Origin of the sequence: Methylomonas methanica, assembly GCF_001644035.1 — a bacterium.
Lineage (GTDB): Bacteria > Pseudomonadota > Gammaproteobacteria > Methylococcales > Methylomonadaceae > Methylomonas > Methylomonas methanica_A.
Genome location: NZ_LUUG01000045.1, coordinates 1 through 92,611 on the forward strand (window position 1 = coordinate 1; position 92,611 = coordinate 92,611).

The window sequence follows — 92,611 nt, forward strand, 5'->3', positions numbered from 1 at the left end:
TTAAGTCACGGATTCAGGATATAGACAAAAAATACTAAAAATATAATAACTAATAACACCGATTGCCATCCACAAATACCGATTCTTTTTTGTTTGCTTTGCAGATTTAAAAAACCAGACTGCAATAAATATTGCTCCAATTGCCAACATGATTAATAACTCGTTAATTTTATTTTATAAAACACTGAGAATGCACTATAGCTACTATTTATTTAAATCAGAAACCACAGATATCAGCAGCCATCATTAGTTTATTATGAAGCCATTAAAGTTAATACATAAACAATATAGTCATTAAATAGCATAACGATTTATTTTATAAAAATAAATTCGTTAAGATCATATACCCAGCCAACAATAGATTGTTATTGTTGGCTGGACGTTTTATATGTGATTTTTTGTAATTAATTAACGTTTTTTGGAATTGTCTTGATTGATTAGTTCGGTTAGTTCGGACATGCGAGTTACTTGTTGCAACAAAATACCTCCAACAGCAAGTGCAAACCACACACCGATAACGAAAGCATAATGCATATAAGCACCAAACAGTTCTTCTCTAAACCAAAATGTATGCCCCCATTCGTTAAAGCCAACAGCAACAAAAATCATAAAGGGGCCCGCAACAGCCAAAGTCAACGGTAGCGAAACGTTTTTGGCAAATAATGGTAATTGGGTACGCGCATATAGCCATGATGAAACTCCCATGATGGTATAAAACGGAAAGCACAGATAAAATTCAACGACATGATTGGCGGTAAAAATGTTGTCGCGAATAGCAGCTTGATGCCAGGCATTATCTTGTTCGGCAAAATAACTACCTGCCCAATAAACTGAAAAGGTATAAATGCTGATCCACATCGTCAGATTCAAATAACGTCGTAATTCCTCGCGTGGAGATAGTTGATCAAGATGTAGATCACGGTTTTTCCAAAAATAATAGCCAAGTGCACCGATCAAACTGAGTTGAAAAATGACTTCTATATAAAACAAATTCATCCAGTATTCCTCAAAAAGAGGATCGGTTGAATCTAAACCCGTAGCAGCACCAAAAGTATATTGATAAGCCGTGATCGATACGTACATAAGCAAAATTGCCAAGAAAGACACAGCGTATCGTTTAAAATCCTTCAGATACCACTGTCTATCATAGGTTTCAGTGCTGGATGATGAAATAATTTTATCAGGTGCAGTAACCATAATAATTTCCTGTTTATATGTAGATATAAATAAATGTTGTTTTATTTGTATTCAGGTATCAAAGACGCCGAAATACTTGATAGATAGCGATTTCCCTGATCATCGAATAAAAACAACAACCCTCCAAAGCGACTATCGGCATCACCAATAACACTGGAGAGATGTTCGATTTCCCAGACAGCATCAGATGCCATGATTTTTACAACTTTGGCTTCACCGGGGTGAATCAAATCGTTTGGTTCAATTTGCATACCGTTTGTCGCCAAATATTCTGGCGGCGTATGACTGGCATCAATGTTCATATTTGAATTAATAAAACGCACAGATCCAGTGGTAAACTCACCAATCTGCAAAGTTTTTTGACTATCGTTTTTGATTTCCACCATCATCATCATTGATCTCTGGGGAATATTGTAAGTAGCGCGTTTAATTTTTGCGTTAACCAGATCGGCTTGTTCAGGTAACGGGGGGATAAGATCCAATGAAGCTTGTAACGGTATGGTTTCCGGATACTGACTGTTTGTCACAAAATAACCGCTCAAGACAATGACAGGAACCGCGACAAGTATCGCCTTAGCCAGATTTTTATCTTTAGGAGTTACCAATTTATCTTCTTCGCCCTTATTCACCATGGCATAGCGTGGAATAAACAACGGACGTCGAACCCACCAAACCAACCAGGCTATTCCCAGAATCATCCACAGCATATGCCAACGAACACCGTTGGCAGTGCCGTAGGTTTCTAAATTGATCATTTCTCCCTTGACAGTTTCGACATTGTTTGTGAACGCATTGGCATTACCGGTAATCTCAACCCATTGCCCAGGTCCCGCAACATTACCTGTATCTATGATATTAAACGAAGGATGAATGTGATAACGCCCAGGAATTCTGGCCTTAAGCTTCATTTTGAACTCATAATCACGACCAACTTTTAGGGGTAATGAGTTCAAATGGGCTTCGCCGTTGATCCACCGTTCTTTACGGAGAAATACTGGACCAGGAGCGATGACACCCAAATAAGCGGCTTCTGGCTTTGGAAGACTATTAGGCCAATCTTCTGCAACATGAACTTTACCGGTTATGGTGAGTTCATCATTAACAGCAACCGTACTAGCTGACCAGTTAACGTCATACCATTGAACCGTTCGCATGCGGACAAAAGGCTCTAAAGAACGTTCACCGTGAGCCCAAGCAGTTGACGTTGAAAGAAAAAGCCCACTAAGACAGATGGATGAAAAAACAAATAACTTCAATAGTTTCATGTTTTTTCTCCTATACACGTTTCAGGTAACGGACAGTGGCAAAGGCTTTACCGATATACCAACCTGCGGCATAAACCAGGATGCAGAGTAGCGCTGCAAAAAAGGCGGATAAAGGAGCGGCCATCTGGCCATATGTTCGTAATGTGCCTCGTTCTATGATGCGTAGATATTCCGGCATACCCGCCCGTAAGTATTCAAAACCAAATTGATCGGCGATGGTTTGCAATCCACCTTGCCATTCAATTGGAACATGGAACATAGCAAAAATAGGCCAGTTAGTTGGATAGAATAAAAGCGCAAAAGAAGCGCCCCCTGCAATCGCAGTCACTAGAAAACTAGGTGACAACATCAAAATAGCATCCAAAACTAAGGCGCTAGGAATCATGGTGGCTGGTAGCACAAAATTTAGTGGGTAATTGGTCCAAATTTGATAGGCGGTCACGCGAGTGATCCACATGCCCAGCATTAAACCCACTACTGATAAAGTTGCACCCATAGGCAAACGAAAATGGGTCCATAATACCGATTGCACTGCTGCGGGCCAGGCAATCATCAGAACGGGCGTCACAAGCGGCCAATATTGCCGGTCTTTCCAATCGAGCCAAAAATCCCAGTCGCCCACCGTTAGCATGAAATGCAGATGATAAGAGCCAATATATAAAAATCCGGCTAACACCAAGATTAGATAATCATAAATCCTGGAGACCGTGGCGGTTTCTTTATCAAAACCGGTGGATACGCTAATTGTTGACATAATTCACTCCTCGTCGCAATTTGCAACATTATTTGTACCGTTCGGTACATTTTGGCGCAAAAGAAACGCCTAAATATAACAAGCACTTACTAATCCAAATCACTCAATGCATTAGATATAATATGACTAACCGAATTCATGGGAAGAGTTTCGCTTCCCGTCGCCAGTAAACCGTAAAATAGACCAGTTAGAAAATCAGCGAGTGATTCAGGATCTTTATCGGTTGAAATTTCCCCTGAATTTTGCCCCTTGATAATCGCCGACTTAAAACCTTTTTTAATTCCTCCAAGACCCTGCTCAAAGTACTTAGCAATTTTTGGATCTTTCTGCCAGAAAAAAAAATGAACAAAACAGTTATAGAGATTGGACGTCATCGTAGCTTGAGTTACTGCGTCTTTAGCTAAAAAAATCTGTGTCACGAAAAGTCCTCACGCATTGCGCCATTCTGTACCGTTTGGTTTTTTTGGTGCGCATAAATATATAAATATTCAGTTAATAAATGCCGTTTTTAAGGTATTACTTCATTAAGACTCACATATTGATTATCTCCTTGTCGCTTATTTATATCGACTAGTACAGTATTGTTACAAAAACATCTATTTTTTAGTTTATTAAAAATCAATCCAGCAGGATAAGTGCATTTGAAATAACCTTTTCTAAAGTTTTACGATCAGGGTTGGCGCTACCCATAACTTGCAAACCATAAAAAATACCAGTAAAAAAATATGCGAGCGAGTCGGAATCTTTATCAGCAGCAATTTCCATATCTTTTTGACCTCGAATGATGACCTGACGGAAAGCATCTTCGACTTGTTTGATACCGCCTTCAACTTCTTCAGATATTTTTGCGTCAGTTTGCCAAAACTCCAACGCAGTTTTTCCAAACATGCAACAACGCTTGTCTTCAATGGCCCTATCCATAACTCTAACCAAAATCCGCTCAATCGCGTTTTTGGCAGGTAAACTTGCCGTGATATCGGCTATTTCGCGCACCATAGCTCGCTTACTTCTATAAAGTTTCAGCGCATCTAAAAATAGCTCATGTTTGCTACCAAAGGTTGCATAAAAACTTCCTTTTCCTATGCCCATGTTGTTCAAAAGGTCACTCAGAGAAGCTCCTTTATACCCTTTATCCCAAAAAACATACATCGCTCTAGTAAGAGCTTCTTGAGTATCGAATTCTTGATATCTTGCCATAAAACTTAAATTTTAATATACCATTTGGTACAGAATCTACACTATATTATCAGCCATGTCAATCAATCTGAGCATTTTTTATCGGCGTTCATAAGTCAATTGAAGTCGACGGCAGGCAGCTGCGAACGTCTTTGTTGGTCAGCGCCGTTTCATTGCACCATTGGATTTCGCCGCCTTCAGCCTTAGCTTGGGCGGCAATCACAGGATAGTGTTCTTCAGCCAAGCTTTGACGGCTTCCGGACGTTGTTCGTAGGCTTTCTTGATCGGCTTTTACGGCGTGAAACCCTAGTGTTTAGGGCATTTACATTACCAAAGCCTATTGACATTTCTTGGCGGATTGCAGCCTGGGCATTGAAAACCGGATGAGGCCATCGGGCCTGAAGTAACGCTTCGGCGCACTGGCTTTCAGTGCCGTACTGCTTCATGAAATCCATCAAGCTGAAGCCTTTTGAAATTGGATCGGTTTTTTTTCATGGCACGGATCTCCAGGCAGATCAAGGCTTCAGTTCGACTAACCGAATGATCAAAAGTTGCTGAGGGTCGTGGGTAATCAGGAAAAGTTATGTATTTTCCAAAGCGGGTTATTGATTTATCAATTCCATCAATGTGCTCATACGAATAACGCATTGGGGAAGAATTCCTCCCACCGCAAGCGCGAACCGAACTCCAATGACGAAAGCGTAGTGCATATAGGCACCGAACAACTCCTCGCGAAACCAAAATGTATGCCCCACTCATTGAAGCCAACGGCAACAAAAATGATAAATGACCCGAGAACGGCAAGTGTTAAAGGCAGAGAAATTCCTTTTGCAAATAATGATAATCAAGTTCGCGCATAAAACCACGATGCAGAACCCATGATAATGTAGAACAGAAAACATAAATAAAATTCAACTACATGATTAGCAGTAAAAATACTGTCCCAAATTGCCGCCTGATGCCATGCATTATCTTGTTCAGCAAAAAGCTTCCTGCCCAATAAACAGCAAATGTATATATGCTAATCCACATGGTCAAAACAAGATACGCCAAAACTGGCTGGTTGAATGAGTTCTTATCGCAGACTGCCAGAAATAGCGAATTTATTGCATTTTAAAATTACACTAATTTTGTTGAATAGGATAATCCTATTCAATCATAGAAAATAGGTATTTTACTAGTCATAAAAATTGGTGTTTTATATGCGCTACCATTTAGATAGCCATACAATAAACTTATGAGTTCAGCAAAATTAATTGTAATTTACCCTGTGCCGACCGATATGAAAACTTTTGAACGTCGCTACGCAGATGAGTATATCCCAATGGCTGTCGAAAAACTGGCAGGTAAAACCTCTTTCGTGGCTTCCTTTTTCCACTCCAAGGTCAACCACATTCGCAGTGGCCTCTGCGGGATACCCAAATGATTTAGTTTTTTGTAACTTCAGAGCACATTGATGGAATTGATAAATTAAGTGCGCGCATTGAAAAGAAATAATTATTTAAAATAAAAGTCAGTATTTCGCCGGGTATTACATTCTTTTGTTTGTATCCGGTGAGATGCTACCATTTTATATTCTGTAAACAGGGTGGACGGTTAGCTCCATCAGTAACTATATGACCAGCAATATCTACCAGCCATATAAACTCCCCCAAGGGTTGATGGATGAAGGTAATTGCTACTGGTTGGTCTGGTGGAGCCAACCGCCCATCCCGCTTCTTGAAATGTATTTCATTCGATTGGGAGCACAGATATCAACAGAGTGAGAGTGATTTATGCATCTTGTCTATTTACGTAAACTAAATAAAGATAATATATTGGTCAATAAAGTCAAGATTGGAAACAATTTACAGATCTTCATCATCAAAATATCAGTACATTTGATGCGCGTGTACTGGGTTTGGGGGCGTTTCTCCCAAGCATTTTCTTACCTCCAAGAGAAGAATGCTAGAACTAACTCTTTCGCCATGTGGCGAATAGGTGATGAGGGTTTTTTTTACAAATGCATTTGGCTATTTACTTCTCAATAGACAATACATGTTGATCATTAATATATCTATAAAACATAATATTATTAAAATCAATAAATTGCATAACGATATATTTAAATTGCAAATTTGAAAACAAGACAGAATATTTATTTTATTTGGCGTTAGCAGGATGTTTATATCTTGAATGAACGTCGGCTTTATCAACGTTATCGAGTTAATTTTAGTTATGCTTTTGGAGCTAAGTAGTAAGAGGTAATATGAGGAATCATACCAGTAATATGGAACAAGTCGGACAGTATCTGCAGCAGTGGATGATCATAATAGTTTCAGAGCGTTATGCGTAACATGATAGATAACGACATTCTTCATCTAAGCAGACCAGGTTGCAGTGACGAGCATGATCCGACAGCAATAACTGTGGATGTTGCACAGCAGTCCATTATAGATTGTGTCAAACCATTAGCTAGTACGGAGCAAGAACGATTACCGTTGCGACAATCCATTGATCGCGTCTTGGCTGAAGATATTATTGCTGAAATGAATGTCCCCCCTTATGACAATTCGGCGATGGATGGGTTTGCCTTGCATGCCGATGGTATACCGCAGAACGGGACGGTCACATTAAAGGTAGTTGGAAATAGTTTTGCCGGTCATCCATTTTTTGAGGGTTGTACAAGCGGCGAGTGTGTTCGCATAATGACGGGTGCAATGATTCCGGCGGGTTGCAACACTGTAATCCCGCAGGAGCATGTCGAACTGCTCGGCGCAGAAAGCATTAGAATCGATGGTCGTGCGAGACTAGGAGAAAATGTCCGATTCGTTGGCGAGGATATTCGTTTAGGGCAAACTGTGTTGACTTGTGGTCGACGATTAACGGCGGCAGATTTAGGGCTGTTATCTTCCTTAGGCATCAATAATGTTGCAGTAATGCGGCGCTTGCGGGTAGCCTTTTTCTCCACCGGTGATGAATTGCAGACAGTTGGGGAAGCCTTACAGCCAGGACAGATTTATGATAGCAATCGATATACGCTGTTTGGAATGTTGAGCCGCCAGCATTGCGATATAACTGATCTGGGCGTGGTTGGCGACGATCCCATGCAAGTACGCAATACATTGCAATTAGCTGCGAAGAGTCATGATGTCATTATCAGCAGCGGCGGAGTGTCAGTCGGCGAAGCCGATTATATATATCAAGTGTTGAACGAATTAGGCGACATTATCTTTTGGAAGGTGGCGATGAAGCCAGGACGACCATTAACCTTTGGCCGCCTGCAACAAGCATTGTTTTTTGGTTTGCCAGGCAACCCTGTAGCGGTAATGGTAAGTTTTAGCCAGTTTGTGCAGCCGGCCCTGCAGCGTTTTGGTGGCGAAATCGCGCGTCCGCCTTTAATTTTACGAGCGGTGACCAGTTCACTTTTAAGGAAGCGAGCGGGGAGAACAGAGTACCAGCGTGGCATTTTGAGTCAGGCGTCTGATGGCGAGTTGACAGTATGCAAGACAGGTGAGCAAGGCTCCGGAATTTTACGTTCTATGTCGCAAGCCAACTGTTTCATAGTCTTGACCGCCGATCAAACCCGAGTGGAAGCTGGTTCAACGGTAATCGTGCAACCTTTTGCTAGTTGGCTATAAAGTTTGAATGGAATGACTGAGCTAGTACGAACCGATTAATTCAATATAGAGGCGCCCCCCTGATTTGGGCATAAACCGTCATATTTAGTTGGTCGAGTAGCCCAAAGGAATCGCACCTTCAGGCTATCACATATCACGCAACGGTACGTGAATATCTCGATTCATACCGCTCTTATCGTTCAGTCATTCCGGCGAAGGTAATATGCCAATGTGCGAACAGGCCTGAGTTTTGCAGTGCTATCTTTTCATTCCGACCGTGAAAACTATCACCTCATAAAAAAATGAAGTGCCGCTTTCCTGTCTTGACGAGCGTTCAACAAAAAATCTATGATGTAGCCTTCTTTGTCGAATGCCCGATGGAGATATTTTCATTCGCTTTCACCTTAATATACTCGCGGGATTCTGAATCGGCTCAAGCCACAAAAGTCCGCGCAAATGTGCTACCCAGATGCTTATTGCAATTGCTAAAGAGAGGCCTGTTTTGCTCGCTGAACACGGTATCATAAGTCGCCTTATTGTCCGGGAGTCGATCGCCTTGGTGATGTGACTTCTTTCATGAAGCAAAAAAGCAAATATTGGAGCGCAAATACTTTGCGGGTTGAAGCGGTCAGATACTCATAAATAAACCAAACTGAAAATGCAGATGTTTTCAAGTCTTATGGTTTATTTTAGTGTGTCTATATAGGTATCGCCAATTATATCAATATTTTCGAACTTATGCTTTTCGAGGACACTTTTTTTTAAGATGTCTATCTCTCGTTAAATGTTAAACAAATCAATAAATTGGTCTGATAACATTTAACGAGTTGACACACCGAAAATCTAAATTAACAATGGGAAGCTATTCCTTTAAACCGAAAACGCTGTAGAAAAAAAACATTAACGAAGGAAAAAAGGCAATTATAAACCCCAAAATTACTGCGAATATATATCTGTATTTATACACGAATAATAATATTGGACGAATTGCTTCTGTTAAGTGACTATACTGTTTTTTAATGATATTTTCCAATTTCTGCCCCTCTTTTTATAAAACTATATCGAATTATGACCGTTAGCTACCATTATTTACAAGCTTTTTAGGTCACTTAATACGGTTAAAATTCATGACATATTTTACCTATTCGGTTTATGCTTGGTTTACTTGATTAAAAATCAAAATTCAGACCAAATACCTTTGGCTCCAACTAGTATAAACGTTATGAATTGACCCAATAAAAAAGCAGTCCAATCTCTAACAAGAGTTTTTTTATATCATTCATTATGTACCACCTCAGATGCAGACATCCTGTTTCACTGTAAATTACTTTAATTAGAGCACAAGCCTATTCATTCAATAAGATTATTTATACTGCTTACCATAGGTTTATCATATAGCTATTAGAGTGACACATATTTATTTTGCTTTAGGAAGATAAACTAATAATCGCAACCCTTTTATTGATGCGCCTAAATTCATTTTAAATTAAATCAGACGTGTTTGTAAAAGACTAATTTCCCATGAAAAAATAGGGTTTATTTATGGATTAAAACTGCAAGTAAGTTCTTAATTTCAGTGTTTTTCTGATTCTGCAGATAATAAATCGCATATATCTGGCGGTTAATTTCAGAATTGCTAAAATAACGGCAGGCACGTGATCGACGTTTGCAGGGCAGGCTTATACTCTGAGTAGACTGCTTATCAGAGTTTGGTTTATGGATATCACTTTTTTACCCAGCGTTTTTCTTCATCATGTCCGCCACCCCACAACATGGGGAAAGCATGTAAGAGACCAGGGAAAAGCGCTTCCATACTTTCTTGCGCGCCTTTGGAACTTCCGGGTAAATTAATAATTACTGTTTTGCCGCGGATACCGGCTAGTTCGCGTGATAACATTGCATAAGGTGTGCGTTCTTTACCATAGCGGCGTATAGTCTCAACTAAACCGGGCGCCTCTTTTTCGATGACGTTAGCCGTTGCTTCCGGAGTTATATCTTTAGGACCAAAACCCGTTCCACCGGTTGTTATAATCAGATCAATATTTTCATCTGCCAGTTGCCGCAAGCGATTTGATATTTGGTCTGAATCATCAGGTATAATTTCATAGACCGGAACCGAGAGCTCTTTATCTTCCAAAAATAATTTGATGATTTTTCCAGATGTATCTTCGCGATTTCCAGCATATGTTGAATCAGAAATAACAAGAACAGCCGATTTTAATGGTTCAGCAAAATATTCTTTAAAACTGCTTTTCCCGCCCTTTTTCTTAACCAGCCTTATACAAGAAAAAGAGATATTGTCATCTAAAGGTTTAAGCATATCATAGACATTTAATAGCGCGCCTGTAACTGCAGCCATAGCTTCCATTTCAACACCGGTTTTCCAGATTGCTTTTACTTCCGCTGAAATTTTTATTGTGTCTTTTTCGATATCAAAATTTATATCAACCCAATCTAAAGGTAGGGTATGACAAAAGATGATCCAGGATGCAGCATTTTTTGCAGCGGTTATACCTGCTGCCCGTGCAACCTGTAAAACATCTCCTTTAGGGACAGTTTTTTCAGCCACCCGTTTTATTGTTTCCAAATTAGCTGTCAAAATTCCTTCGGCTTTTGCATATCTTAATGTATTAAATTTTGGACTAACATCAATCATTTTGTAACCCTTGACTCTTAAATTATTTATTTTTTGCATTTTGTTGAACATACAAACGATCAGAAAATTATATTTTCAACTGACCTTACAATTTCTGAAAAAATGTTCTAAAAAGCTAATCCTGAACCCAGCGCACAGATTCATCTTCCATAATTTCTTTTTTCCAGATGGGAACTTTGTGTTTAATATCTTCAACAATCTGTTCCATCGCTTTAATACTTTCTTTACGATGCCCAGATGAGCAAAAAACAAAAAGTGATAACTCTCCAGTTTTTACCAGTCCAGTACTATGAAATATGTGCACGCAATTTAATGGCCATTTTTCAAAGGCTTCTTCACGAATTTTTGCAAAAACTTTGTTGGCCATATCCCTATAAGCTGAGTATTCAATTCCAGCTACATGTTTGCCTACTTTTTCATCCGCACGTACTTGACCGAGAAAAATAGAATGGGCACCTATGCCATGATTAGAGTTATGTGTTGCTATTTGCTCACCGATAAAAACCGGATCAATCGCACCCTGGACAAAATAATTTTTATCTTTCATTGTTCTCATTGTTCTATTTTTTCTTTTTTCAGCCAGGCTGCCAAACCGCCTTTAAGATTAAATACATTTTTAAGGTTATGATGATTCTGCAGCATTCTAACCGCCTTGGCGCTGCTGATTCCATGATCACAATAAAAAACAACCTTGTTGCCGTTTCTCGATATTTTATCAATGTTAGCCTGCAAATCATTTAGTGAAATGTGAACAGAATTCGGCAATTCCATTTGAAATTCACGTGCCGAACGAGTATCAACCAATTGTATTTTTTCTTTTTTTTGTAACTTTTTGTACAAATCAACAGCGCTGATTTCATTTATTTTTTGCTGATTTGAACTGCAAAAGTATTCATAATCAAATGATCCGAAATCCGAGGCATTTTGCAAAGCTAGCTGTACAGCCTGTTCGTTTCGTTGAATGGAAAACTGCATCGTTTGATTATTCAATGCATCAAATATTAAAATTTTTCCAGATAAAATTTCGCCTACTCCGCAGATCATTTTTATAACTTCGTTTGCTTGTAAGTTACCGATAATTCCCGGCAGAACTCCAAGCACGCCATTTTGCGAACAATCCGGTGCTTTTTCGGGTGCCGGCGGCTTGGGGAACAGGCAGCGATAAGTTGGCCATTTATTGCCTTGACCATCTGTAAAATTTAATACACTCACTTGTCCCTGAAAGCGGTCTACTGATCCTGAAACAAAAGGTTTGTCCAGATAAACACAAATATCATTAATTAAATAACGGGTTGGAAAGTTGTCTGTCGCATCAATAACGACATCATATTGGGAAACCAAATCGACGGCATTTTTCGAAGACAATCTTTGAGCATATGCCTTTAAAACAATATTAGGATTGAGATCTTTTAAACGATTTACCGCAGCTTCAGCTTTGAATTCTCCAACTTGTGAAAAGCCATACAATACCTGGCGATGCAAATTAGAAACCGCAACTTTATCGGGGTCCACAATACCAATCCTGCCGATACCAGCTCCGGACAGATACATTAAAATAGGGCAGCCCAATCCGCCTGCACCGATGACCAGCACGTTTGCTTTTTTTAAAGCCTGTTGTCCTGTTTTGCCAATTTTGGGTAAAATCAAATGGCGATGATAATACTGAATTTCCTCTTTATTTAGGTTCATGGCTGCCTTTAAAAAATCAGCCCCCAGCAAAGGGTGGCATAATTGCAACTATATCGTTATCAAAAAGACGGTGATTGTCTTCAACCATTTGCTGATTTACAGCCATTCTATAGGTATAGTCTATTAAGTCTGGATAATTTGTGATTAATTTTCTCTTTAAATCAGTCATATTATCCGTATCTTGAATCGTCAGCATGTTCTTCCCCACCACATCACTCAGAACACCAAAAAAAATTACATTAATTTGCATAGTTTTTCCTTACGTTTTAATGGAAACTATTTTTGTTTGTCTGTTTAAAAAAATTATAGCTATACTCTAATATCAATCCGGCTATCAACGCGATCGTCAGATTTCGTGTGGTAAAAGAAATGAAACCAACAGCAATCGCAACTGCCAACAGTAATAGTGTTCTCAAGTTATCAATAGAGCCAGACTATTCCAAAAGTCAAAATCTGTTTTTAAGTTTTTTCATCATCCACCTATCTGTGCCATTGAAAGATGTTTTTTTGAAAAATGAACTATTTGCTGTGTTCGCTGTTCCGATTCAAATCCGTCTTTTGCCCTTTTGGCCACGGCCTCTCCAATTGCCGTTTTTATTTCCTGATCACTTTTCCCTGAACGTAGCATGTCTTTTAAATTTATGGCGCCATGATCATAGAGACAGGTTTTGAATGTACCGTCGGGAGTGAGCCTTAAACGACTGCATGTTGAACAGAATGTTCTGGAATGGCCGGCGATGATGCCGACTTTTCCTCTAAATCTGGGGATTCCAAAAATTCGGGCAGTTGAACTCATTTTAAGATGTTCGATCATTTCTGGGAAAAAATTCTGCAACGTGCTGATAATTTCTTCTGCAGAATATATTTCGTTTGAAAAACACCCCCCATTAAATGACATTTGTTCAATAAAACGGACTTCGACTTTATTGCTTTTGGCTAACATCGCAAAATCAACAATTTCATTGTCATTGACGCCTTTGAGAACCACCATGTTCAATTTTACGTTCAGATCTGTTAGCAGAATTTTATCAATGTTATTCCACACCCGTTCAAAATCATCACGTCGGGTAATTTTATAAAAAACGTCTCGCTTCAATGAATCAAGACTGATGTTAATACTGCCTGATTTTATTTTTTGAAACAATGGGATGGTATCTTCTAAAAAATAGGCATTCGTTGTTAAATTGATTGTTTCCAGTTTTTCATATTGGTTTATTCTGGTTAAAAAATCAGGCAGACCTTTACGAACAAAAGGCTCGCCACCGGTAATACGCACCTTGGTTACACCTAAATCCAGAAAGAGTCCAAGAAGATGTTCCATTTCCTGAAAGCACAAAATATCATCACGCGCTTTAAGATCAATACCCTCCTCTGGCATACAATAAGTACAACGAAAATTGCAACGGTCGGTAACGGCAAGCCGCAAATAATTTAAATGGCGCCCCTGGGGATCAATCAATTGGGAACCTGTTGAATTTTCTGGATTTGTTGTATGTAAGTAAGTCACACTCATGTTACTCCTTTCCTAGTACAGGAGGCTTTGCTATTTCCGGCAAAACCTTATCAGCCATGAACCCTATATAGTCATACTTAATAGTCATACTTAGGTAGGCTCGAAGTTAATTTAAATAGTGCGTAAAACTATACAAAAATATTTTCACTGATCGTCTATCTTAAAAATATAGAAAATCAATGTCATATGCTGTTTGTTTTTATTTAGAGTCAGGCTTTTTGGGCTTTACATACTTTTTTATGTCCGAATTTCATAAGCTGCCAACAAGGATAAATTATCGAGCTCATGCTAATGTTTACGATTAATGACAAGCAATTATTGTTGGTAAATTTATGATCTTACAACTTATCGGCTCGACGCTCTTCAAGATAGGAAAAAACGATTTAGAATAGTCGGTGAATAGAGGCTATCATTCAAATCGAAATGATAGCTCTCATCTTCTTTATCAAAGCTTTGTTTAAAGCTACTTTTAAGTCTGATTACCCTGTACGTGCTACAAAAATTTTATATTGCATAACTTGTCCCTTCTGTTCCGTCCTCCACTTTATAAACTTTGCAAGCCAGTCCTCTGAGTTGGAAGTTACCTTGTTCTTTATCACAGTATTCGTCAGAGTCATGAAGGATGACCGCATCCGCCGATTTCCAGAGACTCGATAACGCCGCTCCTGGTTCTTCACTTCCTGTTGTTTCCGGGTACCACCAGCCATGAGGAACCCTGACCACGTTAGGATGCGTGTCGTTGCTGAGCCACGACCTGAGTTTTATTCTTTTTCCGCTAGTTGATTCCACCCATGCCCAATCTCCATCCGACAGGTCCAAATCGTACGCCGTATCAGGATGAATTTGCATACGAGGGTCCGGCTCACGACCACGCAGCTCTTTAATAGACCGGCCAAGGCCAAAACTGTGAAACCAATAGTTTTCTCGCATCCCGGTAAAAAAAGTCAATGGATGCGACTTAGCCAACTCAGGTTTCCTTACATGGCTATCCGGTGGCTCAATCCAGCTTGGTAACGGATCATAACCAAGCTCTTCGAAAATGCTTGAATAGAGCTCGACTTTCCCGCTAGGAGTGCCAAAGCCTGTCTGTTCGTACTTCTTGAAACCGAGTTCAGGGGCAGACGCTCGATCTTGGGTTGATAATTTTTGCCATGTTAAACCTGCTGGTGCCAACCGTTCATCGTAGGCCTCTTCCATGCTTTTCCATGGCCAATCTTTTTCCTGTCCTAGACGGACGCCAAGCTCACGCCATAACATCCAGTCGTGCATACACTCTTCTGGCGCCTCCACCGCTTGCTCTCCTCCTTGATAGATTGGAATCCAATCCCAGTAATTAAACAAGTTCGGCCTTTCCAGCCAATGGGTGGCCGGCAAAATATAATCGGCGATTTGGGCCGTGGGTGACTTAATAAGATCCATGACAACTAACAGATCCAGATTCATCAACCCTTCGTAAATGTGAGTAGTGTTGGGGTAACTGTTTAAGGTGTTGTTACATTGCGATATAAGTGCCCTCAAGCGGTAAGGCTTGCCAGTTTTCATTGCCTCCCACATGCTTGCAGGATGCGCCATTGCGCCGCCGGATACCTGGTTTGAATATTTCTTGCCCCAGACCTTTTCCATTGCTGGACCAGTCTTTTCGAGTGTTTCCCAGCTCAAGAGCTTAAAGCGATCTACACCGAGTTGTTTCTTGCGTTGTTCAGGAGATAGCCTCTCATTGAGTTCGAATTCATCATCCGATGAAATTTCCGGATGGTACCCCATCAACAATTCGCCTCCGGGTACATCGAGATTACCGGTGATGGATCTCAATATGGTTAAGGCTCGCAAAGTCTGAGTGCTATTGGCATGATGATCAGGCACTGCTCCCCAGGGGATCACAGCCGGACCAGTAGTAGCATACATACGGGCAGACTCACGAATCTTATCCGCTGGTGCTCCAGTTATTTCTGACGCCCACTCCGGAGTGTAATCCTTCACTCTTTCAGTGAGTTGTTCAAAACCAACCGTCCATTTTTTTACAAATTCTTTGTCATAGAGGTCTTCATAGATGATCACATTGATCCAGGCCAGTAAATAGGCGCTATCCGTAGCAGGTTTAACTTGCAGAAAAATGTCCGCTTGATCACTGTAGCTATTACGGCGTGGATCTGTAACGATTAGTTTTGCTCCTCTATCCAGGGCATCCTTAATCCACAGATACTCAGCCGTCCATCTTTGCGGTCCCGGAGCGTGGCCTAAAAGTACGATGCATTTGGTATTATGAAAGTCTGGAAACTGCCAAAAACCGTAAGTCGCTTTACTGGGCACTGTGGAATTGGCTAAACACACGTATCCCGTCCAAGTCCAGTTCGGACTCCCCAGTAAGTTCATAAATCTTCGTGAGGCCGCACCAGCATTAGAGCTCCAACCATAAGTGCTGCCGATTGTTTCCGGCCCATCTTCGGCTATCAACTTCTTCATCTTATCGGCAATTTCATCTAAAGCTTGTTTCGTGCTAATTTGTTCCCATTGACCCGAGCCGCGCTCACCGACTCTTTTCAGCGCATGCGTTAATCGGTCTGGGTGGGTAATGTATTTATTTGCGTTAGCTCCCTTGATGCAGATCGAATTCGGAGTAAGGGGGTGATCTGGGTTTTTTTTGATCGATTTCACCTTACCGTCTTCAACGGTGACAAGAAGTCCGCAATTGATATCGCAGGTACTGCAGATGACCCATTTCGTTTCTTTGCTCATTTTTAGCCTCTTAAACTTGTTTTTACTGATTATCAATCGCCTCTACTAGGCATGGTTAACGCTTCTAATAGAGAGTCGAGATGTAGCAGTTGGCTAAAATTTACTGTAACTCCACAAGATTGTTAAATACCAATTTCCTATCGATCAATAGATGCAACCTATACATAAAGAAATGATACAAAAACCAAACTACCATTTAACAAAATGACCCGTTACTTTTCAGGGTATAACCAATCTTTCCACGCTCTTTATTTGGTGAGGTTTTCATTGATAGTTAGAGTTAACACCTGCTCGCGCAGTTTTAAGTAAATTCACCTGACTTTATCCACTACAACTCAATGCCGACGACAGTTTTCCTGGTTTTTTAATTCTTTATATCTTCACAGTTCAGTGATTTCTAAGTTTGGATCACACCGATATTGTCGAAAACATCACTCTCTAATCTGAGCATTGAAGCATTTCTGTCTCAACTTTTTCACTTTCAGATTAATGTCTAGAAGAGAACTCGTCGCATTGTTCAGGCTTGTATTAGCAAAATTCTATTTTCCATGAAATAATAGATTTTTCCTATTCAATGGACACTAACATGGAAATACAACAAATACGTTACTTTCTGGCAGTCTGTGATAAGAGTTCATTTACCCGTGCAGCGCAATCGACCTATGTGGCACAACCTTCCCTGACACAAGCAATAAAGAAACTGGAAGAAGAGCTAGGCGGCGATTTGTTTATTCGAGATCGTAGCGGTTGCCAACTTACACCTCTGGGACGTTTCGTCGAGCCAACCATGCGGCAAATATTTCGCGAAACGCAAAGTATCAAAGCCGATGCCATTCGATTCAATCGTTTGAACACAGTACCGTTGCGTATCGGCGTAATGAATACCATTTCTGCGCAATATTTGAGTCCTTTTTTTACTGACTTTCAGCAAGAGCGGCCACATGTAGAGTTGGAATTGATAGTGGATTGCGAAAGCAATTTGTTGAAGTTACTCGATGACGATACTCTTGATTTGGTCATCAGCGCACCAAGCACGCTACCGATTGGACACTATCATTCGTTAAAGCTTTATGAAGAACGCTATGTGGTGGTCTTCAACGACAAACACCGTTTCAATCAATTTGAGCGAATCGATTTGGTAGCGATTCAGCAAGAACCCTACCTTGATCGTCTCAACTGCGAGTTACGCGAAGAGTTACGAAACGTCTGTCAAGATAAACAAATCAATCTTTATGCCGCATACAGGAGTAATAGTGAGGAATGGATATTGAGTATGGTACGGGCCGGAATCGGTATAGCATTGATGCCTGAATTCACCATACCCAAAAAAGCGGACAACCTTAATTTTCGTTATCTGTCCGATCCTGAAATACTTCGCACAGTACAAGTTTTTTTTCAACCATCATCGACAGCAAACCCTGAAGTTAATCAGCTACTGGAAAAAATACGCGTGAATTTTTGACCTTCGTATTCGATATTTGGCAATAAAACCGAACTCATAAATACCAGTAGTAGAGCTTATTTACCTTGGCGACACTGCCTACTTCTCTTTAAATGACGGTGATTGTACTCAGGGCGGGGCGAAATTCCCCACCAACGGTATCCAGGCCAATCCGGGGAATCCGGGGAATCCGCGAGCGCCGTAGTTTCCGAAATTGGAAATCCAGGTCAGCAGATCTGGTGAGATGCCGACGCCGACGGTGATAGTCTGAATAAAAGAGTACAGCGTAAGGTGGCCCATTCACATACCGTGTTTGGAAGATTTATTCTTGCTCGTTAATTTTTTTTCAGCCCTGATCCTGGTGTTTCCATAACTTTTTTCGGAGCATTACCATGAATCAGACTTTACGATGATGCGCACCAACATCTAGAAAACGCGTTGGCTGCGTTACAACGAAGCCAGGGCGTGTTAGTTACGCAACCCACTCGACGATACGAAAGTCGTCCCCGCTTTACGTAACTCGTTAATGATGCGTAATCGACCGTAAACAGGAAAATCCAGCACAAAAGACAACACTTCTAGTTCGGTGACGTCGTCAACCCGATTTTTCAGATTTGACTGGCAATGGCTTTTATCATTATCAAATAGATTGTCGACATCTCCCGATTCTACTGCCGTTTCACAGCGATAAAACGTATCTAGCGACAGCCCCCATGACTTTGTAGGCTTTTAGATACGTTACTCCATTACTCGGCCAGATTCAGCAAACCGACTATAGGTTTAATGATTCGTGCATCTTTTTTATTCATTATTCGGGTCACATCCTTGCGGATTATAAATGCGTACTGAAGAAGCGGGATATTTTTCTAATAGCTCGACAGAACGAATTGGTCTAAGTTGAAATTCGCCATTACAATTTGGGCAACGCCCTCCCAGTTTGGTATCTGCACATTCTCGACAAAAAGTGCATTCAAAGCTACAGATCATAGCTTCCGATGAATCAGCAGCAAGATCTCTATCGCAACATTCGCAATTGGGTCGGAGTTCTAGCATAACATACTCCTAAAATAGTAATTTCCACATAATTATACCCATTCTAAAAATCGATAACTTCCACTTCCGCCATTAAAAATAACGGCGCTCCGCCACTCGATATTTCAATAGCATGAGCCGCAGTTTCTTGGCCTCCAGGTGAGCCTAAACATACTATTAAATCAGCAGTTGAATTGAAATAAATCTCTGCTACACGATGATACCTTGCTGGCGCGTTATTAACATTAGAGGTTATTAGTGAAGTAACAACTTTCGTTTTTCCGACTAATTTTTCAATTGCCATTGGTATATGCTCTTCAGCATAACGACGCTCGAAATCTTCTAAATTACTAGGAACTGGATATATCACAATTAATTTTGACTGTTTCATAAATTTTCCAAAAGAGTTAAAAGTCAATTTATATTAGAATCCAATCTCGCCATTTGTAAAATAATTTTTTCCTATAAAAAAATAGGTTTTATCAATACAAGTCAAAAAGTTAGCGAATAATTATAAACTTAAGGCGCATCTAAAAAACAGCCGTTTTGAACGATATTAATTTAGAATTCCGTAAAATAATTTCAATATTCGACCATTTTTCCATCAAAACGGCCTGTTTTTTCCCAAAATAAGCCTCTTTCTGAGCCTATTTTTGAATTTCTGATGCAATAATACGCCGACGTTCATAGCCATCACCCCGGATGACATTGGCAATTAGCTGTCAGAAAGGTCAAACAGGCGGCGTTTTTGGCTACGCCCCGACAGCGAATTTTGGCGTAACCAAAGCGGATTTTAATGTCCTGCAATACATGCTCAAGCTTGGCTCTAACGCTCTCCAATTCGCTCAGGGTCTGACGCAGTCGCTGAACCTGCGCACAATCGTCGTTCGTTAGCGTATCCAGTTTGCCAAGGCACACCACGATCACACAAAACGGTGCATTTTCGATAAGCATTTCCGGACGTTTGTCCAAGCCTTGATGACCGGCATCGCTGCCTATAAACTATTCCTCGCCATGCAGTAAAGACGCGGTTTCGGCAATGTCGCTGACATGCCTTGAGGTGACTTTGAACTTATGTACCAGCCCGATCTCGTGGTCGACGCCAATTTGGAATTTGCTGACGAAAAACATTGATTGCCTTTCTTGCCGGCTTGCATCTCGGGATCGCGCGACTGGCTTTTGATCTTGGTCAAGATCAGAGCAGTAATCAGACAGGCATTGATGATGCCGGTTATTAAAAACAGCGGGCGTTCACTCAGCATTTAGTTGATGGCTTGGAATATTTCTTCGGTCAAACTGCGCTGCTCCAGTAAATGCCTAAACTGCAAAATCGGGCTTTCATACGGCACAGCGTCCAGTCGAATACCGCAAAAGCGCTGCAACGATTCAATCAATCTCGTACAACGCGTCTTCCATGCCAGGGTCGGGGTAGTTGTAAACAATCCGTGCCAAGCGAACATGTCGCATGGCATTCAAAACGGCCTACGCCCCACCCCTTGCCTGATACATATAGTTACTTAATCACCGCCATCATCACCTGTCACGGCAATAAGTGTCCTTGTTGATTGAGAAACTTTTCTCGCCGCATGACTTTGCCTTTGTTGTTGTATTCGGCATCAGTGAAACTGAGCTGCTCGTATTGTTCCATGCGCGTCATCTCCAAAGCGGGGACTGACTCTCTAAATTATATCGCTTATTAATTCAGTTTTTTAAGACCGTTTTATGTGCAAGGAATTGATTTTGTTATAGAACAATGACAATGTTACGAATTAATCAGAAGTTTTCTAATCAAACTGACTCATATCGTTAGTAACTTCACGATATAAACTTACTATATATTATGAATCTATTGCCAATATCTATATTGACTTCACTTTTTGAATGTAGTATGCTTCTGTGATTGATAAATTTGATCAAGTAGTCAATTAAGGAGAATTTATGAATGAAAAAAATAACGCATTATGTGAAAAACACCGTGATATGTGTTCTATTTCTCGATCGATTGACAAAATTGGAGATTCTTGGAGCCTTTTGATACTTCGTGACTTGAGTAATGGCCTATCAAAATATGAAGAGCTTAAGAATAGCCTCGAAATTCCCCCTGCTACGCTGAGCAAACGCCTGTCTGCGTTGGTCGGAGAAGGACTGTTGACAAAAGAAATCTACCAAGATAATCCGCCTCGCGCAAAATATGTACTTACAGATATTGGTAAGGATTTCTTGCCAGTATTGGCTATCATCATGATGTGGGGCAACAAGCATGCTTCGCCAAATGGTATTGATACGCAGCTGGTTGATAGTAAGACGCACAAAAAAGTCGTTCCCATTATCGTGGATCGAGAAACTGGTAAAGAGATCGACTTCACTAAAATCATCTATGCAGGCGGACCAGCTAATTCGCCAGGTAAAATCAAGCGTCTTAAAGAGCGCGGCATTCCACTGAATGCTGCAAAATAAAAATTAAGACAGAAGATAACCATAGTGTGACACCGAAACAAAAATTAGCCCGGCCGCATAACCTCTACTTTTGAATTTGCTTAAAAATGGGAGATTACCGCAGGGACCCGGTCTTGGTGGAAAAGTGGCAGGCCGACGAATTTCCGGCATTGAAGGCTGAAACGAAACGCACGGGTGCGGTGATTTATTTTGCCGATGAAGCCGGCGTTCGTTCTGACTTTCATGCCGGTACGACCTGGGCGCCGGTGGGTCGGACGCCGACCGTGAAGATGACCGGGCGTCGATATGGATTGAATCTGATCTCGGCGGTCAGCGCGCGAGGCGATTTTCGCTTCATGGTGCAAGAATGCAACGTCACCGCCGAGGTGTTTATCGAATTTCTGAAACGTCTACTACGCGGTGCCGAACAACCGATCATCTTGGTCGTCGACGGCCATCCGATTCACAAGGCTAAGAGCGTTAAAACATTTGTGGAGCAACAGCAAGGCCGGTTGCAGTTGGTTTTTCTGCCACCCTACGCGCCACAACTCAATCCGGACGAACAGGTCTGAGGCCATATCAAACCGCGCATCGCCAAGCAGATGCCGGAAAATAAAATCTAATTAAAGAAACTCGTTCAATCCGCCATGCATCGATTACAGAAACTCCCCCAAGTCGTGAAATCTTTCTTTAAACACCCAGAGTGTCAATATGCTGGCATGTGACAATACTTTCTTCAGGAGCAGTAACAATTTTCCGCATAATTTTTCTCAATCAACTCTTTAGCAGTTGATTGTGCAAATAATACAGGATCGCAACTATTTTTCATTTGGGCTTGAATTATAGCGCCAATCAGTAACTGCGTGAATTGTTCAGCCATTTTTGTTGAAACATCTTTAGAGAAATCATAATTAAGCTGCTCATAAAATAATTTTATGAGTGTACTGTTAAACTTTAGGGATTGATCTTTAATAAATTCAAGGTCCATTGATGTTTCAATAAAGACATTAATAAAAGCTGATCCACGATAGCCTTCCATGGAAGATAGTTCGGCAAAATAACTAAATATTGCAAGCGCTTTTTCAGTGCATATATTTTTTTTCTGCAATTCGGCACGTAATCTATACTCTAACACTTTACAATCTTTTTCTAAGTATTCTTTTATTAAGTCATTTTTTGATGGGAAATATTTATAAAAACTCATTTTGGCAACTTCTGAGCTTTTAACTATAGCATCTACACCTGTAGATTTGATTCCTTTTTTATAAAAAAGATCAGACGCTACATTTAAGATATGGTTTTTTAGTGCATTATTTTCATTCATAATAATTAAAGCTGTGCATATTAAAATTATTTAATTGTTTTATCTTGTCTTATTTCTGGCGAGTGTCGGCTTCCGGCGGGAAAGATTGCTAGCCATTCCTGACTAGCAATCGCGCCTACACCGCCACGTGATTACCTGAAACGCCCCAGATTGTCCGTGTCACATCGGCTTTGACCCAGCAAGGGGATCAAAGCTTTGGCTCTCCCATAACGACGCCACGCCATTTCGCGATACTTTGCAGTTTCCTAGTCGAAAAACCTACCGGCTCTGCAGCTTTCAGAGACCGTTCAATCTTAATTCGCTAACGCAGCGTTTGCAGTAGTTCACAACTTTAGAGATCGTTAAAAGCCCAATTGCAACATTTTTTCTAAAAGAGTGTTGCGAAGAAATGCATGATTCAATTTCAACAAGGTTCTGTTTCATAAATTGGTACGCTTTAGAAGTTAGCTAATAGAAGTATTATTTTATATGCTACGACATTCTATTATTGAATTTCATCGCTTATCTCTTAATCAACTTATAACAGCATTGAGTTTCGCAACTTCAAATATTGGTTGTAGTCTCGAGTTTTCGTTTTCTTATAAATTTATGCAGCAAAGTTGTATATAAAATTAATTCTAAATTTCAATAGGAATATTTAAAATAAAAAAATATTATATTAACTGTAAATTTTAGTATCTTTGAAAAGAGCACTGTCTAGTTTTTTAATTTCAATTAACGCCATTAATTAATAGTGCATAACCTATGCCTAAAAATCCAATTGTTGTTATCAGGAATGAAGATATAGTATATAAACGCCAATGTTTCTTTTTCCAAAAATCAGGATCAAAAGCTGCTATAGTAAAAACCGTCGGATTAGCAAAACCTCCAATTGCTACGCACCAGCAAGCAAACACCGGCAAATCAATCCCGATACCGTAAAATCCCAAATTAAATAATGCCATCAAAGCATAATCTATATGTGCTCGGATCATTGTCTTGTAATCAACTAAAAACTTCCCATCTATACCTTCAATTGGAAACCAACGAGCAAATGTCATTATCCAAGCGGATACGATCAAAGCGGCTATGCAAAAAGCCGCTCCCAACAGCAAAATATTCATGAATTACCTCTTAATCAAATCAATAAAATCGCAGACGCGTGGAAAACGTATCTGCCAGAAATTACATTCTATACCAATCGGTACAGTTTATGTAGAGAACAACCGCTGTTTTGATCAAAAATCGAGCGTATATTGAAGTTTTTGACCCACTTTGACAGTAACTGCCGCTCAAAATGGGCGTTTTTCATAGGTTCCTTAGGTAATTCAAATGACGCGGCTGTTTTTTTCATTAGAAATAGAAATAATCACCTGGAATCGGGTAATAAAAACAATTATTTTTACTACCCGATTTTAGTACCATTTTCTGCAATCAACTTCATTGAAATCAGTTTTTATTGCAGGTCAAACTTCAACTGATGCCTTTTGATTGCCTTTAGAGAAATCATAAACGCTAAAATCTGTATACCCATTGGCATCGAATGCATAGAATGTATTCCGATCATAATGCGTCAATGGTAAGTCGTGGAAAATTCGGTTGGGAAGATCAGGATTGGAAGTAAAATGTCTGCCGAAAGCAATCAAGTCAGCAATCTCGTTGTCGATTGCATTTTCTGCGGTTGCAGGTGTAAAACCACCGGCAGAAATGATAATACCTTCATAGATACCACGTAATTCTTTTGTCGCAATGGCATCTTGGTTTTCGGCTATTGTATCCGCTCCGCTAATGCGAGGTTCAATAATATGAAGATACGCCAAGGCATAATTATTCATCCGACTAGCTAGATAACGAAACAAGGCGCGCGGATCGCTGTCTCCCATACCATTAAAGGTACTACTTGGTGAAATACGCACACCAACACGATTTTGCCCCCAAACACTGATGGTTGATTCAAGTATTTCTGTAAGTAAACGTACGCGATTTTCAATAGATCCGCCATACTCATCAATCCGGTTGTTGCTTTTATTTTGTAAGAACTGTTCGATGATATGACCTTGACCTGCTTGTATCTCTATACCATCAAAACCTGCATTTTTCGCATTTTCTGCAGCGTATCTGAATTGCTCAATAACATTTGGAATTTCATTGGTTTGTAATGCTCGATGTTCTGAAGGAAGCTCAAAGCCGTTCGGAGTCGAAACCACGATATTTTTATTCTGTAAAAATTCTTGATTAACAGAGGCGGTTATAGGGAGTTTTCCTTCGGTCAAAAGTGCATTTGTAGCACGACCTGCATGAGATAATTGCACAAATATCACGCCTTTTTTTTCATGAACCACGTCAGTGATTCGTTTCCACCCTAGTACTTGTTCATCCGTATATAAACCTGGAGCTGTGTGATACGCACGTGCCTCAGCAGATACGGCCGTGGCTTCTGCGATAATCAAGCCACCTTCGGTAGCACGCTGACTATAGTGTTCTAACATCATATTGCTCGGTATAGCGTTAGGCCAATTTGCACGTAATCGGCTAATTGGTGGCATAACAATACGGTGATTAAGAGTGATATCGCCAACTTTTAGTGGGCTAAATAGTTTTTTCGAAGATTGAATGCTCATAATAATTACTCTGATTTTTTATTTTGAGATAGTCTGTCTAACTTCAAATAAAAGCACTAATAACTAAAGTTAGTTATATTTTTATTCATTTGTTTTTTAAAGTTATTCACATAGAATCCGTCTCAGAATCACATTTTTCAATAATTGTAAATAGTATTAAATCGAATACTGAATATTTTCATTTATCGGCTTGCACCATATTTTATGGTTGCCCCCATAAACCGGTAGAAAGCCTTATTTTTTTGGCAATAATTTCGTGACCGTAATTCATCGATGTGGATGAAGTTTTACCGATTGCTTGATTGATATTTCCCTCTTCCAGCAGATCGAGGCCCGCTTGGTAAGCACTCCAAATAGCACGGGCATAAAGCCGTGAGCCTAGGCTCAATCGTTTCACTCCTATTTTTTGTAACTCCGCCCATGGCACGATACCTTGCATTGTTCCGATCAGCAGATTGACGGGTTTGGGGGCCACTGCTTTCACGATCGCGCGCACGGCGTCAATATCGGAAGGATACGGTGCAAAAAGCACATCCGCTCCGACTTCGGCAAAGGCAGTCAGTCGTCGAATTGTGTCATCCAAATCTGGCCGCCCCTGAATATAATTGTCAGTACGACCAGTAAGCACAATGCGACCTTTGGCGACTTTGGCAGCAGCTTTGATGCGAGCTACTGCTTTATCGAAATCGTGAATCGGATTTTCCGGATTAGCAGTAGTGTCCTCGATGCCTACCCCAGCGAGACCCGCAGCGATTGCAGCTTTCACGGTAGCTGCAACATCTTCAGGTTCTGGCCCAAATCCATCTTCCAAATCGCCATTTACCGGTAAACCGGTGACATCCACTATGAGGCGTGCGTGCGCAAGGTGTTCTTCCCGACTGACTGCATGCCTTCCATCTATTCGTCCGAGCGTAGTTGCCAAAGCAGCAGAGGATGTTGCAAGCGCTTCAAATCCCGCATCCATCATTATCAGAGCCGATCCTCCATCCCATACGTTTGGCATAATGAAGCCTTCTGGTCGTTCGTGAAGGGCTTTGAATTGTTCATAGTGTTCTTGTTGTATGACGTTCATATTCATCTTGTTCTCCTATTTTTTAAATAACAGATCTGCATAACGTTTACCGCTGATTGATCTAATAACAGTCGTGCTTGCTCTTACCCAAATAGGGTCTGAGAAGCCTTAACGGTCATAGATTTTCACGGGTTGTTTCCCTTTGTTTTTTTTCGAATTGATGAAACTATGAATCCCACCCACCGCCTAACGCGCGAAATACGCCTACGGCAGCGCGCGCTATATCCACTTGCTTTGCGCTGAGTTGATCACGAGCTACTAGTAGCAGGCGATCCGCGTCCAATACATCGGTCAACGTAATAGAACCCGCTTTATAGGATTGCTCGGAGAGGTCGCGGGCTTTCATCAACGCTTGTACTTCGCCCTGTTGTTCATCAATATGAATTCGTGTTTGAGCAAAGACGACTAGCGAATTTTCTACGTCTTCAGCGGCGCGCAAAATAGCTTGTCGGTACACTGTCAACGCCTCGGCATTAGCCCCTTTTGCCCGCATCACTTCGGCATCAATTTTGCCAAAGTCGAAAAGACGCCATCGTAGTGTTCCTCTGGCAATAGCCTGAAATGCACCACCTGTAAATAAATTAGCACTCGAAATACTATCGAAGCCTAGTAGGCCAGACAGCGAGATTTTGGGATAATATTCTGAAATAGCTTGACCGATTCTTTCATTTGAAGCGGCAAGATGTCGTTCAGCCGCAATAACGTCTGGACGACGACGCAAAACATCAACAGGACGTTGATCGCCAGGAATAGTCGGAAGAAACACTATTTCAGTAACAGGATGCAACTCTCTCATATATGTGCCAGGCTGAACACCCATCAAAACATCTAATCTGTTCATCTGTTGCTCAAGGCCAATTCGAAGCAACGGAACAGATGCGCGAGCCTGTTTTAAAAGAGCCTCGGCCTGCGCAACTTCTCGCCCGGTAGCGCTCCCCGCAGTATGGCGATCATGTACCAAGCTTAAAAGATGCTCATCATCTTTAATTTGCTGCTCTGCGATATTGAGACGTACTTGATATCCTCTTATTTGGAAATAAGCATCCGCCGCATCTGCCACGACAAGGATTCGTGCTCCAGCTTGATCTGCCTCTGAAGCTTGGAATTCCGCTTTTGATGCCGCTTCACCGCGCTGCAAGCCACCAAAAAAATCTATTTCCCAGCTTGCTGCAGGTCCAATCGTAAAATTGGTAAAATCGCGGCTAAAGTTAGGTGAATTTCTAGCAATTGAGCCAAACAGCCCCTCTTTGCTCAGAGTCTGGCGGGTAACGGAGCCATTAAACTCAATGGTTGGCAGAAGCTTTGCGCTACTTCCATCTGAGATAGCTCGCGCCTGAATTACCCTTGCTTTCGTTACATCAAGAAAAAGATTCTGATCCAACACTCGTTGCACTACTTTAAGCAACTCTGAATCATTAAATCCCATCCACCATCGATCTAAACTAGGTGAGACAGCCATTTCCTTGTCGACAACTTCGACTTTATTGTGAAATGGCACTAATTCGATATTAGGAGCCACATAATCCGGACCTACTGCGCAACCAGAGAAAGTTGTGCTGAAAAATAAACCAGCAAGTAAAGCTACAAATATTTTGAGCATACTAGTCATGACTAATTTCCTTTTTGCTAAATTTTTGTACAAAGGCGTAAAGCGCTGGTGTGAATAAGAGTCCAAACGCTGTTACTCCGAGCATTCCAAAGAACACTGTGGTTCCAAGGGATTGGCGCATTTCAGCACCCGCACCTTTGGCTACTACAAGAGGAAATACGCCAAGGATGAAGGCAAATGAGGTCATCAAGATCGGACGCAGACGTTCTTTTGCCGAAAGCGTTGCCGCATCTTCCGGCGTCCGCCCTTCATGATCTTCATGGTGCTTGGCGAATTCCACTATCAAGATCGCGTTTTTCGCAGCCAACCCGACCAGTACGATGAAGCCTATTTGCGCAAGAATGTCGATCGGCATACTCCGCATGTCCAGCCCGATAATAGCTGCTAGCAAGCACATAGGTACGATCAGCACGACTGCCAACGGTGTACGCCAGCTTTCATACTGCGCAGCCAGAACAAGGAACACGAACAAGGCAGAAGCCGCAAAGATCGCCAGTGTAGGCACGCCATGCTGCGCTTGTTGATGTGAAAGCTCTGTCCATTCAAACGACATACCTTGCGGAAGCGTTTGTTTAGCCAGTTCTTCCATCCGCTCCATAGCCGTACCAGAAGCGATTCCTGGCGCAGCAGCGCCCATGATTTCCGCGGCTGGGAACATGTTGTAACGCGGGATGCGATAAGGCATGGATTGCTCTTTGAAATCGGTCACAGCGCTCAGCGGCACCATTTCACCGGCAGCATTTCTCACTTTGTATTTGCCAATATCTCCTGGAGTTTTACGGAATTCAGCATCCCCTTGGGCGAATACGGGATAAGTGCGACCCAAATAATTGAAATCATTCACATATTGCGAACCAAGATATAACTGAATAGTCGAGAACACATCCGTTGGCGTGAGCCCGACTTTTTCAGCCTTTAAGCGATCGATGTCGGCATAAAGCGACGGCGCACCAGCATTAAATAGCGTGAACACTCCAGCAAAGGTTTTATCTTTATTCGCGGCAGCAACGAGATCGTTGGTCGCTTTTGCGAGAGCTTGTGGCCCAAGACCTTCACGATCTTGGATCATCATTTTAAAACCACCAGCCGCCCCCAACCCCTGTACCGCAGGAGGATTGATTACGATCAGATAGGCTTTCTTATAATCCGCGAATTTTTCGCGCATTTTCACCAGCATTTCCGCAGCAGTGGTACCGGGTATATACTCACCGTAAAGTGAGGGAAGTGACGTGAAGATCGTCCCAACATTAGAGGCAATTGTATTTGTCGTCACATCGAATCCAGCTGTGGGCGATGTATGTTTTATGCCAGGAATGCTCAATGCCATATCATTGACTTCACGTACTACTTCGTCCGTGCGGGACAGGCTGGAACCGGGCGGTAACATAACGATGATCGCCTCATACCCAATGTCCTGATCCGGAATAAAGCCGGTTGGCATACGCGACATTTGGAAGCCTGTTACGCTGATTAACCCGACATAAACTATAAGAATACTCGCAGTAACACGCACAAAACGGCTGGTCATATTGCCATAACTGATCGAGAGCCATGCGAATCCACGATTAAAGTGGTCGAAGAGAGGGTTCTTAAAGCGTGCTACACCGCGTGGCTTCTCATATAACTCGCCAGTCTTATGCGGTATTAGCAGTATCGCGCAAAGCGCTGGGCTCAGCGTGAGAGATACAAAACTCGAGATTATTGTGGAAGCAGAAATTGTGATCGCAAACTGTTTAAAGAAAAGCCCCGGAATTCCGAAGACGAAGGCCAAAGGTACGAAAACTGCGCAGAGTGTAAGAGTAATAGCAATTAATGCGCCAGACACCTCGTTCATCGTGCGATGCGCGGCTTCTTTAGGTAGCATACCCGTTGCCATATTGCGTTCGACGTTTTCCACCACCACAATAGCGTCATCAACCACAATACCTACTGCTAGCACGAGGCCGAAAAGCGAGAGATTATTGATAGAGATTCCAAACATCGAGAGGATAGTGAAGGCACCGACCAGAGAAACGGGAATAGCTACCACGGGAATCAGAGTAGCCCGCCAGTTTTGAAGAAAGAGATACACCACGCCGACTACAAGAATAATGGCGATAAAGATGGTTTCGATTACTTCATGAATCGACTGGCTTACGAAGGTGGTAGGATCGTAAATGTTGATATAATCAACACCGGTCGGGAAGGATTTTTTAAGCTCGGCCATCTTATCCCAAATGGCGTGCTCTACCTCTACTACGTTAGCGTCAGGTGTCGGGATAACCCACCAAGGTGCGGAAATATGCTTATCAGCATAAGCGATTGAACCGTAATCTACAGAACCAATTTCAGCTCGGCCAATATCACGGATGCGAGTGATGCGACCTTGATTATCCGATTTGACGATAATGTCGGCAAACTGATCAGGAGAAGTTAACCGTCCGAGAGCTTCTACGTTGATCTGGAAAGCTGCATCGGTCGCCACTGGCGGGGCATTGAGATTACCAGTCGATACCTGTGCGTTTTGGGCGCGAAGGGCGCTCATAATCTCGCTGGCGCTGATGTTATAGGCTGCAGCTTTGTCTGGATCAATCCAGATACGCATCGCATACTGACGTTCTCCCAAAGCCCAAAAATCAGCTACACCGGGAATACGCGCGATCTCATCACGAACATGAAGCATGTAATTTGACAGATATTCGGCGCTACGCGACCCATCCGGTGAATAAACATGTACGCCTAGCAATAGCGATTGGATAGTCTTTTTCACCTGCACGCCTTGCAGCTGCACTTCTTGCGGCAAGCGTGTCAATACGTCCTGCACACGATTTCGCGTCAGCAACAGAGCGGTATTGGCGTCAGTGCCAACCTTAAAAATGACAGTAATCGCCAGCCTGCCATCACTAGTTGATTGGCTAGTGATATAGTCCATGCCCTCCACGCCATTGATCGCTTGCTCAAGCGGCGTCGCGACAGTGCGGGCAATGGTATCTGCAGATGCACCAGGAAATGTGGTCGTAATTTGAATTGTGGTGGGAACAATACTCGGATACTGTGCGATCGGTAATTTAACCATCGCTGCCAACCCGAAAACGATGATGAAGATATTGATGACTATCGCAAAACGCGGGCGATCTATGAAGAAATGTGTCAGTTTCATGTTGATTACTCTTTATTTTTTTGATTTACGGATTCGGTTTTCGCGTTCATTGGCTTCACTTTCGCGCCGGGAGCAGCCGAAGCCATACCTTCGATAATCACCAAGTCACTAGCGCCGATACCCGATTTGATGACGCGCATTCCATCATGTAAGTCACCTACTTCAACTCGCTTAGGCTTCACCGTTCCATCGTGATCGACGGTCAGTACGATATGGTTGGATTGATCAGGTGTAGCCGCCGCATCCGGCACCAACAAGGTTGATTCAGCTGAAGTCAGAGCTAAGCGGACACGAGCGAAGCCGCCTGGAGTGAGTAACAGATCTTTGTTGGGAATTGTGGCTCGAGCACGGATGGTGCCGCTGGAACGGTCGATGGCGTTATCTACGAAATCCAGTGTTCCTGTGCGATTCAGTTTTGCGTCACCGAGATCCACATAAACTTTGCTAGCCAACTCGCCTTTCTCGGTCATGCGCTGACGTTGGAAGGTTTGGTAATCGGCTTCGCTCATATCGAAATTTAGGTAAATCGGGTCGAGAGATACGATGGTGGTCAGTAAGGTAGTTGGCCCGGTACCTGCGCGATTACCTGCAATCAGGTTGCCGACCGATACTTGGTGCGTGCCTATTTTTCCGCTGAAGGGAGCTATGATGCTCGCGTGATCAAGATCGAACTTTGCATCGCGTACCAGCGCCTTTGCTACGTTTACTAAAGCAGAAGCGGCTTGTTGATCGGCCAAACGTTGCTCTACGTTTTGTGTAGTACCGGCATCCGTTTCTTTCAGAACTTTTGCCCGTGTTAATTCTTGATTTGCCAACTGCAGCTTTGCCTGTGCATTTTCCAGTTGAGCCGTCGCTTGACTGTATCTGATTTCGTAAGGAGTCTGGTCAATGGTAAAAAGCGGATCGCCCTTTTTTACGAGATCACCGTCTTTAAAATGTATCTTTTCTAATGTACCGCCGACCTGGGGACGCAGTTCAACATGCTCAACGGCAGCAAACTGACCAAGGAACTTTAAGTGAGTTTCAAAATTTCCTTTCAAAGGAGAACTAACGATCACGCTCGGTGGATCCATAACTTGCTCTAAAGTTGTTTCGGTTGCAAAAAGTTCGTGCGCACAATAGCCACCCATCATGACAACGCTAAAAATGACAAAACGATTAATTTTTTTTCCGCTTGAGGCCTTTTTAATTAACCGCGAATAGTTCGGTGAGTTAGGCTGAGAAACGTACGGTTCGAAGTTTGAACGTTGAGAAGCTTCGTTATTCATAAAATGCCCTTTTGAATATTGTTTGTTTAAAAGACTCTACGGAGGTAGTTATCGATGATGGCGTCATTGACTTGCTTTGCCTTCAGATCTGTAAATTTCGACACTGCAAGCCAGATAAATTCACCTGGCTCGCCTACAAATGCTGCTTTTAAAACATCGCCAGATAAGCTAACGAACATATCTAACAACCCTGAAATAAAAAATTTTTCTCTTATAATTCATAATCTTTCCTTCTCATTTCGCTTCATTTTTTGAAGCGACTGCAATTAGTGTAGATACTATTGTTTTTGCTGTCAATATTTTTTTTGTATTGACTATGTGTAATGTAGTTGCTATAGTTTTATTGCCTATTAACGATACGAAGTCATTTATTGAGAGGGGCTTATGAAAGGCAAAGACAAAAAAACATGTGAAAAGCATCGAGACATGTGCTCAATTTCAAGAGCAATTGACAAAATAGGTGACTCCTGGAGCCTATTAATTTTGCGTGACCTAGGCCAAGGCCTAACACGCTATGAAGAATTTAGAGAAAATCTGGAAATTTCTCCCGCTACACTGAGCAAACGGCTTTCGATGCTGGTCGAAGAAGGGCTGGTGGTAAAAAAAATCTACCAAGACAATCCGTTGCGTGCGCAATATGTTCTGACCTCGATGGGTCAGGATTTCATGCCCGTCTTGGCGATGATTATGGTTTGGGGCAATGAATACGCATCACCTAATGGCACTGATGAGCAATTGGTTGAAAAGACAACTCGCAAAGAGATTTCATCAAACGTTGTGAATGCAGAAAAACGATGTGCCGATCACGTTTGAAATACTTGTGCTCGCTAGTGGCCTGCCTCTCCTTGGAATTTCGTATGACAATTTCTAAATACATTAGATCTAATCTAACTACCGTGATTGCATCGGCTCAAAACCAAATTTTAATTAGCTATTGCCTCAATCAAATTTCTCACCTGCGAGTAATATGAAGCTATGAACGAGCTATATCCTTATAAGTACCCGTTTGATTGGATAGAAACATTGGAGTTCTTGAAAGCTCGGTCAATTAAAGGAGTGGAGTTGGTTACGGACGAATGTTATTTGCGCACTGTGCGAATCGGCAAGCATTTTGGATGGATCAAGGTATCTCATGTGCCAGAGACGCATTCGCTAAAGATGGAATATTCGCCGTCTTTATTGCCGGCGCAGCCAGCATTGCAGAATCGTTTACACAAGCTGTTTGATCTTGCGGCAGATCCCGATCTAATCAATGCGCATCTCATAAAACATAAGTTGCTCAAAACCAGCATAGCAAAACATCCCGGCCTGCGCGTTCTTGGTGCATTTGACGAATTTGAAATGGCGATTCGTACCATACTTAGTCAGCAGATCACTGTGAGAGCCGCCACTGCCATTTTCTATCGATTTACGAATGCTTTTGGCGAAAATATTATCACGCCATTTCCCGAACTCTCTCGACTAACCGTACAGGCAGAAACGGTCGCCAGGGCAACGGTGGACGCTATTGCTGAGCTCGGTATTGTGAGTGCACGCGCCAAATGTATTATTGTGATGGCTCAAGCCTTTGTTTCGGAAGGATTCCTTCTTGAGCCGAAATTAAAGCCAGAAACAGCAATTGAAAAGCTGGTTAAGCTACCGGGGATCGGGCCGTGGACGGCTCACAATATCGCTATGCGAGGCCTAAACTGGTCGGATGCCTTTCCGAAGGAAGATATCGCCGTGCGCAATGTTTTGGGCGGCGTGACTGCTCAAGAGGCAGAAGAGTTATCACAGTTATGGCGGCCATATCGCAGCTATGCGGTGATACATCTTTGGAAAATGTCATCTGAAAATCACACTAACAAATTGAAATGCTAAAAGGGGGACACATGTACTATCAGATACTTTCACAATGTATTCATAGCCTTACACAAATAGAGGCATGGCTTGATAAAGCTGAGCAATATGCAACGGATAAGAAATTCGATGTGAATATACTCATGCATAGCCGCCTCGCGCCTGACATGAAAGATTTCATCTATCAGGTCACTAGCGCGTGCGATTATGTTAAAGCAGGTTCGGCTCGGCTAACTGGCCAAACGCCGCCAAAGCATGAGGACACTGAACAAACGATTGAAGAAGCTCGTGATCGTATCAAGAAAACCATCACCTTTGCAGAAAGCGTAAAAGAAGTGCAATTTGAGAGAGCTGGCGAACACATGATTACGGTTTCGTGGCAACCTGGCAAGCTTATTAGAGGAGAAGATTATCTTCTTCAAATTATCATTCCGAATTTCTTTTTTCATTTGACAACCGCCTACAATATTCTTCGCCACAATGGCGTTGAAATCGGCAAAATGGACTATTTGGGCAGTATGAATTTTGTTGAGATTACTCGTTAAGAAGTCGAGTACTCCGAGATGGAACAATAAAATTTGCTTTAACTAAGCTTTTGCTATTTCTCCGAATTATTGAGTTAGATTAAGTAGAGCTTGTGTTAGGCAATCATAGCTCTCCTATATTAACGGGCTGCCATGCAGCAAGTCAGTAATCCCATAAAACAATGTGGTCTTTGTTACAGCACTAATCACCACGCACGATAACGAGAGTGCAACATGAGCAAACATATCCATCTAGTCAAAGTTGCTGTAGGGACAAATTCTTTTAACGATCTTAAAGAATGGCAAGTTCAACTTGCTTGTAAAAAAGCCGCCAAAGGAGAAAACGGCACGCTTATACACATTACCCGTCACACACCTAAGCGTGCAGGGGAGTTGCTTGATAATGGTTCTATTTATTGGGTGATCAAAGGCCATATCAGGGCGCGTAACCGCATTCTTGAATTACGGCCGATGATGTATGACGGCATAAAGCATTGTGGGATTGTTTATGACCCACAGCTGATCCGTGTAGCTCCAGATCCGCGCCGCCCATTTCAAGGATGGCGTTATCTCGAAGCAAAGGACGCTCCATCAGATATTGATAACAATGTTTACGATATATTTGAAACCATGTTGATTGAGTTTACAGGGTCAGACTTAAAATGAGCTATGTTTTTACAGCATTTCAGTCTCCAGTAGGCGAATTAAAGTTGGTAGCCAGTGATCAGGGTTTGATGGCAATTTTGTGGGCGAATGACAATCCAAATCGCGTGCCACTTGGCTCGATGAAGCGAGATGATGCGAATCCGGTATTGATACAAACTCGCTTGCAACTGGAGCAATATTTTGCCGGAAAGCGGCAGCGATTCGTGTTGCCGCTTAATTTTGTCGGTACGGATTTTCAAAAACTAGTATGGCAATCACTACTTACAATCCCATTTGGCGAAACCCGAAGTTACGGGCAAATCGCTCTACAAATTGGCAAACCAAAGGCAGCGCGAGCGGTCGGAACCGCTAACGGTCGCAATCCGATATCTATTGTTATACCGTGTCATCGAGTAATTGGCTCCAATGGTGAACTTACAGGCTTTGCCGGTGGGTTGAAAGCAAAGGCTTATCTGATCGAGATTGAAAATCCGGAAACATAGACCGTCTTCGGGCAGATAGTGAACCCAGATTGATTTGATTTGATTTAATTTGATTTACCGGATTTTCGTCCGATAAGCCATTGTCTGGGTAGTATAAAATTATTGCTCACTTTAACTAAACATTAAGAGCTATCTCAGCGTTATTCAGTACTAAGTCTTCGGCTGAAAGTTGCTGGAAAAAGGTTTCCTCCGTTGGGACCCAGATATACATATTAAATAGCTCTAAGGGATAGATTCTGGCAGAGTAAATATCCCCCGGCAAAGCCGGGGGCTTTATGGTGTGAACCGCTCAAAGCGGTAAATAGGGTCGCTAACGCGGCCCTTTAGAACTGGCCGCCAATAGGCGGCGACTCATTGCCAAAGGTTCATTTGCTCAACTCGCTGGTCTTCATGCTCTTGATGCCGGATATAGTCCCGAATCATCGTTTCATCACGACCCACTGTTAGCCTCGCGCCCAAAAATGCTGTCCGACAAAGTTACGCTTCTTTTCGCCATAAACCCGGGCCAAATGAATCGCACTCTTCCCTTTGATATAACCAATGACCTGCGACACTGCATATTTGGGCGGAATCGAAATCAACATATGCACATGATCCGACATCAAATGCCCTTCCAATATCCGGCTCTCCTTTTGGCTCGCTAGCCTTCGGAAAACTTCACCTAAATGCTTTCGCAACGCCTTATACAACGTCTTTCGTCGACACTTCGGGATAAACACCACATGATATTTGCACTCCCATTTGGAGTGGCTTAAGCTCTCGTTCTCGTCCATCAGGTTCTCCTCTGTCGTGTGCTTGGCGGCTCACGCTCTCGAGTGTCCTGGTGGACTCCTCTAAATGTCAAACTTCGGCTGTCTCCCCGGCAGAGCCGGGGGATTTCTCATGATTGGTTAATGAGTACGCCGACACTTTCGAAGTAGATCTAACAAAAATGCCAAGCCTGCTTTTCCGCTGGCTTGGCATTCATAATCATTATCTGGGAAACCGCATCTATCTGGTTGCATCTTACACAATGGCTGTTAACAATGAATGGCGTTCGCGATAAATCTTGCCTCGCTTCCGGCAGTAACCATTATTGAGCGACTTTCTTTTTGCGTGCGGCGCTTTCAAAAGCAGGCATCTTTGTAGGGTTTTTTTTCGACTGCTCCAGAAGGCGATGATTCATCACATCGAGAATGTATTTTGACAGCTTTGCGTCTTCGATGAGCCTCGACATCGTGATGGCACCAATCATCGCGGAAAGCGTAAATATTGCATCATCTTTTGCCGAAGCGTCGGAGTCTTCGCCAGCTACATCAATGGCGATGTCGATCAACTGCTTTAGTCCGCTGGCAACACCTTCGCGCGTAGACGTTTCGGCACGCGCCAGCTCACTTCCCATTTGGATCACTGGACAACCGCCCAGTTCGCCGTCGCGAAACTCAGATGTCAAATAATTCTGAAGGTAACGAACAAAATCCGATGGTCCCTTTTCAGCAGCTGATCGCGCAGCTTCGACGAAAACGTCCATACTGACCCCGGCGGCTTCAGCAACCAACGCTTCTTTTGAAGAGAAATGCCGATAGAACGCCCCATGCGTCAATCCCGCAGCGAGCATAATTTCGGCCACTCCAGTCGCATCAATGCCTTTCTTCTTAAAAGCCTGTGCAGCAACCTCAACGATGCGTTTATGCGTCTCAATCGTCTCAGCTTTCGACTTCTTCATTACATTTTCCTTTCAAACCACCTCGGTACAGGAGTTGGATCTAAAAACAACGATCTCTATGTTTTAGATGATAATATATATCTAAAATACTTCAAGCTTTGATCACTTAATGCTCGTTTTGTCGCCTTGGAGATAAGCAATGATCGCCAGCAGCTGAACAAGCAACGCAACTTCAAAAATGCTCTGATTACTAAATGCTTGCCGCAACAGCCCAGATAGGGCTGGCGCTAGTGCATATGCTCCCTGGGAGATTGCAACGATCAGAGCAACGGCCCGCGAAGCACGCGACTCGGAGAATTCAAAATTTGCAATCACTGACGGAATCGAAATTGCATTTCCGACGCCCAATCCGAATGACAACACATCTAAAATGTTGTGGCCATCGGCGAATGCCAAAAGCGTACAGCCTATTGCCTGCGTCAGTAGGCTATATGAAGCAACAGCAATAACACGCCAATTCGACTTGGCTGAAGACCGCCACCCCCACAGCCAAACGTCCAGCCACTGCAGCGACGGCGACGGCACCCAAGACAGACCAGCCAATGCCTGAGAGAAGCGCTGCTGCGAAAAGCTGCCGAGGCGCCGAAACTGCAGCCTAGCCCTGTGTTAAGCGACTTCATTCGGTCATGGGCGGGATCTGCGCATCGAACTTCTGACTCTGTACAACCCAGGCGATACACCCATCGTTGCTCAAGCATTCCGTGATGTGCGCTTCCAAGCCGCGTTGATACCAATAAGATCCTGGCCCCATCTTGACGAGCTCCTTGTTGGGACTGTAGTTCTCCATTTCATCCTTGATTACCACTCCGTAGTAGTCATACGTATAGCTATGCGCAGGACTCTTGAAGCCATATGAAAACTTCATAAAAGTTCCATGCGCACTATCTTTTTGGTCGCCATAACCGTCGACTACCAGAATCTCGCTGCCGTCCTCGCCCTTCAGCCCCGTAGATTGGAACTTCAGCTCGCTCGAAGGTATCGAGATTGATTTTCCGCCTTTCGTCGGCGGAAATACTTCTTCTGCCTTGGCTTTGGATACGGCCACAAATGCCAGCGCTATCAAAGCGATGACCATTACCATGTTGTTTTTCATGATCAAATTCTCCTTTCAGCCTTCCGGGTGAAGTTATGCGACCTTATTCAGCGCAGCAATGAACTTGGTTGCCAGTTCGTGATCTGACATCGGGTTCTGAGCGGTAATCAGTTCACGATCCACGACAACGTGAGAGGTGAAGTTCTCTTCAGTCGTGATGACCTCGCCACCAGCAGCTTCAAGTGCATCTGGCATGTTGAAAAAAAGCTTTGCTTTGAAAACATTGTTCTCTGCATATTCCTCTTCGCTACGCGAGAAAACGGTCATGCGATAGCCGGCGTATAGCCAGTCCTTTGCCAGATCACGGGCTTTTGCTTGGTCGCCTGCAAGCAACGCGGTACGGAATTCGCGTGAATTTTCCAGTGCAGCTAAGATGCCCATCGGGCCGTGACAAATTGCCGCCGTCGGCTTGTTGTGTGCATGAAAGTGTTTCAGAACTTCGCGTGCGTCGGGGTCTTGCATGACATCAACAACCGGCGCATGGCCGCCTGGAAAGAACATGCCAACAAAACGTTCCAGGCCGTCGTCGATGACCGAGCGCAGGCTACGCACTGCATTCATCGCCGGATTATTGTTGAAGAAATCGCGTGCATTGGTGCGTGCAGCTTCATCATTGGCGAAGTAGATCAACGCATCAGAATCTTGATCCAAGATCGGCTTTTCACCGGTCGGAGTGGCCAGAACGAAATCATAGCCGGCCTTTACGATTGCCCTCAAAGGGACCGCAGTCTCATTGAGGAATTGACCGATAGTGATGGTGCCGCCAGTTTTTGCTTCCAGCTGAGTTGCATTGGAACCGACGACGAGAATAGTGCCCTTGCTCATATAAACTCCTAATATATAAATTTGATGCCGTTAAATGGTGTTACTTAATCGAGGATTTGCTGATCGAGGCAACCGAGATTGCCGCTCCGATCTAACAGCTGTTGCCAGAGCGAGGGCTCAGGCTTTGCCTATTTCAATCATCCGGCGGACGGTCACTTCCGCTGTCCACACTGCGTTGGCCATGAAGCGCCAATTGATCATTGCCGCGTCGTAACCAGAACCTTCTTCGTTAGCTGCTGCGGCCACAGCGTCGCGCACCATGGCAACTTCGAAGCCGTTTTGGATGAGATTGCGCATGTGATCTTCAACACACAGATTGGCAACCGGACCGGCCATTATCACTTTCTCGATACCGCGGCGGCGCAACATCAGCACCAGATCATTGGTTGGTGCATAGGAGACATGGCGTGACGTGATGGTAGTGTTTTCATCTTCCATGTACTTCTTAAAGCGCTCCGGTACATCGGCGCCAGAGCCCTGTACCCCTTCGAAGCTGAGTGCGCTCTGACGAGCCACAACGCCAGCATTCAAAGCCAGATCTTCCATGGCCCCCAGATAGGTATGACCGTGATGGCCATGATGGTCATGTGGGAAAAAGTAATGCGGCGACATGAAGACCGGGATGCCATTGGCTTTCGACGTCTTCAATAGCGTCTCCAGCTTGTCATTCACGTTGTTCTTCTTCATCAATTCCGCGATGAGGACGTTGTACTTGCCTCCATCGGTGAGAAAATCGTTTTGGATATCAACCAGCACCAAAGCGGTACGGCCTTTTTCGAGCTCCATTTCTGGATTGTTATGTGTGAAGGTAACCATTTTAAAAATCCTAAAAGTTGAGACGTTAAAAACGTGTTTTACCTGTGCTCATTTCAATTGGCCCTCAAACGAACTTGATGGATTCCGAACGAGATGTGCACCCAATCAAACTGATCTTTCATGATCAGTGGCAGCAACGTTCTTCAATAAATCAGGCGTATTACTCTAAGAGTCGCCATTTTTAGATGATGTGTCTGCACTAAAGTAATGATAATACCTATCATCTAAAAAAATCAAGACTTTTTCAATCCGAATTCGCATATGATTTGGTTGATGAAATATCGGTCCGCAGACGGAATTGAAACCAGGTGGCCTGAATCTCGGCTAACGGCGTAAATACGCGCAGCTAAGGACACTTTTAGCTGCTCCCAATTATTAGTGTAAGATCGGCGTTATTTGATACAGTTTTAATCGGCTATTTCTTGTGGAGTACATGCTTAACAACTGACAATGAGACCAGTATTACACGCGGTGAAAATGTGCGAATGAGTGGGTATATTTAGAAACAAGAAATGAATTGCGAAGGGTGGAATACGTTCGCTCGTTCAAACGATGAAAGCTTTCATAGACGATCATCGGGGCGTCTATGAGATCGAGCCGATCTGCTAAGTATTGCCGAATACCCCGTCGGCTTATTAACTGCATGCGGCCAGCAAAGCCAATTTCGCATTACGTTCTGTCCACGTTGAGCAGGACGAGGTCTTGAGCCAACAGGTTCGCCTCGTCTGGAATGAAAGCGGCCAAAACTACAGCGCTCGTAAAGTCCGGATTCAGTTGAAGCGCCAAGCATGGGATGTGGCACGTTGTACCGTGGAACGCCTGATGCGAAGCCTAGGGCTGAAGGGCATTATGCGCGGAAAAACCGTAAAAAAACTCGGATCATAGAGGCCGATGCAGCTTGCCTCTTGGATCACGCGAATCGGCAGTTCAGCGCCGGGCGGCCGAATGCCGTGTGGGTAGCGGACTACACCTATGTCAAAACCTGGCAAGGCTCTGAGGTCGAAGACTCCAGCACTGTCTATGCTGCGGTTCACCTTACATCTCGCTAAAAGACTCTTTGGTAAGAGATTTGAAAATATCATATAGATACAATTCTTTCAGCTGAGCGCAAATTCGTCGTCAGCTGCAGAAGCCCTTCTCAAATTAGTCTTCACAATGATGACCATCCCAACCGGAGGTCATTATGGAACCCGTTGTCATTCCCCAATCGATAGACGATCCGATCCACATTCTGTTGTGGAGTGCAGACGAGATCGTACCCTTCATGGTCAGCATGCTCACCGGCATGTTGATCGATCAGTTCATCCCCGGCTTGGCGCTTGGATTCATCGCGGTCAAATTCTACCGGCGTTTCCGCGACAACCGGCCTGACGGTTATACCTTGCATGCGCTGTATTGGCTGGGCTTGTTGCCCAGTCGCGCGCAAACCATCCCCAATCCCTACATTCGCCGATTTCTGCCATGAGATGGTCGGATTTTCTGCAAACCTGGGATGGGCACGAGACCGAGAACCGGTTTAGCCGCGTCGTCATCATAGGATTGCTCGTCGTTTGCGTGATTACCTCGCTGGCCGCCTGGCGAACCGAACGCAGCATCATTCTGGTGCCACCGACCTTGACCCAGGAAGTCGAAGTGACGCGCAGCCAGGCATCCAGCGAGTTCAAGGAATCGTGGGGCTTGTTCCTGGCTGAACTCCTCGGTAATACCACGCCGGCCAATGCCGACTTTCTGAAAACCGCGGTCGAGCCGCTATTAGCGCCGGATATTTACCGCAGTGTCCTGGATGCCATGAGCGATCAAATCAAGGCCATCAAAATGGATCGGGTCGCGATCAGTTTTACCCCGCGTCATGTCGACTACGAAGCCGAGACTAACAAGGTCTTTGTCAGTGGCGAACTCAAAAGCCAGGGCCCCAGTTCCAAACCGGACGTGAAGCCCCGTACCTACGAATTCATCATCGCCATTAAAAACTATCGCCCCCGGCTGGAATACATCGACGTGTATCCGGATTCCCCCAGAACCTTGGATCGTCTGAAAGCAATGCAAGGCCAAACCCGCGAGGCTCGACCATGAATCGCTCATTTCCGCTAATTTTGTTATTCCTGACCGTTAGCACTGCCTTGTCTGCGGATGAATTACCCGTGACTGTGTTGCCACCGGCAACCACTGTGGCCGAAGATTCTTCCTCATCACAGCCAGTTGTCCCATCGCAGCCAGATTTTGGCATTGAATTACCCCCAGTCGATGCCAGCATCTTGAAAGCGGCCAAGCAACAGGCGTCGGCATCAACGACCGCCACTTCAATCGGTCCACAACACATTGCCGTTAAACCAGGCATCAACGAACTGATGCCAATTGCCGTCGGCCACTTGAATCGCCTGGTCACGCCGTTCGAACATCCGGTAGTCACGACCACCAGCCAGGCTACTACCAGCACCAAAGGCAAAATCGTTTATGTCGCCACCGCCGACGAAACGCCGGTCACCTTATACATCACGCCCGGTGACAACCAGGACATTGCGCTATCGCTCACCCTGATTCCCAAACGCATTCCGGCGCGGGAAATCCACCTCGATCTGGATAAGGACAGCTATCAGTTGCTGAATCAATGGCAGCGCGCCGACACGGCAAATCGAACCTCGGGCCAACAGGAACAAGCCTACATCAGCCAACTGAAAGCCTTGTTTCGGGATTTGGGTTTGCAAAAGACCCCAGCCGGGTATTCGCTACGCGACCCAAAACCGCAGGAACAGATTCGCTGCCTGCAAGACCGCGTCCAGATCAAAACCGGCCAAGTTCTGGAAGGCCAGGACCGGCTGATTCTGGTGGGTCTTGCCAAGAATATCGGCGGCGACATGCTCGAGTTAGACGAACGCAGTTGTGCGACGACGCAACAGGACGTACTCGCCGTCTCGGTCTGGCCCAACGTGGTGTTGAAGCCACAGGAAGCCACCGAGTTGTATGTCGTGGTCCGACAATCGCCTGAGGCTTCAGTCAGTTTACGTCCATCGTTACTGAGCGGAGGTCAACAGTAATGGCCAGCGTCGATACCTGGTGGACACGCTTGAGTCCGACCGCCAAACGTAATCTGGCCGTCGGTGGCATCGGTACCGTGGTATTGGCTGTCATCATCGCACTGGCCACCGTCACCCCGGAAGTCAGCAAGCCGCTGAGTAAACAGGCCACCATCCAACACATCCTGACCGATAGCGATCCGCGCTCGCTGGGGATCGACGGCATTTCCGCGCAATTGCGCGATCTGCTGCAGAAAAACGAGGAACAAGCCCGCCGTCTGGCGGCTATCGAGGAACAACAAAAGCGCGAACAGCAATCCGACGAAGTCCGCTTCAAACAATGGACCAGCGCTGAGCGCGACGCCTATGAAGCCAAGCTCCAAGCGGTCACCGGTGAAGTTGAGACGTTGAAGAACAAAGCGTCTACAACGGCAGTGGCTGGCAACCCTGGCGACGCCAATCAACCTGCTGTGGAGCCAACGGCACCGGGAAGACCGTCATACCGCCGCCCGAGCAATCCGCCGTTCGACAACGGGCAAGACGATCTCAACCGCGTGTTCGAGCAAGCCGCTATTCCCGCACCGACTGCTAGCAATACCGGCGTCTCAGGAGCACGAGCCAATAACCAAGCACCGGCGGCGATGCAAATTCGCGTCATCCAGGAAGGTGCTGAGCCGTCCAACGGTAAAGACAAAGACGCAGTGTCGAACAGCGCTCACGGACAGTCGCAGCAAGGCCATGCCAATAGCGACGTCTTCATCCCGGCCGGCAGCATTTTGACCGGCGTCTTGCTGAATGGCCTCGATGCCCCGACCGGTAAAAAAGCCAAGAAAGAACCGATGCCGGTGCTGTTCCGGATCAAGAAGGAAGCCATCTTGCCCAACCGTTTCCATGCCGATGTGCGGGAGTGCTTTCTGTTGGCCGCGGGCTTCGGCGACTTGAGTGCCGAGCGCGCTTACTTTCGCGGCGAGACCTTTTCCTGCGTACGCCAGGATGGCGGCGTAATCGAAGTACCCATGAATGCCTATGCCACCGGCGAAGACGGCAAAAACGGTGTGCGCGGTCGCGTGGTATCCAAACAAGGTGCACTACTCGCCCAATCCATGATGGCGGGCTTTTTACGCGGCTTTTCCGATGCCTTCGGTCGCAACCAGATTCCGATGCTGATGACCGGCGGACTGGGGGCTCTTTCCGGTACTACACCGTTTCAAAGCGCGTTTTCCTCGCAGTCGATGGAAGGCGGTGCCTTGAAAGGCGCCGGTTACGCCATGGAACGTCTGTCGCATTTTTACATGGACATGGCCGAAGAGATTTACCCGGTCATCGAAGTCGATGCGACTCGCCAGGTCAACTTCATCGTGCAAAAAGGCACGGCGCTGAAGCTGAAGTCGCCGAGCTGATTCTTTAACCCAACTCCAAAGGTCGTTATGACGCTACGCCAAATTTCTTTATTGATAGCCACGCTATTCAGTGCCTCCATGGCCTTGGCTGCCAATCCGCAAAAGCAGCCGGTCTCGGACATTGCCGCCGGCTTGCTGTCGATCAAAATCGACGGCATGCAAGACTTGCCGATCTCGGGCCTGAAGATGGTCAAAACCGGCGATCAAACCGTGTTTATTTCCAGCAATGGTCGTTTTGCCTTTTACGGCGGCAAATTGATGGACATCTGGACCCAGCAGGAAATCAAGGCACTGGCGGATATCGACAATATCGCCAACCGCATCGATCTATCGCGGATGAAACTCAAGGCTGACGATCTCGGCGCCGTGACGGTTGGTCACGGCAAAGGCCAGGTGTTGGTATTCATCGATCCGCGTTGCCCATACTGCGGCAAGGTCATGAATGACCTGCAAGTCTTGCAAGACCATTACACCTTCAAACTGGTGATGGTCCCCATCCTCGGTCCCGAATCGCAAAACATCGTCGTGCAACTGGCCTGTCAGCTGGGCGCGAGCGATGCCAAAACCAAAGACGCCGTGCGCGACCGACTGTTGAAACAGGATTACGCGGGCTTGCCGACCGAACCACCGGTTCAGTGCAACAAAGAGCCGCTGCAAAAAGCCGTGGTCACCGCCAAGTTATTCGATTTGAAGGGTGTGCCATTTCTGATTGCTCCTGACGGTCGTACCCACAGTGGCGCACCCGAGGTGTTAGCCGATTGGTTGGCCGATAAACCGAAACCGTCGCCCAGTCTGGCAACAACGCCCGATACAAACGCACAAAACACAAACGCCACGGAGAAAAAGCCATGAAACGCTTTCATCAGTTTTCTATTTATAGACTCAGTGTACTGCTGATCGCCATCACCACCGGCTGCGCCACCGACTACGGCTGTAAAGGCATGCCGGACGAACCCAGCTGTCTGTCGACGACGCAGGCCTACCAGGTGACCAATACGGCGTTGCCGGAAGCCCCTCCAGAAAATAGCCAGGAATCAGAGCCAATCTCAAAACCGGCACTCGCACCACCGTTACAACAACCCGTGCCCAAGATCGAGGATCCCACGCCGATTCGGACGCCATCCCAGGTGATGCGCATCTGGATCGCGCCTTGGGAAGATGCTGAGGGCGATTTGATGGTGTCCAACTACGTCTACACCGAACTGGAACCCCGGCGTTGGATGATCGGCAAGGCGGCTTCGACAGCCAGTTCGTCGTTGATTCCTTTACAAGTCGAGCAACGTCCGCCAGAGAAGCGGCCGTCCATCGACGCGAATGACGATGACGGTCCAGCAACCCGGCTGGATCACAAATTGCCCTGATACGTCTTTCCATTTCACCGCAGGGCACACCCCCTGCGAGAGCGAGCGGGCAACCGCTTAACACACGCCGGACTGAGCGTCCGAGATTCGACGGGCAACCGTCTTTTAACTTTTATGAGGACATCTTTGATGAAAACATCGCATCGAACTGGGGTACTGGTGACCCTGGCATCGTTATTTTTTATGTTGATGGCATCCGACGCCATGGCCGGTGCTGGCGGTACCGAGTTCAACAACGTCTGGACCTTGCTGACCGGCTGGGTGGAAGGCTTGCTCGGCCGCATCATCGCCATCGTGTTCGTCATCGTCGGCCTAGTCGCCGGTGTCGTGCGTGGCAGCATCATGGGCTTCGTGCTGGGAATTGCCAGCGGGGTCGGCCTGTTTGCGGCACCGACCATTATCACCAACATCGTGACGGCCACGATTTAGGCCTGGAATAACGATGACCGGTTCAACTATTGATACCGAGAACGCGGCGGGCAACCGCCGCCCTTGCACATTGGCGAAGGATAAGCGGACCGTCAAGGTCCAAGCCTCCAATGGTCAGCCGATCAACCCCTGTCATCCGGCTAGAGCCCGGCAGTTGAAACGCAAAAAGCGTGCGGTTCGCGTTTGTCGACATCCCTTTACGATTCGCCTGCGTGCCGAGCATCAAACTGAAGCCATGCAACACCTGTATTTCGAGGATCAGACCCCATGACAACCGCGCAACGCCCCCGTGCCGATCAGTTATTCACGGTACTGGCTTATGAATATGACCATCACCTGTTTTTGATGGCCGATAGCAGCATTGGTTTTGGCTTTCTGTGCCGACCTCTGACCGGCGCCGATGCCAGCGTCTCCGCGCGGGTCAACGTGTTGCTAAACCAGGACTGGCCGACCGAAACGCTATTGCAAGTGTCGCTCTGGACATCACCGGATATTGAAGAGTCGCTGGCAATCATGCAGACCCGGCGCTTGAAACAGCAAAAGCCAACCTATAAAACCATGACTCAAGCCAGTATCGAGTTTCTGCGACAAGGCACCACCAAACCGCCGGAATCGATCTCGGGGGCTCGCTTGCGGCGCAGTCACATTTTCGTGACCGTGAAATTGCCCATGGGGCATCCCCGGCCCAGTGAAAGTGACATCCGCCGGGCAACCGAATTGCAACTCGCTACGCAACAGTCGTTGTCGACCATTGGCTTGTATCCGGAGGTGTTGGGTGCTGATCAGTATGTCCGCATCCTCAACACGTTGCTCAACTGGCAGACCGATGCCGGCTGGAAAGACCGGGTGGTACCTGAGTGCGATCCTACCCAATTGATACGGGATCAATTGCTGGATTTCGACAATACGATTCGGACCGACGAAAAAGGCATTTGGCTGGGACAAAAACGGGTTAAGACCTTATCCGCCAAACGCACACCGGATCATTTTTACTTCGGCAGCGCCAAGAGTTATCTGGGCGACATTTTGTCCGGCACCCGCGGCATTCGTCAAAACACCTTGCTCAGTTTTACCCTGCATTATCCGGACGCTGAATCGACCCGTACCCACCAGGAAGGTGTTCGGCAATTCATCACCAACCAAGTCAATACGCCAATTGCCCGGTTTTTGCCGGTGCTGGTGCAACGCAAACACCATTTCGACGTGTTGTTTGACGCCTACCGCGACGGCGACCGGCCAATTCGGGCTTATTTCGGTGTGCTGCTGTTTTGCGACGAACAGGAAGAAGCCGCAGCGGTGTCCAATGCTCGGGTGTATTTTCGGGAGTTGGGTTTTCAGCTGTTAGAAGACAAGTATTTCTGCCTGCCGTTTTTCCTCAACTGTTTGCCGTTTGGCCCCGAGCGTTCGGCGATCGCCGATTTGAAACGCTACCGCACCCTGGCCACGCGGCATGCCATTCCGCTATTGCCGCTGTTTGGCGATTGGGCCGGCACCGGCACGCCGACCTTGAACTTTGTTTCGCGTAACGGCGAGCACATGGCGGTGTCGCTGTTCGATACCACTGGCAATTACAACCTCTGCATCGCCGCCGAATCCGGTAAAGGCAAATCGTTTCTGACCAACGAGATCATCGTCAGCTACCTGACCGAAGGCGCGCAAATCTGGGCGATTGATGTCGGCCGCTCTTACGAAAACCTCTGCGAAGTATTGGAAGGCGATTTCGTCAAGTTCACTCATGGCTCAAACATCTGCATGAACCCGTTCGAGATCGTGCAGAACTTCGAGGCGGAAGCCGACATGCTGGCCGGCTTGGTCAGCCAAATGGCGGCGCCGACCGAGAAGTTGACCGACTTTCAAACCGCCGGTCTCAAGCGGATATTGAAGCAACTCTGGACCGAAAAGGCTCAGGCCATGTCCGTCGACGACATTGCAAAATGCCTGTGTGCCGAAACCGATCAACGCTTGAAGGATGTCGGCGAGCAGTTGTTTCCGTTTACCACGAAAGGCGAATACGGTCGCTACTTCAATGGCAAGAACAACGCCAAGTTCACCCGCGACTTTACCGTACTGGAACTGGAGGAACTCAAGGGGCGCAAACATCTGCAACAAGTCGTGTTGCTGCAGCTGATCTACCAAATCCAGCAGGAAATGTATCTGGGCGAACGCAACCGGCCCAAGATCGTCATCATCGACGAAGCCTGGGATTTGCTCACCGAAGGCGATGTGGCCAAGTTCATGGAGCACGGCTACCGGCGGTTTCGGAAATACGGCGGTGCTGCAGTCACCATCACCCAATCGGTGAACGACTTGTACCGCAATGCCGCAGGGCGAGCCATCGTCGAGAACTCCGCCAATATGTACTTGCTCGGTCAAAAAGCCGAAGTCATCGAAGGCATGAAGCAAGATCGGCGCTTGCCGTTGTCGGACGGCGGCTATGAACTGCTGAAAACCGTGCATACCTTGCCCGGCGCCTATTCCGAGATTTTCTTCATCACCGAGATGGGTTCCGGCATAGGCCGACTGATCGTCGATCCGTTCAAACGCATTCTTTTCTCGACCAAACCGGAAGATGTTCAGGCACTCAAGCAGCTACGCCGGCAAGGCCTGAGTTTAGGCGATGCCATTCAACAACTCATCGACAGTCGCCAGCCTAAATCACGGGAGTTGAATCATGGACGCTAAATCACAATGGCTCAGCACCGTTTTAATCGCGGCTTGTCTGGGCGGCATGGGCGGTTGGCTGGCTGCGCAACAGCAACTTCAACAGCCAATGGCGCGCCTGAATCTGGTTACGCCGGTGTTCGTGCTCGACCGCGCCAAATTGATTCAATCGATACCGCCCAATGCCAGTCAGGAGCAGATGGCCAAGATCGTCGATGACTGGCAGGGTCAAGCCAAAAAGCTCAGTGACGCAGGCTATCTGGTGATCGATTCAACAGCGGTGGTGGCCGCACCGGAGGATGTCTATGTTCGACAAACAGGACGCTAAGCCTATGAATAAACCCCGGTTCCATTCGCCATCGTCGCCCGGTGTCACTCGTCATCGCTTAGGCCTCTTTTTGCTGAAGGCGATACCGATTTTGTTGCTGGTGTTAGCCGTGGAACGTTACCTCGGCCAACGCTTTTTGATCGGCGGCGATGACCAGGTCGATCGCTGCCTGCCGGATAAATGGATATACCTGATCGATACCCAAAATAAAGACATCTGGCGCGGCGATTTGATCGCGTTCCGGGCCGAGCGCATGGCGCCTTTTTTTAAGGACGGCCAGATCATTGTCAAAATCGCCGCCGGCGTCACGGGCGATACCATTCACGTCGATCCGCAGCACACCACTATAAACGGTGAACCAGTTATCGACGGGCTGCCTTTGACGGAGAAACTCAAGAAGCCGGCTACCCGTTTTAACCGCCATGAAACGATCCCACCCGCCGCGTATTGGGTGACCGGGCAAACCGACAAAAGCTTCGATTCGCGTTACTGGGGCTATGTCTACGACCATCAAGTGATTGGACGAGCCTATGCGTTGTTTTGATCGGTCACAGCGTCCTTGGCGTCAATCGGCGGTTTGTTTTCTCTGCTGGTTCAGTGTGCATACGGTTCAGGCTGAAGAAGCCTGGCTGCAACGTTCTCAAGCCATCTTGCAAGCCTTGGAAGGCCAGCCTCGACCTGAGTGGTTGAACGGTCAGACTGATCAACTGGACATGAAACGCCAGGCGCAACAAATTTTGGAAGCTTCACAAGCGATGCGAGCGAAGGCACTATCGACAGGATCGGCAGGCGGCCTGCAGACACCCCCTTCGAACAAACCACTCACACTGCTGTTTGTCTCGTTTTCACTCGGCGATACGGCGCTGATAGGCATCTTTGAAGAGGCCGCAGGCCGGGATGATGTATTACTGGTGTTTCGCGGCCCCAAACCCGGCCAAAAACTGCCGGCTTTGATGGCGGACCTCAAGCGCTTGCTGAAAGGAATAGATCCACTGCCAAACGTCGTCATCGATCCCACCCGTTTTCAACGTTGGTCGGTGACGACGGTACCGGACATCGTCGTCGAACAGGACGGTAAAGCCCGGCTACACGTTCGAGGTGTCAGCAGCCTATCCTGGCTGGACGAGCAGATCAAAGCCGGCAAACAGGGTGATTTGGGAACTATGGGCGATGTTGCCGAGATTGCCGAAATCGACTTGCTCGAAGAGATCAAACGCCGGATGGCGGCCATCGACTGGAAACAAAAGCAGCGACAAGCCATCGCTCGATTCTGGGAACAGCAAAAATTTGAAAACCTACCCACGGCTCAGGTCGATCGTGATCGGACCGTGGATCTGACCATTACCGCGCCGCGAGATTTAACGGTACCCAATGGACAGCTGATCATCCGTGCCGGACAAACCGTCAACCCATTGGACAAGATGCCGTTTGGATTATGTCTGATGGTGTTCGATGCCACGGTGCAAGCTCAAGTTGAGCTGATTCAGCATCAATCCTGCCAGGACAAAAAGGCCCTCGTGATGTATTTGGCCACGTCTCTGCCGCGTCAAGATGGCTGGGAAAAGCTTAAACACTTGGAAAACACCATGCAGGCACCGGTGTATTTACTGACACCGGATGTACGCAGCCGTTTTCAGTTACAGCATGTGCCGTCATTCATCGAACAATCAGGCAACCGTCTGATTGTTCATGAACGAAAACTGCCTGTCTCTTCGGGAGAGCGGTCATGAAACGATTCGTTTTCCCTTGGGTTTTGGGAGGCTTGATAACACTGGCAACCCCGCTTTATGCCGACACCACAACCAATAGCATCGATCCGTTGTGCTCCGACGCCGAACTGTGGTCTGGCAAGCTGGTCACCGATATTTGCTGGAGCTGTTTATTTCCGATTCGGGCGGCGGGAGCTTCGCTGGGCGGTGGCAACGTACCGAGCATCGCGACTGATGAGAAGTTCTGTTTCTGTACCGATCCGATGGGGATTCCGAAACTTGGCATGACCATGGGTCTTTGGAACCCGGCGAGGCTGATCGAGATCGTCCGCAATCCCTGGTGCTCGCCGGCTTTGGGAGGCCATAAATTCAGTGCCTCGAACGTTCGTCTGATCGCCACCACCGGCAAGGCCGACTTCGATGCCAGCGAGATGTCATTTTTCAATTACCACTATTTCGCCTTTCCGCTGACCATCCTGCTGGATCTATTCTGGGATGGTCGCTGCAACAGTGACGGCTACCGGGATTTTGATTTGCTATATGTCTCGGAACTGGACCCGACCTGGAACAACGATTTATTGGCGTTTTTTACTAGTCCGGAAACGGCGTTGTTCGCCAATCCGGTGGCCATTTCCGCCTGTGTCGCCGATGCCGCGGCGGCAGCCACAGGCAATCCGCTGGATGCCTTGTTCTGGTGTGCCGGCGCCTGGGGTCATATGTATCCTTTATCCGGGATTTCGCCTACCAGTTACGGTACCGATCCGCGCATCACCAGCTTATTAGCGACACGGGCGACGGCGTCCTTGCATCGACGCGGGCTGGCCTGGAAAACCTCTGGCAACGATGCTTTATGCGGCGGCTATATCTATCCCTTCATCCCCAAGTCGCAATACCGGCTATCGATGTTTTATCCGGTCGCGGAAACTGAGTCCAATCACGCCATTGGCGAAACCACCTTCAAGTGGGGGGCGGGACGCACGTATCCGGGGCCGGGTGAAGATCATCTATACATCCTATTTAGGTGGCAAGATTGCTGCGTTGGTTTATGAGGCGATGAGACAATTCTTTGATCCCCAAACATTTGTTACGCAAATCCTGTCAGCGGTGCTGTGCGTCACGCTGGCCTGGACACCGTTTGGCGTGTCCTGGGCGGATGCGATTCAGGCGGCCGGGCGTGATGGCCAACAATTGGGCGAGCAAGTCCTCGGCGGTTTTGCTTTTCCGATCGATACCGGCAACGGCACGCTGACCTTGAATCCGGGGACTGCTCAGGAAAGTGCCATATCGATTGGCACCTTGTTTCCGGATACTAACAGCGCTACGACCACGGCCCAGGACTTTGCCGATCTCTATGGCAACAACCCCGGCACACTGGCGGCGGGGTTAAACGCGCAGACCGCCTTGAACGGCGAAACCAGCTTCACCGGCGAAGCCTATCGCACCCTGATTGACAACGCCCACCAGTCGCATCCGGATTTACACAACGATGCAGTCTGGAATGCCGGCGATCAGGTGTTTGCCAATTTCACGCCCTGGGCTCAGTCGTTTTCGGACTGTACCACCGTGACCACGCAAACCGAGACCAGCCATTCGGTCCGTATCCCCGACTATCAGTTGTGTCTGCGCCAACCGACGGTACCGCAAAGTTGTACCGCCACCCATCAAGTCAATGTAGAGACCCTACTCAGCTTTGTCTCCGGTAACGGAGGCATGTCCAGCTGTGGTTCTGGCTGCATGGATTTGTACGTCGGGCGTGTGGGCGATAACTATTGGTCAGCCGACTGCGGCATATTCAACTGGGAAGTCACATACAACGTCCTGCACCCGGAAGCCATCATCAGTGCCACGCTGGAAGACGTCGAATTCGATGACCATGCCCGCGTCTATTACGGCGGGAATCTGATTTACACCGGCTCCACCGGCTGGGGTGGCTCATGTGAGCTCAGCAATAGCTGGGTCGACCATCCCAATCGCGACGTCACCTATGCCTTCAACAGTACGGGCAACAAAGTCTTCAAGCAGGAAACCATGGTTGGTGGTAATGGTGAAGGTTATTCCAGGATTCGGCTCCGCTATGATTTGTCGAAACTGATCACCCAGGACCAATGGAGCTGGAGCGGTCCGAATTGCCAAAACTTAGCCAATGCGATTACTGACGGCATTTGCCAGGCCGGCAGCCAATTGAGCTGCACGAATGATCCTGCCAACGCTTCGGGTTGTTACGTCGACCCGACTTCGCAGGTGATGGTCTGCGGCACGGATTTGGCCCAAGCCCCGGTGGCCAGTTCGACTGGGATTCGCAATACTTGCATGAATATTCAAGCCTCAGGGCATTGCGATTTGAATCAGTATGGGCAATGTTGGACCGACACCGCCGGCACCCACTGTTTAGAACCGCCGGCGAACGGGATACCCAACAAGACCTGTGCGTCGTTAGAAACTCAAGGCTGCTCGTTCATCAAAAGCCAATGTACCAGTGTGTTGGCCTCCGGCACCTGCTGGGACAGTGTCGATACCTACGACTGTGGGCAAACGGTGGGCATTCCCGGCATTCAAAGCAATACCCAACAACAATGCGCTGGTCCGATACGCTGCATGGGGGAAGATTGCATTACCGTGAATCGCACCCAGAGTCAGGATTTCAGCAAGGCGGTCGCCTTACTCAACAGCGCTCAGCAAATGGCGATGGACTTGCATTGCGACTACGCCAATACCGATCTGCAGCAAAAGGATCCGACTACCTGTCAGGTATTTCAAGGCAAACCGGCCAGTTGTAAAATGGTCGGCGGTGCACTCAGCCTGGTCGATTGCTGCGAAACACCCTCTGGCGCGATGGGGCTGGGCCGTTATATTGATTTATTGATCGCCACCAGTCAGATGGACAGTGCCGTCATGGCCATGGACAGCACCTCCGCTATCCGGGGCGCCTGGGAAACCATGCGCACCCCGTTCACGTTGGCTGGCGATGCCTGGAACAGTTTTCAGGCGGATTTTGCCTCGACGGTTAATGACTTGGTCGGCACCGACATGCTCAGTACCAGCGATATTGCCTCGCAAGGTTTACTCGACTCGCTGAAAGGCGAATTAATGAAGTCGGTAGCGGAATGGATCGGCCAAACCTTTGGCGAAGCCGCCGGTAACGCACTATTCAGTGCCGGCGGCCAGGCAGCCTTCGATTCGGCTGGCAATTTAACGCCAGCTGCGGAATCCGGAGGCGTCGAATTGGGCGGCGGTGCCGCAGTCGCAGGCGAGTTGCTCAGTACCTTGATGACGGCTTATACGGTGGTGATGATCATCATTATGATTATCCAAATAGTCTACTCCTGCGAAGAACCGGAGTACGAACTCGCAGCCAAGAAACAACTGAAAGTCTGCACGGACCTCGGCACCTATTGCGAGAGCAAGGTAGCTGGCGTGTGTTGGGTGCGCAAGGAAAGTTACTGTTGCTACAACTCGCCGCTAGCGCGCATCCTCAACGAACAAATCAAACCGCAGTTGGGCATGGATTTCGGCACGCCAGAAAGTCCGAGTTGTACCGGCATCAAAGTCGCTGACCTGGACCGCGTGGATTGGACCCAGGTCAATCTGGACGAATGGTTGGCGATTCTGGCGCAGACGGGGCATTTGCCGACCGCCGCCAATGCGGCGTCCATGCTGAATCTGGATCAACTCACCGGCACAGGCAGCCGACTCAATCCGCAGAAATACGGCGCAGTCTCCAGCGGCCGCCAAGACACCTTAACCCGTACTCAAGGCCGGATGACCGATTTGGATGTACCCACGGTCAAACGGCAGTCGGAACTGGAGGGCTGGGGTATGGGGTCGCAATGAGCGGTCTAAAACTTACTGAACCGCGTCTTTCAGGCCTTTGCCGGCTTTGAAGGATGGCAATTTGGCGGCGGCAATCGTAATGGCTTCGCCGGTTTGCGGGTTGCGGCCAGAACGCTCGGCGCGCTCTTTCACTTCAAACGTACCGAAGCCAACTAACGCCACGGAATCGCCCGCTTTAAGTGCGGATTGAATGGATTGGGTAAGGCCATCCAATGCGCGACCGGCGTCGGCTTTAGTCAGGTTAGCATGGCTGGCGATGGCGTCGATGAGTTCCGATTTGTTCATATATGTTATTTCCCTTGTTAATAAAAACTGCTTGTATGGACGTTTGATCTACGAGATTGAATGATATTACTTAAAATGATTGTGGCCAAAAATTGCTGACTAGCTATGCACCAAAATAGTTAATACTTATGCGTTAAGCCCCTTAGCTGCTAACATTCCATCATTTATTGATACTGCATAATAACCGCTAGGCATTTGATCAGGAAAGAACTGGATGGATAGGGATAACAAACGCGATATGATCATGACCGAGGCCGATACCAGTCGCGAGTTTGTTACCCCAAAATTGGTTCAAGCCGGTTGGTCAGTCTCTCCCCATTCAATCGGCGAACAACGTACCTTCACCAATGGCCGGATCTTTGTCACCGGCGGCAAAGTACGTCGCGGCCAACAGAAACGTGCCGATTATCTGTTGTATTACCGGCGCGATTTTCCGCTCGCCGTCGTCGAAGTCAAAAGCATCGCCTTTCCTGCCGAAACCGGCGCACAACAAGCGCGCGAATATGCCGAAATTCTTGGGCTTAAATTCGCTTATGCCTCCAATGGTCGGCAAATTATTGAAATCGATTACACGACAGGTACTGAACGTGTAATTGATCAATACCCAAGTCCCGCTGAACTCTGGCACCGCCTAACCGCCTCCTCTTCGCTGTCTGAAACAGCCAGTAACCAATTGTTGGAACCGTTTAATTTGGTGTCGGGCAAGATTCCCCGTTACTATCAGGTCATTGCCATCAACCGCATCATCGAAGCGATTTTACTCGGACAAAAACGCATCCTGACTACCATGGCCACCGGCACGGGTAAAACCTGCGTGGCCTTTCAACTGTGTTGGAAGTTGTGGAATAGCCGCTGGAACAGAACCGGCGAATATCGACGACCCAAAATTCTGTTTCTCGCCGACCGCAACATTCTGGTCGACGATCCGATGGCCAAGATGTTTGCCCCGTTCGGCGATGCCCGCTTCAAAATTTCCGGCAACGATGTCAGTCAGGGCCGGGAAATGTATTTTGGTATTTACCAGGCACTGACCAATCCTTATAGCGATGTTTTTCGTCAGTACCGTCCAGACTTTTTCGATTTGATCATCATCGATGAGTGCCATCGCGGCTCCAGCCGAAATGACAGCAGTTGGCGGGCGGTGCTGGATTATTTCCAACCGGCGATCCAGGTCGGCATGACGGCAACACCGCTACGAGAAGACTCGCGCGATAGCTACGAGTATTTCGGCAACCCCGTCTACACCTACAGCCTGCGTCAAGGCATCGAAGACGGATTTCTGGCGCCTTATCGGGTGCATCGTGTGATTACCACCGTCGATGCCGCGGGTTGGCGACCTTCCAAAGATGAACTGGATCGTTACGGTCGCCCGGTACCGGATGATGAATATCAAACCAAGGATTTCGAACGCGTGATTGCTTTGCGGGCGCGCACCCGTGCCATGGCCAAGCATCTCACCGATTTTTTGAAAGGTACCGATCGCTTTGCTAAAACCTTGGTGTTTTGCGTCGATCAGGAACACGCCTCGGAAATGCGTCAAGAACTGCTCAATCTGAATAGCGACCTGGTCAAACAATATCCCGATTATGTCTGCCGGGTTACCGCCGACGAAGGCGCCATCGGCCTGACCCATCTGGCTCATTTCCAGGATGTCGACAAACCCACGCCCGCCATACTGACTACCTCGCAACTGCTCACCACCGGCGTCGATGCCGAAATGGTGAAAAACGTGGTGTTAGCTCGTGTCGTCGGTTCGCGCTCGGAATTCAAGCAAATCGTCGGTCGCGGCACGCGCCTGAAGGTTGATTACGGCAAGGAATATTTCAACATCATCGATTTCACCGGCACGGCGACACGGCATTTCGCCGATCCTGACTTTGACGGCGATCCGGCGCGTATCGAAGAAGTCACCATCGATGAAGAAGGCGAAATTGTCGATACTTTAGTCGAGATCATCGAGGACGAAGTCCAGGAAACACCCGGCGAATACCAACCGGACGATGACAACCCTACTGACGGCGAAGGTGAAATCATCACCGATCCGCCGCAGGAGCCGCGTAAATTCTACGTCGATGGCGGCACGGTCGAAGTCATCGGCCATCTGGTCTACGATCTTGATACCGACGGCAAGAAACTGCAAGTCGTGCGCTACACCGAATATTCAGGCCGTGCTGTGCGTTCGATGTATCCCGGCAGTCAAGAATTCCAGCGCGACTGGGCCAACCCGGATACCCGTAGCGACTTGCTACGCGAACTCACCGAACGCGGCATCAGCTTCGAAGAACTCGCCGCATCGTCCGACTTGCCGGATGCCGATCCCTTCGATTTGCTTTGCAATCTGGCTTGGAATGCGCCTTTGTTGACCCGCCGGCAACGTGCCGAGCAAGCCCGCAAATCGGCTCAGAATCTGTTCAGCCAGCACAGCGAAACGGCCCGAGAAATCCTCGCGCTGATGCTGGATAAATACATCGAGCGAGGCATTAGCCAATTCAATGCCTTGTCGGAATTGATGAAAGTCCAGCCGTTCGAACAATACGGCACCCCCACGGAAATCGCCAACCGCCATTTCGGCGGCATTCAGGGCCTGAAAGCGGCTGTGTCGCAATTACAGTCCGCCATCTACCAATAATTATTCATTCTTTGCATGGTCAAACCTAAAAAAACCAAACCCGTATTAACCACCGCACAACAACTGTCCGCATTGATCAAATCGGCGCGCGACATCCTGCGAAAAGACAAAGGCTTGAACGGCGATGTCGACAGACTACCGCTGCTCACCTGGGTGATGTTTCTGAAATTCCTCGACGATCTTGAACTACTCCACGAACAGGAAGCCGAGCTGGACGGCAAACGCTATCAAGGCATCGTCGAATCACCTTACCGCTGGCGGGATTGGGCCGCACGGGAAGACGGCGTCACCGGCGAGGAGTTATTGTCTTTCATCAACCAGGACGAAACCATCCGTCCCGACGGACAACGCGGCAAAGGCTTGTTTGCCTATCTGCGCGGCTTGGCTGGCGAAGGCGAAAAAGGCAGCCAGCGCGAAGTTATCGCCAACGTATTCAAAGGCGTGCAAAACCGCATGGTCAGCGGTTTTTTGCTGCGCGACATCATCAACAAGATCAACGGCATTCACTTCAACAGCAGCGAGGAAATTCATACTCTGTCGCATCTGTACGAATCGATGCTGCGGGAAATGCGCGATGCGGCTGGCGATTCCGGCGAATTCTACACCCCGCGCCCGGTAGTACGCTTCATGGTTCTGGTTTCCGACCCCAAACTCGGCGAAACCGTACTCGACCCGGCTTGCGGTACCGGCGGTTTTCTGGTCGAAGCCTACGACCACTTGCTTCAGCAAGTTGCTACGCCTGACGACCGTCGTGCCCTCCAGCGCGAAAGCCTGTTCGGTCAGGAGGCCAAGCCCCTGCCCTATATGCTGGTGCAGATGAACTTGCTATTGCACGGTTTGGAAGCCCCGCAAATTGCTTACGGCAATACTCTGGAACGCCGCGTCACTGAAATTGGCCATAGCGAACGCGTCGATGTCATCCTCACCAACCCGCCGTTCGGCGGCGAGGAGGAAGCCGGCATCAAAGCCAATTTCCCGGCCAACATGCAAACCGCCGAAACCGCTTTGTTGTTCCTGCAGTTCATCATGCGCAAATTGCGTTATGCGGGCTTCGGCGCCGAACGCGGCGGTCGTGCCGCCGTGGTTGTGCCCAACGGCACTTTATTTGGCGATGGCGTTTGCGCCACCATCAAGGAAGAACTGCTCAAAGAATTCAACCTGCATACCATCGTCCGCCTGCCGCAAGGCGTATTCGCGCCCTATACCGATATTCCGGCCAATCTGCTGTTTTTCGAGCGTGGCGGCCCCACCGAAACCATCTGGTATTACGAACAACCGCTACCGGAAGGCCGCAAGAAATACAGCAAAACCGCATCCTTGCAATTCGAAGAGCTGGAACCTGCCTTAAACTGGTGGCACAACCGCGAGGAAACCCCGCAAGCCTGGAAAGTCGATTTTGCCGGCAAACGTGCGGCAGCCTTGGCCGCCGCAGAACCGCACTGGCAACGCGCCGAAAGCGAACGCTCAGCAGCGCTGGCCTTGGGCAAACAGATTCGCGAACTGGAACAAGCCGTGTCCGCCGCCGGCAACGGTGACAAAGCCGCATTGCAAAGCCAGCTTCGCGACCTGAAAGGCAAACAACAAGCCCACGAAACCGCCGCCAAAACCGCGCAAAGCGAAGGCGATGCGCTGTACTGGCCGATTTATAATCTCGATCAAAAGAATCCCCACGCCAAAGCAGGCCTTGAACATGCCGATCCCAAAGACCTGATTGCCAGCATGCGCAGCCACGAATCCGAGGTCATGCGCTTATTGGGTGAGATCGAGACTTTGGTACATGAGGTGGAACAATGAACATTTCCGAAACACTGTCTCGGAAATCTCAATTCCATGGTTCCCACGTTCCGCGTGGTAACCCAGTCACAGACGCTCCAGCGTCCCGAGTCGAGACTTTAAAACATGAGGTGGCGCTATGAGCGAAACCAACGATTTGCCTATTGCCTACGGCGACATTCATACCGACATCGTCCAACTGCTGGAAAATGCTCGCCGCGCCGCCGCCCGTAGCGTCAACGCCTTAATGACCGCCAGTTACTGGGAAATTGGCCGCCGCATCGTCGAATTCGAACAAGGTGGCGAAGATCGCGCCGCGTATGGCGAGGCGTTGATTCAGCGGTTGGCATTGGATTTAAGCAATCGTTTTGGCCGGGGGTTTAGTCGTCAAAACCTCCAGCAAATGCGGGCGTTCTATCTGACCTGGCCGATGGATAAGATTCGCCAGACAGTGTCTGGCATTTCTTCCCAAAAACCGCAGACAATGTCTGCAGAATCTTCCCCTACACCAATTGTCCAGACAGCGTCTGGACAATTACTCACGCTCTCAAATTTGGCCGAAGCCTTCCCGCTGCCCTGGTCGGCTTACGTGCGCTTGCTTTCGGTCAAAAAACCAGAAGCGCGCGGCTTCTACGAAACCGAAGCCCTGCGTTGCGGCTGGACGGTGCGGCAACTGGATCGGCAGATCAACAGCCAATTTTACGAACGCACGGCGTTATCCAAAAACAAAGTGGCGATGTTGGCGCAAGCGGAACACGCCGAACCGGATGACGCCATCACGCCGGAACAAGCTATCAAGGATCCGTTCGTGCTGGAATTTCTCAACCTGAAAGACCAATACTCGGAATCCGATCTCGAAGACGCGCTGATCCAGCATTTGGCCGATTTTCTGCTGGAATTGGGCGACGACTTTGCCTTTGTCGGTCGCCAGCGCCGCTTGCGGCTCGACGATACCTGGTTTCGCATCGACTTGCTGTTTTTCCATCGCCGCCTGAAATGTCTGGTGGTGATCGACCTTAAGGTCGGCAAGTTCAGCTATGCCGACGCCGGCCAGATGCACCTATACCTGAATTATGCCCGCGAACACTGGATGAAACCCGGCGAAAACCCGCCGGTGGGTCTGATTCTATGCGCCGCCAAAGGCGCGGCGGAAGCCCATTACGCCTTGGACAACCTGCCGAACAAGGTACTGGCCGCGGAATATCAAACCGTGCTGCCGAATGAAAAGCTGTTGGCGGAGGAATTGGAGCGGTCGCGGATTGAATTGGAAGCGCGGCGGTTGTTGGGTTCGAAAAATGAGGGTGAGGCATGAGTCGGTGGCCAACAGTCGAACTTGGAGAAGTATTACATACCCAAATTGATGCTGTTGAAAGTGCTGAACTGGAAACGGTCAATCTTGCCGGCGTTTACGGTTTTGCAAGAGGCCTATTCAAACGAAAACCGATTTCTCCGCTGGATACAACCTATAAACGCTTTCACCGTTTGAATGCTGGGGATTTTGTTATCAGTTCGCCCAAGGCCTGGGAAGGCGCTATTGCTCGAATCCCAGAAGAATTTGATGGGTGGTTTTTATCGCCGGTATTTCCAACTTTTAGAGCGAATCCGGATCGGCTCGATACTCGTTACCTCGATTGGTATTGCAAAAGGGAAGCAGTTTGGACACAGCTACAAGGGAAAGCCAAAGGCATGGGCGCGCGACGTGAATCGGTATCGCCAGCTCAGTTTTTGAGCCTGAATATTCCGCTGCCTAAAATTGACGAACAACAACGCATCGTCGCCCGCCTGGATCAATTGGCGGAAAAAGTACGGCAAGTCAATGAACATCTGGATGCAATGGAAACCGATGCCGAAGCATTGATTCGCAACTATATTTTTTCACCCTCCGAAACAGGCATTACCAAACGCAAAATGTCGGAACTGGTATCGTTACGACAAGCTGACGTCATAGTAGATCAACTAGAAAATTATCAATTCGCCGGGGTATATTCGTTCGGGCGCGGCGTGTTTGCCAGTGTCAATAAAGCCGGAAGCGAGTTTGCCTATCCGCGACTATCCACCGTAAAGACTGGCGACTTTATTTACCCCAAACTCATGGCATGGGAAGGCGCACTAGGTGTCGTTCCCGAAGCTTGCGACGGCATGGTGGTATCCCCTGAATTTCCGGTGTTCACTATTGATACCGACGTCGTTTTGCCGGAGATAATCGACATTTACTTTCGTACGCCCTCGGTTTGGCCAGAACTGGCAGGAATAAGCGGTGGCACTAATGTCCGTCGTCGCAGGCTGCAACCATCAGCATTTTTGAACTACGAAATGCCTGTTCCGCCAATGCCGACACAGTTAAAAATCCGCGAAATGCATCGGCGTGTTCAACAACTAAAAACATCTCACAACGCAATCCGCGAAGCCAACCAAGCGCTCATTCCAGCAACGTTAGAACGCATATTTTCATCAGAGGGCCACCAACATGGCTGATGACTCCTTACAAAATTCGCTATTTGAAGAGGATTATCTTCTCCGAGAACTTGGTTCAGTTGCCCATGTGCCGCAAGTCGCGCTCACTGAATTGGTTGCCAATTCCTGGGATGCCGGCGCATCGCGTGTTGACATACAAATACCGGAAAAAGTCGGAGATAACTTGACGGTACAGGATGATGGTCACGGCATGACTGCGGCGCAATTCAGTAAACGCTGGATGACATTGCGTTATGACCGTCTAAAACATCAAGGTGAGGATGTTGAATTTCCGGCTGGTCGTTCTGCTCGCCAACGTAAAGCCTATGGTCGTAACGGCGTTGGACGACATGGTTTGCTCTGTTTTGGCGATGAATACCAAGTTGAGACTTGGCGGGACGGAGCCTTAAGTACTTTTCTTGTCGGCACGGAATCCGGTCCAAGCCCTTTTGTGTTACGCAACAAAGAAGCAGGAAGCCGTAACGGCAGCGGCACCCGCCTTATCGTCCGAGTTGAACGACATCTACCCGACCCTGAAGAAATCTTGACTGTACTTGCCGCAAGATTTATTCACGATCCTGAGTTCGAAATTCGCGTTAATGGCATTGTTCGCCCCATGCAGAACATTGAGGGTATCGCCAGCAGAACTGAGATTGATTTTGGCGGTGGCAATACGGCTACGGTGATCGTTATCGACTCCACCTGTGTAAATCATTCTTCAGTTCATCAAGGCGTTGCATTTTGGGTGAAGCATCGGCTGGTCGGCACCCCATCCTGGACAGTTGGCCAAATCCATAGTTTTGATGGCCGCACCCGTTTCGCGCGACGCTACAAGGTGATTGTCGATACTCACGGATTCGAAAGCGAAGTGGAACCGGATTGGACCAGCTTCAAGAAAAGTGAACGAGTACATGAGCTGTTCAAAAAGACCACTGCATGCATTATTGAAGTGGCAGCATCCATTGCCGCTGAAGTTATTGAAGAATCCTTGGAAGATGCCCTTACTGAAAATCGACTGGAACTTGCCGGTTTAGGTAGAGGAGCTCAATATGAAGTCACTGAATTTACCAAAGCGATCGCTCAAGCCCATCCAACGGTATCCCCGGACTTTCTCGCCACAGCCGTGAATGCTGTCATTAACCTGGAAAAAACCAAGAGTGGCGCGGCGCTACTGCAAAAACTTTCGGCTCTGCCGGCCGATGACATTGATAGCCTCGACCGACTGCTCGACGAGTGGTCAGTTAAAGACGCGCTACGAGTTCTCGATGAAATAGACAGTCGTTTAAGCGTTATTGAGACAATCAGAAGAATTTCAGGCGATCCAAATACCGATGAACTGCATACATTACATCCGTTGGTACTTCGCTCACGCTGGCTGTTTGGACCAGAATTCGAATCGGAAGAGTATTGCTCAAACGTAAGTCTGCAAAAAGTGGCCAGAGAACTTTTTAAAAACACGGTCGCAGAGTTCGATAATCCCAGAAAACGACCAGATATTGTCGTATTACCGGACAAAACCACTATCGAGTTAACAGGGATCGAAGCATTCGATATCGCTGACCCAACTGTTTCTCGCATACAAAATATTTTGCTTATTGAGCTTAAAAAAGGCGGATTCCCGATAACTCGAACCGAGGTAAATCAAGCCGATGCCTATGTGCAAGACATTGTAAACTCTGGATTCATCATTGGCTCACCGTATATTTGCGCCTGGGTGGTTGGTGAAACTATTTCCAAAGGTCTAGCAACAGACAAGAAGGTTAGCGATTCAATTCGAGGTGAATATGGTCGCGTAAGAGCGACCACGTTCAGCCAGTTGGTTGGAACTGCAAATTTGCGATTAATGAAACTTCGAGATCGTCTAAAAAGCAGATATGGCGAGATGCCAACTGATAGTTTGTTGGAACGCGTTCTTGGCAAGCCCTATCAAAACAATATTCCGTCAGAATGACTTAACTTAACCCACGATTCTGTTCTACCAACAAACCTGAAAACCGATCCGAATTTGGCATCTCAATTCCCCAAGCATAAGGATTTTCGGTTTGTGCGCGTTGATATTGGTAAACGATCATTACTGGCATATTCCGTGGGGCATAACAACTTCCTAATCGCATCGTTAGTACGCTAGGCGCAGCCAGGGCCAAGTGGATTTTGCGAACCCCCATTCCTTGCAGCGCCGCAATAGCCTGCATAAATTGCTGCATGATGTTTTGAATCGAGGCTTCGCTAATAACTCGGCCTGGATAGGCGCCGTCTAATTTCAACTCAACAATCGGCAATTTAGGAAACGATACAGTCAATTCGTTCCTGTCAATTGGATATGAAATGGACATGGCGCAGACTATCTCGTCGCCGTTGACAGATGAAAAATCCACAGGCGCTAATTCACCGACATCAGCTCCATCGTTCGGTGAAATCCAGCGCAATTCTTTACGATCCCAGTCCATCCAATTGATTACACTTTCCGAAGCAAGCAATGTGCCGGCTAGAAACAAAACAGGTACTGGCGCGAGCCCGCACGCATAAACAGCAAGGTCATTTCGATCGCGCCCATCTTTTGCAAGTTTGAGTTGTTGCGGTAAAAGATTTACTAAATCAATCGCTGCTTGTCGCTGGTTTTTAGTACCGTCAATTTGATTTCGAACATCGATTAACAGTGTATGACGCGCCCCCAACACACGGCGCGGGATTGCTGATTCAAGGGGGGTATCAACCGATTGCGTCAAACCGCGTAGCTCAATAGCAATAACTCGTTTGCGTCGTTGATCCTGGAAAAGATGCCACGAAAACCATAAACCAATTGCTATCAGTACTGTACCGATAGCCAAACAACCAGCGCTGATCCACCATTCCGTATCAGCGGTAGCAAATTGGCCTTCAACATACTCTTGTTCCGAAGCACGCGCACCGAAGTTTAGTTTTACATCAAAAGTGGAGCCTGCTGCCATTAAGAGTGCGCCGGTTCCAACCAGTTTACCGGCAGGGGATCTACGAAAATACAATTCCAATAAATCTAAAAGGCGGTGGATTATTTTATTCATGGGGTGAAATATCCAAGCAAAACTAAAGGGGAACCGGATTTGGCAAACCAACAACCTATACTGCGCATGCCAACAATCAAATAAAGGATTCCATCAACAGCGAATTTACCGGTCACCAAAACATTACGACAATCTTCTAAATCAGTTTGTGAAGGCGTTGGGTCAAGTTCAGGATGCGTATGCCACAATCCAAGCTGGGTGCCCCGTCCGTCAGTAACGCGATTCCATTCAATTGCTTCTTGTTGATGGCGTAGTCCTCGATAAAAACTGGTGCGGCTACGGCGATCTCCTCGGCCTGGGGTCGTCGCGAATTCGCCCAATAAGCCTTCCGTTTCGTTGTCGACAAATCCCAACAATAGCCCCCCAGCTTCTCTCGACCAAAATGAGCGCTGAGCCCATTTAGACAGCAGAGCGATCAGTTTCGGGGACAACGAGCCTGAACAACTTTCGTCAAGACGCCAAACAATATGCCCTGTACTCAAACGCTGCAACATGGGCACTCCGGGTGTGTGAAATCTGATGACGACAGGAATGTAGAAATACGCTGAGACCTCAGCGCCCAGTAGGTGTCTGAGGGGCTAATATTGGCATTATTGGCCTGCGTCGTATCGCCCACCCAACGGGAATAACCAAGCATTTGGTTTATGACATGTTCAGCGGCGATTAACGCTGTGCGCGTTGCATCAATGGCTGTGTATGGCGTGAAAGCCCCGCAGCCCGTCAACTGTCGGGTCACAACCTGTCCAGGCTTGATTAAAGCTGTTCGCATACTTGGTATTGGTTGTTGTGTTTCCGGATCAATATAGAGACAGTCCAAACAGCCAGCAGTACCTGGGCGCATGGCTATCACGTGTCCGCCAAGTCCAACTGCCTCAACACTGGTAGAGACAATAAGCATGCTCCAATGCTCTTGATATGCCTGGCGTACAATTGCTCGCTCAAGAGGGGCATTCCCGGTTGCCAATACGATTGTGTCTACATTGGCGGGAATACCCTTAGCGAGCAGTCGTTGTATATCCGTAGCTTCCGGGACAATATCGATGCCTGGCATGCGTTCTGCCAAGAAACTTGCTAAGGACTCAACTTTCTTCTTTGAGATTGCGTCTTTGCCAAGAACGTGGCGGCCAAGATTATCAGCAGTAAACATGTCTTGATCTACCAACGTAAGTTTGGAAACGCCGGCCAGTACCAAATGTTCAGCGACTCGAGAACCAATAGCGCCGACTCCCGCGACCAATACATGACGGTCAAGAACTGTTCCACCAGTCCGGCGAATCAGATAATCGCGATCTTGTCGTTGCAAAATATAGACAGTGGCTCCCCATGGTTTCTTGTTACCTCGGTTCCCCCAATACAGTGTTAACAACGCGTGGCCATAGTTGTTAGCCACGCGAAGGACAAGTCCTCGATGTTTTGGTGAGGTAGCAATCACATGTTGCGATTCATCAAGACAACTCAAAAAATGCAGCCACCAATTGGCATTGAGCTCTGATCTGAGAGGTGGTAGTTGATTAATGGAAACATCGAGTAAACCAATACGAACCTGCTGGCAGTTAACCAAAGCAGTTGAACCTGCATTCACTCGACGAAGGACAGGGACGGTCTTAAGCCCCAATTTTTGATTATGGACTTCAGCGTAGACCGATTGATTTGCTGCAAATTGCTCATCGAGCTGGGCAAATCGGGCACCCAGATTTTTTAGATAGCCCTCAAGTTCATCGGCAAACAGTGAGAGACGTTCACAGTTCGACATTCCGTGAATTTCACGCAGCAATCTTTTGACCTCGGCTAACAGCCAGCTTAGTACCCCCGTGATGTCGCTAGGGTCATAGTCCAGTCCCTCCCGATCACTAACGCAAACATCACCACTGCCGCTTATATGAGGCCATCCCCAAACTGGCAAACTGGTTAACCAGTTTACTGAAGGCAGACGACAAAAATCCCAACCGGCCGGACATAATTCTAGCGGCCAAACATAATCGCCATCTGATAATTCAAACTGCCAAACCGGCTGAGAATTAGAAAGCCTGAAGTTAATTTGCGTTGCGCCAAGCTCAGCCAAAGCGCACGCAATACTGTCAGTAAATTGTTTCTGCTCCGATGTCAAGCCGATCTGCCCGAAACGCTCACACCCGATGAAGTCTTTTTAGTAGTGCTCGCTTTTTCAGGTACTGGAAAATCATCTCCAAACTGCTTTTGCAAAATTTTACATGCTTCATGAGTGTCTGGCTGGCTTTCAGCTTCGTTCAAAGCATTTCGTAAAGTTTCCAATCGTTCTTTGAAATCCTTCATTTGGGTATCGGTCATCCGCTCGAAAAGGTCGCAATCAGGAGCTACTGGTAACTTTACAGTTAAACGAGAAAATCCCCACCGAGCAAGCATCTGGTTAATCAAATTCCGCATCGCAATTAAATCGATATGCTTACCATCAACACTGTCGTATGTGGGCGTGAACCAGTGATAAGCAGCTACAGTTAAACCAATGCTAGGAACATTTTTGTGACCAATTTTATTGTCGCGCCAGCGTTTTAAAGCACGAACCACTCGGCGAAATTGTTTACGATCGTTATCTTTAAACTGATCAGTAATTTTGCTTGTAAGCTCGCGAGCTTCGGATGGTTCCCATACCCGATCTTCCTTTGCATCAGTTTCTCTGCAGCGGGCAAGCTGGGTTTGGCCATTGCCATTTACACTGTAAACAGCCAAGTCAATATGATGCGTAGCCTCTCCATCCTTGAAATAGGTAACAGTGACGCAAGGGCGACGAATTTTGACAGTACGATTGTGACGAGTTAGAGCGTCTCTAACATATTTTTTTAAAGTCAGCGGATCAGGGTAATCTTCAGGAGCGCATTCGAAAATCACCCCAATGTCCATATCGGGATCGCCGGCAATGGGAGTGATACCCGTATATAAGGCATAACTGCCCTGATTAAAAGTATCGTATTTAGGGGCATCTTTGCTGATATTGTTTTTTAAATCATTCAGCAAAGTTTCACGTCGATCACGTAAAACAGAACTTTCGTCATAACCAAGCAGGATCTCGCTATGAAAATTTTCAAACTGGTTTTGTGCATGAGCCATCTTTGCCCTCCTTAAAAAACGGATCATGGGGGCTAGATATGCGAATTCAAGTCTTCGGTTATCCCGGCAAATTGAAAGCTAGTTGTCTAGTAAAATTAACGCGGGGCGTAGCCAAGCTGGTTCAGTGATTGTCTGACTTTTCCAGCAACATTTTGCATTCGGTAAGCCTCCTCATCATCGACTGCGTTACTTCGAAAATCAGTAAATCCAGTTCGCTTTAAAAATTGCGCCAAATCCCAAGCCTCCTGTTCGGTTAAAGGAACTACCAAATAAATTTCACTCGGATTAGCTGTCATTGCATACCGGCCTTATCCGAACTTGGAGATGATTCGTTGTCATCAAATACTGAATCATCATCCTCGGCAAGCTTCGACGGGTCATCCAACAACCCCGATTCCTGCCGGGCCAGGCGTACTTCCTCCCCATGCCCTTGTTCATACGCTGCTTGATGCGCATGTCTTTCCATCGTCACAATTTTATTGGCTAGTCGCTGCAACCGCTGCTGCCACTCTAGGCGTGCTGCAATGCAATGTTTGTTGGAGATGACCTGGCACAGCCACAAGGTGTCCATCACGATCATCAACTGATCCAGCAAACGAATCAACTCGACGAACTGGGCAATCTGGGGCGAAGCGATCTTGGCCACAAACTCCCTGGGGTGCGTGTAAGTCGGCGTTTCGCTGATGCCATTGTCGGCCTTGAGTTTTTCCAGCCGACTCTTTTCCTGCTGTAGCTGCTCCGCACATTCGGCAATCATCTGACTGACGAGGCTTTCGATTTCATCGACCGTTTCCTCCCGGCCGATGATGCGCAGGATCACGTCGATCGCGTACAAGGACACCATCAACCGGTTATAACTGTTGCGGATGACGCGAATGGCTTGTTCGCTGTTGATGCTAAACGTACGCTCAAATATCGGACGACTGATGGCGTGGCGTGGAGCCGGTTTTGGCTGTTGTGGAGCTGTTTCGGACATGACCATTTCTCGAGGTGGACGAATAAGCCACGATCGTAAGCCAGATTCTTTTTAGCCTTTCCGCAGTCAACGGCGAATTCGACATCAGCTGCAAGACCCCTTCAAAAAATCTCTGCTTCAATACCCGCCAACGGAATCGGTTGGCCATCAGCCTTCCGCTTCTCCCAAGACTTTCTCGGCTGATCTTTCACGATCACCTTGATCCGACTTCGGTCGGCGTTCCGCTTTTAAGCGGCGACGGTGGTTGTCCATCGGCGTGTCAGGTGCGTCAAGCCTGATGTGAGTTTTTATTGTTTAACCCTGCCGGGCGTATCGATTCCCCAGGGATTCGAGGCGCCGGCATGCCCATCGCCGCGCCGCTGGGTATTGTTTTCGTTGAGTCGGGCGCGGCCGACAGGAGGAATGTCATCATGGCCAATCGCGGCGTGAACAAAGTCATCTTGCTGGGCCGGCTCGGCGCCGATCCGGATGTTCGCTTTATGCCCAATAACGGCGGCAAAGTAGTCGCCGTCCGTTTGGCAACCAGCGAAGTCTGGAGCGATCCAAAAAACGGCAAACAGGAGCGGACCGAATGGCATCGAGTGGTGTTTTTCAAAAAACTCGCCGATACCGCCGAGCAGTATTTGCACAAAGGTAGCCAGATCTACATCGAAGGCCGTTTGCGTACCCAGCAATGGGGCCAAGCAAATGACAAGCGGTACCGTACCGAAATCGCCGCCTTTGAATTGCAGATGCTGGATCGCCCAAACGCATCGGCAGCCGCCAACGGTTCGTCATCATCGCCAGCGGCACCCGAGGACAACGATTGGGATGACGAATACAGCGATATGCCCATCCATTAAACCCCGGCGCGCCGATTATAGGCGTTCATTGGTTTAACGGTTACACCGCCGACCCTTTTCAGGTTTCGGTATTTCAACCCCCTGGGGAACTCCATTCCCCGGCGGGCGATGGCGTTCCCTTTTTTATTGAAGGAGACCCACCATGAGCCAAAATAACCGCAACACCTTACCCAAAACCCGCGACCTGCCAATGCCGGTCACGGCGCAACAAAGCTACGGCCTGTCGGAGCAGTCCTGGAAAGTACTAACCGAAGTCACTTTTCCCACGGCGAAAACCCCGGAAGCCATTCTGATGGCCCTGGATTATTGCAAGGCCCGCAAGCTCGACATCTTCAAAAAGCCGGTGCATATCGTGCCGATGTGGAGTGCCGCTTTAGGCCGCAATGTCGAAACTGTCTGGCCGTCCATCATGGAAATCCAGACTACGGCATCCAGAACCGGCGTTTGGGCTGGCATGGACAGACCCGTCTGGGGACCCGATGTCACCAAAACCTTTACCGGTCGCTATAAGGACGACAACGAGCAATGGCAGGAGTCCAGTGTCACCGTGACCTTTCCCGAATGGGTGGCGGTTACTGTGTACCGGATCGTCGGTGGTAAACGTTGCGCCTTTACCGAGGAAGTCTACTGGCTGGAGGCTTATAGCACGGCCGGCGGTAAAAACTCGCAAGTGCCGACCGCGATGTGGATCAAACGTCCCAAGGGGCAATTATCCAAATGCGGCAAAGCAGCTTCACTCAGGGCAGCCTTTCCGGAGGAATGCGGTTATGCAGCCGAGGAAATGGATGGCAAAACGCTCGACGACCTCACCGACGCTACCGTAATTGATGGCGAAGCGACTGTGTGGGATGGCGATGCAGACGATCGGTTTCCCGAATCAACCGAGCACACGCCTCAGGTGATCAACTTGTCGCAAATCCATCCCAAGGTGCAAAAGGCCGTAGCGGAATTGGTACGTCGTACCAAGGCGGCAGGTGCCTGGAAAGCAGCCTACGACTATGCTCACCAGAAGTTCAAAGGGATCGACCTGACCTTTGCGTTGGCCGAGTTGGACAAGGTATCGCAAGTTGAACCCAAGGCAACACCAGCCCTGGAACAAACCGACAACACTGGCATGCCACCCTTGTCCGCGAAAGACATGGCGATGAATCAGGCCCGTCAAACCCTGGGACACGCGGCGTAGAAACGCTGCAATCCTAAATTCTTTAACCACCCACGAGGGCGTCATGATTCGCCCACGGGGTAGGACATGGCGCTCTTGTTTTATCAGGAGAGGTCATGAACACAAACGATCAATCTTTAAACCGCGTGCCCTGTCATACCGACTGGCAACGTTACGATTCACCCACGGTGTTACGCCGTCACGGCCGAGGTTTTCTGGAACGCCTGTGGCGACCCCAGAGCAACGAACCCAATCCGCAACCCTTGAGCCAACCGGAATTGACGACACTGGCCGAGAGTTTTGGCGGAGTCTGTCTGCCGGCGCAAGACGAACTGCTGTTGCTATTCGGCGATGGCCATTGGGCCCGGCGTTGCCAAACCCAGTTGCACAAGCTCGGCATCGAGACGGTGCGCTTCGGTTGTCAGGTACAACTGACCGGATTCTCGCGATGAAAGTCGTCAACGTCTCCCAACGTAGCGACGCCTGGCGGCAATGGCGTTCACAAGGCGTCAGTGCCAGCGAAGCGGCCATTGTCATGAACCGCTCGCCGTACAAGACCCCGTGGAGGTTGTGGGCGGAGAAAATCGGCCTGGTGCTGGAAGTCAGTCTGGACAACAACCCGTTGATCCGCGCCGGCATCCAGCAAGAGCCCGAGGCTTTACAGCGCTTCGAAGACAAACACGATCTGATGTTGTTGCCGCTGTGCGGCGAGTCGGAACAGTATCCGTTGATGCGAGCTTCGTTCGACGGCTTGTCCGACTCGAATGAGCCCGTGGAAATCAAATGCCCGCACGAGACCACGTTTTTGGATGTGGTGTTGAATCGGGAAGCATCCCAGGCCTATCAACTGTATTGGTGCCAAGTCCAGCAACAATTGCTGGTTTCCGAAGCGCAACGCGGGTTTTTGTTTTTCTACCACCAAGACCAGGATGTGGAATTCGAGATTCAGCGTGATGAGACTTTTCTCACCCGGCTGGTCGATACCGCGATGGACTTCTGGTCGGCGGTCAAATCGAAAAAGGAACCTCCTAAGGATCCCGAACGCGATTTGTACTTGCCCAAAGGTCATGCGGAGCAGCAATGGCAACAACTGGCGGCGAGTTATCGCAATCGTGCCGTGCAAATCGCGGATTTGAAAGTGGAGCTCAAAACCTTGGAGGATAGTCAGGCGGCCATTGAAAACACTTTGGTGTTGCTGATGGGCGATTACGTGGCCGCAGAGCATTCCGGGTTGCGGATCAGCCGTTTTCAAAGCCAGGGTGCCATCGATTACAAGGCAGCACTTCAAACCTTGCAACCGGATGTTCAGGCTTCGGCGCTGGAAGTCTATCGAAAACCGTCTGCCACGCGAGTCCGTGTGACCTGCCGGGACGACGACGGTAAACACGCCGAAGTCCCGTTCGATGCCCAAGCCTTGAAAGACCTGGCTGGCGTGGACTTTTGGTTTTGAGTTTGATGGTTCGTTTCACGACATCCTGTAACCCTGGCGGTTGCAGGGTGTCGCTTGATGGACAGGAACATACATTCGGTGCCGGCGTGTCGGTTTTAGGCTGGATTTTCAAAAAAATCCAACCCAAAACCCGCATCGTTCAGGCATTCCTTTCGTGGAATCCCGAATCCGGTTTCGACCGGCGTTCCGTTATTAAGCGGCATGAGCGTTTGCCTCGTGTGCCAGGTGCGTCAAGCCTGGTGTTTTTGTTTGTCCCGTTGGGGTTCATCACCTTTGCGGGATTCGGTGACCCCTTTTTTTGATTGAAGGAGGTCATTATGAATCACGACTTTTGGAAAACATTGCATGGCTGGTTGAACGTTGCCCACAGCAACGACATTCAGGCCAAAAAGCGTTTGCTGCTGGAGATGCATCGTCAAATCTCGGACCCCGGTTTGAGAAGCGACATTCAGCGTATTGTCCGTTTGATGGATCGGGAGCTGTTGGCCCGCGCCGAATGGGCGATGTACTGTGTGATGCAGTTGCGTTAATTTTTGTATCTGCCCTGGTTTGCCAGGGTTTAAATCACCCGATGGGGCTCATCACCCCTCGGGGCGGTGTGCCCCTTGTCATTTGAGGCTAGTCCTTGAGGAGTTCACCATGTATCAATCCTATTCCATCGCCGACACCTTCGGCATTCCTGCACCGACCGCCATGAAAGTAGAAGGCTTCATGCCCGGACAAAACGCCTATGTCCCCACGCAAAAGCCGTATGTGTTTCGTAAGGATCACTTGCGGGACGTTCTGGCATTTTTGGGTGCGCACAATGGCGACGGTTTATATCTCATGGGGCCGACCGGCTCCGGTAAAACCTCATTGTTGGAGCAAGTCGCGGCGCGTCTCAATTGGGGCGTGCATTCGGTCACCGGTCACGGTCGACTAGAACTCAATGACCTGCTCGGTCAGTACATGCTGGTCGACGGCGGCGCGATGAAGTGGATCGATGGTCCGTTGACCCTGGCAGTCCGCCTGGGTCATGTATTGTTGATCAACGAAATCGATGCCATCGATCCTGCCGAGTTAATCGGCTTGAATGAAATCGTCGAAGGCAAGCCGTTGACGATTCCGCAGACCGGCGATGTGATCACACCGCACCCCAAATTTCGTTTGGTCGCCACCGGCAATAGTGCAGGTAGCGGCGATCAATCGGGCTTGTACCAAGGCGTGTTACGGCAGAACCTGGCGTTTCTGGATCGTTTTAGATTGATGGAAGTCGGCTACCCCGATCCTGAAGATGAAATGAAGTTGCTGGCCGATGTGGTGCCAAGCATGCCGGAAACGGTACGCGAAAGCATGATCAAAGTCGCCAATCAGATTCGTAAAGTCTTTATCGGCGGTGCTGACGGCGGCGGCATGTTATCGGTAACGTTATCGACGCGCGGTTTAGTGCGTTGGGCGTCATTGGTGTCCACCTTCAAAAGTGCGCCGAATGCCTTGGCCTACTCACTGGATAGGGCTTTGACCTTTCGGGCTGAACCCGCCGAACGCGAAGCGATTCATCGCATCGCCAAGGACGTGTTTGGCGATGACTGGCAGGTGTAATCATGGCTGCCTGGAATCTCTATCGTCACCGTAACAGTGACGGCAGTTCCAAAGACTGGGCAGTCAGGAGTAATTCGGATGGTTCGATCACCACTCGTTGGGGGAAAACGGCAGATAGTTTGCCGGGCATTAGCAACCGATACGGCGTTAAGCAGCTCGACATCGAACGACAAAAGCAGGCCAAAGGCTATGTGTTGGTCGGCGAAGTTGATATTGATGTGAACGGTAATGTGGTGTTTCCGGGCAAGACTTCGGCAACTCAATCACAAGGCCCTGATCCTAATCCCGAACCCCTGCCAACACCACCAGTCGAGTCGCTGTATTGGACTATCGAATGTCGGGCAAAACAGGCTGTCCGAGTGGACTTGGGTATCGAGGTCAGGCGACTGATCGGCGCTATTCAAGCCTTGTCGGATAGTCATGCTACGCCTGATCAGGAGTGGAATGGCTGGCAACAACTGATTGATGCGACGCTTAATGCTGAAGCCTTTGAACTGAGCGGTCAGATTAAACAAGTGCACGGTGTTTTGCCTTGGCTGTTTTTACTGGCGCTGAAAGCAAAAGGCTTCAAAGGTGTGGACATTGATATTGCCACCGAAACCGCCCGAGACCTCACGGTCGATCTGAAATTGGAAAAGGAGGTGCTGGCATTTTTCGGCACCGATCTGGACAGTATCAGAGAAACCGCTGAAGTCTTAGGTTTGCTCAAACCTCGATTAAATCTGGCATCGGCCATGTCCGACACGGACGACTGCTGGTTTTAAGCGTATTGTTATTTTTCATTTATCCCGAAAGGGGCACATCTGCCCCAGCGGGATGGGTGTGCCTCTTTTCTTTAGGAGGTTCCCATGTCGCATGAAACACAAGTGATATTAGATCGCGTGGTCTTGGTGAAAGTCGAAGCCAATATCTACGGCGCCCGCAAGAAACTGAAAAAAGAAGACCTGGTGCTGGCCGATGGTAGCAAATTGCCGCCGGAGGACTTAGCCAGCTTAGGATCCAAACGTTTGCTCGATCCCGATAAGCTGACGGTGTTTAACCGCCTGAAGAAGGAAGCCGAACGCATTTGTTTGCGCGTCGGCACCCGCTTTCTCGGTGGTTTTGCCGTGCCGGTTGAATCCGCGGCCAGTATTACCGCGGAACTCGAGCGTATCGCGCTGGAATTTGCAGCGGCTAAAACCGAGTTTATTGCCGGTTACGATGCGGCGGTGACGGACTGGGTGGTTCGCCATCCGGAATTTGCCGGCATCATCGAGCAAGCGGTGGATTCGGTGGAGTTTGTCTCGACGCGGTTGTCGTTTGATTTTCTGATAGTGAGTGTCGGTTTACCCGAAAGCTTGCCGCCGGCAGATGTCGCGCGACTGGAAAGCAAAATCGGTTCGTTGAGCGAACAGATGTTCCATGAAATCGCGGTGGACGCCAACTTGCTGGTCGAGCAATCGTTACTCGGCAAGGAGCAAGTGACGCGTAATGCGTTACGGCCGATTCGCCGCATGCGCGACAAGCTGGATGGTTTGGGCTTTCTGGATCATCGGGTCGCGCCGGTCGTCAGCACCATTGACGATCTACTGGCGAGAATTCCCAACAAAGGTGCCATTGAAGGCAGCATTTTGCAGGAGATTTTGGCCACGGCGATGCTGTTGTCCGATCCGGATAAAACCCGCCGGCACGGTGAAGGACTTTTGGCGGCTCAACCGCCTGTTGTTGAAGAGGCTGAGGAAGTCATCGAACACGCGGAGTCCGAGCCACCAGTGAAACCAACACTTGTATTCGCTGAAACTATTCCAGACAGTCCAGATTTTACCGATCTGTTTGAGGGCATCTTTGATGATGAACTCGAACCGGAATCGGTATCGGTATCGGAGGACTGGGCGCTTGGGGTCTTGCTGGATAAAAGCCAAGCCGATGCTGCTCCTACTGATGATTCTGATGAAGACATCCAACCGGATGATCAATCCGATTTGGTAGCAGTCACTGCTGATGGCGATGATGATGAGGATGCTGTGGAGCATTCTAACCAGGACTACTGGTTCTGAATGAGCTGACGCCATTTAACTATTCACCCACAGGGGCAAATTCATGTCCCGCTGGGGCCATGGTTTGCCCCCAACTTTTGGAGCACACCATGAAAAATAGAACCTTACACAACGCGTTCCCCATCGTCGCAGCCGCCATAGGTAACCGCTTTGGTATTAAAGTCAGCGTTGGGGGCGATCAAGCCTATACCGATGGACAGTCGATTCAGCTACCTGCCTATGAGGGTGATGATCCCGATTATCAGAATGTCGCCTGGGGGCTTTTAGCCCATGAAGCGGCGCATATTCGTTATTCGGATTTCAGTTTGCGTTATGGCAACTCAGTCTTACGCCGGCGCTTATGCAATGCAATTGAAGATGTCCGCATTGAGCACGAACTGGCCAAGGACTTTCCGGGGACACGGCTGACGATACGCACCGTGATTGAAAAGATGATAGTCAAAGGCGACTTTGTCGCCAGCAATATCGATGATCATCCTGCCAATATTCTCTACAGCTTTGTATTGAAAAATTTGCGTGCAAGGGTACTGGGTCAAACGGCCTTATTACCTTTGGTCGCGCAAACCGAAGTGGCACTGAAAGCGAAATTTCCGAAAGGTACCGTAACGCGGGTGAAAGGCTTGTTGTCCGAAGTGCCGCAGGGTTTGCAGTCAGAAAGCGATTGTCTGCACTTGACCGACCGTATCCTGACGATGATCGAGCAGGAGTTCGAGCAACAACGGCAGCGTAATCAGGCGCAGTCAGCGGCAGATGAGGACACACGGCCTGAACCGGATGATACCGATCAGGCCGCTGTATCAGCAGATTCGGACGGTTCGAACGGCTCGGATTCCGAGGATGATATGGAACACGATCAACGTTTACCTGCCGATAATGACGACGAACAGTCTTCAGAATCCGGTGGTAACGATGATTCCAATCCGGAAAATCCTGACGATGAACCCAGTGCGCAGGCAGAAAATTCTTCACCCGACCCGCAAGGTGATGACGAAGAGAGCACGGTGATTGCCGATCCTGTAGGCGTCTTGCAAACCCTCTTATCGGCTGGCGACAGTGACATTGACCAGGATCTGTTCGAATCCCTGAAATCATCGTTATCGTTGGCCGCAGAAAACGTATCGGAACTGTTGATGCCGAGCGGCAACGAGCCGCCTATGGATGATCGGGCCGGTGCGTTTTTGCTGCGCAAGGTGCAAAGCGAATCAGGAAAAATCCGCGCCGCTTTGCAAGGCTTGGTGCAATCGCAAACTCTCAACCGCTCGCAACACGCCTGTCGTGGTCGGCGGATGGATGGCAAGCGCTTACACCGCCTGCCGCTCGGTGAAACCAAGGTGTTTCAGCGTAAGCAGGTCAAAGCAGCACCCAATACGGCGATTCATCTGTTACTGGATAAATCCGAAAGCATGGGTTATCAGGTGACTGATAGCCAAGGGCAACCGATTGGATCGCGAATGCCGATTGCGTTGGAAGCCACTTTGGCGCTGGCGTTGGCCTTTGAAGGTATTCCGGGGGTTAATCCTGGCGTCACTGCGTTTCCCGGGCATCAGGATGATTCGGTGTTCCAGTTGCTGGAGCATGGTCAACGGGTGAATGTCCGCACCGGTGCCTTCTCGCTGGCAGCCACCGGCAGTACGCCGATGACCGAAGCGATTTGGTTTGGTGCGGCGTCGCTATTGCGTTGTCGAGAACCGCGCAAGGTGCTGATGGTCATGACCGATGGTCAACCCAACGATACGCTGAGCACGCTGGATATTTTGCAGCGCTGCCGAGATAGCGGTATCGAAACGGTGGGCATTGGTTTGGGACTGGATGTCAGTCATCTATTCCCGATTGCCATCACCATTAACGATCTATCAGAGCTGAGAGCACAATTGTTCGAACTCTCGAAAGCGGTGTTGTTGGCGGCTTAAATCTCGGCCAGTCAATTATCCGTAGCCCAATCCTTAGGTCATAACCTAAGCGATTGTGGCTATGGGTAGCTGATTGCAAACGCAGTTTGTCGAATGCACTCACTTCCTGGAGCCCATTCGACAAACAGACATTTCATGCGTTCTTTTCAAAGAATGCTGAATCCGACTTCGGTCGGCGTTCCGTCTTTAGACGGCGAGCACGTTAAGCCGTGATCGTGTCGGGTGCGTTAAGCCCGATGTTAATCGCAGTTTGCCCTGGCAAATTGTCTGCAATTCATCCCACTTCGGGCGACCATCGCCCGACTGGGCGCTGTTCATTCGAAGTGTTTTCTTAAATTTTCAAAGGAGAACTTCAATGAACTTTATTTTCGGCATCATCCTACTGGCTATGTTTATCCTCGCCTTGCGGGTGATTTGGGCAACAGCATTGCAACTGCTGGGCGCATTGAAACATGCGTCTCAAACGTTTCACGGCTATCGTGCAAAGCGCCTAGCTCGAAACCGATTACCGGTGATCTTGCCCCAAATCCGTCATGAAGTGGATTGGTTGGCGATGTCAGATTCGGTGCGTCAGGAAATTCATAGTCGCAATCGTGAAACGAATCGCGAGCTGGATCGCTTGGAACTCCAATATCAAGCCAAACAGAAAACGATCAAACTTTACGAGGCGGATATTGAAATCGCCAAACTAGAGCGGGATTTATTGAAAATCAAACCGACTATCGTCTCGGCGGAAACCGAGGCTAAACCCCGTCGGCGGTCTAAAAAAGTGGGCGATTCAGCCCTGGTGGACGACAAATCCGCTAAGACTGCCCAACAGGTATTTCAATTGAGGGAAGCGCTGAAAGGTAATGCCAACGCACCGGCTAATCAGCAAGCCCGCCATTGAATACTCGTAGCGTGATTCCGGTTCCTGTATTGATGCTGCGAACCGGAATCTCGCGTTGGTTGGATTCATCAGCAAACACCCAGCTACCTTCGGGCAATAACGACAACAGGTCGTTCTGGGTTTCCCGACGTATTTGGCGAATTTTGTTTAGAAACGGCCAGGCTTGTTCAGGATCGTCTACACGATTGAGCACGTCGGCTTCCAAAGCATCCAATTTTTGGAAAATTTGTTGGCAATGTCGAACGACTTTTAGTGGTTCGTCGATTGGCATAGCCATCGGTTTTCTCGTTGGAATAAGTTCCTCTGTACGCTTAGGACTGAGGAAATCAAAAATGCGCAAAATATCGTCAATCATGGCTTTTTCTCTGCTTTTTAATGAGTTTTAGCCACCATATACCGATTTTTGTGCGAATTCAACCCCGCTGCATAGGCCTGTTTATGGCTTTGATCAGCGTTTTTAACCCTGCGGGAACCTCATCCTGCCGGGTGGTCGTTCCTGTTTTTTTCGGAGGAAATGACCATGTCATCGACATTAGAAATTGGCGTTAGCCATTCACATTCTGAAATTGAAGCTGTTCGGTATTTGAATCAGTACCGCTGCCCTTACTGCAAAACCGAATGGGCGGATGTATGGGATAGCGGCTGTAACGATCGCTGCCCGGACTGTAACAAGGAGATCGAGCCTTATGAAAGCGCATTGATCGAGGGTGAATCGGTGGAAACCGAATTACCAGTCGAAGAACCAGCCTCGGCCAATGTCACGGCGGAGGGTGTGAATCGGCTCTTCGTAGTCTCCTACGAAATCGACTATGTGCACCGGGTGTCGGTGGGTATCACAGCGGATAGTCCCGAAGCGGCACAACAAATTGCCGAACAGGCATTCAACGATGCCACGATTTGGGATGACACCGCTGCCATGCCGTTATTGTCCGATGAATATCATGAAGCGGAGGGTGAAAGCCTAGTCTGGGAATGCGTTGCCGTTGCACAGTTGCCGGAACCGGATTATTCGGTACGGCAATTGAAGAAGGAACAAGCGGCCATGCGGGTTTGCCGGGGATTGGTTGAAGCCTATCAACAAGGCGAAGCCACCGGCGGCAGTATCGATTGGGAGGATTTGGATCAGTTAATACCTCTGGCCCTACAAGCCGTGGGAAAACCTGCACTGGACATCCAATCCTAAAAATGCGCCCGTTGAGACGCGCAATTTGTAAAAGCCTGAGTTAGCCAAGTCATTCGATTCGGTGCTCAGTTTTATCCATCCACACGGGAATGTCCTATTCCCGCTGGGGAATCGTGATGTTTCCGTTTTTTCATTGAGGACAACATCATGACACAAATCTTTGAACACACATTCGACACGGGGCATTGCATCCAATATCAGCGTTTGCCCTCCGGCACCTGTTATCACGCTGATACACCGGAGCCAGTAGTCGATCTGTTGGAACAGCTTCGCCAAAGCCGGCGCAACATCCGGCTTTATTACGGCGATACCCAAACCGGCCAGTCCTGGCACGATGAACACGATGTCATCGGCTGGATCGGCCGCTCGACCGGCACCATCAAAGTGCCGTTGTTGATCGAACCCGGTGATATCGGCGGTCCGGCATTACTGGATCACTGCATAGTCCGTGTCGACAGTCCCCGCCAGGTGCTTTACCAACACGACGACTTTCGGGTTGGCACGGTGGAACTGGTCAGAGGCGAGCTTAAACGCTTGCCCTGGGAAATCTGCATCGACGGCAGCGTGCATGCCCGGTTCAAAGTAAAAACCGAAGCCCGGCAGTATCAGGACTTCATTCAAGGTAAGCGGTTCGCGTTGATCTGACGCGCCGTTTGATTTCGACACTCGGTTAAGCCGAGATTTTTTATTTTACCCCTGCGGGATGATTCTATCCCGCCAGGGATAAATCGGTCGTCAGGGGCTTCTTTGGAGAATACCATGACAGGCCCCTATCAATATTACCCCACGCCAGAGGCACTGAGCCGTAAAGCTTGGGCGATGTTCAAGAACCAGCAATTCGCGCGGGTATTGGAGCCTTCAGCAGGCGAAGGACATTTGCTTCGTCCAGGGCCATACCAGTACGGTAAACGTTTGCCGATCGATTGCATTGAAATCGATATCCGCAAACACGCGGTTCTGCGCGATAAAGGCTATGCGGTGGTGGGGATGGATTTTCTGCAGTTTCAAAGCGGCAGTGTCTATTCTCACATCATTATGAATCCGCCGTTTGCCGAAGGCGCCAAACACGTGTTGAAGGCTTGGGAGATTTTGTTTGACGGTGAAATCGTCGCCATCCTCAACGCCGAAACCGTGCGCAATCCGTTTTCGAAAGAACGCCAGCTGTTATTGCGTTTGATCGAGCAGCACGGCGAGGTCGAGTTTCTGCAAGAAATGTTCGCCGGCGAGGATGCCGAACGCAAAACGCCGGTCGACGTGGCCCTGGTCTGGTTGAAAAAAACTTCGACGTTCGAACAGGACATCCTCGGCAGTATTCTGGACGATTTGCGCCAGGATCGTCGAGAGGCCGACGATTTAGCGGGCGAGTTTCATTTGCCTCATGAGCTGGCCTTGCCGAATGCCTTCATCGATAACGCGGTGTTGATGGTCAATGCCGCAGTCGAAGCAGCGCGACAGGCCGTGGTCAGTGAAGCCCGTGCCAGCCGTTATCGGACCATGCTGGGCAAAACCCTCGGCGAACTAAGCGGTGGCGGTATCAGCAGTGAAGACGACTCGTCATCGGATGCGGTGAAGCGGATGCTGTTCAAACGCTATCACGATCTGAAGAATCGGGCCTGGGCCAGCATTTTACGCTCTACGCAGGTGACTTCACGCTTGTCATCGACGGCGCAGAAACGCTTGGAGTCGGATTTTGAAGCGGTGAAGTCCTTGGAATTTACCGTGCCGAATATCTATGGCTTTCTGCAAGGCATCATCGATCAGCAAGGTGAAATTCAACTGAGCATGGTGTGCGATGTGTTTGATCTGATCACCCGCTATTACAGCGATAACGCGGTGTTTTACATGGGCTGGAAATCCAATGATAAACATCGCACGCTGGGCATGCGGATCAAAACCACGCGCTTCATTCTGCCGGGTCATGGCTCGAGTCCTTACCAGAACGGCTTGAACTGGGAATCGGAACGGCTGTTAGCGGATTTCGACAAGGTGTTTGCCTTGCTCGATGGTAAGACCGAAGCGGAAGTGTGTTTGGTGTCGGTGTTTCGACAGCATTTTCACGCGCTTCGGGTCGGCAAGCGGATCGGTGGCAGTTATTTTGACGTTCGCTATTATCCGGGCGTCGGTACCATCCACTTTTTTCCGAAAAGCAAAACCTTGATCGATCGCATGAACCGTTGGGTTGGCCGCCAGCGCCGCTGGTTGCCGCCTGTAGATACGCAAGCCGGACAAGGTTTCTGGCAGCAGTTCGAACAGGCAGAGAACTTAGATCGGGCGTTTCACACCGAAGTGCACAAGCAGTGTCCACACAGTAGCCGGCATGTCCATTTCGATCCCTTTTGGGCGATCAAGCACGGCGGCGAGTCGGAACGGGAAAAAGGCCATCGTCTGTTAACCCAGGCGATGAGCAGCGTGTTGGCCAGTCGAGGCATCGATTCCGATGCGGCATTGGAAAACGAACAATCCAGCTTGTTGGAATGGACGGGTTCTCTACCATCGGCTACCGACCTGGCTTTGGCATCGTAATTCGGTGTTGTACCGGTCTTTAACTTAACCACTGGCTTTGCCAGTATCACCCGCCTCGGGGAGATGATCCGTTCTCCCCGTCGGGGTTGGACTGTGTCGTTTCCTCGGGGCTTTTTAATTTGAGGAACTCACATGAAAACCACACAATTATCGGTAAACCCCGAAAAATTGATTAACAACCTGCGTTTCAGCTTTACCCAGTCCACCACGGTACTGGGCGAACTGATGCAGAATGCCCGCCGCGCCGGCGCCAGGTTCATCAGCTTCGAGTATTCGGAAGACGCTCGAACCTTGACGGTGTGTGACGATGGCTGCGGCATCGCCTGTTTGAAAACGTTGCTGACGGTGGCCGAGTCTGGCTGGGATGCTGACGTCATCGAACGGGAATGCCCGTTTGGCATCGGCTTTTTGTCGGCGCTGTTTTCTTGCGAAGCCATCAGCGTCGACAGCAAAGGCGGCCGATTTTCGGTGGATACGGCCGAGCTATTGGCATTCCAACCGATTGCGATCGAACCTGCTGACTGGAAAGGCATCACTCGTTTGACGCTGACCCAGTTCAAGCCCGAAGCGGATCGGATTGCATCCCAGTTGTATCGCTTGGCACGGGGATTTCCGATTGAGGTGCGCTTTAACGGTGTCAGCCTGGATCGGCCGCGAGCAGTCACGTCAACATTACCATTCATCGAGACCGAACTGGGCGATCTGTACTTGTATGGCTTGTCCCAGGGCGAAGACTGGTTGCGGCAATCGGATTATTTTCATCTGTATCTGCAAGGTTTACCGGTCTATCACAGTCACCACGAACGAGACCCCGGTCATGTCATCCACTTGGATTCAAGCCGGTTTTTCGCTCGGTTGCCCGACCGGGATAAATTGATCGATGAAGCACAGGTGATTGCTGAGGTTAAGCACGTTCTGCAACGGGAAGCCAGGCAACGAATGGAAATGATCAAACGCGAATTGTCTGCTGAGGAGTTTGTCCTTGGCTACGACACCTTGAAAACTTACCGCTGCCTGGATTTACTGAATGACGTGCCGTTATTGCCCAAACAGGTATTGGCGATCATTCAGGATTATCCGATCAAGGAAGGTTGCAGCAACGTTAATTTGGCTGTGGATTCGCAACCGGTCAGCCGAAGCGATGTGGAAAAAGGCCTTGTCAAAGTTGCCGACTTGGATGATCTCGATGAGGTCGGTGCGCTGCGCTGGATGTTCGCCTGGCACCGCGATTATCGGGTATTTCGGCCGGGGTTGGATGCTAGGCATTGGCTGTTTACTTACTTGGTCGATTTGAACGGGCCGGCCATCACCTTAGACATCGTCAACGAAACGCACCGCGCTTTTTTTGAAGGGCAACGGGTGAGTGGTCCGGCGGTATTTTGTGAAAAATATCGGTTAACCCTTAATGGCGAGTCTGTCGACATCGATCACGATGCCGTCTATGACGAGGATCAGGACTGCTTCATCGTACCCACTCGGGGGGCATCCGGATTAGTGGTTTGCCAGGCATCGTCCTACTACGACGAATGGGATACGTTCATGGAATCCGCCAAGGAAGCCGATGAATGGGATTTTCAGAACTTCGTGGTGGCCAATACGGCGGATAAACCCGCGGATGCATTGCAACGACTGCTGCCGAAATTTGGTAGTTGTCCGGCGCTGTTTTCCAGGACCTTTCAAATCGTGCTTGGCAATAGTGGCGATGTCGTCACCGTTGCGGAAATGTAGTCGAAACCCAATCGGGCCGATGGTCGCGGCTGTGTTAGCCCGTGGCTTTTGGCTGGTTTTCTGGCGAACGACCATTTAACAAGCACGCATTCCAAAACACCTGACGCAGTACTGGCGTCAGCTTAAGCGTCTTTAGCGAAATGTGTTCTGCCGACGGTCAACGCCTGCAGACATCGCTGACGATGCTTTGAATATTCTTACAACCCTTCCGGAGAAAGTCCACTCCGCAAGGGGCTGCTTTCTCCAAATTTTATGATTACGGGAGAAAGCCCATGTTATACATTCGAGGAACCAATAATCGTTACCGTATGGCCGATGAACAGGATGTCATCTTAGAGGCCATTCAGATCTACAACCGCACTTTTAGTCGAGGCGAAGCCTTGACCAGTCCGGACAAGGCGAAGGACTGTATCAAGTTAAAATTGGCGCCGTATGAGCACGAAGTATTTGTGTGTCTGTTCTTGGACAATCAACACCGCGTCATCGCTTGCGATGAATTATTCCGGGGGACGATTGATGGCGCTAGCGTGTATCCGCGCGAAGTGGTCAAGGCCTCGTTGCACTATAATGCTGCGGCGCTAATCATGGCCCATAACCACCCATCCGGGATTAGCGAGCCCAGTCAGGCGGACCGCGTAATTACAGCAAAACTTAAAGAAGCCTTGGCCTTGATTGACGTTCGCGTACTTGATCACTTCATCGTCGGCGAGACCGTGTATTCCTTCGCAGAGCATGGCTTGTTGTGAAAAGGTATTGGCGCCGAGACTATTCGTTGGTATCCAAGGCAACCGTATGTATAAACGAAGTTGAGCAATGGATTCGCCATTGGTAACCATGAAGGCGGCGTCGATACGACTGCGTAAAATGATATAAAACCACGTCTCCCCAAAATCAGAAGCTAAGCATTGTTCTGAATTCCGGGGAGACTAACTCGCGGCGGCCAGGATACGGCCATAACCGGTCATTGGAGTTTTTTCAGAAAGACTTTAAATACTCAAGCGACCACCCAAAAGCGGACACTCAGTAATTTAAGGAGGCTGCAAACCCGCCACATAAATCAGCCCGGCACCCCACCCCTAAACATTCCTATCTCGCTTGATGGACTCTATTGCCTAGTTTCTACCCCAACGACCCTATTGAGTATTATTTTTGTCCATTAATACACTTGTCATATTTGCTCGGTAAATTTTTATCGAGGCCGTTATTTGAGCTGTTAGTCATTTCAACACGTAACCGCTTACTAGGTTAGTAAGATCCATAGCTCGTAAAAGCAGTATACCTACGCACAAGCTTGTCTGATTCCGATTCGGACACTTAAGTTCGATGGGGCCCGGCAGCCTCTCGTTTGGCGTTCAGGTAAATGCAGTTTGACCAAAGGATGGTTATGGCATCGCGCGGTGCGATGAGCATCCAAATTTAAAACAACCGGTGTCAGATTTGATTGAGGCTGAGTACCTGCTCAGGTGATCGGATCAGGGAGAATATGGAAATGAAGCGTTTAAGGTTGGGTGCGGTGTGCTCAGGGTTTTTCATGGCAACGACCGTGATGGCGGCGCCCGTCGACGATGCCCGACTTAAGGCCATGGCCTGGCTGATTACGCACCAGAGCGGCGACGGCAGTTGGCAGGGAGCGCCGGGATTGGAAATGGCTGAAACTGCCGCTGCGGTTGAAGCCTTGATTAATGCCGGCATGACCAAGAGCGATACTTATGCTAACGGTGTTGCCTGGCTGCAAAATCATGAAGCCTACAGCACGGATGCCTTAGCCCGCCAAGCCATCGCGCTCTACAAAGCCGGGCGTGATGTCTCAGGATTGATGACTCGACTGATTGCGTTACGCAACGATACCTCTCAGAGCTGGGGCGCTTACGATCATTTCGATGGCAGTTCTCCCGATACATCTCTAGCTTTGGAAGCTATCAAACAAACTGGAACCACGTACACATCGGAATTTAATGCCGTTTGTTTTATTTATGGACAGCAGAACACTGATTTTGGCTGGCCATATATAAAATCAGACACAGGGATTCCACCAAGCCGAATCACCCCAACGACATTTAATTTGATAGCACTTCAGCGATACAACGGATATTCAGTTGACTGTACCAATGATCAAATCAGTAACCCCCTTTCCGTATTGAGCTATATAACTTCCGGGATTGCCTGGCTGAAGACTCAACAGAAAACGCCCGGCGGCGGTTTCGGTGAAGGCAGCGCCGGCACTATATTGGAAACTGCGCTGGCCTATCGAGCGCTGGTAACCGTGGCCGGCGCTAACGATCCCGCCGCCGTAAGCGCTCAGAACTTTCTCATCGCCCAGCAACAAGCCGACGGCAGTTGGGGCGGCGGGGATGCATTGCTGACCACGTTGACGTTAGCGGCGCTTCCGGCAACCACATTGGCCGATACCGATAACGACGGCTTGCCGGACGGCACGGAGACACAGGCTTTGCTCGGCACAAATCCCAACGTGCCCGATGCCTTTGGTTTGTTGAAGGGCAATGGTCGCAGTATTGCCGGTGTCACCACGGCCATCCCCTTAACCAAGGCCATCATCGATCATCCCTATCTCTCAACGCTGACTGCTAATGATGGTGCGCCACCTTATAGCTGGTTAGTGAGTTCAGGCCAACTGCCGGACGGACTCAGCCTGAATACTAATACCGGCCAGATTACCGGCATACCCACGGCGCTAGGCTTTTATAATTTTACCTACGAAGTGCTGGCAGCCGATATGCACACCTCTGTCACTAGTCAAATCGAGGTAGCGGAGCCCACTGAACCCACCCAAGTGCCGGCACTACCGACCTGGGCCATGTTGCTGATGGCGGGGCTGCTTTGCCTCATCATGCGGCATATTGAGCAACATAAAACACGCGATCTCCGCTAAATATCTAAAGGCTCTGCCAAGGATTCTTGCATGTCTCCCGTTTCCCGTTTTCGCTTTCTACTGGCGTTCGTTTTGCTGTGCCAGGGCCTCCTCGCGACCTCAACCCTATCCGCCGCACCGCAAGACCCAACTGCATTGCCGGATGCCGTGGTGCAATCGCTGCTCAAGGTGCATCAACAGCCGGGCAACGCCCTAGCGCAGCAACTGCGCGAGCATCTGGACGAGGCCGCTGAACTGATAGACGAGGCGGATAGCGAGGACCAATTACAGCAGGCCGGCCAAGCCAACCGGCTGCCCTCCAAACAAGAACTATTGGAAGGCAAACGCTCTGAAATCGCGGATTTACGCCAGGACGTGGAAGCCGAACTCGACCGGGTGCGTTCCACACTGGCCGGGATGAAACAGCCCGATAAATTGGCTGCCTTCGAGCGTTATGCCAAGCAGGTCGCGCAGCGCTTCGACCGCGTTGATCGTTCATTATCGGGATTTACCTCGGCTCATCAGGACGGCCCTCGCCGCCGCGCTTTGGGCAACGCCAAGGCCGAGCTGCGTGTTTTGCACCGCCATGGACAAACCGCCGAGACCACGCCCGAAGCGATACCCACGCCCACTAACCGCCTGGGCACCGAGGTAACGCCCACGCCGATTGAACCGAGTAAAAAATTACCGCGCTATCTGAGCGCCGGGCCATTCAAACCCGATATGCCAACCTATGCTTTTCTGCTGGATATGCTGGGGACGCCGGCTGAAGCAGCGGTGCCGACCACGCCCAACGAGGCGGCGGCCTGCGGTTATTCGCAGCCGGACCTCGCCGCCACCGAAGACGTGGTTATCTCCCAGGAAATCCGAGACCTTGCCGCGAAACTGAATTACTCGCCGGTCAAACTATACCAGTACGTTTATAACACCATCCGTTTCGAGCCTTACTTCGGATCGATGAAAGGCTCACTCGGCACCTTGTATAGCAGTGCCGGCGGCGCCACCGACCAAGCGTCACTGTTGATCGCACTGCTACGCGCGTCCAACATACCGTCTCGCTATGTATTGGGCGACATTCAAGTGAACGACGCCTCGAACCTAGGTGCTAACGGTAGAGGCCCACGTTGGGTCGGCGCTAAAACCTATCAGGCTGCCGCGTCCATCTTGGCTACCAATCAAAATCCCGGCGCCGGCTCCTATGCGAACGGCATCCAATTACGCCACGTCTGGGTGGAAGCCTGTTTGCCTTACGGCAATTACCGGGGCGCGTCTGCCGACAACACCGGCTACCGCTGGATTCCGCTAGACCCGAGTTTCAAGGACAAAAGCTATCAACCGGGTATTGCCGGTATTCAACAAAATGTTGCCTTCGACTATAGCGCCACCGGTTATCTGGCCGGTCGTACCCATACCCTGCCGCATGAACGGTACGCCTCGCAGGTCGAAACCTACATCAAGAGCCTAAACGCGGATAACACCTTGTTGGACGTACCCTATCTGGGCGAACAAACCGCCAGAACCTATGACATTTTGCCGATCACCTTACCTTACCAAGTGGTGCAATACGGCAGTTGGGCCGGCACCAGTTCATCTGAAATCGCTAGTCTGCCGGCGAGCCACCGCTACCGGCTATCGATCAAAGTCAAAAATAGTAGCGGCGCCGATCTGGTCGCCGAGCAAATCCTGTCACTGCCGTCCATCGTTCATCAGCGGGTGACGCTATCCTATGTGCCGGATGCCGCCTCACAAACCGATTGGAATAACTGGAACGGCGATCTGGCCGCCCCGCCCAGCCTGGTTAATCTCCATCCGGTTATCAAAGTCGACGGCGTCATCCAAACGACGGGTACCGGTTCCATCACCTTGGGTACGGAGCATCGGTTGATCATGAAGGTCACCCTGGATGACACCACGCGCAGCCCCTCCTGTCCGAATGATGACCCCGCCAACAGTGCGCCGGATACCGATCAGCATTGTTTCAACAAGACCGTCTACACCAATTTGAAAGCCGGCGCCCATCACGCCCTGATGGCCTACGCCCGCCAAGGTTCGGATCGTCTGTTGGCGGAACGGTCCGACCGATTGATCCAATCGGTGCAAGCCGTGCCCACCGCGCCGACGCCGGCCAACGCCGCCAATTACGATAATACCGAAGGCGAACTGCTGCATATCGCCTTGCTGAAATACCTGCGTTATGTCACCGACGCCAACCAACGGCTGGGCGAACTGCAAGGCGTCAGCGGCGAAAGCGGTACTCATCTGGGTTTGACCGCCGCCGGTCTCAAGGTCGATTACCTGTTCGACTTACCGTATGCAGTGCATCCGAGCGGCCCTTACATTGATGTCAAGGGCGGTCTGGCGCAGTTTGTAAAGCTGGATTCGACCATCGTGGTTTTGGCCAGCGACTCGGATGCGACCAAACAAGCGAAATTTGCCGCAAAACTGGCGGAAATCTGGCCAACCTTTAAATTATCGGCTTATACATCCTCGGCCTACGAGCACTTCATCTGGCAGGAACTGATTCGTACCGATGCCGTATCGACGGTGCGAGGGTTGCAGTTTGCCGGCGAATCGGGTGGTGCGAATCCGTTGGTCACGCTGAACGGAAGTAATATTAGCAATTGGTCGACACTGATGGATTCAAGTATGAATCCGTTTCAAGTCACAATCACAAACTATATCAGTGACGGTGCGACGATCACTGTACCGAAAAAATCCATCGCTTACACCGATGGACAAGCCAACAATAACCTGCAACCTTGGAACGGCGGGGTTTTCATGGCTGAAAACCAGACTAAGGGCTATATCTCCGCGATGATCAACAAGCTGGGCGGCGGCTGGGCACTGGTCAACCCCACCCCGGTCGCCACCAGCTTTCCGCGCGATAGCTACCTACCCAGTAACTTCTTCAGCAACTTCCCGATCAACTCCACCACACTGTCCAACGGCTTGAACTGGCTGCAAAGCTGGGGCGGCGATCCGGTTAATCTGGCGACCGGCAACCTGTACCATAGCGAAAAGGATATTGCAGTGCCGGGCCGCGGCCTGCCGCTGGTCTTCGAACGTAACTACAACAGCCGCAATTCCCTGGATGGCCCCTTGGGTTTTGGCTGGACCCACAGCTTTAACCACAAACTGAACTTTTACGGCGTCGACGGCGGCTTCGTGAAAGTCGGCTGGCTGGACGGCAGCGGCGCGGAGCGTTTCTTTAAGCTGGCCGGCAGCAGTGTGCCGGTTAACAGCGCCTTCCAGGCTGCGCCCGGCGTGTATACCGCGCTGAAACGCGAAGCCGACGGCAGCTGGAGTGTCACCGAGAAGAACGGTCTGCGCTACAGTTTCGAGAATAATACCGGCGTCACCGCCGGGCAAGCGGCCCGCCTGCTGACCATCCAGGATCGCAACCTCAACACCCTGACCTTGGCTTACAACACCGGTTGCGGCAACGTGCTGTGTACGGTGACCGACGGCCCGGGCCGTAAACTGGCGTTTCATTACACGGCTAATCGCATCGACCAAGTGCAAGTGCTAGCCATCGGCGGCACCGTACTGGCCACCCATCAATACGGTTACGACACCGCCAATGGCAACCTGACCAGCTACAAAAGCCCGCTGGCCGTGGCTAGCCAGCATGCGCCGGTCACGTATGCCTATTACAGCAGCGCCGACGGCCAAAACCTAAACCATGCCCTGAAGACCACCACCGCGCCGCAAGGCGAAGGAATGCGCTTTTCCTACTACGTCGATGGCCGGGTCTTCCGCCACCAACGGCACAATAACGGCAGCTTGTTACCGGAAACCACCACCTTCCGTTATCAGGATTTCCGCCGCGAAACCGTCACCGTCAACGAACGCGGCTTCGAACGCCGGCATACCTTTGACGCCAACGGCAACCCGCTGCGCATCGTCGACGAAGCCGGGGCCGCTCACAATTACAGCTACGATTCTGATCCGGCCAAGCCTTTCAATCGCCTCAGCGAATCCGACCCGGCGGGTTTGCAGGTGCAATACCAATACGACGGTGCCGGCAACGTCACCCGCATCACCCAACCGTCCGGCGCCACTACTGAATACTACGACTTCACCGCCTTCAACGCCCCGCAGCGCATCAAGGACGCCAAGGGTAACTGGACCCTGCTCAAATACGACGCCAAGGGCAACCTGACCGACAGCGTCCGCTTAAAAGCCGGCATCGAGCCGACCGCCGGTACCACCCCGGCCTTGGCCAACATCGCCGCCTGGACTAAACGCAATGTCGACGCCGCCACCGGCCAGCCCACCCACACCAAAACGCTACGCGACTTCACCGGCGCCACATTAGGCACCTTTGCCGGCGGCACGGGACCGACCGTCATCACCAGCTATGATGGCAACACCCTCTATCCAACGCAGATCGCGCGGCTGGGCGACAAGACCGGCGACGGCCTGATCAATGCCGCCGACCCGACCGACACCGCCACGCTGCAATTCGACAGCCTGGGCCGGCAGACGCTGGGCATAGACGCCGACTGGCAAACCGTCAGCAGCAGTTACGACGCCGACAACCTGCCGCTGACCGGCACTGATGCCGCCGGCCACCCGCGCAACTACTTCTACGATGGCGATGGCCGTTTGACGGCTAACGAACTGGAACTGAGCCAAAACGGCAAAATCCGACTATGGGACAGCGCCTACCGCAGCTATGATACCGTCGGTCGCTTGCAACAAACCTTGGACGCCGGCGGCCACCTCGCCCAATACCAATACGATGCCGCCGGCAACCTCACCCAAATCACCGACCCCGACAACTACACCCTGGGTTTCGATTACGATGCCGTCAACCGCTGGACTAAGGCTTACGACAAAGCCGGGCATCACGTCGACCGCAAACTGGATGCCGCCGGTCGGGTTAAAGCCGTCACCGACCCCAACGGCAATAGCACGCTTTACAGCTACTGGAACGCCGCGCAAGACGGTCGCCTGAAAAGCGTTACCCAACCCAAGATCGCCAGCTACACCCTGGGGCAAATC

Annotated in this window: 83 protein-coding genes, 6 pseudogenes and 2 riboswitches; of the genes and pseudogenes, 48 read left to right on the plus strand and 41 right to left on the minus strand. The window is 48.7% G+C overall.

Features of this window, described 5'->3' with window-relative positions:
* Positions 1-408 precede the first annotated feature (408 nt).
* From amoC to A1332_RS26465, 8 genes and pseudogenes are all read right to left on the minus strand, one after another.
* The gene (gene amoC, locus A1332_RS02940; protein WP_033193892.1) at positions 409-1,197 is read right to left on the minus strand and encodes a bacterial ammonia monooxygenase, subunit AmoC; all 789 of its coding nucleotides are present in this window, start codon (positions 1,195-1,197) and stop codon (positions 409-411) included.
* A 41-nt stretch (positions 1,198-1,238) separates the two neighbouring features.
* The gene (gene amoB / locus A1332_RS02945) at positions 1,239-2,462 is read right to left on the minus strand and encodes a bacterial ammonia monooxygenase, subunit AmoB (RefSeq protein ID WP_064007081.1); all 1,224 of its coding nucleotides are present in this window, start codon (positions 2,460-2,462) and stop codon (positions 1,239-1,241) included.
* A gap of 10 nt (positions 2,463-2,472) precedes the next feature.
* Positions 2,473-3,216 (minus strand): bacterial ammonia monooxygenase, subunit AmoA, encoded by a 744-nt coding sequence (amoA, locus tag A1332_RS02950; RefSeq protein ID WP_020481746.1) that lies wholly within the window; start codon positions 3,214-3,216, stop codon positions 2,473-2,475.
* 89 nt (positions 3,217-3,305) lie between these two features.
* Positions 3,306-3,635, minus strand: coding sequence for a hypothetical protein (locus A1332_RS02955; protein WP_064007082.1), 330 nt, complete (start codon positions 3,633-3,635; stop codon positions 3,306-3,308).
* Between the two features lie 199 nt (positions 3,636-3,834).
* A complete protein-coding gene (locus A1332_RS02960; RefSeq protein ID WP_064007083.1) occupies positions 3,835-4,413 on the minus strand; it encodes a TetR/AcrR family transcriptional regulator in 579 nt (192 codons plus the stop codon).
* 121 nt (positions 4,414-4,534) lie between these two features.
* Positions 4,535-4,698, minus strand: a pseudogene (locus A1332_RS25190) (IS630 family transposase); the annotation flags it as partial.
* A 54-nt stretch (positions 4,699-4,752) separates the two neighbouring features.
* Positions 4,753-4,906: pseudogene (locus A1332_RS26460) on the minus strand (transposase); the annotation flags it as partial.
* 88 nt (positions 4,907-4,994) lie between these two features.
* Positions 4,995-5,392: pseudogene (locus tag A1332_RS26465) on the minus strand (methane monooxygenase/ammonia monooxygenase subunit C).
* A gap of 237 nt (positions 5,393-5,629) precedes the next feature.
* Here A1332_RS26465 and A1332_RS24590 point away from each other — a divergent pair.
* Positions 5,630-5,782 (plus strand): annotated as a pseudogene (locus A1332_RS24590) (ethyl tert-butyl ether degradation protein EthD); the annotation flags it as partial.
* A 937-nt stretch (positions 5,783-6,719) separates the two neighbouring features.
* Entirely contained in the window at positions 6,720-8,012 is a 1,293-nt protein-coding gene (gene glp / locus A1332_RS02970) for a gephyrin-like molybdotransferase Glp (RefSeq protein ID WP_064007085.1), read from the plus strand.
* Positions 8,013-8,278: 266 nt separating this feature from the next.
* On the opposite strand, the pseudogene A1332_RS26470 reads toward glp, so the two are convergent.
* The 7 genes and pseudogenes from A1332_RS26470 to A1332_RS03000 all read right to left on the minus strand — a co-directional run.
* Positions 8,279-8,368 (minus strand): annotated as a pseudogene (locus tag A1332_RS26470) (IS6 family transposase); the annotation flags it as partial.
* Positions 8,369-9,714: 1,346 nt separating this feature from the next.
* The gene (moaCB, locus tag A1332_RS02975) at positions 9,715-10,698 is read right to left on the minus strand and encodes a bifunctional molybdenum cofactor biosynthesis protein MoaC/MoaB (RefSeq protein WP_082879501.1); all 984 of its coding nucleotides are present in this window, start codon (positions 10,696-10,698) and stop codon (positions 9,715-9,717) included.
* A gap of 64 nt (positions 10,699-10,762) precedes the next feature.
* Complete coding sequence (locus A1332_RS02980; RefSeq protein WP_231886509.1) at positions 10,763-11,194, minus strand: molybdenum cofactor biosynthesis protein MoaE; 432 nt, start codon at positions 11,192-11,194, stop codon at positions 10,763-10,765.
* Between the two features lie 5 nt (positions 11,195-11,199).
* Positions 11,200-12,336 carry a molybdopterin-synthase adenylyltransferase MoeB gene (gene moeB, locus A1332_RS02985; RefSeq protein WP_064007087.1) on the minus strand — a complete coding sequence of 379 codons (1,137 nt, stop codon included), beginning with the start codon at positions 12,334-12,336 and terminating at the stop codon, positions 11,200-11,202.
* A 16-nt stretch (positions 12,337-12,352) separates the two neighbouring features.
* Positions 12,353-12,586: a MoaD/ThiS family protein gene (locus A1332_RS02990; RefSeq protein WP_064007088.1), complete on the minus strand. Its 234-nt coding sequence runs from the start codon at positions 12,584-12,586 to the stop codon at positions 12,353-12,355.
* A gap of 222 nt (positions 12,587-12,808) precedes the next feature.
* Entirely contained in the window at positions 12,809-13,849 is a 1,041-nt protein-coding gene (gene moaA, locus A1332_RS02995; RefSeq protein ID WP_082879512.1) for a GTP 3',8-cyclase MoaA, read from the minus strand.
* Positions 13,838-13,967: riboswitch (molybdenum cofactor riboswitch) on the minus strand. (Overlaps the previous gene by 12 nt.)
* A gap of 386 nt (positions 13,968-14,353) precedes the next feature.
* Positions 14,354-16,585 carry a molybdopterin-containing oxidoreductase family protein gene (locus A1332_RS03000; RefSeq protein WP_064007090.1) on the minus strand — a complete coding sequence of 744 codons (2,232 nt, stop codon included), beginning with the start codon at positions 16,583-16,585 and terminating at the stop codon, positions 14,354-14,356.
* Between the two features lie 586 nt (positions 16,586-17,171).
* Here A1332_RS03000 and A1332_RS03005 point away from each other — a divergent pair.
* Complete coding sequence (locus A1332_RS03005) at positions 17,172-18,047, plus strand: LysR family transcriptional regulator (RefSeq protein WP_064007091.1); 876 nt, start codon at positions 17,172-17,174, stop codon at positions 18,045-18,047.
* Positions 18,048-18,147: 100 nt separating this feature from the next.
* A riboswitch (FMN riboswitch) is annotated at positions 18,148-18,313 on the plus strand.
* Between the two features lie 514 nt (positions 18,314-18,827).
* On the opposite strand, the gene A1332_RS26475 is transcribed toward A1332_RS03005, so the two are convergent.
* The 5 genes from A1332_RS26475 to A1332_RS25870 form a co-directional block, all read right to left on the minus strand.
* The gene (locus A1332_RS26475; RefSeq protein WP_082879502.1) at positions 18,828-19,079 is read right to left on the minus strand and encodes a DUF1272 domain-containing protein; all 252 of its coding nucleotides are present in this window, start codon (positions 19,077-19,079) and stop codon (positions 18,828-18,830) included.
* Between the two features lie 43 nt (positions 19,080-19,122).
* Positions 19,123-19,449, minus strand: coding sequence for an EthD family reductase (locus tag A1332_RS03010; protein WP_064007092.1), 327 nt, complete (start codon positions 19,447-19,449; stop codon positions 19,123-19,125).
* Between the two features lie 302 nt (positions 19,450-19,751).
* Positions 19,752-20,012 (minus strand): hypothetical protein, encoded by a 261-nt coding sequence (locus A1332_RS25865; RefSeq protein ID WP_231886510.1) that lies wholly within the window; start codon positions 20,010-20,012, stop codon positions 19,752-19,754.
* Between the two features lie 48 nt (positions 20,013-20,060).
* Positions 20,061-20,189, minus strand: a complete 129-nt coding sequence (locus tag A1332_RS26265; RefSeq protein WP_269454636.1) for a hypothetical protein — start codon at positions 20,187-20,189, stop codon at positions 20,061-20,063.
* A 131-nt stretch (positions 20,190-20,320) separates the two neighbouring features.
* Positions 20,321-20,452 carry a transposase gene (locus A1332_RS25870; RefSeq protein ID WP_231890196.1) on the minus strand — a complete coding sequence of 44 codons (132 nt, stop codon included), beginning with the start codon at positions 20,450-20,452 and terminating at the stop codon, positions 20,321-20,323.
* 544 nt (positions 20,453-20,996) lie between these two features.
* Between A1332_RS25870 and A1332_RS03020 the strand changes: the two genes are divergently transcribed.
* Positions 20,997-21,515 carry a winged helix-turn-helix transcriptional regulator gene (locus tag A1332_RS03020; protein WP_020481766.1) on the plus strand — a complete coding sequence of 173 codons (519 nt, stop codon included), beginning with the start codon at positions 20,997-20,999 and terminating at the stop codon, positions 21,513-21,515.
* Between the two features lie 86 nt (positions 21,516-21,601).
* The gene (locus A1332_RS03025) at positions 21,602-22,066 is read left to right on the plus strand and encodes an IS630 family transposase (RefSeq protein WP_064007093.1); all 465 of its coding nucleotides are present in this window, start codon (positions 21,602-21,604) and stop codon (positions 22,064-22,066) included.
* A gap of 164 nt (positions 22,067-22,230) precedes the next feature.
* Here A1332_RS03025 and A1332_RS03030 read toward each other — a convergent pair whose 3' ends face one another.
* From A1332_RS03030 to A1332_RS03060, 7 genes are all read right to left on the minus strand, one after another.
* Positions 22,231-22,818, minus strand: a complete 588-nt coding sequence (locus A1332_RS03030) for a TetR/AcrR family transcriptional regulator (protein WP_064007094.1) — start codon at positions 22,816-22,818, stop codon at positions 22,231-22,233.
* 710 nt (positions 22,819-23,528) lie between these two features.
* On the minus strand, positions 23,529-23,921 hold the full coding sequence (locus tag A1332_RS03035; protein WP_064007095.1) for a hypothetical protein: 393 nt from the start codon (positions 23,919-23,921) through the stop codon (positions 23,529-23,531).
* Between the two features lie 342 nt (positions 23,922-24,263).
* Positions 24,264-25,418 carry an alkene reductase gene (locus tag A1332_RS03040; RefSeq protein ID WP_064007096.1) on the minus strand — a complete coding sequence of 385 codons (1,155 nt, stop codon included), beginning with the start codon at positions 25,416-25,418 and terminating at the stop codon, positions 24,264-24,266.
* 202 nt (positions 25,419-25,620) lie between these two features.
* Entirely contained in the window at positions 25,621-26,496 is an 876-nt protein-coding gene (locus A1332_RS03045; RefSeq protein WP_064007097.1) for an isocitrate lyase/PEP mutase family protein, read from the minus strand.
* A gap of 160 nt (positions 26,497-26,656) precedes the next feature.
* Positions 26,657-28,099 (minus strand): efflux transporter outer membrane subunit, encoded by a 1,443-nt coding sequence (locus A1332_RS03050; RefSeq protein ID WP_064007098.1) that lies wholly within the window; start codon positions 28,097-28,099, stop codon positions 26,657-26,659.
* Positions 28,092-31,238: an efflux RND transporter permease subunit gene (locus A1332_RS03055; RefSeq protein WP_064007099.1), complete on the minus strand. Its 3,147-nt coding sequence runs from the start codon at positions 31,236-31,238 to the stop codon at positions 28,092-28,094. Before A1332_RS03055 ends, A1332_RS03050 begins: the two co-directional genes overlap by 8 nt.
* A 5-nt stretch (positions 31,239-31,243) precedes the next feature.
* Positions 31,244-32,506, minus strand: a complete 1,263-nt coding sequence (locus A1332_RS03060) for an efflux RND transporter periplasmic adaptor subunit (protein WP_231886512.1) — start codon at positions 32,504-32,506, stop codon at positions 31,244-31,246.
* A gap of 384 nt (positions 32,507-32,890) precedes the next feature.
* Here A1332_RS03060 and A1332_RS03065 point away from each other — a divergent pair, with 384 nt between their 5' ends.
* The 5 genes from A1332_RS03065 (at position 32,891) to A1332_RS03085 (ending at position 36,017) form a co-directional block, all read left to right on the plus strand.
* Positions 32,891-33,319, plus strand: a complete 429-nt coding sequence (locus tag A1332_RS03065) for a winged helix-turn-helix transcriptional regulator (protein ID WP_064007101.1) — start codon at positions 32,891-32,893, stop codon at positions 33,317-33,319.
* 162 nt (positions 33,320-33,481) lie between these two features.
* Positions 33,482-34,366: a DNA-3-methyladenine glycosylase family protein gene (locus tag A1332_RS03070; RefSeq protein WP_064007102.1), complete on the plus strand. Its 885-nt coding sequence runs from the start codon at positions 33,482-33,484 to the stop codon at positions 34,364-34,366.
* A gap of 11 nt (positions 34,367-34,377) precedes the next feature.
* Positions 34,378-34,890, plus strand: a complete 513-nt coding sequence (locus A1332_RS03075; protein WP_064007151.1) for a DUF1993 domain-containing protein — start codon at positions 34,378-34,380, stop codon at positions 34,888-34,890.
* A 213-nt stretch (positions 34,891-35,103) separates the two neighbouring features.
* Positions 35,104-35,535 carry a DUF1489 family protein gene (locus tag A1332_RS03080; protein ID WP_064007103.1) on the plus strand — a complete coding sequence of 144 codons (432 nt, stop codon included), beginning with the start codon at positions 35,104-35,106 and terminating at the stop codon, positions 35,533-35,535.
* Positions 35,532-36,017, plus strand: a complete 486-nt coding sequence (locus A1332_RS03085; protein WP_064007104.1) for a methylated-DNA--[protein]-cysteine S-methyltransferase — start codon at positions 35,532-35,534, stop codon at positions 36,015-36,017. The genes A1332_RS03080 and A1332_RS03085 overlap by 4 nt, the downstream gene beginning before the upstream one ends.
* Before the next feature lie 351 nt (positions 36,018-36,368).
* Here the strand turns inward: A1332_RS03085 and tnpA are convergent.
* From tnpA to A1332_RS03115, 6 genes and pseudogenes are all read right to left on the minus strand, one after another.
* A pseudogene (gene tnpA / locus A1332_RS03090) lies at positions 36,369-36,790 on the minus strand (IS200/IS605 family transposase).
* 299 nt (positions 36,791-37,089) lie between these two features.
* The gene (locus A1332_RS03095; RefSeq protein WP_064007105.1) at positions 37,090-37,722 is read right to left on the minus strand and encodes a TetR/AcrR family transcriptional regulator; all 633 of its coding nucleotides are present in this window, start codon (positions 37,720-37,722) and stop codon (positions 37,090-37,092) included.
* Between the two features lie 102 nt (positions 37,723-37,824).
* Complete coding sequence (locus tag A1332_RS03100; RefSeq protein WP_157203924.1) at positions 37,825-38,118, minus strand: hypothetical protein; 294 nt, start codon at positions 38,116-38,118, stop codon at positions 37,825-37,827.
* Positions 38,119-38,338: 220 nt separating this feature from the next.
* The gene (locus A1332_RS03105) at positions 38,339-38,815 is read right to left on the minus strand and encodes a DUF4437 domain-containing protein (protein WP_064007107.1); all 477 of its coding nucleotides are present in this window, start codon (positions 38,813-38,815) and stop codon (positions 38,339-38,341) included.
* Between the two features lie 33 nt (positions 38,816-38,848).
* A complete protein-coding gene (locus A1332_RS03110; RefSeq protein WP_064007108.1) occupies positions 38,849-39,640 on the minus strand; it encodes a type 1 glutamine amidotransferase domain-containing protein in 792 nt (263 codons plus the stop codon).
* A 117-nt stretch (positions 39,641-39,757) separates the two neighbouring features.
* On the minus strand, positions 39,758-40,456 hold the full coding sequence (locus A1332_RS03115) for an isochorismatase family protein (RefSeq protein WP_064007109.1): 699 nt from the start codon (positions 40,454-40,456) through the stop codon (positions 39,758-39,760).
* 702 nt (positions 40,457-41,158) lie between these two features.
* Between A1332_RS03115 and A1332_RS26480 the strand changes: the two genes are divergently transcribed.
* The 15 genes from A1332_RS26480 to traN all read left to right on the plus strand — a co-directional run bounded on the left by A1332_RS26480 (position 41,159) and on the right by traN (position 55,189).
* Positions 41,159-41,341, plus strand: coding sequence for an IS3 family transposase (locus tag A1332_RS26480; protein ID WP_171696225.1), 183 nt, complete (start codon positions 41,159-41,161; stop codon positions 41,339-41,341).
* Between the two features lie 298 nt (positions 41,342-41,639).
* Positions 41,640-41,921: a type IV conjugative transfer system protein TraL gene (gene traL / locus A1332_RS03125; RefSeq protein WP_064007111.1), complete on the plus strand. Its 282-nt coding sequence runs from the start codon at positions 41,640-41,642 to the stop codon at positions 41,919-41,921.
* Positions 41,918-42,529 (plus strand): TraE/TraK family type IV conjugative transfer system protein, encoded by a 612-nt coding sequence (locus A1332_RS03130; protein WP_064007112.1) that lies wholly within the window; start codon positions 41,918-41,920, stop codon positions 42,527-42,529. Before traL ends, A1332_RS03130 begins: the two co-directional genes overlap by 4 nt.
* Entirely contained in the window at positions 42,526-43,491 is a 966-nt protein-coding gene (locus A1332_RS03135) for a TraK domain-containing protein (RefSeq protein WP_064007113.1), read from the plus strand. Before A1332_RS03130 ends, A1332_RS03135 begins: the two co-directional genes overlap by 4 nt.
* The gene (locus A1332_RS03140) at positions 43,491-44,870 is read left to right on the plus strand and encodes a TraB/VirB10 family protein (protein WP_064007114.1); all 1,380 of its coding nucleotides are present in this window, start codon (positions 43,491-43,493) and stop codon (positions 44,868-44,870) included. Before A1332_RS03135 ends, A1332_RS03140 begins: the two co-directional genes overlap by 1 nt.
* 27 nt (positions 44,871-44,897) lie before the next feature.
* On the plus strand, positions 44,898-45,722 hold the full coding sequence (locus A1332_RS03145) for a DsbC family protein (protein WP_157203925.1): 825 nt from the start codon (positions 44,898-44,900) through the stop codon (positions 45,720-45,722).
* Complete coding sequence (locus tag A1332_RS03150) at positions 45,719-46,231, plus strand: TraV family lipoprotein (RefSeq protein ID WP_064007115.1); 513 nt, start codon at positions 45,719-45,721, stop codon at positions 46,229-46,231. The genes A1332_RS03145 and A1332_RS03150 overlap by 4 nt, the downstream gene beginning before the upstream one ends.
* Positions 46,232-46,360: 129 nt before the next feature.
* Complete coding sequence (traA, locus tag A1332_RS03155; protein ID WP_064007116.1) at positions 46,361-46,660, plus strand: TraA family conjugative transfer protein; 300 nt, start codon at positions 46,361-46,363, stop codon at positions 46,658-46,660.
* Positions 46,661-46,673: 13 nt separating this feature from the next.
* Complete coding sequence (locus A1332_RS03160; protein WP_064007117.1) at positions 46,674-46,931, plus strand: RRXRR domain-containing protein; 258 nt, start codon at positions 46,674-46,676, stop codon at positions 46,929-46,931.
* Positions 46,928-49,342: a type IV secretion system protein TraC gene (gene traC, locus A1332_RS03165; protein ID WP_064007118.1), complete on the plus strand. Its 2,415-nt coding sequence runs from the start codon at positions 46,928-46,930 to the stop codon at positions 49,340-49,342. Before A1332_RS03160 ends, traC begins: the two co-directional genes overlap by 4 nt.
* The gene (locus A1332_RS03170; RefSeq protein ID WP_064007119.1) at positions 49,332-49,649 is read left to right on the plus strand and encodes a hypothetical protein; all 318 of its coding nucleotides are present in this window, start codon (positions 49,332-49,334) and stop codon (positions 49,647-49,649) included. Before traC ends, A1332_RS03170 begins: the two co-directional genes overlap by 11 nt.
* Positions 49,650-49,653: 4 nt before the next feature.
* The gene (lepB, locus tag A1332_RS03175; protein ID WP_064007153.1) at positions 49,654-50,193 is read left to right on the plus strand and encodes a signal peptidase I; all 540 of its coding nucleotides are present in this window, start codon (positions 49,654-49,656) and stop codon (positions 50,191-50,193) included.
* Between the two features lie 55 nt (positions 50,194-50,248).
* Positions 50,249-51,379, plus strand: coding sequence for a TrbC family F-type conjugative pilus assembly protein (locus A1332_RS03180; protein ID WP_064007120.1), 1,131 nt, complete (start codon positions 50,249-50,251; stop codon positions 51,377-51,379).
* Complete coding sequence (locus A1332_RS03185) at positions 51,376-52,407, plus strand: TraU family protein (RefSeq protein ID WP_064007121.1); 1,032 nt, start codon at positions 51,376-51,378, stop codon at positions 52,405-52,407. Before A1332_RS03180 ends, A1332_RS03185 begins: the two co-directional genes overlap by 4 nt.
* 4 nt (positions 52,408-52,411) lie before the next feature.
* On the plus strand, positions 52,412-55,189 hold the full coding sequence (traN, locus tag A1332_RS03190; protein WP_064007122.1) for a conjugal transfer mating pair stabilization protein TraN: 2,778 nt from the start codon (positions 52,412-52,414) through the stop codon (positions 55,187-55,189).
* Between the two features lie 12 nt (positions 55,190-55,201).
* Here the strand turns inward: traN and A1332_RS03195 are convergent, their stop codons facing one another.
* Positions 55,202-55,474, minus strand: a complete 273-nt coding sequence (locus tag A1332_RS03195) for an HU family DNA-binding protein (protein WP_064007123.1) — start codon at positions 55,472-55,474, stop codon at positions 55,202-55,204.
* A 214-nt stretch (positions 55,475-55,688) separates the two neighbouring features.
* Between A1332_RS03195 and hsdR the strand changes: the two genes are divergently transcribed.
* The 5 genes from hsdR to A1332_RS03220 all read left to right on the plus strand — a co-directional run bounded on the left by hsdR (position 55,689) and on the right by A1332_RS03220 (position 64,281).
* Positions 55,689-58,103 carry an EcoAI/FtnUII family type I restriction enzme subunit R gene (hsdR, locus tag A1332_RS03200; RefSeq protein WP_064007124.1) on the plus strand — a complete coding sequence of 805 codons (2,415 nt, stop codon included), beginning with the start codon at positions 55,689-55,691 and terminating at the stop codon, positions 58,101-58,103.
* A 15-nt stretch (positions 58,104-58,118) separates the two neighbouring features.
* A complete protein-coding gene (locus tag A1332_RS03205; protein ID WP_064007125.1) occupies positions 58,119-59,897 on the plus strand; it encodes an HsdM family class I SAM-dependent methyltransferase in 1,779 nt (592 codons plus the stop codon).
* A gap of 118 nt (positions 59,898-60,015) precedes the next feature.
* Positions 60,016-61,188, plus strand: a complete 1,173-nt coding sequence (locus tag A1332_RS03210) for a PDDEXK nuclease domain-containing protein (protein WP_064007126.1) — start codon at positions 60,016-60,018, stop codon at positions 61,186-61,188.
* Complete coding sequence (locus tag A1332_RS03215) at positions 61,185-62,351, plus strand: restriction endonuclease subunit S (protein ID WP_064007127.1); 1,167 nt, start codon at positions 61,185-61,187, stop codon at positions 62,349-62,351. Before A1332_RS03210 ends, A1332_RS03215 begins: the two co-directional genes overlap by 4 nt.
* A complete protein-coding gene (locus A1332_RS03220) occupies positions 62,344-64,281 on the plus strand; it encodes an ATP-binding protein (RefSeq protein WP_064007128.1) in 1,938 nt (645 codons plus the stop codon). The genes A1332_RS03215 and A1332_RS03220 overlap by 8 nt, the downstream gene beginning before the upstream one ends.
* A 1-nt stretch (position 64,282) precedes the next feature.
* On the opposite strand, the gene A1332_RS03225 is transcribed toward A1332_RS03220, so the two are convergent.
* The 6 genes from A1332_RS03225 to A1332_RS03250 form a co-directional block, all read right to left on the minus strand.
* Positions 64,283-65,371 (minus strand): SAVED domain-containing protein, encoded by a 1,089-nt coding sequence (locus A1332_RS03225; protein ID WP_082879507.1) that lies wholly within the window; start codon positions 65,369-65,371, stop codon positions 64,283-64,285.
* The gene (locus A1332_RS24605; RefSeq protein ID WP_082879508.1) at positions 65,368-65,865 is read right to left on the minus strand and encodes a Mov34/MPN/PAD-1 family protein; all 498 of its coding nucleotides are present in this window, start codon (positions 65,863-65,865) and stop codon (positions 65,368-65,370) included. Before A1332_RS24605 ends, A1332_RS03225 begins: the two co-directional genes overlap by 4 nt.
* Positions 65,850-67,478, minus strand: a complete 1,629-nt coding sequence (locus A1332_RS03235; protein WP_064007131.1) for a HesA/MoeB/ThiF family protein — start codon at positions 67,476-67,478, stop codon at positions 65,850-65,852. The genes A1332_RS24605 and A1332_RS03235 overlap by 16 nt, the downstream gene beginning before the upstream one ends.
* Positions 67,475-68,455 carry a nucleotidyltransferase gene (locus A1332_RS03240; protein ID WP_064007154.1) on the minus strand — a complete coding sequence of 327 codons (981 nt, stop codon included), beginning with the start codon at positions 68,453-68,455 and terminating at the stop codon, positions 67,475-67,477. Before A1332_RS03240 ends, A1332_RS03235 begins: the two co-directional genes overlap by 4 nt.
* A gap of 95 nt (positions 68,456-68,550) precedes the next feature.
* Complete coding sequence (locus A1332_RS03245; protein WP_082879510.1) at positions 68,551-68,751, minus strand: DUF7706 family protein; 201 nt, start codon at positions 68,749-68,751, stop codon at positions 68,551-68,553.
* Positions 68,748-69,431, minus strand: a complete 684-nt coding sequence (locus tag A1332_RS03250) for a hypothetical protein (protein WP_064007132.1) — start codon at positions 69,429-69,431, stop codon at positions 68,748-68,750. The genes A1332_RS03245 and A1332_RS03250 overlap by 4 nt, the downstream gene beginning before the upstream one ends.
* Positions 69,432-69,721: 290 nt before the next feature.
* On the opposite strand from A1332_RS03250, the gene ssb reads away from it, so the two are divergent.
* The 11 genes from ssb (at position 69,722) to A1332_RS03305 (ending at position 79,301) form a co-directional block, all read left to right on the plus strand.
* Complete coding sequence (ssb, locus tag A1332_RS03255; protein WP_419865983.1) at positions 69,722-70,273, plus strand: single-stranded DNA-binding protein; 552 nt, start codon at positions 69,722-69,724, stop codon at positions 70,271-70,273.
* Positions 70,274-70,415: 142 nt separating this feature from the next.
* On the plus strand, positions 70,416-71,456 hold the full coding sequence (gene bet / locus A1332_RS03260; RefSeq protein WP_064007134.1) for a phage recombination protein Bet: 1,041 nt from the start codon (positions 70,416-70,418) through the stop codon (positions 71,454-71,456).
* A 95-nt stretch (positions 71,457-71,551) separates the two neighbouring features.
* Positions 71,552-71,887, plus strand: coding sequence for a hypothetical protein (locus A1332_RS03265; RefSeq protein ID WP_064007135.1), 336 nt, complete (start codon positions 71,552-71,554; stop codon positions 71,885-71,887).
* A complete protein-coding gene (locus A1332_RS03270) occupies positions 71,884-72,885 on the plus strand; it encodes a YqaJ viral recombinase family protein (protein ID WP_064007136.1) in 1,002 nt (333 codons plus the stop codon). The genes A1332_RS03265 and A1332_RS03270 overlap by 4 nt, the downstream gene beginning before the upstream one ends.
* Positions 72,882-73,187 carry a hypothetical protein gene (locus A1332_RS03275; protein WP_157203926.1) on the plus strand — a complete coding sequence of 102 codons (306 nt, stop codon included), beginning with the start codon at positions 72,882-72,884 and terminating at the stop codon, positions 73,185-73,187. Before A1332_RS03270 ends, A1332_RS03275 begins: the two co-directional genes overlap by 4 nt.
* Positions 73,188-73,202: 15 nt before the next feature.
* Entirely contained in the window at positions 73,203-73,415 is a 213-nt protein-coding gene (locus A1332_RS03280) for a hypothetical protein (RefSeq protein WP_020482868.1), read from the plus strand.
* A 109-nt stretch (positions 73,416-73,524) separates the two neighbouring features.
* On the plus strand, positions 73,525-74,466 hold the full coding sequence (locus A1332_RS03285; RefSeq protein WP_064007138.1) for an AAA family ATPase: 942 nt from the start codon (positions 73,525-73,527) through the stop codon (positions 74,464-74,466).
* A 2-nt stretch (positions 74,467-74,468) separates the two neighbouring features.
* Entirely contained in the window at positions 74,469-75,230 is a 762-nt protein-coding gene (locus tag A1332_RS03290; RefSeq protein WP_064007139.1) for a hypothetical protein, read from the plus strand.
* An 84-nt stretch (positions 75,231-75,314) separates the two neighbouring features.
* Positions 75,315-76,502, plus strand: coding sequence for a DUF3150 domain-containing protein (locus tag A1332_RS03295; RefSeq protein ID WP_064007140.1), 1,188 nt, complete (start codon positions 75,315-75,317; stop codon positions 76,500-76,502).
* A gap of 89 nt (positions 76,503-76,591) precedes the next feature.
* On the plus strand, positions 76,592-78,412 hold the full coding sequence (locus A1332_RS03300; protein WP_064007141.1) for a VWA domain-containing protein: 1,821 nt from the start codon (positions 76,592-76,594) through the stop codon (positions 78,410-78,412).
* Between the two features lie 355 nt (positions 78,413-78,767).
* The gene (locus A1332_RS03305; protein ID WP_064007142.1) at positions 78,768-79,301 is read left to right on the plus strand and encodes a hypothetical protein; all 534 of its coding nucleotides are present in this window, start codon (positions 78,768-78,770) and stop codon (positions 79,299-79,301) included.
* On the opposite strand, the gene A1332_RS03310 is transcribed toward A1332_RS03305, so the two are convergent.
* The gene (locus A1332_RS03310; protein ID WP_064007143.1) at positions 79,279-79,656 is read right to left on the minus strand and encodes a hypothetical protein; all 378 of its coding nucleotides are present in this window, start codon (positions 79,654-79,656) and stop codon (positions 79,279-79,281) included. The genes A1332_RS03305 and A1332_RS03310 overlap by 23 nt on opposite strands.
* A 165-nt stretch (positions 79,657-79,821) precedes the next feature.
* Here A1332_RS03310 and A1332_RS03315 point away from each other — a divergent pair, with 165 nt between their 5' ends.
* From A1332_RS03315 to A1332_RS03345, 7 genes are all read left to right on the plus strand, one after another.
* Entirely contained in the window at positions 79,822-80,484 is a 663-nt protein-coding gene (locus A1332_RS03315; protein ID WP_064007144.1) for a hypothetical protein, read from the plus strand.
* 147 nt (positions 80,485-80,631) lie between these two features.
* Entirely contained in the window at positions 80,632-81,129 is a 498-nt protein-coding gene (locus A1332_RS03320) for a hypothetical protein (RefSeq protein ID WP_064007145.1), read from the plus strand.
* A 114-nt stretch (positions 81,130-81,243) separates the two neighbouring features.
* Positions 81,244-83,007 (plus strand): DUF4942 domain-containing protein, encoded by a 1,764-nt coding sequence (locus A1332_RS03325; RefSeq protein WP_064007146.1) that lies wholly within the window; start codon positions 81,244-81,246, stop codon positions 83,005-83,007.
* A 132-nt stretch (positions 83,008-83,139) separates the two neighbouring features.
* Positions 83,140-84,735 (plus strand): ATP-binding protein, encoded by a 1,596-nt coding sequence (locus A1332_RS25590; RefSeq protein ID WP_064007147.1) that lies wholly within the window; start codon positions 83,140-83,142, stop codon positions 84,733-84,735.
* Between the two features lie 272 nt (positions 84,736-85,007).
* Positions 85,008-85,481, plus strand: coding sequence for a RadC family protein (gene radC / locus A1332_RS03335; protein ID WP_064007148.1), 474 nt, complete (start codon positions 85,008-85,010; stop codon positions 85,479-85,481).
* A 743-nt stretch (positions 85,482-86,224) separates the two neighbouring features.
* Positions 86,225-87,625 (plus strand): putative Ig domain-containing protein, encoded by a 1,401-nt coding sequence (locus A1332_RS03340; protein WP_231890197.1) that lies wholly within the window; start codon positions 86,225-86,227, stop codon positions 87,623-87,625.
* A 30-nt stretch (positions 87,626-87,655) separates the two neighbouring features.
* A partial coding sequence (locus A1332_RS03345) for a DUF6531 domain-containing protein (protein ID WP_064007156.1) occupies positions 87,656-92,611 on the plus strand: 4,956 nt, incomplete at its 3' end.

Excerpts from the sequence above, each read along its gene's own strand:
- amoC (WP_033193892.1), bottom strand. The coding sequence starts at position 1,197 with ATGGTTACTGCACCTGATAAAATTATTTCATCATCCAGCACTGAAACC.
- amoB (WP_064007081.1), bottom strand. The coding sequence starts at position 2,462 with ATGAAACTATTGAAGTTATTTGTTTTTTCATCCATCTGTCTTAGTGGG.
- amoA (WP_020481746.1), bottom strand. The coding sequence starts at position 3,216 with ATGTCAACAATTAGCGTATCCACCGGTTTTGATAAAGAAACCGCCACG.
- A1332_RS02960 (WP_064007083.1), bottom strand. The coding sequence starts at position 4,413 with ATGGCAAGATATCAAGAATTCGATACTCAAGAAGCTCTTACTAGAGCG.
- glp (WP_064007085.1), top strand. The coding sequence starts at position 6,720 with ATGCGTAACATGATAGATAACGACATTCTTCATCTAAGCAGACCAGGT.
- moaCB (WP_082879501.1), bottom strand. The coding sequence starts at position 10,698 with ATGTTCAACAAAATGCAAAAAATAAATAATTTAAGAGTCAAGGGTTAC.
- A1332_RS02980 (WP_231886509.1), bottom strand. The coding sequence starts at position 11,194 with ATGAAAGATAAAAATTATTTTGTCCAGGGTGCGATTGATCCGGTTTTT.
- moeB (WP_064007087.1), bottom strand. The coding sequence starts at position 12,336 with ATGAACCTAAATAAAGAGGAAATTCAGTATTATCATCGCCATTTGATT.
- A1332_RS02990 (WP_064007088.1), bottom strand. The coding sequence starts at position 12,586 with ATGCAAATTAATGTAATTTTTTTTGGTGTTCTGAGTGATGTGGTGGGG.
- moaA (WP_082879512.1), bottom strand. The coding sequence starts at position 13,849 with ATGAGTGTGACTTACTTACATACAACAAATCCAGAAAATTCAACAGGT.
- A1332_RS03000 (WP_064007090.1), bottom strand. The coding sequence starts at position 16,585 with ATGAGCAAAGAAACGAAATGGGTCATCTGCAGTACCTGCGATATCAAT.
- A1332_RS03005 (WP_064007091.1), top strand. The coding sequence starts at position 17,172 with ATGGAAATACAACAAATACGTTACTTTCTGGCAGTCTGTGATAAGAGT.
- A1332_RS26475 (WP_082879502.1), bottom strand. The coding sequence starts at position 19,079 with ATGCTAGAACTCCGACCCAATTGCGAATGTTGCGATAGAGATCTTGCT.
- A1332_RS03010 (WP_064007092.1), bottom strand. The coding sequence starts at position 19,449 with ATGAAACAGTCAAAATTAATTGTGATATATCCAGTTCCTAGTAATTTA.
- A1332_RS25865 (WP_231886510.1), bottom strand. The coding sequence starts at position 20,012 with ATGCTTATCGAAAATGCACCGTTTTGTGTGATCGTGGTGTGCCTTGGC.
- A1332_RS26265 (WP_269454636.1), bottom strand. The coding sequence starts at position 20,189 with ATGTTTTTCGTCAGCAAATTCCAAATTGGCGTCGACCACGAGATCGGG.
- A1332_RS03020 (WP_020481766.1), top strand. The coding sequence starts at position 20,997 with ATGAATGAAAAAAATAACGCATTATGTGAAAAACACCGTGATATGTGT.
- A1332_RS03025 (WP_064007093.1), top strand. The coding sequence starts at position 21,602 with ATGGGAGATTACCGCAGGGACCCGGTCTTGGTGGAAAAGTGGCAGGCC.
- A1332_RS03030 (WP_064007094.1), bottom strand. The coding sequence starts at position 22,818 with ATGAATGAAAATAATGCACTAAAAAACCATATCTTAAATGTAGCGTCT.
- A1332_RS03035 (WP_064007095.1), bottom strand. The coding sequence starts at position 23,921 with ATGAATATTTTGCTGTTGGGAGCGGCTTTTTGCATAGCCGCTTTGATC.
- A1332_RS03040 (WP_064007096.1), bottom strand. The coding sequence starts at position 25,418 with ATGAGCATTCAATCTTCGAAAAAACTATTTAGCCCACTAAAAGTTGGC.
- A1332_RS03045 (WP_064007097.1), bottom strand. The coding sequence starts at position 26,496 with ATGAATATGAACGTCATACAACAAGAACACTATGAACAATTCAAAGCC.
- A1332_RS03050 (WP_064007098.1), bottom strand. The coding sequence starts at position 28,099 with ATGACTAGTATGCTCAAAATATTTGTAGCTTTACTTGCTGGTTTATTT.
- A1332_RS03055 (WP_064007099.1), bottom strand. The coding sequence starts at position 31,238 with ATGAAACTGACACATTTCTTCATAGATCGCCCGCGTTTTGCGATAGTC.
- A1332_RS03060 (WP_231886512.1), bottom strand. The coding sequence starts at position 32,506 with ATGAATAACGAAGCTTCTCAACGTTCAAACTTCGAACCGTACGTTTCT.
- A1332_RS03065 (WP_064007101.1), top strand. The coding sequence starts at position 32,891 with ATGAAAGGCAAAGACAAAAAAACATGTGAAAAGCATCGAGACATGTGC.
- A1332_RS03070 (WP_064007102.1), top strand. The coding sequence starts at position 33,482 with ATGAACGAGCTATATCCTTATAAGTACCCGTTTGATTGGATAGAAACA.
- A1332_RS03075 (WP_064007151.1), top strand. The coding sequence starts at position 34,378 with ATGTACTATCAGATACTTTCACAATGTATTCATAGCCTTACACAAATA.
- A1332_RS03080 (WP_064007103.1), top strand. The coding sequence starts at position 35,104 with ATGAGCAAACATATCCATCTAGTCAAAGTTGCTGTAGGGACAAATTCT.
- A1332_RS03085 (WP_064007104.1), top strand. The coding sequence starts at position 35,532 with ATGAGCTATGTTTTTACAGCATTTCAGTCTCCAGTAGGCGAATTAAAG.
- A1332_RS03095 (WP_064007105.1), bottom strand. The coding sequence starts at position 37,722 with ATGAAGAAGTCGAAAGCTGAGACGATTGAGACGCATAAACGCATCGTT.
- A1332_RS03105 (WP_064007107.1), bottom strand. The coding sequence starts at position 38,815 with ATGAAAAACAACATGGTAATGGTCATCGCTTTGATAGCGCTGGCATTT.
- A1332_RS03110 (WP_064007108.1), bottom strand. The coding sequence starts at position 39,640 with ATGAGCAAGGGCACTATTCTCGTCGTCGGTTCCAATGCAACTCAGCTG.
- A1332_RS03115 (WP_064007109.1), bottom strand. The coding sequence starts at position 40,456 with ATGGTTACCTTCACACATAACAATCCAGAAATGGAGCTCGAAAAAGGC.
- traL (WP_064007111.1), top strand. The coding sequence starts at position 41,640 with ATGGAACCCGTTGTCATTCCCCAATCGATAGACGATCCGATCCACATT.
- A1332_RS03130 (WP_064007112.1), top strand. The coding sequence starts at position 41,918 with ATGAGATGGTCGGATTTTCTGCAAACCTGGGATGGGCACGAGACCGAG.
- A1332_RS03135 (WP_064007113.1), top strand. The coding sequence starts at position 42,526 with ATGAATCGCTCATTTCCGCTAATTTTGTTATTCCTGACCGTTAGCACT.
- A1332_RS03140 (WP_064007114.1), top strand. The coding sequence starts at position 43,491 with ATGGCCAGCGTCGATACCTGGTGGACACGCTTGAGTCCGACCGCCAAA.
- A1332_RS03145 (WP_157203925.1), top strand. The coding sequence starts at position 44,898 with ATGACGCTACGCCAAATTTCTTTATTGATAGCCACGCTATTCAGTGCC.
- A1332_RS03150 (WP_064007115.1), top strand. The coding sequence starts at position 45,719 with ATGAAACGCTTTCATCAGTTTTCTATTTATAGACTCAGTGTACTGCTG.
- traA (WP_064007116.1), top strand. The coding sequence starts at position 46,361 with ATGAAAACATCGCATCGAACTGGGGTACTGGTGACCCTGGCATCGTTA.
- A1332_RS03160 (WP_064007117.1), top strand. The coding sequence starts at position 46,674 with ATGACCGGTTCAACTATTGATACCGAGAACGCGGCGGGCAACCGCCGC.
- traC (WP_064007118.1), top strand. The coding sequence starts at position 46,928 with ATGACAACCGCGCAACGCCCCCGTGCCGATCAGTTATTCACGGTACTG.
- A1332_RS03170 (WP_064007119.1), top strand. The coding sequence starts at position 49,332 with ATGGACGCTAAATCACAATGGCTCAGCACCGTTTTAATCGCGGCTTGT.
- lepB (WP_064007153.1), top strand. The coding sequence starts at position 49,654 with ATGAATAAACCCCGGTTCCATTCGCCATCGTCGCCCGGTGTCACTCGT.
- A1332_RS03185 (WP_064007121.1), top strand. The coding sequence starts at position 51,376 with ATGAAACGATTCGTTTTCCCTTGGGTTTTGGGAGGCTTGATAACACTG.
- traN (WP_064007122.1), top strand. The coding sequence starts at position 52,412 with ATGAGACAATTCTTTGATCCCCAAACATTTGTTACGCAAATCCTGTCA.
- A1332_RS03195 (WP_064007123.1), bottom strand. The coding sequence starts at position 55,474 with ATGAACAAATCGGAACTCATCGACGCCATCGCCAGCCATGCTAACCTG.
- hsdR (WP_064007124.1), top strand. The coding sequence starts at position 55,689 with ATGGATAGGGATAACAAACGCGATATGATCATGACCGAGGCCGATACC.
- A1332_RS03205 (WP_064007125.1), top strand. The coding sequence starts at position 58,119 with ATGGTCAAACCTAAAAAAACCAAACCCGTATTAACCACCGCACAACAA.
- A1332_RS03210 (WP_064007126.1), top strand. The coding sequence starts at position 60,016 with ATGAGCGAAACCAACGATTTGCCTATTGCCTACGGCGACATTCATACC.
- A1332_RS03215 (WP_064007127.1), top strand. The coding sequence starts at position 61,185 with ATGAGTCGGTGGCCAACAGTCGAACTTGGAGAAGTATTACATACCCAA.
- A1332_RS03220 (WP_064007128.1), top strand. The coding sequence starts at position 62,344 with ATGGCTGATGACTCCTTACAAAATTCGCTATTTGAAGAGGATTATCTT.
- A1332_RS03225 (WP_082879507.1), bottom strand. The coding sequence starts at position 65,371 with ATGAATAAAATAATCCACCGCCTTTTAGATTTATTGGAATTGTATTTT.
- A1332_RS24605 (WP_082879508.1), bottom strand. The coding sequence starts at position 65,865 with ATGTTGCAGCGTTTGAGTACAGGGCATATTGTTTGGCGTCTTGACGAA.
- A1332_RS03240 (WP_064007154.1), bottom strand. The coding sequence starts at position 68,455 with ATGGCTCATGCACAAAACCAGTTTGAAAATTTTCATAGCGAGATCCTG.
- A1332_RS03245 (WP_082879510.1), bottom strand. The coding sequence starts at position 68,751 with ATGACAGCTAATCCGAGTGAAATTTATTTGGTAGTTCCTTTAACCGAA.
- A1332_RS03250 (WP_064007132.1), bottom strand. The coding sequence starts at position 69,431 with ATGTCCGAAACAGCTCCACAACAGCCAAAACCGGCTCCACGCCACGCC.
- bet (WP_064007134.1), top strand. The coding sequence starts at position 70,416 with ATGAGCCAAAATAACCGCAACACCTTACCCAAAACCCGCGACCTGCCA.
- A1332_RS03265 (WP_064007135.1), top strand. The coding sequence starts at position 71,552 with ATGAACACAAACGATCAATCTTTAAACCGCGTGCCCTGTCATACCGAC.
- A1332_RS03270 (WP_064007136.1), top strand. The coding sequence starts at position 71,884 with ATGAAAGTCGTCAACGTCTCCCAACGTAGCGACGCCTGGCGGCAATGG.
- A1332_RS03280 (WP_020482868.1), top strand. The coding sequence starts at position 73,203 with ATGAATCACGACTTTTGGAAAACATTGCATGGCTGGTTGAACGTTGCC.
- A1332_RS03285 (WP_064007138.1), top strand. The coding sequence starts at position 73,525 with ATGTATCAATCCTATTCCATCGCCGACACCTTCGGCATTCCTGCACCG.
- A1332_RS03290 (WP_064007139.1), top strand. The coding sequence starts at position 74,469 with ATGGCTGCCTGGAATCTCTATCGTCACCGTAACAGTGACGGCAGTTCC.
- A1332_RS03295 (WP_064007140.1), top strand. The coding sequence starts at position 75,315 with ATGTCGCATGAAACACAAGTGATATTAGATCGCGTGGTCTTGGTGAAA.
- A1332_RS03300 (WP_064007141.1), top strand. The coding sequence starts at position 76,592 with ATGAAAAATAGAACCTTACACAACGCGTTCCCCATCGTCGCAGCCGCC.
- A1332_RS03305 (WP_064007142.1), top strand. The coding sequence starts at position 78,768 with ATGAACTTTATTTTCGGCATCATCCTACTGGCTATGTTTATCCTCGCC.
- A1332_RS03310 (WP_064007143.1), bottom strand. The coding sequence starts at position 79,656 with ATGATTGACGATATTTTGCGCATTTTTGATTTCCTCAGTCCTAAGCGT.
- A1332_RS03315 (WP_064007144.1), top strand. The coding sequence starts at position 79,822 with ATGTCATCGACATTAGAAATTGGCGTTAGCCATTCACATTCTGAAATT.
- A1332_RS03320 (WP_064007145.1), top strand. The coding sequence starts at position 80,632 with ATGACACAAATCTTTGAACACACATTCGACACGGGGCATTGCATCCAA.
- A1332_RS03325 (WP_064007146.1), top strand. The coding sequence starts at position 81,244 with ATGACAGGCCCCTATCAATATTACCCCACGCCAGAGGCACTGAGCCGT.
- A1332_RS25590 (WP_064007147.1), top strand. The coding sequence starts at position 83,140 with ATGAAAACCACACAATTATCGGTAAACCCCGAAAAATTGATTAACAAC.
- radC (WP_064007148.1), top strand. The coding sequence starts at position 85,008 with ATGTTATACATTCGAGGAACCAATAATCGTTACCGTATGGCCGATGAA.
- A1332_RS03340 (WP_231890197.1), top strand. The coding sequence starts at position 86,225 with ATGAAGCGTTTAAGGTTGGGTGCGGTGTGCTCAGGGTTTTTCATGGCA.